Origin of the sequence: Tepidimonas sp. (assembly GCF_046292505.1) — a bacterium.
Taxonomy (GTDB): domain Bacteria; phylum Pseudomonadota; class Gammaproteobacteria; order Burkholderiales; family Burkholderiaceae_C; genus Tepidimonas.
The window spans coordinates 54,452-164,380 of record NZ_JBKBQX010000002.1; the positions used below are offsets into that span (position 1 = coordinate 54,452).

Genomic DNA, 109,929 nt, shown 5'->3' on the forward strand with positions numbered 1-109,929 from the left:
CCGCACCAATCCCCAGGCCACGCACTGGTCGACCAGATCGCCCATGGCCTGCTTGCTCATGCCGGCGCTGTGGGCCAGTTCGGTCAGACGGGCGCCCCCCAGTGGCAAGTGGCGCGTGATGTGGACGATGGCTGCCCCCACCTGGGCGCGCGCGGCCAGGTTCGACAGCGCCAGCGGCGCCTGCGGCGAGTGCGCCATGAGCCACAGTACCCGCTCATCGAAGCGGCGCAACGCATGTCCCATCAGGCGCCCCAGGTGGGTGACGCGCCAGCGTTCCTCGGGGCCGAAAGAGGGCATCGACGACATGGGTAAATGGTAAGGCAAACTGACCAAAAAACACGAAAAAACCGATCAACACCCGTTTACACTGCCATCCAAGCACCGACCGCGCAGCCCCCGCAGCGCCGGGGGACAGGGAGGGCGGTGTGGTTCCAAGTCCTTGCCCATACAGGAGAAAACCCATGAACGCCATGACCCGCACCCCCGACCCCGAAAAGGCCAAGGCCCTGCAGGCCGCGCTGGCGCAGATCGAAAAGCAATTCGGCAAAGGCACCATCATGCGCCTGGCCGAGGGCGAGAAGGTCGAGGACATCCAGGTCGTCTCCACCGGCTCGCTCGGGCTGGACCTGGCGCTGGGCGTCGGCGGCCTGCCGCGCGGCCGCGTGATCGAGATTTACGGGCCGGAGTCCTCGGGCAAGACGACGCTGACGCTGCAGGTCATTGCCCAGATGCAGCAGCAAGGCGGCATCTGCGCCTTCGTCGATGCCGAGCATGCGCTGGACGTGCAGTACGCGCAAAAGCTCGGCGTGGACCTGTCCAATCTGCTGATCAGCCAGCCCGACACCGGCGAGCAGGCGCTGGAGATCGTCGACAGCCTGGTGCGCTCCGGCGCGGTCGATCTGATCGTGGTGGACTCGGTGGCGGCCCTCACCCCCAAGGCCGAAATCGAAGGCGACATGGGCGACAGCCTGCCCGGCCTGCAAGCCCGCCTGATGAGCCAGGCGCTGCGCAAGCTCACCGCCACCATCAAAAAGACCAACTGCATGGTCATTTTCATCAACCAGATCCGCATGAAGATCGGCGTCATGTTCGGCAGCCCCGAAACCACCACCGGCGGCAATGCGCTCAAGTTCTACGCCTCGGTGCGCATCGACATCCGCCGCACCGGCTCGATCAAGAAGGGCGAAGAGGTCATCGGCAGCGAGACCAAGGTCAAGGTCGTCAAGAACAAGGTCGCCCCGCCGTTCAAGACCGCCGACTTCGACATCCTCTACGGCGAGGGCATCAGCCGCGAGGGCGAGATCGTCGACCTGGGCGTGCAGCACAAGGTGATCGAGAAGTCCGGCGCCTGGTACGCCTACAACGGCGAGAAGATCGGCCAGGGGCGCGAGAACGCGCGCGAGTTCCTGAAGGAAAACCCCGATCTGGCGCGCGAGATCGAGAACAAGATCCGCGCCGTCGTCGGCGTGGCGGCGCTGCCGTCGGTGGCGCCGGACGACGAGGTGGAGCCGGACCTGTCGGCGCTGGACGAGGTGTGAGGCTGCCATGCCGCCTGCCGCCCCGACGCTGAAGGCGCGCGCGCTGCGCCTGCTGGCACGGCGCGACTACACGCGCCACGAGCTGGCGCAGCGGCTGGCGCCGCACGCCGCCGACGAAGCCGAGCTGGAGGCGGTGCTGGACGAGTGCGCGCGGCGCGGCTGGCTGGACGAATCGCGCGCGCTGGAGGCGCACCTGCACCGCCGCGCGGCGGGGCGCGGGCGCGCCCGCCTGCAGGCCGAGCTGCGCGCGCGCGGCCTGACTGACCCGGTGTTGCTGGAGGAGGCCGATGCGCGCCTCGCCGCCACCGAGGCCGAGCGCGCGCAGGCCACCTGGGCGCGCCGCTTCGGCGCCGCGCCGCGCGACGCCGCCGATCGCGCGCGCCAGCTGCGCTTCCTGCTGGCGCGCGGCTTCGCGCCGGAGCTGGCGCGGCGCATCGTGCCGCGCGTGGCGGCGGACGACGCTTGCACCGACCGCCATGGGCGGGCGCAGTACCCGACTGAACCCGACGATGCCGCGGGTTGAGGCCGACGCTGCCGCGGTATCCTGTGCTCTTCACTAGCCGAGTGTAAGATCAGCCCGAGAGGAGTCGCCAGCTTGCGAACGGCCGGGCTGGCGCGATGCCGAACTGCCCCTACCGTCCGAGGAACGCCCCCATGCGCGTCAACCTGCCCGTCACGCAAAAGGCCTACGACTTTCCGGCCGACTAGACGCTGATCTCGGTCACCGACGTCAAGGGCCGCATCACCTACGCCAACAACAACTTCGTGGCGGTCAGCGGCTACACGCGCGAGGAGTTGCTGGGCCAGCCGCACAACATCGTGCGCCACCCGGACATGCCGGAAGAGGCCTTCCGAGACATGTGGCACACGATTCTGGAGCAAGGACGCCCCTGGTCCGGCATCGTCAAGAACCGGCGCAAGAACGGCGACCACTACTGGGTGCGCGCCAATGCCACGCCGGTGCGCGAAGGCGACCAGATCGTCGGCTTCCTGTCCGTGCGCACCAAGCCCACGCCGGAGGAGATCGCCGCCGCCGAGGCGCTGTACGCGCGCATGCGCGCCGAAGCCGAGCGCGGCCGGCTGCGCACGCGGCTGCAGGGCGGTGAGGTGGTGCGCAGCGGCTGGCTGTTCGCGCTCGGGCGCAAGCTGCGCCCGGGTCTGCGCGGACAAATGATGATCGCCGCGGGTGTGGCGGGAATGCTGCCCCTCGTGCGGGATGCGTTGGCGCTGCCGGTTTGGCTCGACGTGGCGGCGGCCGTGGCGGTGGTGCTCATCGTCGGCCTCATGGTTGACCGTCTGTTTCTGCGCCCCTTGCGCCGTATCGTGCGCCAGGCCGAGCATCTGGCCTCGGGCGACCTGGTCGAGCCGATCGTCATCGACACCCGGCATGAACTGCGCCGCATCCAGCTGTCGCTGCAGCAGGTGGAGGTGGGCGTGCGCACGGTGGTGCGCGACATCCGCCACGAGGTGGCCAACCTGCGCGGCGGCACGCAAGAGATCGCCGCCGGCAACCAGGACCTGTCGCACCGCACCGAAAACGCCGCGGCGAGCCTCGAGCAGACGGCCGCCTCGATGGAGGAGATCAACGGCACCACGCAGGAGACCGCGCGCCTGGCCGACCAGGGCGTCGCGCTGGCGCGCCAGACGCTGGAGCTGGCGCGCTCTGGCGGCGAGGCGGTGGGGGCGCTCTCAGGCACGATGCGCGAGATCACCGAGTCCTCGCAGCGCATCACCGACATCATCCAGGTCATCGAGGGCGTGGCGTTTCAGACCAACATCCTGGCGCTCAATGCCGCCGTGGAGGCGGCACGCGCGGGCGAAGCGGGCCGCGGCTTCGCGGTGGTGGCCGGCGAAGTGCGGGCGCTGGCGCAGCGCACTGGCGAGGCCGCCAAGCAGATCCGCCAGCTGATCACCGAATCGCGCGATCGGGTGCTGGCCGGGGACGCGCGCACCGCCGAGGCCAACGAGCGCATAGCGGCCATGATGGAGGCGGTGCAGCGCGTGGCGCGCATGTTCGAGGACGTGCAGCACTCGGCCAACGAGCAGACCCAGGGCGTGGCGCAGATCGCCGAGGCGATCGCCAGCCTGGACTCGATCACGCAGCAAAATGCCGCGATGGTGGAAGAGCTCGCCGCCGCCGCGGTGTCGCTGGACGAGCAGGTGGGGGTGGTGCACGGCACGATCCGGGTGTTCCGCCTGACGCCCAAGGACAAGCTGCTGGTCAAGGAGGATGCGGTGGCGCTGCGCAAGGCGGTGCAAGCGCACGCCACCGACCCGGATCACCTCGACTTCGACGCCGCGATCAAAGCGTACCAGCAGTGGCGCATCAAGCTGCGCAACGCGATCCTGAAAAACGAGAAGCTCGACGTCGCCACGATCCGCCGCGACGATTGCTGCGTGGTCGGCAAGTGGATCTACGGCGCCGGCGGGCGGCAGTGGGGCAACCAGCCGCTGTTCTCGGCGCTGGTGGAGCAGCACAAGAAATTCCACCTGGAGGCCGGCCACATCGCCGAGCTGGTCAACGCCGGCAAGATGGAAGAGGCCAACCGCCTCCTGCAGGGCGAGTCAGCCTTCATCCGCGCCGGACGCACGGTGGTGGACACGCTGCAAAAGCTCAAGGCCATGGTTCAGGGGCAGGCCAAGTCGGCGCAGATCCAGCAGCGCGCACCGGCTGCCGCGCCGAAGGCTCTGCCGGCCGCTTCGTCCGCGGCGGCTTCCGGGCCCAAGCCGGCTGCGCCGGCATCCCGGTCGGCCCCCCCCTTCCGCCAAGCCTGCCGCCGCCGGTGCCGACGACGGCGAGTGGGAGACCTTCTGATCAACCCAGCCAGCGCCGCAGCCGCTCGATGGCCTCGTCCAAATCGGCGCGGGCCGTGGCGGTGGAAAAGCGCACGAAACGCCCCCCGTCTGCGGCGCCGAAGTCCAGGCTGGGGGTGGCCACCACCTGGGTGTGCTCCATCATGGCGCGCACGAAGCCCTGGCTGTCGGTGACGCCGGCGCGCGCGAACAGCGGGCGGGCGTCGGCCCAGACGTAGAAGGCGCCGTCCGGCTCCACCGGCACGTCGAAGCCGAGCGCGCGCAGCGCGGGCACGAAGGCGTCGCGCCGCGCGGCATACTCGGCCCGCCGGCGCTCGTATTCCGCGATCGTGTCGGGCTCGAAGCACGCCAGCGCCGCGCGTTGCGCCACGGTGTTGGCGCAAATGTAGTGGTTCTGCGCCAGCCGTTCCACCACAGGCACCAGCGGCTCGGGCAGCACCAGCCAGCCCAGCCGCCAGCCCGTCATGCCAAAGTACTTGGAGAAGCTGTTGACGCTGATCACGTCCTCGCCCAGCGCCAGCGCGGTCTGGCCGAAGCGCGTGTCGAACGACAGGCCCAGGTAGATCTCGTCGATGACCAGCGCGCCGCCGCGCTGGCGAACGGTGTCCAGCACGCCGCGCAGCGCTGCGGGGTCGATCGACGTGCCGGTCGGGTTGGCGGGCGAGGCCAGCATCACGCCGCGCGTGCGGGCCCCCCAGGCCGCGTCCAGTTGCGCGGGCGTCGGCTGGTAGCGCGTGGCCGGCCCTGTGGCCAGGGCGGTCGGTGTCACCCCCACGCTGGCCAGGATCTGCCGGTTGCACGGGTAGCACGGGTCGGGCAGCAGCACCTCGTCCCCGGCGTCGAACAGCGCCAGCGCTGCCAGTTGCAAACCGGCGGACGCCCCAGCCGTGATGGCGATGCGCCGCGCTGGCACCGCGACACCAAAGCGCTGCGCGTACCAGGCCGACAGCCGCTCGCGCAGCGCATCCAGCCCCAGCGCGGCCGTGTACTGCGTGCGCCCGGCGCGGATGGCGGCCTGCGCCGCCGCCTGCACCGCCGCGGGGGCGGCAAAGTCCGGCTCGCCAATGTTCAGGTACAGCATGCGCGGCGCCCCGGGGGGCAGCGCCGCGGCCAGCGCCGCCGCCTCCTGGGCCACCTGCATGACGAGAAACGGCGCAATCGCCTGGGCGCGCGCGCTGGCGGATGGGACGGGGAAAGGGGGGGTCATTTGCCGATACAAAACCGCGAAAAGATCACACCGAGCAGATCATCGGCCCCGAAGGCACCAGTGATCGTGCCCAGCGCCTCGTGGGCCAGGCGCAGCTCCTCGGCCAGCAGTTCCAGCGCCGGCGCGGGGCTGTCGAGCTGCGCCTGCGCGGCTTGCAGGTGGCCGCGCACCCGGTGCAGCGCATCCACATGGCGCTGGCGGGCGCTGAACAGGCCTTCGGGCGTGTGCCCGCTCCAGCCCACGGCGTGCAGCAGCCGCTCGCGCAGGGCTGGCAGCCCCGCGCCGGTGCGCGCCGACAGCGGGAGGGCGTCGGCGCCCGTGGGTATGGCGGCCGCCTCGGCGGCGTCGGCCTTGTTCCAGACGTCGATCACGGGCACCCGCGCCGTCAGCCGGCTCGAGAGGCGCTCGCGGATGGAGGCGTCGGCCTGCCGGTAGGCCGGGTCCGTGGCGCGCGTCAGGTCATGCACGAAGAGCACGGCATCTGCGGCCTCGATGCGCTGCCACGCCCGCTCGATACCGATGCGCTCCACCTCGTCCACCCCGGCGCCGTCGCGCAGGCCAGCGGTGTCGATGATGTGCAGCGGCACGCCCTCGACCTGGATGGCTTGCTGCACCACGTCGCGCGTGGTGCCGGCAATGGGCGTGACGATGGCCAGTTCCGCCCCGGCCAGCGCGTTGAGCAGCGAGCTTTTGCCCGCATTGGGCTGGCCGGCGATGACGACATGCATGCCCTCGCGCAGCAGCGCACCCTGTCGGGTGCGCGCCAGCACCTCGTCCAGGCGCGCCTGCAGTCGCCGCAGTTGGCCGGCTGCGTCCGCCTGCTGCAGAAAGTCGATGTCTTCCTCGGGGAAGTCCAGCGTCGCCTCCACCAGCATGCGCAGGTGGACCAGATCGTCGCGCAGCGCCTCCACCGCCTGGGAGAACGCACCGGAGAGCGAACGGCTGGCGCTGCGGGCGGCCGCTTCGGTGCTGGCGTCGATCAAGTCGGCCACTGCCTCGGCCTGCGCCAAGTCCAGCTTGCCGTTGAGAAAGGCGCGCTCGGTGAACTCGCCCGGCTGCGCCAGCCGCAGGTCCGCCAGACGGGGCCGGCCGGTGGCGGGGTCGGTCTCGGCAGCGGCCTCCAGGCAGCGCGCCAGCAGCAACTGCAGCAGCACCGGCCCACCATGGGCCTGCAGTTCCAGCACATCCTCGCCCGTGTAAGAGTGCGGGGCCGGAAACCACAGCGCCAGCCCGTGGTCGAGGGCGGTGCCGTCCGCGGCCAGAAACGGCCCGTAGTGCGCATGGCGGGGCCGCAGGTCGCGGCCGAGCAGCGCCGGCATCAGCGGGGCCAGCCCGCGCCCCGACAGCCGCACGATCCCCACCGCGCCGCGCCCGGGCGCGGTGGCGATGGCGGCAATCGGGTCCTGGTGCCGGGGCAGCATCCCCTTATTTGAACTTGGGCAGGTTGAACTTCAGCGGCACGCCCATCGCGTGGTTGATGTAGGCCTGCTGGGCGATCGTCAGCACGTTGTTGACGATCCAGTACAGCACCAGGCCGGCCGGGAAGAAGAAGAACATCACGCTGAAGATGAGGGGCATCATCCACATCAGCTTGGCCTGCAGCGGATCGGGCGGCAGCGGGTTGAGTGCCGTCTGCACCAGGGTGCTCAGGGCCATGATGATGGGCAGCACGTAGTACGGGTCCGGCGAGGACAGATCGACGATCCAGCCGATCCAGGGGGCGTTGCGCATCTCCACGCTGGCCAGCAGCACCCAGTACAGCGCGATGAAGACGGGGATCTGGATCAGGATCGGGAAGCAGCCGCCCAGCGGGTTGACTTTCTCCTCGCGATACAGCTTCATCATCTCCTGCTGCATGAGCTGGGGATTGTTCTTCAGGCGCTCGCGCATCTCCATGATGCGCGGGTTGATCGCCTTCATCTTGGCCATGCTGCGGTAGGCGCTGGCGTTGAGCCAGTAGAACGCCGCCTTGATCAGCACCACCAGCGCGACAATGGCCCAGCCCCAGTTGCCGACCAGCCCGTGGATCTTCTCCAGCAGCCAGTACAGCGGCTTGGCCAGGATGGTCAGCCAGCCGTAGTCCTTGACCAGCTCCAGGCCGGGCGCGATGGCTTCCAGGACTTTTTCTTCCTGCGGCCCGACGTAGAGCTGCGACGCCATCGTCTGGGTCGCCCCCGGTGCGACGGTCGCATCCGGCCCGATCTGGCCGACCGCGTACAGGTTGTCCACCTTGCGCACGAAATTCTCGCGCTCCACGCCCGCGGGCATCAGCCAGGCGCTGGTGAAGTAGTGCTGCACCATGGCCACGTAGCCGTCTGACGCCTGGCGCTGGATGTCGATCTTGCCCTTGTCGATGTTGGCGAACTCGACCTTTTGGTACTTGGCCGCTTCGCTGTAGACCGCAGGGCCGGTGAAGGTGGAGTAGAAGGGCGTTTCGCTGCCGGCCTTCAGCCCATCGCGCACGAGCTGCTGGTACACCCGCGCCTGAACCGGGGCGTCGCCGACGTTGCGCACCTCGTGTTGCACGTCGATCAGGTAGCTGTGGCGGCGCAGGGTGTAGGTCTTGCTCAGCACCACGCCGCCCTGCGGCTCGGACTCGAAGCGCAGCACCAGCCGATCCTGCCCGTCCGCCAGGGCGATGGGCCCGGTGCCGGCCGGCTCGACCAGCCGCATGGGGGTTTTGTGCGTCGGCAGGCCGCCTGACCCGATCAGCCCGGTCTGGGCGACGTAGGTGCGTCCCCCTTCGGTCGTCAACAGCTCCAGCGGCGTGAAGGTCTTTTGCAGTGCCTTGCCCGTCTCGGCCGCATGCTTGAGCAGCCGCGCCCCCACGAGCGCCCCGCCTTCGCTGTCAAACGTCAGCTCGAACACATCGGTGCGCACCGTGTGGCGCTGGCGCGCGACCGGGGCCGGCACGCCGGATGCCGCAGAGGCGGAGGCGGCCGTCGGTGTCGGTACCCCGGTGCCGGACGCGGCCGGCGCCGGCGCCGCCGTCTTGGGCGGGCTGCTCGACGGGAAGAAGGTGGCGGGCTGCCCGTTGTGGATTTGCCAACGATCCCACAGCAGGATCATCGAGAAACCAAAGATCACCCACAGGATGGATCGGCGAATGTCGCTCATGACGGAGGGGTGTGTTGTTGGAGGGGGAACAGCCGGGGACGCTCGGCGGGGACCGGGTCGTGCCCGCCGTCACACCACGGATGACAGCGGACCAGCCGGCGCAGGGTGAGGTAGCTGCCGGCACCGGCGCCGTGGCGCTGGAGCGCTTCGAGCGCATAGGCCGAGCAGGAGGGGGTGAAACGGCAACTGGACCCCAGCCAGGGGCTGAGCAACAGCCGGTAACCCCGCACCACACCGATCAGCACCCGTTGCGGCAGGTGGGCGAACGCATGCCTCAACCGGCCCAGCCGGCGTTCGGCGGGTGCAAGGGGGCGGGGGGCGGGGGTACGGCTCATGGCGCGTCGGGCGGGGCGTCGGGCCGGTGCCCGTCGACGCCAGCGGCCAAGCGCTGTCGCAGGCGGGGCCCCAGCAGTTGCAGCAGCTCCAGCCGCGCCGCGCGCCGCAGTGCCGCGGAGGTCGCGCTGGGAAACTCCGTGGTCGGAAAGGCCCGCTTCAGTCGCACCACCCAGGCGCCTGCCGGCAGCGGTTGTTCGCGCTCGACGGCATAGATTTGGCGCTTGAGCGTGTTGCGCGTGACCGCGCGCCGCGCCCAGCGCTTGGGTACGACCACCCCCAGCCACGTGCCGCCGCCGGGGAACAACGGAACCCCGCGCGGGCCGGCCAGCGACGCGGTGGGAATGCCATGCAGCGCGAAATGCGCGGTGTGCACCAGGGCAGGACTGGAGAGCACGGCCTGGAACTGCGCACGCTGGCGAAGGTGCCGTGCCGCTGCGCCCCGCGGCGGCGCCGGCAGGGACGACTCGGGCACCGAAGCGTCAGACGGCCAGACGCTTGCGGCCCTTGGCGCGGCGCGCGTTGATCACGGCGCGACCGCCACGGGTCTTCATACGGACCAGAAAACCATGGGTGCGCGCGCGACGGATCTTGGAGGGTTGATAGGTGCGTTTCATGTGTGTCTGCCCGGTTCGATCGAGTAAACCCTAAATTATGGCAAAAACCGCCCGCCGTGCCAACGGCCGCGCGAGGCGGAGGATCGGTGCAGGCTGTCAAGCGGGGCCAACCCGCATGTGGATAAGTGGTCCGCGGCGGCTACAATGGGCGACTTTGGCGGGGTGGCTGTCCACATGCCGGATTCCGGTCCCGGGCGGGACGGTCCGGGCCGCGACGATCCCATGCCTGCCATCGACCGAATCCCCCACCCATGAGTTCCCCGCGTTCCCTGTCCGATGCGAACGCCGCTGCCCAGCGGGCCGCGCCGGCCGCATCCGATCTGTGGTCGGCGTGCGTCGAGCGGTTGAGCCAAGAGCTGCCGGTCCAGCAGGTCAACACCTGGATCCGGCCGCTGGTCGCGCGCGTGGCCGACGACGGCTCGCGCGTGACGCTGGCGGTGGCCAACCGATTCAAGATGGATTGGGTGCGCGCTCAATATGCCGGCAAGATCGGCGCAGCGTTGCAGGCCATCGCCGGCCAGCCGGTCGCCGTGGAGCTGGTGCTTGCCCCGCGCGAGGCCCCCAGCACGCTGCGTTCTCCCGCCGCCGGGGTGGCCGGCGGGGGAGTGCCGCGCGTCGCCGCGGCCCCCGCGCGCACCGATCCGGTGTTTGCCGAGTTGCCCGAAGCGCCGGCTGCGGCCGAGCCGCCGCTGCCCGATCACAAGCACCGGCTCAACCCGGCGCTGACGTTCGCCACGCTGGTGGAGGGCTCGGCCAACCGCATGGCGCGCGCGGCGGCCATGCACGTGGCGGCAAGCCCCGGGCAGTTGTACAACCCGCTGTTCATCTATGGGGGCGTCGGCCTGGGCAAGACGCACCTGGTGCATGCCATCGGCAACCAGTTGCTGGCCGACCGCCCCGACGCCAAGGTGCTCTACATCCACGCCGAGCAGTTCGTCTCCGACGTCGTCAAGTCGTACCAGCGCAAGACCTTCGACGCCTTCAAGCAGCGCTACCACAGCCTGGACCTGCTGCTGATCGACGATGTGCAGTTCTTCGCCAACAAGGACCGCACGCAGGAGGAATTCTTCAACGCCTTCGAGGCGCTGCTGGCCAAAAAAAGCCACATCGTGATGACCAGCGACACCTACCCCAAGGGGTTGACGGACATCCACGAGCGGCTGGTGTCGCGCTTCGACTCCGGGCTGACGGTGGCCATCGAGCCGCCGGAGCTGGAGATGCGCGTGGCCATCCTGATCAGCAAGGCGCAGGCCGAGGGCGCCACGATGCCCGAGGACGTGGCCTTCTTCGTCGCCAAGAACGTGCGCTCCAACGTGCGCGAGTTGGAAGGGGCCTTGCGCAAGATTCTGGCGTACTCGCGCTTCAACCAGAAAGAGGTGTCGATCGCGCTGGCGCGCGAGGCGCTCAAGGACCTGCTCAGCATCCAGAACCGCCAGATCAGCGTCGAAAACATCCAAAAGACGGTGGCCGACTTCTACAAGATCAAGGTCGCCGACATGTACTCCAAGAAGCGGCCGGCCAACATCGCGCGGCCGCGCCAGATTGCCATGTACCTGGCCAAGGAGCTGACGCAAAAGAGCCTGCCGGAGATCGGCGAGCTCTTTGGCGGGCGCGACCACACGACGGTGCTGCACGCGGTGCGCAAGATCGCCGCCGAGCGGCAGAACCAGCCCGAACTCAACCAGCAACTCCACGTGTTGGAGCAGACCCTGAAAGGCTGACACGCATGATCGTCTTGCAAGCGACCCAGGACCGGCTGCTGGCTGCCCTCCAGTCGGTGGCCGGCATCGTCGAGCGCCGCCACACCCTGCCGGTGCTGGCCAACGTGCTGATTCACCGCGCGGGGGGCGCGACCCAGCTCACCACCTCCGACCTGGAAATCCAGATTCGCACCACGGCCGATCTGGGCGGCGACGATGGCCAGTTCGCCACCACGGTCGGCGCGCGCAAGCTGATCGACATTCTGCGCACGTTGCCCGCGGACCAGAAGGTGACGCTGGAGTCCGCCGGGGGGCGGCTGCTGCTCAAGGCGGGCAAAAGCCGCTTCACCCTGCAGACGCTGCCGGCCGAGGACTTTCCGCTGGTGCAGGAGTCGCCCACCTACGGGCCCGCGTTCTCGGTGCCGCAAAAGGTGCTCAAGGCGCTGCTGGGGCAGGTGTCGTTCGCCATGGCGGTGCAGGACATTCGCTACTATCTCAACGGCATTCTGTTCGTCGCCGAGGGGCGCCAGCTCACCCTCGTGGCCACCGACGGCCACCGGCTGGCGCTGGCCAGCGCCGCGCTGGATGTGGACGTGCCCAAGCAGGAGGTGATCCTGCCGCGCAAGACGGTGCTGGAGCTGCAGCGCCTGCTGTCGGACCAGGACGGCGCGATCGAGATGCGCTTTGCCGCCAACCAGGCCAAGTTCAGCTTTGGTGGCATGGAGTTCGTCACCAAGCTGGTGGAGGGTAAGTTCCCCGACTACAACCGCGTGATCCCGCGCGCGCACCGAAATGTGATCGTGCTGGGGCGCGCGCCGCTGTTGGCCAGCCTGCAGCGCGCCGCCATCATGACCAGCGACAAGTTCAAGGGCGTGCGCCTGCATCTGGAGCCCGGGCTGCTGCAGGTGGCGGCCAACAACGCCGATCAGGAAGAGGCGGTCGACGAGCTGGACATCGAATACAGCGGCGACGTCATCGACATCGGCTTCAACGTCAGCTACCTGATCGAGGCGCTGGCCAACATGGGGCAGGACCTGGTGCGCATCGAGCTGCAGGACGGCAACTCCTCGGCCCTGGTCACGATTCCCGACGACGATCGCTTCAAGTACGTCGTCATGCCGATGCGCATCTGAAAGTCTCCATGAGCGAATCCCAGACCCCTCAAGCGCCCGGCACGGGCTACGGCGCCGACGCCATCCAGATCCTCGAAGGCCTGGAGGCGGTGCGCAAGCGCCCGGGCATGTATATCGGCGACACCTCCGACGGCACCGGCCTGCACCACCTGGTGTTCGAGGTGGTGGACAACTCCATCGACGAGGCGCTGGCCGGCCACTGCGACGACATTGTCGTCACCATCCACACCGACAATTCGATCAGCGTGGTGGACAACGGGCGCGGCATCCCCACCGGCATCAAGTGGGACGACAAGCACGAGCCCAAGCGCAGCGCCGCCGAAATCGCGCTGACCGAGCTGCACGCCGGCGGCAAGTTCAACCAGAACAGCTACAAGGTTTCCGGCGGTCTGCACGGGGTGGGGGTGAGCTGTGTCAACGCGCTGTCGCGCTGGCTGCGCCTGACGGTGCGCCGCGACGGCAAGGTGCACCTGCTGGAGTTTGCCCGCGGCGTGGTGCAAAACCGCCAGATCGAGCGCGCGGCGGGCCCCGACGGCCAGGTGGTGGAGGTCTCGCCGATGCGGGTGCTGGGTGCCACCGACAAGCGCGGCACCGAGGTGCACTTTTTGCCCGATACCGAGATCTTTCGCGAGAACCACGACTTTCACTACGAGATCCTGTCCAAGCGGCTGCGCGAGCTGAGCTTTCTGAACAACGGCGTGCGCATCCGCCTGATCGACGAGCGCACCGGCAAGAGCGACGACTTTTCCGGCGCCGGCGGGGTCAAGGGCTTCGTCGAGTTCATCAACGCCGGCAAAAAGGTGCTGCACCCCACGGTGTTCCACGCCACGGGCGCGCGGCCAGCCGACAGCTATGGCGGCATCCCCGGCACCGAGATCGGCGTCGAGGTGGCCATGCAGTGGAACGACGGCTACAACGAAAACGTCCTCTGCTTCACCAACAACATCCCGCAGCGCGACGGCGGCACGCACCTGACCGGCCTGCGCGCGGCGATGACGCGCGTGATCGGCAAGTACATCGAGCAAAACGAGCTGGCCAAGAAGGCCAGGGTCGAGGTCAGCGGCGATGACATGCGCGAGGGGCTGTGCTGCGTGCTGTCGGTCAAGGTGCCGGAGCCGAAGTTTTCCAGCCAGACCAAGGACAAGCTGGTCAGCTCCGAGGTGCGCGCGCCGGTGGAGGACATCGTCGCCAAGGCGCTCACCGACTACCTGGAAGAGCGGCCCAACGATGCCAAGATCATCTGCGGCAAGATCGTCGAGGCCGCGCGGGCGCGCGAGGCGGCGCGCAAGGCGCGCGAGATGACACGCCGCAAGGGCGTGCTCGACGGGCTGGGGTTGCCTGGCAAGCTGGCCGACTGCCAGGAGAAGGACCCGGCGCTGTCGGAGATCTACATCGTCGAGGGGGACTCGGCCGGCGGCAGCGCCAAGCAGGGCCGCGACCGCAAGTTCCAGGCCATCCTGCCGCTGCGCGGCAAGATCCTCAACGTCGAGAAGGCACGCTACGAAAAGCTGCTGTCCAGCAACGAGATCCTGACCCTGATCACGGCGCTGGGCACGGGCATCGGCCGCGCCAGCGAAGACGACGCCGGGCGCGGCAAGAGCGGCGCGGACGACTTCGACATCGCCAAGCTGCGCTACCACCGCATCATCATCATGACCGACGCGGACGTGGACGGCGCGCACATCCGCACCCTGCTGCTGACCTTTTTCTACCGCCAGATGCCGGAGCTGGTGGAGCGCGGCCATATCTACATCGCGCAGCCGCCGCTGTACAAGGTCAAGGCCGGCAAGGAAGAGCTGTACCTGAAGGACGATGCCGCGCTGGACGCCTTTTTGTTGCGCGTCGCGCTCAAAGAGGCCAGCCTGCACACCGGCGGCGCCCGGGGCACGGTGCTGACCGGCGAGACGCTGGCCGAACTGGCGCGCCAGCACCAGGCGGCCGAGGCGGTGATCGCCCGGCTGTCGGCCTTCATGGACGCCGAGGCGCTGCGCGCCGTGGCCGACGGCGTCGCGCTCGACCTGGACGACATGGAGGCCGCGGCCCGCAGCGCCGCCGCCCTGCAGGCCGCGCTGCGCGAGGGCAGTGCCACCGGGGTGCCAGCCGAGGTGAGCGCCGAGTTTGACGCACGCGCGGACAAGCCGCTGCTGCGCATCAGCCGACGCCACCACGGCAACGTGCGCTCCAGCGTCATCACGCAGGATTTCGTGCACGGGGCCGACTACGCCGTGCTGGCCGATGCGGCCCGCACCTTCCAGGGCTTGCTGGGCGAGGGCGCCAAGGTCGTGCGGGGCGAGGGCGAACGCGCCAAGGAAGCGCCGGTGGCCGATTTCCGCTCGGCGATGCGCTGGTTGCTGGCCGAGGCCGAGCGCACCACCAGCCGCCAGCGCTACAAGGGCCTGGGCGAGATGAACCCCGAGCAGCTCTGGGAAACCACCATGAACCCCGAGGTGCGCCGGCTGCTGCAGGTGCGCATCGAGGACGCCATCGAGGCCGACAAGGTGTTTACCATGTTGATGGGTGATGAGGTCGAGCCGCGCCGAGCCTTCATCGAAACCAACGCCTTGCGGGCGTCCAACATCGATGTCTGACTGGCACAGCAGTGTTTTTTCCATCCCACGGATGGACTGCCCGTCCGAGGAGAATCTCATTCGCATGGCGCTGCGCGACATACCGGATGTGGCGCTGACCTTTGATTTGGGACAGCGCCGCCTGACGGTGCAGCACCCGGGGCCAGCCGAGGCGGTCTTTGCCCGGCTGGAGCGCTTGAACCTGGGCGCGCACCTGGTGCATACCGAGCCCGTCCCGCAGTCGGGCATACAGCCAGCATCCACCGACGAGACCGAGGCGCGTGTGCTGTGGACCCTGCTGGCCATCAACGGGGTCATGTTTTTGTTGGAGGTCGGGGTGGGCATTGTGGCCCAGTCCGCGGGCGTGTTGGCCGATGCGATGGATATGTTTGCCGATGCGGCCGTCTACGGCGTGGCCTTGTTGGCCGTGGGCCGCTCCGCCGCCCGCAAGCTGCAGGCCGCGCACCTGGCAGGGTGGTTGCAGCTGATGCTGGCCCTGCTGGCGCTGGCCGAGGTGGGGCGGCGCTGGATACAGGGCAGCGAGCCGGTATCGGCCTTGATGATGGGCGTTGGGGCGGTTGCCCTGGTGGCCAATGTGGCCTGTCTGTGGTTGGTCGCGCGGTATCGAGGGCTCGGTGCCCATATGAAGGCGAGCGCCATCTTCTCCGCCAACGATGTGCTGGCCAACCTGGGGGTGATCGTGGCGGGGGGGCTGGTGGCGTGGACCGGCTCTGCGGTGCCCGACCTGGTCGTTGGGAGTGTGATCGGGCTGGTCGTGCTCGACGGGGCGCGGCGGATACTGGCGCTGCGCTGAACGCCCATGCCGCCCGCCCGTGACCTCGCCCCGCCACCGTGCGTGCTGGCCACGGGTTTGGTCAAACGCTATGGCGACGCGGCGGTGTTTGCCGGTGTCGATCTGGCCGTCTCGCCCGGGGAGTTCGTGGCCATTTTGGGCGAATCGGGCGTGGGCAAGTCCACGCTGCTCAACTGTCTGGCCGGGTTGGATGCGGTCGATGGCGGCCGGGTGTGCGTGCTGGGGCAGGACTGGGCGGCGCTGTCCGAGCCGCAGGCCGCTGCGTGGCGGCGCACCCAGCTGGGCTTCGTTTTTCAGGCCTTTCACATCCTGCCGCACCTGACGGTGGCGCAGAACGTGGGCTTGCCGCTGGTGCTGCTGGGCCGGCCCGATGCCGAGCGGGTGGCGCAGGTGCTGGACGCGGTGGGCCTGGGAGGCCTGGGCGAGCGCCTGCCGCAAACCCTGTCCGGCGGACAACTGCAACGGGTGGCGATTGCGCGGGCGCTCGCGCACCGGCCGCGCGTGATCCTGGCCGATGAGCCGACCGGCAACCTGGACCCGCGCACCGCGGCGCAGGTGCTGGCGTTGCTGCAGGCGCAGACCCGCGCGCACGGCGCCGCGCTGGTGCTGGTGACGCATTCCCACGCCGCGGCGGAACGGGCCGACCGCCGCCTGGAGCTGACGTGCGAGGGCATGCGGCCGCTGTGATCGCGCCCCGCCCGCGCGGGTGGGACTTGTGGCGCGCGTTCTCGTGGCCGCAGTGGCGCCTGCACCCGTGGCGCCATGCGGTGGCGGTGCTGGCCATCATGCTGGGGGTGGGGCTGGCGCTGGCGGTGCACCTGATCAACGCGTCGGCGCTGGCGGAGTTTTCGGCCGCGGTGCGGGGGGTGAACGGCGAGCCGGATGCCCGCCTGCGAGGCCCCTTGGACCGGCTGGATGCGCGCTGGCTGGACCGTGTCCTGGCCCACCCCCAGGTACGGGCCGCCATGCCGGTGATCGAAGCGCAGGGCGTGGGGGTGACGCCCGACGGCCGCCGCGTGCCGGTGCGGTTGCTGGGGGTGGACGCCTTGGCCTGGCCAGCCCTGCAGCCCGACGCCGGGCTGCGGGTGCGCGAGGGCGGGGATCGGCTGGATGTGCTGGCCCCCGATGCGGTGTTTGGCAATCCCGCGGCGCAGGCGGCGCTGGGCACCGCGACCGAGGCTGTGGAGCTGCAGGTCGGACTGCAGGGGCACCGCTGGCGCATGGCGGGGCAGGTGGCGCTGTCGGGCGGCCCCTTGCTGGTGGCGGACGTGGCCGCGCTGCAGGACAGGTTGGGCTGGGGCGACCAGGTGTCGCGGCTGGACATCCGGCTGGTGCCGGGCGCCGATGCCGAGGCCGTGTGGCGCGACCTGCAGGCCGCTGCCCCCGCCGCAGCGGCGCAGGGCGTGGTGTGGGAGCGCCCCGGGGACGATGGCGCCCGGCTGAGCCAGGTGTCGCGGGCCTACCGGGTCAACCTGACCGTGCTGGCGCTGGTGGCGCTGTTCACCGGGGCGTTTCTGGTGTTTTCGGTGTTGAGCCTGAGCGTGACGCAGCGGCTGCCGGCCTTTGCGCTGCTGGGGGTGCTGGGGCTGGACGCCCGGCAGCGCCAGCGCCTGGTGTGGGCGGAGTCTGCGCTGTTGGGCGCCATGGGCAGTGCCCTGGGGCTGGCGCTGGGGGCGGCCCTGGCCTGGGCGGCGCTGCAGTGGCTGGGGGGTGACCTGGGGGGTGGCTACTTTGCCGGGGTGACACCCGCCCTGCAGGGGTCGTGGCTGGCCGTGCTGGGGTATGGCGCCCTGGGCGTGCTGGCGGCGATGCTGGGCGGCTGGTGGCCTGCCTTGGCCGTGCGCGGACTGGCACCGGCACAGGCGCTCAAAGGGGTGCCGATGCAGCCTGGCCACGCGCCCAGCGGCGCACGCGCCTGGGTAGGGCCGGCGCTGATGGCGCTGGGGGCGGCGCTGTGCCTGCTGCCCCCGGTGGCGGGGCTGCCCCTGGGCGCCTACATGGGGATTGCCGCGCTGTTGGTGGGGGGCATTCTGGCCCTGCCGGTGGCCGTGGCCCGTGCGCTGTCGTGGCTGGCCCCCCGGGCGGCCCGGCAGGCCTTGGCGCTGCTGGCGCTGGAACGGGCCCGGCGCTACCCCGGCAGCGCCGCCGTGGCCACCAGCGGGGTGGTGGCCAGCCTGGCGCTGTCCGTGGCGCTGACGGTGATGGTGGGTAGCTTTCGCCAGTCGATGATGGCGTGGCTGGACGCGGTGCTGCCCGCCGATCTGTATGTGCGGGCGCTGGCGGGCGGGCGCGACGCGGCGACGCTGGATCCGGCCTTCGTCGATGCGGTGCGTCGCCTGCCCGGTGTGGTCCGGGTGGAGGGCCAGCGCCAGCGGACCCTGATCCTCGACCCCCAGCGGCCGCCGGTCATACTGCTGGCGCGCCCCTTGCGGGATGCACAAGGGGGCCTCCCGGCCACGTTGCCGCTGCCGTTGGTGGGGCCCACGCAGCCCCTCCCGCCGGCGGCGGACGCGGTCGGCGTGTGGGTCAGCGAGGCGGTGGTGGACCTGTATGGGGCGCGGGTGGGCCAGCCCATCGCCCTGCCCGGTCTGGGGCCGGCGGGCACGCGCTTCGTGGTCGTGGGGGTGTGGCGCGACTACGCGCGCCAGCAGGGCAGTGTGGTGCTGGACGCGGCGGACTTTGCCCGCCTGACCGGCGACACCGCGATCAACGATCTGGCGGTGTTCCTGGCCCCCGGCACGGCGGCCGAGCCGCTGCAGCGCCAGATCGAGGCGCTGGCGGCCGGGCAGGTCCAGGTGTCGAGCGCGCAGGCGATCCGGCAGCTATCGCTGAACATCTTCGATCGCAGCTTTGCGGTGACGTACTGGTTGCAGGCCATCGCGATCGGCATGGGGCTGATGGGGGTGTCGGCCAGCTTCAGCGCCCAGGTGCTGGTGCGGCGGCGCGAGTTTGGGCTGCTGCGCCACCTGGGGCTGTCGCGGGCGCAGGTGCTGGGCCTGGTGGCGGCAGAAGGGGCGCTGTGGACCGTGCTGGGCGCCGCCGCCGGATTGGCGCTGGGCCTGGCGGTGAGCGCGGTGCTGGTGCACGTGGTCAATCCGCAGAGTTTTCACTGGACCATGGAGCTGGCCGTACCCGCCGGTCGCCTGGCCGTGCTGGCCCTGGCCGTCGTCGCGGCGGGCACCGTCACCGCCTGGGCCAGCGGACGGCTGGCGGTGCGCCGCGATGCCGTGCTGGCCGTGCGGGAGGAGGCGTGATGGACGCGTGCACCCCGTCGCCGCGCCGACGCCTGCTGCAGGGACTGGCGGCGGGAGCGTGGGCAGGCGTGTGGGCTGGCGTGTCAGTGGGGGCCTGGCCGCGGTGGGCGCAGGCCGCGCCTGGGGAGTTGGGGCGCCGGCCTTTGGTGTTCCCGCGCGACCACGGCAGCCACCCAGACACCCAAACCGAATGGTGGTACCTGACGGGCTGGCTGCAGGCCCCGCAGGGGGCACTGTGGGGGTTTCAGGTGACGTTCTTCCGCTCGCGGGTGGCGTCGACGCAGGCGCTGCGCAGCCGTCTCGCGGCGCGGCAGTTGCTGTTCGCCCACGCCGCGGTGACCGATGTCGCGGCCGGGCGCCTGCACCACCACCAAATGACGGCCCGCTGGGATGGTCGCGATCCCCCGCCCGGGGCGGAACCGGTGACCGCCGTCGCGCGCACGGGGGATACCGACGTGCGCATCCGTGACGCCGTGCTGCAGCGCGGCCCGGACGGCAGCTACCAGGCCCGGGTGGCCGCGGGGGATTGGACGCTCGACCTGCAGGCCACGCCGACCCAGCCCCTGTTGCTGCAGGGCGAGGCCGGGTGGTCCCGCAAGGGGCCGGAGCCCCATCAGGCGAGCTTCTATTACAGCCAACCGCAGTTGCGCATGACCGGCCGGCTACTGCTGGCCGGCCGCACCGCCGAGGTGACCGGGCGGGGCTGGCTGGACCACGAATGGAGCGAGGCGCTGCTGCACCCGGACGCCGTGGGGTGGGACTGGATGGGCATGAACCTGGACGATGGCGGCAGCCTGACCGCGTTCCGGCTGCGCCGCGAGGACGGCCGTGCGCTGTGGGCGGGCGGCTCCGTGCGGACGGGGCCTGCCGCCCAGCCGCCGCTGGCGACCCGGGCGTTCGCCCCGGGGGAGGTGACCTTCGAGCCGTTGCGCCACTGGACCAGCCCGCGCACCGCCGTGCGCTACCCGGTGCAATGGCGCGTGCACACCCCCGTAGGGGTGTTCGAGGTGCATGCCTTGGCGGACGACCAGGAGCTGGACAGCCGGGCCAGCACCGGCGCCCTCTACTGGGAGGGCTTGAGCGAGCTGCGCACCCTGGACGGTCGCCGCGCGGGACGCGGGTATCTGGAGCTGACCGGCTACGGGGGCGCCCTGCGGCTGTGAGCACAAGGCGGCCATGGTGTTGGGGATAGGAGATGCCATCAATTCAATATGTGAACATTTATTGAAGTGTTGTATGATGATGCCCATGCTGACCGAAGCCCAAACCGTCCAAGCCCTGGCCGCCTTAGCCCAGCCCGTGCGGCTGCGCGCGTTTCGCGCCCTGGTGGTGGCGGGGCGCGAGGGGCTGACGCCCAGCGCCCTGGCCGAGGCGCTGGGAGCGGCCCCCAGCGCGCTGTCCTTTCACCTCAAGGAATTGCTGCATGCCGGCCTGGTGACGCAGGAGCGGCAGGGCCGGCATCTGATTTACCGGGCCGCGTTCGATGCGATGCAGGCGCTGCTCGCCTACCTCACCGAAAACTGCTGCCGGGGCGACGCCTGCATCACCCCGGACGCCCTGGCCTGCGATTGTTGATCCCCACCCTCCGAAGGAGAACCCCGTGAAGCGCTTCCACGTCCATCTGCATGTCCAGGATCTGGACCAGAGCATTGCGTTTTACTCGCGCCTGTTCGCGGCCGCGCCGGTGCGCGTCGAGCGCGACTACGCCAAATGGATGCTCGACGATCCGCGGCTGAACTTCGCGATCTCCACGCGCGGCGCGACGCCGGGGGTGGACCACCTGGGCTTTCAGGTGGACGAGGCGTCGGAGCTGGGCGAGCTCAAGGCCCGCGCCCAGGCCGCGGACATGGCCCTGCTCGACGAAGGGGCCACCACCTGCTGCTACGCCCGCAGCGAAAAGCACTGGGTGACCGACCCCCAGGGCATCGCCTGGGAGCATTTCCACACCCTGGGCGACATTGCCGTCTTCCGCGAGGCGGATGCCGCCTCCGGCGCTTGCTGCGCGGCCGCCTGCTGCTGAGGAGGTACCCATGACCACCCGCCCCCTGAACGTGCTGTTTTTGTGCACCCACAACTCCGCCCGCAGCATCCTGGCCGAGGCGCTGCTCAACGACCTGGGCCGCGGGCGTTTTCGGGCCTATTCGGCGGGCAGCAGCCCGCGCCCGAACCAGCAGCCCCACCCCCTGGCGCTGGCCGTGCTGCGCGAGGCGGGCATTGCCACCGATGGGCTGCGCAGCAAAAGCTGGGATGAGTTTGCCGGCCCCGACGCGCCCGAGATGGATCTGATCATCACCGTTTGCGACAACGCGGCGGGCGAGGTCTGCCCCGTGTGGCCCGGGCATCCCGCCACGGCCCATTGGGGCTACGCCGATCCGTCCGCGGGTGACGAGCCGGACGAGGTCAAGCACGAGGCCTTCCGCCGCACCATGCAGCTGATGAAGCGCCGGCTGGAGATGCTGACGCAATTGCCGCCCGAGAAGCTGGCGCGCGCCCTGCTGCAGGACAGCGCCCGCGCCCTGGCGGGGAGCTGAGGCCGTGAGCGCGCAGTGCGACATTGCCGCCAAGCAGGCGGCTGGCGCGCCCATGAGCGTGTTCGAGCGTTACCTCACGCTCTGGGTGGCGATTTGCATCGTGGTGGGCATCGCCCTCGGGCAATGGTTGCCGGGCCTGTTTCAGGCCATCGGGCGGCTGGAGGTGGCGCGCGTCAACCTGCCCGTGGGCCTGCTCATCTGGGTGATGATCATCCCGATGCTGGTGAAGGTGGATTTTGGCGCGCTGGGACAGGTGCGCCGCCATGTGCGCGGCATCGGGGTGACGCTGTTCGTCAACTGGCTGGTCAAGCCGTTTTCGATGGCGTTTCTGGCCTGGTTGTTCGTGCGCCAGTGGTTCGCGCCGTGGTTGCCCGCGGAGCAGATCGACAGCTATGTGGCCGGCCTGATCTTGCTGGCGGCCGCGCCGTGCACGGCGATGGTGTTCGTCTGGAGCCGTCTGACCGGCGGCGACCCGCTGTTCACGCTGTCGCAGGTGGCCCTCAACGACACCATCATGGTGTTTGCCTTCGCGCCGCTGGTGGCCTTTTTGCTGGGCTTGTCGGCGATCACCGTGCCGTGGGACACCTTGCTCGTGTCGGTGGGGCTGTACATCGTGGTGCCCGTGCTGCTGGCCCAGGCGTGGCGGCGCCGGCTGCTCGCGCGCGGACCGCAGGTTCTGGATGCCACCATGCGCCGCACGGGGCCGTGGTCCATCGCGGCGCTGCTGGCGACGCTGGTGCTGCTGTTCGCCTTTCAGGGCGAGCAGATTCTGCGGCAGCCGCTCGTGATCGCTCTGCTGGCGGTGCCCATCCTCATCCAGGTGGCGTTCAACTCGTCGCTGGCGTATTGGCTCAACCGGCGCGTGGGCGAGTCGCACGCCGTCGCATGCCCGTCGGCGTTGATCGGTGCGTCCAATTTCTTCGAGCTGGCCGTGGCGGCGGCGATCAGCCTGTTCGGCTTCGAGTCCGGTGCCGCCTTGGCCACCGTGGTGGGGGTGCTGATCGAAGTGCCGGTCATGCTGGCGGTGGTGTCGATCGTCAACCGCAGCAAGGGATGGTACGAGTCGGGTATCCACCGATCACGGGTGTGACGGACCAGCAGGGGCGGGAGGCATCGCCTTCCATCGATGATTTTCAGCAAAAAAATCGATGGAACCGCATGTCTGAGCGCGGCTACAGTCGAACGCTCGATGTCGTTTGACGGAAAGTCCGCATGCAAAGTCTGCTCGATCCCGCCATCCTGTTCTTCGTCTTTGGTGTGCTGGCCGGCGCGGTACGCTCCAACCTGGAGATCCCGCCGGCCATTGCCAAGTTCTTGTCGCTGTATCTGTTGATGGCGTTGGGGCTCAAGGGCGGGTTTGCGCTGGCGCAGGCGGGCTTCAATCCCGACATCCTCCTGGGCATCGGCGCGGCCATGGCCATGGCGGTGATCGTGCCGTTGATGGGCTACGCGGTTTTGCGGCGCCACGTCTCGCGCCTGGACGCAGCGGCCGTGGCGGCCTGCTACGGGTCGGTCAGCGCGGTGACCTTCGTCACGGCGACGCAGTTTTTGACCAGCGCCGGGCTGGCCCCGGGCGGCCACATGACCGTGGCCATGGTGCTGATGGAATCGCCGGCCATCATCGTCGCGGTGCTGCTGGCCAACGCCATCCGCAAGGAGCGGGGGGTGGACGGCTCGCCCGATCTGCGCATCGGGCACATCCTGCACGAATCCTTCACCGACGGCGCCCAGATGTTGCTGCTGGGGTCGATGGTGATCGGTTACCTGAGCGGCGAGACCGGCAAGGCGGTGATGCAGCCGTTCTCGGGCGACCTGTTCAAGGGCATGCTGGCGTTCTTTCTGCTGGACATGGGGCTGATGGTGGCGCGCAACTTCCGCGAGGCGCGCAAGGCATCGCCGGTGCTGCTGGCCTACGCGGGGCTGGCGCCCCTGGTGCACGCCAGCATTGCGCTGGGGTTGGCCGCCGTGCTGGGCATGCCGGTGGGCGACGCGGTGCTGCTCATGGTGCTGTCGGCCAGCGCCTCGTACATCGTGGTGCCGGCGGTGTTGCGTTATGCGATCCCGGAGGCCAATCCCGCGCTGTACTTCGGGCTGAGCCTGGGGGTGACGTTCCCGTTCAACATTCTGCTGGGTATTCCGCTCTATACCCAGGTGGCGCGCACGGTCCTCGGCTGATCCGTGGGGCGGGGCGATGCACCCGCGCGCCCGGGCGTGTGTCAAGATGGCACCATTGCCCTCGGTTCCACCGTTGATCCATGGTTCGCTCCCTCGTCCCGTACTGCCGCGTCAGGGTCGCTGCCGGTGTGCTCACGGCGGTGGGGTGGGCCATGGCGCCAGCCCTGCAGGCGCAGCCGCATTTGCGCTGCGAACTGGAGGCCAGCCATGAAGTGATCCGCCTGGATGTGCGGCTGGTCACGGATCCGTACCCGGTGGCGGCGGTGCCGGTGGGGCGCTCCTTCCGCTTCAAGGCGGTGCTGCTGGCCGATGGAGATGGGTCGGCGGCGGCCCCGCTGGGGGTGCAGCGCGTCTACAGCCACCGCACCGGCAGCGAGCTGCGCTACACCTGCGCCTGGGAGGTTCAGCCATGACCGCGCGTAGCCGACGCTGGCGGGGGTGGCTGATTGCGGGGGGCCTGGCCCTGGCGTCTGTGCTGGCCGTGGCGCAGGAGGTGACCCTGGCGTTCATGGGCGACGTCATGCTGGCCGACGGCCCCGGGCGCCTCATCCAGCGCGGCGGCGACCCTTTCCGCGCCGTGTCGCCCTGGTTGGCGCGCGCCGACGTGCGGGTGGCCAATCTGGAGTGCGTCGTCGCCCGCGGGGGCAGCCCCGAGCCGGACAAGCCCTACACCTTTCGGGCCCATCCGCGCGTGCTGTCCGTCGTGCGGCGCGAAGGCCAGCGGCTGCAGCTCACGGTGGACGACGACGGCCCGGGCCTGACGCCTGAGCAGTGCCAGCAGGTGCTGGCGCGTGGGGTGCGGGCCGACGAGCGCGTGCCCGGCAGCGGGCTGGGGCTGGACATCGTGCGCGAGGTGGCGTCGCTCTACGGCGGCGCGTTGACGCTGGCGCGCGCGCCGCTGGGTGGCCTGCGTGCGCAGCTCGAGTTGCCGGCGGTGTCGAAAGCATGACGGCCGATCCTCGGGCCGGGTGGGCGACCTCCTCCTCGGCGTCGGGAACTTTTTTTGCGGGCTGCGCTCTACATCGGCAAGCACGCAATGGTTTCTGTGTGCCGCGAAGCCCGGTCGATGCGGTGGTTGCCCGTGTCGTCTGGAAAACTCGCCGAGGCGGTTCTCCTCCTCCCTCCCTCCTCCTGTTGTCTCGGGGAGTGCTTCGCGGTACTTTTTTATTCCGTTAGGCGGGCGGCAAGGTGTCCTGAAAACTGGGGCGCTGCATCAGCCGTTCGTGCAGGCGCGCCAAGTTCGGGTAAGCGGCGCGCCAATCGATGGCCGGGAAGCGAAAGTCCAAATACCCCAAGGCCACGCCGACCGCGATGTCGGCCAACGTCAGATGGATACCGTGGCAGTGCGTCCGGTCGCCCAACCCCAGGCTCATCGCCTTCAGGGCCCGCTGCACCGCGGCCATTTGCCGATCCACCCAAGCTTGGCTGCGTTCGTGCGGCGCGCGGCCGCTCCACACCTGCTCCATGCGCGCGCTCACCGCCGCATCCAGCACGCCGTCGGCCAGGGCCTCCCAGGTCTTGACCTCGGCGCGCTCGCGCCCGCTGGCCGGGATCAGCTTGCCCACCGGTGACAGCGTGTCCAGGTACTCGACGATGACGCGCGAGTCGAACACCGCCTCGCCGCCTTCCATCACCAGGCACGGCACCTTGCCCAGCGGGTTGGCGTCCGGCACCGTGCTGTCGGCGGCCCAGGGGTCGGCCTGCTCGAACTGGAAGTCGAGTTTCTTTTCGGCCATGACGATGCGCACCTTGCGCACGTAGGGGCTGGTGAGGCTGCCGATGAGCTTGAGTTTCATGGTCATGGACGATGGGCCTGGCGGCGCGGTCTCCCCTGCGGAAATCAGGCGCCGGCTGCGCCGATTGTAGAGAGGCCGGCGCGCAGCGGTGGCCGAGTGGGCGCCGGTGGCAGGGGCATCGCCCCCTACAATCAGAACCCACTATGCAAGCCCACGCTGACACCTCCCTTGCCACGCCGGATGCCGCGCTGACGGCGTTGTCGCCGCTGGACGGCCGCTACGCCGCCAAGGTCGCCGCGCTGCGGCCCATCTTCAGCGAATACGGCTTCATGCACCGGCGCGTGCAGGTGGAGCTGACGTGGTTCGAGCGCCTGAGCGACCTGGGCCTGCCGGAATTCCCGCCGCTGTCGGCGGCGGCGCGCGCGCACCTGCGGCGCGTGGTGCGCGACTTTTCGCCGGCGGATGCAGCGGCGATCAAGGCCATCGAAAAAACCACCAACCACGACGTCAAGGCGGTGGAGTACTGGATCCGCGGCCACGCGGCGCTGGGCGTGCCGGGTGTGTTCGCCGGCTGGCCGGAACTGCAGCGCGCCGGCGAGTTCGTGCACTTTGCCTGCACCAGCGAGGACATCAACAACACCAGCCACGCGCTGCAGCTGCAGGCGGGCCGCGCGCTGCTGCTGCAGGGGCTGGAGGCGATCACGGCGCGGCTGCGCGAGCTGGCGCACGCGTGGGCCGAGGCGCCGATGCTGTCGCGCACGCACGGCCAGACCGCGAGTCCCACCACCGTCGGCAAGGAGCTGGCCAACGTGGTGGCGCGCCTGCAGGCGGCGCGCGAGCGCATCGCCGCGGTGCCGCTGCGCGCCAAGATGAACGGGGCGGTGGGCAACTACAACGCGCACCTGGCGGCCTACCCGGACGTGGACTGGGAGGCGTTTGCGCGCAGCGTCGTCGAGACGCCGGCGCCGGGGCCGGACACGCCGGTGGAGGCGCCGATCGGCTTGGGGCTGACGTTCCAGCCCTACAGCATCCAGATCGAGCCGCACGACTACATGGCCGAGCTGTTCGATGCGGTGGCGCGCAGCAACACCATCCTCGTCGATCTGGCGCGCGACGTCTGGGGCTACATCAGCCTGGGCTACTTCAGGCAGAAGCTCAAGGCCGGCGAGATCGGCTCCTCGACGATGCCGCACAAGGTCAACCCGATCGACTTCGAGAACGCCGAAGGCAATCTGGGACTGGCCAACGCGCTGCTGCGCCACCTGAGCGAGAAGCTGCCGATCAGCCGCTGGCAGCGCGACCTGACCGACTCCACCGTGCTGCGCAACATGGGCGTGGCGCTGGGCTACGCGGTGCTGGCGCACCAGGCGCTGCTGACCGGCCTCGGCAAGCTGGAGCTCAACGCGGCGGCGCTGGCGGCTGACCTCGACGATGCGTGGGAGGTGCTGGCCGAGCCGATCCAGACCGTGATGCGCCGCTACGGCGTGCCGGGCGCCTACGAGCGGCTGAAGGAGGCCACGCGCGGCCAGCAGGTCACGCGCGCGGCGCTGCACGAGCTGATCGACGATCTGCCGATTCCGGAAGCGGAAAAGGCGCGCCTGCGCGCGCTGACGCCGGCAGCCTACACCGGCAAGGCCGCGGAGCTGGCCGGGCGGATCTGACGACGCGTCGAGCCCGCCGCGCCGGCAGCCGACGGGCGCATGGCGGCGCGGACCTCACCGGGCGGGACGGGCTTCGCCCGGCGTTGGGGCCGGTGCTGCGTGGGGGTCGGCCGGCGCGGTCGTGCCCTGTCGCTCCACGGCGCGCTCGGCATAGACGTTGAAGCGCCAGGCGCTGTCCTCCAGCGTGATGCGGCGCCAGACGGCGCGCTTTTCGCCCGGCGTCATCGCCGGCCAGTGCGTCACCTCGTCGTGCGTGCGGCCGCAGCCCTTGCAGACCGCGTCGCCCTGGTTGGTGGAGCAGATGGCGATGCACGGCGTATCCGGCGTGGTGTCGTACCACGCTTTCCAGGCCGCCCAGGCGGCGCGCGGCATGGTGCGCTCGTCGGCTTCGTCGGTGCGGTAATAGACCATCAGCGCGTAGACCTCGGCCAGCGCGCGCAGTTCGGGCCCCAGGGTCACGCCGTCGGGCGAAGGCTGGCGCGCGCGCCAGTGGTTGATCGCGGCCTCGATGTCGGTGATGTGGATGCCGGCCATGCGAATGCGGGGGATGAATGCGAAAACGGGTGGGTGGATGCCCGGAATCGGGGCGCTGATCTTAGCCGCAGCGGCGCGCGTGCGTCAGCGGCGCGGCGCCTGCTCGGCCAGCTGCTCGCGCAGCAGGCCCTCGGCGTAGCGGGCGCGGGCGTCCAGCACGGACAGTTCCATCAGATCGTCCACCCCGCGCTCGCGCGCCAGCCGCTGGGCGGCGCGGAAGCGGTCCAGCGCGCCCGCCGGGTCCAGCCAGGCCAGCCGCGCTTCGCCCTCGGCGCGGGTGGCGCGCACGGGCTGGCCCAGCGCATGCTGCACCGATGCCAGGGCGCTCCAGGCCCCGGCGTCCTGCGGATGCTCCACGCACCACGCCTGCAGCCGGGCCACGGCCCGCTGCGCCACGGGGCTGGGCAGCGCCGTGGCGGCCCCGGCCGTCAGCAGCAGCCCGGCGCGGCCCCCGGCATCCAGGCCCCGCTCTGCCCAGGTCGGCAAGGACTGTCCTTCCGAGGGCGGCAGGCGCGGGTCGGTGCGCAGCATCGACAGCAGTTCCAGGCGCAGCAGATCGGCCGCCAGCCGGGCGTCGTCCGCATCCGCCGCCTCGCGCACGGCGGGCAGCAGGCGCAGCGCGCCGGGGGCGTCGCGCAGCCAGGCGCAGGCCAGCGCGCCGGCGTACAAGCGCCCGGGGTCGCGTGCCGTGCGTCCGTCGCGTCCATCCAGCGCTGCGCTCGCGTGTGCCTGCAGCCGGTCCGGGGCCGGGTCGGCCAGCACCCGCGCGCGCGCCGTCATGAAGGCGTGGCCGGTGGGCGACACGGGGCCGGCCGCTGCACCTGGCGCGCGTGCCGCCGTCTCCAGCGGCAAACGCGCCCGCATGTCGGCGACGCGCTCGGTGGTCAGCGGGTGGCTGCGCAAGTAGGGGTAGCTGCCGTCGTCGTTCAGGCGGGCCGACTGCTGCAGCCGATCAAACATGCCGATGAAACCGTGGCCGTCGAAGCCCGCCGCCTGCAATACGGTCAGGCCGATGCGGTCGGCCTCGCGCTCCATATCGCGCGAGAAGTTGAGCTGTCCCTGCAGCGCCACCGCCTGGCCGCCCGCGATTGCCGCACTGGCGATGTCGGCGTTGCGGGCCGCGCTGGCGGCGAGCGCCCCCAGCACCATGGCCGCCAGCACCAGGGGGGCCTGCTGGCTTTGCCGGCTCAGCAGCCGGGCGATGTGGCGCTGCGTGACGTGGCACAGCTCGTGTGCGAGGACCGAGGCCAGCTCATCTGCGCTGCCCGTCACGCCGATCAGCCCCAGGTGCACGCCCAGGTAGCCGCCGGGCAGTGCGAAGGCGTTGACCGTGCGGTCGCGTGCCAGCAGCAATTGCCAGGCGTAGCGCTCGGCCAGCTCATCCGACAGCTCGCCCCGCCGCCGCGCGGCCTGGAACAGCGGCCCCCAGATGCGCTGCAGGTAGTCGCCCAGCACCGGGTCGTCCAGGTAGGCGGGGTCGCGGTAGATGGCGCGCGCGATCTGGTCGCCGATGCGCCGCTCCTCCGACAGCGTCAGATCTCCGCCATCGCCCAATGCCGGCAGATCGCTGGCCGCGCCAGCACTCGCCGGTACGGCCAAGCCTGCCGCGCCCAGCCAGGGCAGCAGCGCGCGGGCGGTGGCTCCGGCAAAGGCGCCCCGCAGGGCACCCATCAGCCAGTCGCGTCGCCGGCAGCCCAGCGGCGCCAGCCGGTGCGGGCGGTCGACATCGGGCATGGCTTCGGTCGTGCGGTGAAGGGGCTCGCTCATCCTCGTATGATGCCGCGTCGGTGTTCTGAATTCCCCGCCAGCCATGACCGCCTCCCCCCGTGCCCCCGAGACCGCTTCGCCACTGACCCATTTCGACGCCCAGGGCCAGGCCCACATGGTGGACGTCGGCGCCAAAGCCGCCACCCACCGCACGGCCGTGGCCGAGGGGCGCATCCGCATGCAGCCGGCGACGCTGACCCTCATCCAGCAAGGCAGCGCCAAGAAAGGCGACGTGTTGGGGGTGGCGCGCATCGCGGGCATCATGGCGGCCAAGCGCACCAGCGACCTGATTCCGCTTTGCCACCCGATCGCGCTGACGCGCGTGGCGCTCGAGTTCGCCGTCGAGCCGGACGCCGCCGCCGTGCGCGTGCAGGCCACGGCGGAGACCGTCGGGCCGACCGGGGTGGAGATGGAGGCCCTGACCGCCGTGCAGGTGGCGCTGCTGACCATTTACGACATGTGCAAGGCGGCCGATCGGGGCATGGTGATCACGGACGTTCGGCTGCTGGAGAAGCACGGCGGCAAGTCCGGCTCTTTTGTGAATCGTTGAGCCCATCGGGGTGGGTTGCGGCATAAGGTGGCAGGATGAAACGAATCGTCAAGTGGGGGCTGCCGCTGGCCGTGGCGGTGCTGGTCGTGGGCCTGTCCGTGCGGGGGGTGATGCAGCGCCGCGCATCGACTGAGGTGGCGGTGTCCACCGCCCCTGCGGCGCTGGAGCTGGCCCCTGCCGATCTGGTGACGGCGCAGCGCCGGCCGGTGTTGCGCACGCTGCCGGTCAGCGGCACGGTGGAGGCGGTGCGCACCGCCCTGGTCAAGGCCAAGGTGGCGGCGGAGCTGCGCGAGCTGACGGTGCGCGAAGGCCAGGCCGTGCGGGCGGGGCAGGTGCTTGGGCGGCTGGATGCCACCGAGTTCGACGCCCGCGTGCGCCAGGCGCGGCAGCAGGCGGAATCGGCCCGTGCCCAACTGGAGATTGCCGAGCGCACGCTGCAGAACAACCGGGCGCTGGTGGAGCAGGGCTTCATCTCGCGCAACGCGCTGGACACGGCGGTGTCGAATGCGGCCGGGGCGCGCGCCGGTCTGCTGGCGGCCGAGGCCGCGGCGGACGTGGCGCGCAAGGCGCTGGACGACACGGTGCTGCGCGCGCCCATCGACGGCTGGGTGTCGCAGCGCTTCGTGCAGCCCGGCGAGCGCGTGGCGGTGGATGCGCGGGTGTTGGAAATCGTGGACCTGAGCGCGCTGGAACTGCGCGCCGCGTTGCCGCCCGAACAGGTGGGGGCGGTGCGCGTGGGCGCCCCCGCGACGCTGCGGGTGGACGGTCTGCCCGAGCCGGTGCCCGCGCGCGTGGTGCGCCTCAACCCCAGCGTGCAGGCGGGCACCCGGGCGGTGCCGGTCTATCTGGCGCTCCAGGCGCGCGACGGCCTGCGCCACGGGCTGTTTGCCACCGGCCGCATCGAGGTGGCGCGCGAGACGGCCCTGGCGTTGCCCGAGTCGGCCGTTCGGCTGGATGCCCCCCAGCCCTATGTGTGGCTGCTGCAGGCGGATCGCCTGGTGCGCCGGACGGTGGAGGTGGAGGCCGGCGCCGAAGCCGACGGGCAGCCGGTGCGCATCATCCGCAGCGGGCTGGCCAACGGTGACCGGGTGCTGGCGGGCACCATCGGGGGCGTGCGCGATGGCACGGCCGTTCGGCTGAGCGCGGCCTCCGCCGGCCAGTGAGGGTGCGCGTCCATGTGGTTCACCCGCGTCTCCATCGCCAACCCGGTGTTGGCCACGATGCTCATGCTGGCCTTCGTGGTGCTGGGGCTGTTTTCGTTGCAACGGCTCAAGGTCGATCAGTTCCCGGATGTGGAGTTTCCCGTCGTCGTGGTGCAGGTCGAGTACCCCGGCGCCTCGCCCGAGATCGTCGAGACCGAAGTCACCCAGAAGATCGAGGAGGCGGTCAACTCGATCGCGGGCATCAATCAGCTCTTTTCGCGCAGCTACGACAGCCAGTCGGTCGTGATCGTGCAGTTCAACCTGGACGTCAACGGCCGCCAGGCCGCCGAGGATGTGCGCGAAAAGGTGGCCGGCATCCGCGCCCAGTTGCGCGACGAGGTCCGTGAGCCGCGGGTGCTGCGCTTCGACCCGGCTTCGCGGCCGATCTACACGCTGGCGCTGACCTCGCCCGACGGCAGCCGCAGCCCGGTGGAGCTGACCACCTACGCCGACCAGGTGGTCAAGAAGCGGCTGGAGAATGTGCGCGGTGTGGGCTCGGTGACGCTGGTGGGCGGCGTGGCGCGCGAGATCAACCTCTACCTCAAGCCCGAGGCGATGGAGGCCTACGGCATTGGCGTGGAGCAGGTGCTGCAGGCCGTGCGCACCGAAAACCAGGACCTGCCCGCCGGCTCGCTGCACTCCCGCGAGGCGGAGCGGGTGGTGCAAGTCAAGGGCCGCCTAGCGGAGCCCGAGGCCTTTCGCGACCTGATCGTGGCGCGCCGGGGGGCGAGCGGCAGCACCGTGCCGGTTCGGCTGGGGCAGATTGCCGACGTCGTCGACGGCCCGCAGGAGGTGGAGAGTCTGGCGCTGTTCGACGGTCGCCGCACGCTGGCGCTGGATGTGCAAAAGGCCCAGGGTGAAAACACCATCGATGTGGTGGAGGGCCTCGACCGCGTGGCGTCGCAACTGCGCGCCGAACTGCCCGCCGGGATGGCCATCGACGTGGTGCGCGACAACGCCCGCCCCATCCGCGTGGCAGTCACCAACGTGCGCCAGACGCTCATCGAGGGCGCGGTGCTCACGGTGGCCATCGTCTTCCTGTTCCTCAACTCGTGGCGTTCGACGGTCATCACCGGGCTGACGCTGCCCATCGCGCTGATCGGCACCTTCCTGTTCATGTATGGGTTTGGCTTCTCGATCAACATGATCACGCTGATGGCGCTGAGTCTGTGCGTGGGCCTGCTGATCGACGATGCCATCGTCGTGCGCGAGAACATCGTGCGCCATGTGCAAATGGGCAAGGACGCGCACCGCGCCGCCCTCGACGGCACGCACGAGATCGGCCTGGCCGTGCTGGCCACGACCCTGTCCATCGTCGCGGTGTTCCTGCCCATCGGCTTCATGGGCGGCATCATCGGCAAGTTTTTCCACGAGTTCGGCATCACCATCGTGGCGGCGGTGCTGATCTCGATGTTCGTCAGCTTCACGCTCGACCCCATGCTCTCGAGCGTCTGGCACGACCCGGCCATCCACGCCGAGGGGCAGTCGGCGCCGCGCCGCACCCTCTACGACCGCACGCTGGGCCGGCTGACCGCGGCGGTCGAGCGCTTCACCCACCGGCTGGGGGAGTGGTACCAGACCCTGCTGGCCTGGTCGCTGGCGCACCGGCGCACCACGCTGGCCGTGGCCGCCGGCAGCCTGGTGGCGAGTTTCGCGCTGGTGCCGGTGATGGGCACGGAGTTCGTGCCCAAGGCCGATTTTTCCGAGACGACGCTCAGCTTCTACACCCCCACGGGCTCGTCCATCGAGGTGACCGAGGCCAAGGCCCGGCAGGTGGACGCCATCCTGCGCGAGTTTCCAGAGGTGCAATACACCCTGACCACGATCAACACCGGGTCCGCCCAGGGGCGCAATGTGGCCACCGTCTATGTGCGCCTCGTCGACCGCAAAGCCCGCCAGCGCAGCGTGGACCAAATGTCGGCGGTGTTGCGCGAACGGCTGGCCCGCGTGCCCGGCATCACCGTCACCCATGTGGGCCTGCTGGACCCGGTGGGGGGCAGCAAGCCGATTTCGGTGTCGCTGCAAGGCACCGATCTGCAGGCGCTGCAGCGCCTGACCGACCAGGTCACCGAGCGGCTGCGGCACATCCCCGGGCTGGTGGATCTGGACACCAGTATGAAGCCGAACAAGCCGACGGTGGACATCGTGGTGCGGCGCGACGCCGCCTCGGACCTGGGGTTGAGCGTGGGCAGCGTCACCCAGGCGCTGCGCGGCCTGATCGCCGGCCAGACCGTGGGCAACTGGCGTGCGGCGGATGACCAGAGCTACGACGTCAAGGTCCGCCTGGCGCCGCAGGCGCGCGAGTCGGTGGAGACGCTGCAGCGCCTGACGCTGACCGTCACCGGCCCGGACGGCACGCCGCGCGCCATACGGCTGGCTCAGATTGCGGACATTCGCCCGTCGACCGGGCCCAGCCAGATCAACCGGCGCGATCTGGCGCGCGAGGTGGAAATCACCGCCAACGTTGCCGGCCGCTCGCTGGGCGAGGTCTCGGCCGACATCCGGCGCGTGCTCGACGGCACCGATTTCCCGCCCGGCTACCGCGCCAAGTTCGGTGGTTCCACCAAGGACATGCAGGAGTCCTTCGGCTACGCACTGTCGGCGCTGGCGCTGGCGGTGATCTTCATTTACATGATCCTGGCCTCGCAGTTCAAGAGCTTCCTGCAGCCGATCGCGCTGATGTCGTCGCTGCCGCTGACGCTCATCGGCGTGGTGCTCATCCTGCTGATGTTCGGCTCTACGCTCAACCTGTTTTCCATCATCGGGGTGATCATGCTGATGGGGCTGGTCACCAAGAACGCCATCTTGCTGGTGGACTTTGCCAACCGCGCACGCGCCGGTGCCAGCGGCGACGGGCTGGCCGGCGAGAAGCTGGACCGCGAAGCGGCCCTGCTGCTGGCGGCGCGGGTGCGGCTGCGCCCCATCCTGATGACGACGCTGGCCATGGTGTTCGGCATGGTGCCGCTGGCGTTCGCGCTGTCGGAAGGCTCGGAGCAGCGCGCCCCCATGGGCCAAGCGGTCATCGGAGGCGTGGTGACCTCATCGCTGCTGACGCTGGTGGTGGTGCCGGTCATTTACTGCTATCTGGACGATTGGGCCGCATGGTGGCGCCGGCGTTTGGGAGGGCGCGGCGGTTCTGTGGTGTAGCACGGTAGCGAATCATCCAGGTGAGCGTTGTCCTTGCCGCTGGCGCCCCCGATAATGGGCGCCAAGATCTTGGCGCGGTCGCGCCGGGCGTGCTGGAAACACGATGCGGGACCCACCCGTCGATCAGGTGCCGATGGCGTCCCTGTCCGAAAGGCAAGGGGTGGCCGGCATGCGACTGCCGTCGCTGCGGTCCAGTCTGTATGCGCTGGTGTGGGTGTGCGTGCTGCCGGCCGTCGGGTTGGCGGCCTATCTGGCCGTCGTCAACTACCGGCTGGAGCGCGAGCGCGTTTATGCCGAGTCGCTGATGCGGGCGCGTCAGGTCGCGGCCGATCTGGACCGGGAACTGGCGGCCATGGAGTCGGGCCTCAAAGTCCTGGCCTCCTCGCAGTTTCTCGCGCAGGACGATTGGGAACGCTTTCATGCGCAGGCCCGCCAGGCGGTGCCGACGCAGATCGTCTACAACTATGTCCTGACCGATGAGCAGGGGCGCCAGGTGCTCAATACCGTCGTGCCTTGGGGCAGTCCCCTGCCGTCGCGCGGCACCCCGCCCGAGATCGCGGGGGTGTTCCTGACCGGTGAGACGGTGCTGACCGACCTGTTCATCGGTCCCGTCGTGCAACGCCCCGTGCTGGCCATGGGGGTGCCGGTGTGGCAGGATGGCCGGGTGCGCTACAGCCTCAACATCGGGCTGGATACCGACGCCCTGAACATGCTGCTGCAGCAAGAGCCCCTGCCGCCGGGCTGGCTGATGGCGGTGCTGGATCGAAAAGGCGTCATCATTGCGCGGTCCCGCGCCGCGGAGCGGTTTGTCGGCCAACCCGCGGTGCCCGCCGTCGTGGAGGCGATCCGCCGCACGCCGGAGGGCAGCGTCCAAACAGTCACCAAGGAAGGCATCCCGTCGGTGTCGTCCCACCACCGCATCGATCGCTGGGGGTGGACGGTGGCGGTGGGGGTGCACCGCGACCTCATCGAGCAGCCTCTGCGCCGGGGGCTGGCGACCGTCTTGATCGTCGGTGGCGCGGTGCTGGCGGTGGGGCTGTGGCTGGCGTTGCGCATCATGCGGCGGGTGCTGGCCGCTGCCCAAGGCATCAACGCCGCGGCCCTGGCCATCGAAAAAGGTCAGCCCGTGACCTTGCCACCCGTCGTTTTCAGCGAGGCGCAGGCGGTGGCCGCAGCCTTGACGCGCGCGGCCGAGGCCATGGGGCAGGTGCAAAACGCCGCCACCCACGACGCCCTGACCGGCCTGCCCAACCGCCGCCTGTTCACCGAGATGGCCCAGCAACAATTGGCTCAAGCCCAGCGCAGTGGCGCGCGGGTGGCCCTGCTGGCGTTGGACTTGGACCACTTCAAGGCCGTCAACGACACGCACGGCCACGCCGCAGGAGACCAGTTGCTGCGCGAGGTGGCGGCACGCCTGCAATCGTGCGTGCGCAGCGCCGATGTCATCGCCCGCCTGGGGGGCGACGAGTTTCTGGTGCTGATGGGGCAGGCCGACGTGGATGCGGCGCTGGACTTGGCGCAGCGCCTGATCGAGTCGCTTTCCGCCCCCTACCCCGGGGTGAAGCCAGCCGTCTCGACCAGCGTGGGCATCGCGTTGTATCCGGATTCGGCCCAGACGCTGGAGGCGCTGATGCAGGCCGCGGACGAGGCGCTGTACGCGGCCAAACACGCCGGGCGCGGCCGCCCTCGGCAGGCGACCGGCTCCGGCACCGGGGCTTAGTAGCGATAGACGCCGCGGCCCGTCTTGCGGCCCAGATAGCCGGCGGCCACCATCTCCTTGAGCAGCGGGCAGGGGCGGTACTTGCTGTCGTTGAACTCGGCAAAGTAGACGTTCATCACCGCCAGGCACACGTCCAGCCCGATCATGTCCGCCAGCGCCAGCGGCCCGATCGGGTGGTTGCAGCCCAGCTTCATGCCGGCGTCGATGTCTTCGGGACTGGCCAGCCCCTCGGCCAGCACGAAGAAGGCCTCGTTGATCATCGGCACCAGGATGCGGTTGACGACGAAGCCGGGCGAGTTCTTGACCGTGATCGGCGTCTTGCCGAGGCGCAGCGCCAGCTCGCGCACGGCGTCGTGCGTGGCGTCGCTCGTCTGCAGGCCGCGGATGATTTCCACCAGCGCCATCATCGGCACCGGGTTGAAGAAGTGCATGCCGATGAAGCGGTCCGCGCGCCCGGTGACGGCGGCCAGCTGCGTGATGCTGATCGAGCTGGTGTTGGTGGCGACGATGGCCTCGGGTGCCAGCAGGCCGTCGAGCTGGCGCAGGATCTTGAGCTTGAGCTCCAGGTTCTCGGTGGCGGCTTCGATGACGAGCTGCGCACCTTGCAGGTCGTCGTAGTGGGTCGAGGTGCGGATGCGCGCCAGCGCCGCGTCCTTGTCGGCGGCGGTGATTTTTTCTTTTTTGATCAGGCGGTCCAGGCTGCCGGCGATGGTGGCCAGGCCCTTGGTCAACGCGGCGTCGCTGACGTCGATCATGACGACGTTCAGGCCGCTGGTCGCGCAAGCCTGCGCGATGCCGTTGCCCATGGTGCCGGCGCCGACGATGCCGATGGTGTCGATGGACATATCGATAGCTCCTCTCGGGGTGGAATGCAAAGCGTCGATTATGCGGTGCCCCAAAACGAACACCCCGCGGCGCAGGCCGCGGGGTGTCGCGCAGACGTAGCGCCGGCTCCTTCGGAACAGGCGCCCGTCTCGATCAGGCCTTGGCCGCGCGCGGCGACTTGGTGGCGTTGACCGCGGTGGTGGCCACGGCCTTCAGGTTGGCTTCGGCCAGCTCGGTGGCTTGCTTGACGGCCTTTTGCACCGACTCCATCGCCGCGGCGGCGGTGGACACGGCGGTCTTGACGGCAGCCACGGCCGGCTCGCTGCCCTGCGGCGCGTTCTTGACGGCGCTGTCCAGCGCGCTGACGAACTGCTTTTGCGCTTCGGCGGCCTGGGCTTCGGCGACCTTGGCGAACTCGGCGCTCAGGCTGGAGGCGATGTCGTACACATGGCGGTTGTAGGCCGCGACCTTTTCGCCCAGGGGCTGCAGCATGGCGTTTTGCAGGGCAACCAGATCCTGCATGTCCTTCACGCCCAGGACGGCCTGGGTGTGCTCGGCCGTTTCGGCCATCAGCGTCTTGGCGGTTTGCAGGTTCAGCTCGGTCAGCTTTTCGACGCCGGCCAGCGCCTTTTCGCCCAGGTCGAACGCGGTGGCGGCGTTCTTCTTGTGCAGGGCGACGATTTGTTCGATGGTCATCATGGTGGGACTCCTTGTGAGCGGGTGGATGGGCAATGAGCCATGGCGCGCAACCTGCCTGAGGGGCGTCCGTCCGGTGATGGTACCCGGCGGGTCATGCTGCGCTGCAACATGACCCTTAGTATAGGGGGGGGCGCGCCGGAAATGCAAGGGTTTTTGTTGCGCTGCAGCAAAAAAGCGACGAGCGGTCACGTCGCATGCCCAACGCCCACCGCTCACCGCTGCAGCGGCAGCTCCACATGCCGCAGGTCCGGGTCCTCCGGGTGGGGGGTGATGGCAAAGCCCAGGCGCTCCACCAGGCCGAGCATGCCCTTGTTCTCGCGCAGCACGGTGCCGACGATGCGGCGCGTGCCGTGGCCGCGCAGGTAGCGGATCAACCGCTCCATCAGCAGCCGCCCCAGGCCCATGCCCTTGAGGTCGGAGCGCACCAGGATGCCGTATTCGGCCGTGTCGTTGTCGGGGTCGCAGATGCCGCGCACCACGCCAATGGTCTCCGGCGTGCCATCGGGCCCGACGCGGGTCGCGATGAAAGCCATCTCGCGGTCGTAGTCGATTTGGGTCAGGCGGGCGAGTTCGCTGTGCTCGATGCTGCGCCGGCTGTAGAAGATGCGCAGGCGGATGTCCTCGGGGTCCACCCGCTCCAGGAAGGCCAGGTGCTGGGCTTCGTCCTCGGGGCGGATGGGGCGCACGGTCACGGTCTGGCCGTGCCAGTCCAGGGTTTCGACCAGCTCTTGCGGGTAGGGGCGGATGGCAAAGCGCGCCGCGCCGGCCGGGCGCTCGGGGCTGATGCGCACCCGGGCATCCAGCGCGACCGCGCCGTCCGCGTCCACGACCAGCGGGTTGATGTCGATTTCGGCGATTTCCGGCACGTCGGCCAGCAGTTGCGAGACGGCCAGCAGCGCGGCGTGGATGGAGGGGCGGTGGGCCGGGGGCACGTCGCGGTAGCCGCGCAGCAGCCGCGCGACGCGGGTGCGCTCGATCAGGGACTCGGCCAGCGCGACGTTGAGCGGGGGCAGCGCCAGTGCGCGGTCGGCCAGCACCTCGACGGCCGTGCCGCCCTGGCCGAACAGAATCACCGGGCCGAACAGCGGGTCGATGCTGGCACCGATGATCAGCTCGTGCGCATGGCGCCGGCGGACCATGGGTTGCACGGTGAAACCGTCGATGCGGGCGTCGGGCCGGCGCTGGGCCACCCGTTCGAGCATGGCGCGGGCGGCTTCGAGCACCTCTTGCGCATTGTGCAGGTTGAGCCGCACCCCGCCGACGTCGGACTTGTGCGTGATGTCGGTGGACAGGATTTTGAGCACCACGGGGTAGCCGAGCGCATCCGCCGCGGCGACGGCGGCCTGGGGATCGGCCTTGACGCTGCGCAGCGGGGTGACGGGCACGCCCGCGCGCCGCAGCAGCTCTTTGGCCTGGGGCTCGGTCAGCCACTCGCTGCCGGCGGCCAGCGCCTCGCGCACCAGTTGGCGGATGCCGTCCAGATCAGGCGCCAGCCCCTCGGGTAGGGCGGGCGGGGTTTCCATCAGTTCCGCCTGGTGGCGGTGGTACTGCCGCAGGAACGAGAAGGCGCGCACCGCCTCTTCGGGCGTGGGGTAGTCGGGGATGCCCGCGGCGCGAAAGCGCGCCCGGGCCGCCGCCACGGCGCCGTGTCCCAGCCAGCAGCCCAGCACGCGCGGGGGGCGTTCGGTGGCCAGCGGCAGCAAGGCTTCGGCGATGGCGTCGCTGGGGACGATGGCGGTGGGAGCCTGGATGAACAGGATGGCGCTGTCGCGGTCCTCGCGCAGGATGCGCAGCGCATCCACATAGCGTTGGGCGGGTGCGTCGCCGATGATGTCCACCGGGTTGGCGCGGGACCAGTTGCCGGGCAGCACGGCGTCCAGTCGCGCGACGGTGTCGGGGCTCAGGTTCGCCAGCTCCACACCCATGCGTGCGGCGGCATCGGCGGCCATCACGCCTGCGCCGCCGCCGTTGGTCAACACCAACAGGCGCTCGCTGCGGTTGTCGCGAAAGCGCGCCAGCAGCTCCACCGCCAGAAAGAGCTGGTGCAGCGTGTTGACGCGCAGCATGCCCGCGCGCGAGATGGCGGCATCGAACACGTCGTCGGACCCGGCCAGCGCCCCGGTGTGCGAGGCCGCTGCGCGGCTGCCCTGTGCCGAGCGGCCGGCCTTGACCAGGATGACGGGTTTGTTGCGGGCGGCGGCCCGGGCCGCGGACATGAACTTGCGTGGCGCCGTGACCGACTCCACATACATCAGGATGGCACGCGTGCGTGCGTCGCTGCCCAGGTAGTCGAGCATGTCGCCGAAGTCCACATCGGCGTGCTCGCCCAGCGAGACGAAGTGCGAAAAGCCGATGCCCCGGTCGTTGGCCCAGTCCAGCACGGCCGTGACCAGCGCGCCCGACTGCGAGACGAAGGCGATATTGCCGGGCTGGGCATCGGCGTGGGCGAAGCTGGCATTGAGCCCCAGGTGGGGCACCAGCATGCCGATGCAGTTGGGCCCCAGGATGCGCAGCGTGTGGCGGCGCGCGGCGTCGAGCATGGCCTGTTTGTGCGCGGCGTCCAGCCCGGCGGTGACGACCACCGCGGCCCGCGTGCCCCGATCGCCCAGGCGGGCGATCAGGCCCGGGACGGTGGCAGGCGGTGTGCAGATGACGGCCAAGTCGGGGGCGACCGGCAGATCCACCAGATCGCGCGCCACGGGCACGCCCAGGTCGGGCTGACGCGGGTTGACCGCGAACAGCTCCCCCGAAAAGCCGCGGGACAGGTTGCGCCAGACCGTGCCGCCGACGCTGTGCGGGCGGTCGGACGCGCCGAACACCGCCACGCGGCGGGGGGCGAACAAGGATTCCAAGTTGCGGATGCTCATCGGGGTGAAGACTCCGTGGCGGTGGGCGTGGGTGCGGGGGTGGTGATGTCAGGCCGGGTGGCGGATCCGACGGCCATCCAAGCGATCAGGGAGGAGCGCATGGCCTCCTCGACGGACATGTCGATGGGTGTGATCCAGGTGCGCGGTACGAAGAGGGTGTAGCCCCCGATCATGTAGCCCATGGGCAGATAGACCGCGACCCGCTCACCCGGCTGAAACCCAGGCGGCAGCCCCGCGAGGTGGTGGCGGGTGACCAGACCGACCGCCTCCCATTCGGCGCCAGGGGGGCGCAGGATGACGACCTGTTGGCTCATCTCCTCCCGCCGGTGGGGGGCGAAATAGTCGGCAAAGCTCTTGAGGGAGGAATAGATGCTCTTGACCACCGGCAGGTTGGTGAAGGGCAGCTCCACCCAGTTGAGCAGCCGAGCCGTGGCCTGGGTGGAGACCAGAAAGCCCGCCAGCACGACCAGCACCGCGGCCAGCAGCAGGCCCAGCCCGGGGACGTAGAAGTCCCCGATCAGCGGCCGCAGCAGCTTCAGCGCCAGTTGTTCGGACCACACCACCAGTGCGTACAGCAGGTACAGCGTGATGCCGATGGGCAGCACAGCCAGCAGACCGCGCAGAAAGTACTGGGACAGGCGTTTCATGGCGCAGGTGTAGCAGGGGCGGGTGTCAATCGTGCGACCGCGCGCGCAGGGCCAGCGCGGCTTGGTACAGCGCCCCTTTGGATACCCCGGTGATGGCGCTGGCCAGCCGGGCCGCGGATTTGACGGGCAGTTCGTCGAGCAGCAGACCCAGCACGCGCCGGGCCTCTGCGGGCAGCGCATCGCCGGCCGCGGCGGTGTCGCCAGGGTCCCCCAGGGGGGGCGCGGCGGGGCGGGGGTGGATCACCAGCGTGAACTCGCCGCGCCGGCGGTGGGGGTTGGCGGCAAGCCAGTCGGCCACGGCCGCGCAGGGCAGGGTGACGATGTCTTCGAATTGTTTGGTCAGTTCTCGCCCCAGCGTCACGGGCCGATCGCCCAGGGCCGACAGCTCGGCGGCCAGCGCCTCGATGCGGTGGGGCGCCTCCAGCAGCACCAGCCCGGTGTCGGCCTGGCGCCAGTGTTGCCACGCCCGCTCGCGGGCCGCGCCGCGCGCGGGCAGAAAGCCCACGACTGTGACCGCACCTTCGGCGATGCCGGCCACGCTGAGCAACGCGGTGACGCTGCTGGTGCCGGGCACGGGGATGAGGCGCAGGTCCGCAGCGCGCACCGCCGCGCACAGCCGCGCGCCCGGGTCGCTGATGCCGGGGGTGCCGGCATCGCTGACGCAGGCGATGCGCTCGCCGCGCCGCAGGCGCTCGACGATGGTTTGGGCCATGCGGCTTTCGTTGTGCTCGTGCACGGCCAGGAGTTCGGCGTGCAGCCCGTAGGCCTGCAGCAGTCGCGCGGTGTGGCGGGTGTCCTCGCAGGCCACGGCATCGACCGTGCGCAGCACATGCAGCGCGCGCAGGGTGATATCGGCCAGATTACCGATCGGGGTGGCCACGACATACAGCGCCCCGGCCGGATAATGCTGTGCGCCGGCCAGACGTTCCGCCAGCCTCCCGTCGTCGGGGGTCCCGGAGGCAGAGGTGGCGGGCAAGGGAGGCGTGTTCACCATGGCGTTGGATGAAAAAGCGAGCCGGCCCCGCGACGCGCGGGCGGGCACGAAAGCCCGCGGCGATGCGGCGGAGGCCCTGGCCCTGCAGTATCTGCAAGCCCGCGGCCTGCGTCTGGTGCGGCGCAATGTGCGCAGCCCCGGGCGCGGGGGTGGCGAGGTCGATTTGATTATGGCGGAGTCCGACGGCACGCTGGTCTTCGTCGAGGTGCGTCAGCGCAGCCGTGGCGAGCACGGCGGGGCGGCGGCCAGCATAGGCCGCGCCAAGCAACGCCGCATCGTGTTTGCGGCGCGGCACTTTCTGGCGCGGCTGCCGCAGGTGCCGCCCTGCCGCTTCGATGCCGTGGTGGTGGACGGGGAACTCGGGACGCCAGTGCCGCCTCGGATCGAGTGGCTGCGCGGCGCGTTCGAGGCCGGGGCCTGGGATTGATGAGCCGATAAGATTGCGCCCATGCTTTTGCACCGGATTCAGCAGCACTTCGTCGATGGTGCCGACCTGCAGTACCAGTGTGCCCAGGCCGTGGGGCCGGCGCTGGAGGCCGCGGTCGGCGCGATGCTGTCCGGGCTGACTGGCGGCGGCAAGGTGTTGGTGTGGGGCAGCGGGGTGTCGGCCGCGCTGGCCCAGTCCTTCGTGGCGCAACTGGTGGGCCGCTTCGAGCGTGAGCGCCCCGAACTGGCGGCGCTGGCGCTGGGCACCAATCCCGCCATCACCACGGGCGCGTTGCCGGGGCTGGATGCGGCGACCTGGCCCATGGTGCGGCAGTTGCGTGCGCTGGGGCTGCCGGGGGATGTGCTGCTGCTCATTGCGGCCGCGCCGCCCGGGGCGGATGCGCTGGCCGCCATCGCCGCCGCGCACGAGCGCGAGATGGTCGTGGTGGCCCTGACGGGCGCCCGCCCCGGCGAGCTGCCGGACGTGCTCAAGGACACCGATGTGCTGGTCGCCTTGCCGACCGAGCGGCCGGCGCGTGTGCACGAAGCCCAATTGGTTGCCCTGCACGCCATCTGCGATGCCATCGACGTGCAGTTGCTGGGCGAAGACACCGAAACGGAGATCATCGAACCATGACCCACATCCCTGACCTGCCCGGCCGGGCTTCCCGACGCGCTGGGCGACCCACCTGGGCGACGGCCGTCATGACCGCTGTGGCGGCAACCACGCTGCTGGCCCCGCTGAGTGGCTGCGCCCCCCTCGTGGCGGGGGCGGCGGTTGGCGGTACGGTGCTCGTGGCCACCGACCGCCGCACGAGCGGCACCCAGCTCGAGGACCAGACCATCGAACTGAAGATCGGCAACCGCGTGCGCGAGCAGCTCGGCGAGCGCGCGCGCGTCAACCCGACCAGCTTCAACCGCAAGGTGCTGCTGACCGGAGAGGTCGCCTCCGAGGCCGACCGTCAGACGGTGCTGCGCATCGTGCAAGGCGTGGAAAACGTCACCGGCGTGGTCGACGAGCTGGCGGTGATGGGTTCGCCGTCGCTGACGGCGCGCTCCTCCGACGCGCTGGTGACGGCGCGCGTCAAGGCCGCCTTCGTCGATGCCAAGGACCTGTCGGCCAACGCGATCAAGGTCACCACCGAGCGCGGCACGGTGTATCTGATGGGGCTGGTGACGGCGCGCGAGGCGCAGCGTGCCGCCGACATCGCGCGCGCCGTGCCGGGCGTGCAGCGCGTGGTGCGCGTGTTCGAGATCATCAGCGAGGCGGAGCTGGCGCGGCTGCAGCCGCCGCCACCGAAGCAGGAACCGACGACCCCGGCCGGCGGCCGCTGAGGCGCCGCGCCGCCACCCTTCGCGCAAGCGGCCGCCGCGTCAACGCAGGCGGCGGATCAGGCTGGAGGTGTCCCAGCGCCCGCCGCCCATGGCCTGCACGTCGGCGTAGAACTGATCCACCAGCGCCGTCACCGGCAGGCGCGCGCCGTTGCGCCGCGCCTCCTGCAGCACCAAGCCCAGGTCCTTGCGCATCCAGTCCACCGCGAAGCCGAAGTCGAAGCGGTCCTCCACCATCGTCTTGCCGCGGTTGTCCATCTGCCAGCTCTGCGCCGCGCCCTTGCCGATCACGTCCAGCACCAGCTTCATGTCCAGCCCGGCGCGCTGGCCGAAGGCGATCGCCTCGGCCAGCCCCTGCACCAGCCCGGCGATGCAGATCTGGTTGACCATTTTGGCCAGCTGCCCGGCCCCACTGTCGCCCAGACGGGTGACGGCGCGCGCGTAGGCGGCCATCACCGGCTGCGCGCGCGCAAACGGCGCCTCGTCGCCGCCGCACATGATGGTGAGCTGGCCGTTTTCGGCGCCGGCCTGCCCGCCGGAGACCGGCGCGTCGACGAAGTGGCAGCTCTGCTGCCGCGCGGCGGCGTAGAGCTCGCGCGCCACCTCGGCCGAGGCGGTGGTGTGGTCGACGAACACCGCATCCGCCGCCATGCCGGCCAGCGCTCCCTCGGGCCCGAGGACGACGCTGCGCAGGTCATCGTCGTTGCCGACGCAGGCCATCACGAACGCCGCCCCTTCGGCGGCGGCGCGCGGCGTGGCAGCGGTGCGCACGCGGTCGATGCCGCGCGCGGCCATGGCCTGCACCAGCGCGTCGGCCTTGGCGGCGGTGCGGTTGTAGACGGTGACGGTGTGGCCGGCCAGCGCCAGGTGCGCGGCCATCGGCCAGCCCATCACGCCCAGGCCCAAAAAGGCCACGCGCTGGGGGGCTACGGGATCGTAGGAAGGCTTGGGGTTGACGTTGGGCATGGTCGCGGACGGGAACGGAAGGGTCAGACGATCTGCAGGTGCTCGGTGCCGGCGGCCAGGTCGCTGTTGCGCGCGCGCTGGCTCTCCAGCTTGATGCGCAACTTGATGTCGTTTTGCGAGTCGGCGTTGCGCACCGCGTCCTCGTAGGAAATCTGGCGCGCCTCGAAGGCGTCGAACAGCGCTTGGTCGAAGGTCTGCATGCCGACTTCGGTGCTGCGCTTCATGACTTCCTTGATCTCCTGGACCTCGCCCTTCATGATCAGGTCGGCAATCAGCGCGCTGTTGAGCAGCACCTCGACGATGGCCACGCGCCCCTTGCCGTCCTCGCGCGGCAGCAGGCGCTGCGCGACCATGCCGCGCAGGTTGAGCGAGACGTCCTTGAGCAGCTGCGCGTGGCGCTCCTGGGGGAAGAAATTGATGATGCGCTCCATCGCCTGGTTGGCGCTGTTGGCGTGCAGCGTGGCCAGGCACAGGTGGCCGGTCTCGGAAAACGCGATCGCGTGCTCCATCGTCTCGCGGTCGCGGATCTCGCCCATCAGGATGACGTTGGGCGCCTGGCGCAGCGAGTTCTTCAGTGCGATCTCCCAGTTGTCGGTGTCGATGCCCACCTCGCGCTGGGTGACGATGCAGTTTTTGTGCGTGTGCACGAACTCCACCGGATCTTCCACGGTGACGATGTGGTCGTGCGTGTGCTCGTTGCGCCAGTCCACCATCGCCGCCAGCGTGGTGGATTTGCCGGTGCCGGTGCCGCCGACGACGATGCAGATGCCGCGCTTGGACAGCGCCAACTGTTTGAGGATTGGCGGCAGGCCCAGGTCGTCGATGGTGGGGATTTTGGAGGGGATGGTGCGCAGCACCAGCCCGACCTTGCCCATCTGCACGAAGGCGTTGACGCGAAAGCGCCCGATGCCGGCCGGGGCGATGGCGAAATTGCACTCCTTGGTGCGCTCGAACTCCGCGGCCTGCTTGTCGTTCATGATCGCGCGCGCCAGCGCCTGGGTGTGCTGGCCGGTCAGCGGCTGCGGCGACACCTTGGTGATGACGCCATCGACCTTGATGGCGGGCGGAAAGTCGGCGGTCAGGAACAGGTCGCTGCCGTTGCGGCTGACCAGCAGTCGCAGCAGCTCGTGGATGAAGTTGCTGGCTTGATCGCGTTCCATGGCGCGCTCCTGCGGGCGGCCCGCCGTCAGACGGGGAAGTTGTCGGGGATCTTGGCCTTGCTGCGCGCCTCGGCGGCCGTGACGGCGTTGCGCCGGACCAGATCGATCAGCGACTGGTCCAGCGTCTGCATGCCGTACTGCTGGCCGGTCTGGATCGCGGAGTACATCTGCGCCACCTTGTTCTCGCGGATCAGGTTGCGGATGGCCGGCGTGCCGATCATGATCTCGTGCGCGGCGACGCGCCCCTTGCCGTCGGCGGTCTTCAGCAGCGTCTGCGAGATCACGGCCACCAGCGACTCCGACAGCATGGCGCGGATCATCTCTTTTTCCTCGGCCGGAAAAACGTCCACGATGCGGTCGATGGTCTTGGCGGCGCTCGACGTGTGCAGCGTGCCGAACACCAGGTGGCCGGTTTCGGCTGCGGTCATGGCCAGCCGGATGGTCTCCAGGTCGCGCATCTCGCCCACCAGGATCACGTCCGGGTCCTCGCGCAGCGCCGAGCGCAGCGCGGCGGCGAACGAGTGCGTCATCGGCCCGACCTCGCGCTGGTTGACCAGGCTCTTCTTGGACTCGTGCACGAACTCGATCGGGTCCTCGATCGTCAGGATGTGGCCGGGGTCGTTCTCGTTGCGGTGGTTGACCATCGCCGCCAGCGTCGTGGATTTGCCCGAGCCGGTGGGGCCGGTGACCAGCACCAGCCCGCGCGGCTTCATCGCCAGGTCGGCGAAGATGCGCGGGCAGGCCAGATCCTCCAGCGTCAGCACCTTGGACGGGATGGTGCGAAACACCGCCGCCGCGCCGCGGTGCTGGTTGAAGGCGTTGACGCGAAAACGCGACAGACCGCTGATCTCGAACGAGAAGTCCACCTCCAGGAACTCTTCGTACGCCTTGCGCTGAGCGTCGGTCATGATGTCGTAGACCATCGCGTGAACCTGTTTGTGGTCCAGCGGCTCGACATTGATGCGGCGCACGTCGCCATGCACCCGTATCATCGGCGGCAGCCCCGCCGACAGATGCAGGTCCGAAGCCTTGTTCTTGACCGCGAAGGCCAGCAGCTGTGTGACGTCCATTTCCGACCATTATGGCAATGATCGCGAGCAATCTCCAAGCCGTTCGCGCGCGCATCCAGCAAGTGTGCGAGCGCCACGGGCGTGACCCGGCCGCGGTGCGGCTGCTGGCGGTGTCCAAGACCTTCGGCCCGGTGGCCGTGGCCGAGGCCGCCGCCGCCGGCCAGCGCGCCTTCGGCGAGAACTACGTGCAGGAGGGCGTGGAGAAGATCGCCGCGCTGCGCGAGGCCGGCGTGGCGGGCCTGGAGTGGCACTGCATCGGCCCGCTGCAGAGCAACAAGACGCGGTTGGTCGCCGAGCACTTCGACTGGGTGCAGTCGGTCGATCGGCTCAAGATCGCACAGCGCCTGAGCGCGCAACGGCCGGCGCATTTGCCCCCGCTGCAGGTGTGCCTGCAGGTCAACGTCGATGACGCGCCGACCAAGGCCGGCGTTCCCCCGGCCGAGGCGCTGGCGCTGGCGCAGGCGGTGGCGGCGCTGCCGCGGCTGCGGCTGCGCGGGCTGATGGGCATCCCCGACCCGCAGCCGGATGCGGCGGCGCTGCGGCGCGTGTTCGCGCAGGCCGCGCAGTTGTTTCACGAGTTGCGCGCGCAGCTCGGTGCGCCGGACGATTTCGACACGCTGTCGCTGGGCATGAGCGACGACCTGGAGCTGGCCATCGCCGAGGGCAGCACGCTGGTGCGCGTGGGCAGCGCGATCTTCGGGCGGCGGGCCTACGCCGCCGCCCAAGCCGTTCCGGGGACTTGACCGCCACCGCGCCGGTTCCCGTGGTCGACGGGCATCCCCAAGGCCCGCCGCGCCTCAGTCCAGCGCCATCAGCGTCGCGTTGCCGCCGGCGGCTGCGGTGTTGACGCTGACGCTGCGCTCGGTCAGCAGCGCGGCTGGCGGCAGCGCCGCGTCAGGCGCGCCGGTGACGATCGGCACCACCGGCCCGGGCCGCGCCGCCAGCGCCTGCTGCAGCGCCACCAGCCGCGCGGCGTCGCCATCGAACCACACCACTTCCGGCGCCGTCGGCAGGGCCGCCAGCGCCGCCACTGTGGCCGCGTCGTGCCCCAGCTCCAGCGGCTGGCCGCCCAAGGCCCGCACCACGTCAGCCATCGCGCGGCGCGTGGCGGCGTCGCGTGCCACGCACAGCACGTGCCGCCGCGGCCACAGGGCCCAGGTGTCGCGCTGGCCGGTGGGGCCGCGCAGCACCACTGGCGCGCGCCAGTCCGCCGGGTCATTGGCCCCGACGAAGGCACGTGCGCGCGCCACCGCGTCGGCGGGCGGGTCGGCCAGCAGCCGATAGAGGTAGAGCGGCCCGCCGGCCTTCGGCCCCGTGCCGGACAACCCCTCGCCGCCGAACGGCTGCACGCCGACCACCGCCCCGATCATGTTGCGGTTGACGTAGTGGTTGCCGGCGCGCACTTGCTGCGTCAAGGCGTCGATGGTCTCGTCGATGCGGCTGTGCACGCCGAAGGTCAGGCCATAGCCGGTGGCATGGATGGCCTCGATCAGCGCCGGCAGCTGCTCGCGCCGCCAGCGCAGCACGTGCAGCACGGGGCCGAACACCTCGCGCTCGGGCAAGCGAAGGCCGTCCAGCTCGATCAGCGTCGGCGGCACGAAGGTGCCGGCCTGCGCCTCGGGCGGCAGCGGCAGCTGCCAGACGGCGCAGCCGCGCGCGCGCATCGCCTCGATGTGCTCGACGATGCCGGCGCGCGCCGGCTCATCGATCACCGGGCCGACGTCGGTGGCCAGCCTTGTGGGCGCGCCGAGGCGCAGCTCGCGCATGGCGCCGCGCAGCATCGCCAGCAGCCGCGGCGCGGCTTCCTCCTGCGCGCACAGCACGCGCAGCGCCGAGCAGCGCTGCCCGGCGCTGTCGAACGCCGAGGCGAGCACGTCCTGCACCACCTGCTCCGGCAGCGCCGAGGTATCGACGACCATGGCGTTCTGGCCGCCGGTCTCGGCGATCAGCGGCACCGGGTGCGCGCGCCCGTCCGCGCCGGTGCGGATGCGGCCCGCCAGCGCCCGTTGCAGCAACCGCGCCACCTCGGTGGAGCCGGTGAACACCACGCCGGCGATGCGCGCATCGGCCACCAGCGCCGCGCCCACCGTTTCGCCGGGGCCGGGCAGCAGCTGCAGCGCGTCGCGCGGCACGCCGGCGGCGTGCAGCAGCGCGGTCATGCGCGCCGCCACCAGCGGCGTCTGCTCCGCCGGCTTGGCCAGCACCGGGTTGCCGGCGGCCAGCGCGGCGGCGATCTGCCCGGTGAAGATCGCCAGCGGAAAGTTCCACGGGCTGATGCAGGCCACCGGCCCCAGCGGCCGGGCCGCGCGCGGCCAGCGCGCGTCGGTGATCTGCGCGGCGTCGAAGCGCAGGAAGTCGATCGCCTCGCGCACCTCGGCGACCGCGTTGGCGGCGGTCTTGCCGGCCTCGCGCATCAGCAGCGCGACGAAGTCCGGCATCTGCGCCTGCAGGGCCTCGGCGGCGCGGCGCAGGATCGCGGCGCGCGCCTCGGGCGGGGTGGCGGCCCAGCGCGGCGCCGCCGCCTGCGCCGCCGCCACGGCGGCGGTCACGTCGTCGGGGCACGCCTCCATCACCGTGCCGACGACGTCGCCGTGGTCGGCGGGGTTGGCGACGGGGTGGGGCGCGCCGTCGCCGGCGGGCGTCAGCCCTTCGGCCAGCCGCGGGCTGGCGTGCAGCGGTGCGGCGCGGCTTGCCTGCAGCGCGCGCTGCAGCATCGCCAGTGTCGCCTCGTCATTCAGATCCAGCCCGGCGCTGTTGGCGCGTGCCTGGCCATACAGCGCCGCGGGGGCCGGGATGCGCGGGTGCGGCAGGCCCACGGCGCCTTCGGCGCGCGCCCAGCCCTCGACGGTGGCCACCGGGTCTTCCACCAGTGCCTCCAGCGGCACGCTGGCGTCGGCGATGCGGTGCACGAACGAGGTGTTGGCGCCGTTTTCCAGCAGGCGGCGCACCAGGTAGGCCAGCAGCGTCTCGTGCGTGCCGACCGGGGCGTAGATGCGGCACGGCCGGCCGAGTCCTCCGGCTTCGACGGGTGCCACCACCTGCTCGTAGAGCGGTTCGCCCATGCCGTGCAGGCACTGGAACTCGTACTGGTGCGGGTGCCAGGCGGCGGGGTCGGCCATCTCGTGAATCGCCGCCAGCGTCTGCGCGTTGTGGGTCGCGAACTGCGGGAACACCGCCTCCGGGGCGGCCAGCAGCCGGCGCGCGCACGCCAGGTACGACACGTCGGTGTACGCCTTGCGCGTGTAGACCGGGTAATCGAGCCCGTCGAGCTGCGCGCGCTTGATTTCGCTGTCCCAGTAGGCGCCCTTGACCAGCCGCACCAGCAGCCGCCGCCCGCTGCGCCGCGCCAGGCTGATCACGTGATCGACCACCGCCGGCGCGCGCTTCTGATACGCCTGGATGACGAAGCCCAGGCCCGCCCAGCCGGCCAGCGACGGCTCGTGCGCCAGGCGCTCCAGCAGGTCGAGCGAGAGCTCCAGCCGCTCGCTTTCCTCGGCGTCGATGTGCAGGCCGATGTCGACCGCGCGTGCGGCTTGCGCGAGTGTCAGCAGGCGCGGGTAGAGTTCGTCCATCACGCGCGCATACTGGGCGCGGCCGTAGCGCGGGTGCAGCGCCGACAGCTTGATCGACACGCCGGGGCCGTCGATCACGCCACGGCCGGCGTTGGCCGCGCCGATGGCCTCGATCGCGGTGCGGTAGGCGTCGAAGTAGCGCTGCGCGTCCTCCGCGGTCAGCGCCGCTTCGCCGAGCATGTCGTAGGAGTAGCGAAAGCCCTGCGCCTCGCGTGCGCGGGCGCGCTCGAGCGCCTGCGCGATCGTCTGACCGATGACGAACTGCTCGCCGAGCAGCCGCATCGCCATGTCCACCGCGCGGCGGATCAGCGGCTCGCCGCCCTTGCGCAGCAGACCGGTCAGCGCGGCGCCCAGTCCCTCCTCGCTGTGGGTGGCGGTCAGCCGCCCGGTCAGCAGCAGGCCCCAGGTGGCGGCGTTGACGAAGGTCGAGGGGCTGCGGCCCAGGTGCGCGCGCCAGTCACCGCGGCCGATCTTGTCGCGGATCAGCGCGTCGCGCGTGGCGGCGTCGGGGATGCGCAGCAGCGCTTCGGCCAGGCACATCAGCGCCACGCCCTCCTGCGACGACAGGGCGTACTCCTGCAGCAGCGCCTGCACCAGGCCCTCGCGGCCGCGCTGCGGGGCGCGCTGGCGCAGCCCCTCGGCCAGCCGCCGCGCCAGGGCCTCCACGCGCGCGCGGGGTCCTTCCGGCAGGCGGGCCTGCTCCAGCAGGGCGGGCAGCAGCTCCGGCTCCGGCGCGCGCTGCAGCGGCGGCAGTGCTGCCATCGTGGCGGTGCGCGCGTGCGGAGCGTCCGCAAACGGCGCCAGGGGGGTGGGAGCAGAGACCTCGGCGGGCGGCCAGGGGGTGGGGAGTGGGGCGTTCATGACTCAGACAATCGAGGGGATATCAATACGCGAAGTCTGAGCCTTTGTTTGAAAAATAAAATTCGGTTTTTATTCTGAAAAATAGTCAAAATAACGACGTAAATCAAGTTTTACAAACTGAACCATGGACGACCTCGACCGCATCGACCTGCGCATCCTCGACGTGCTGCAGCGCGATGGACGCATCACCAACCTGAAGCTGGCCGAAGCGGTGGCTTTGTCCCCGACGGCGGTGCTGGCGCGGGTGCAGCGCCTGACACGGGCGGGCTACATCCTGGGCTACGAGGCGCGGCTGAACCCGGCCAAGCTGGGTGCTGGGTTGCTGGTGTTCGTGGAGGTGCTGCTGGACCGCACCACACCCAATGTCTTCGAGCAGTTCAAGGCTGCGGTGCAGGCCTCGCCGCAGGTGCTCGAGTGCCACATGGTGGCCGGCGGTTTTGACTACCTGGTCAAGACGCGCGTGGCCGACATGGCCGATTACCGGCGTTTTGCGGGCGATGTGCTGTGGCAGCTGCCGGGGGTGCGCGAGACGCGCACCTACGCCGTGATGGAGGAGGTCAAGAGCACCCACCACCTGCCCCTCTTTTGACGAGGCAGGCGGTGGGTTGGGCGGGCCAATATCAGGCTGCGCGGCGCAGCGACGCGGTGCGCGGACGCAGCAGGCCGAACAGATTCTTGGGGTCGTCCAGGTCGGGGATCAGGTCCAGCGCCTCCCCCAGGCCCAGCTGCTCGGCCGCGGCATGAACGAAGCGCAGCGCGGCGTAATCCTCCAGCGCGAAGCCGACCGAGTCGAACACCGTCACCTCGGCGCCGTCGCGGCGGCCGGGGCATTGCCCGGTCAGCACCCGCCACAGCTCGGTCACGGGAAAGTCGGCCGGCAGTTGCTGGATGTCGCCCTCGATGCGGGTTTGGGGCTCGTACTCCACGAACACGCGCGCGGCCCGCAGCACGTCCGCATGCAGCTCGGTCTTGCCGGGGCAGTCGCCGCCCACCGCGTTGATGTGCACGCCCGGTGCGAGCATATCGGGCGTCAGGATGGTGGCGTTGGTCTTGTCGGCGGTGACCGTGGTCACGATGTCGGCGCCCCGCACGGCCTCGGCAGTGCTGGCGCATCGTGTCAAGGTCAAGCCGCTGTCGCGCAGGTTGGCCATGAGCTTGTCGGTCGCGTCGGGATCGGTGTCGAACAGGCGCAGCTCCCGAACGCCAAGCAGATGCGCGAAGGCCAGCGCCTGGAACTCGGCCTGCGCGCCATTGCCGATCAGGGCCATCACGCGGCTGTCCGGGCGGGCCAGGGCCTGCGCGGCGACCGCCGACGTGGCGGCCGTGCGCAGCGCGGTGGTCAGCGTCAGTTCGCTGAGCAGCAGCGGGGTGCCCGTGTCCACGTCGGCCAGCACGCCGAACGCCATCACCGTGGGCAGCCCGACGCGGGTGTTCTTGGGGTGGCCGTTGACGTACTTGAAGCTGTAGAGCGCGTCGTCCGCGATGGGCATCAGCTCGATGACGCCATCGCGCGAGTGGTTGGCCACGCGCGCGCTTTTGTCGAAGTCGGGCCAGCGGCAGAAGTCCTCGCGGATGTGCTCGGCGATGCCGCGCAGGCAGGCCTCCACGCCCAGCGTCTGCACCAGGTGCACCAACGTCGGCGCGCTCAGGTAACGGGTGGCGGTTCGGGGGCGGCGGGAAGTCGTCATGTCCAAGTCTCCGGTCTGGTCGATGTCAATGGCGAGAGCCGGAAGTGTGGATGCGGCCCGCGACAATGTAAAACGTCAAAATGTTGACGATATGGACTAAATCTGACGAAATGTCAGCAGCCGATGAACATATCGATAGGAGGCGGGGATGGACGAACTGGATCAGGCCCTGATTGCCCTGCTGCGGCGCAATGCACGCCTGAGCGTCGCCGATCTGGCGCACAAGCTGAAGGTGTCGCGCGGCACGGTGACCAACCGCCTGCGCCGGCTGGAGGATGCGCAGGTGATTCTGGGCTACACCGTGCGGCTGCGCCCGGAGTCCGAGCCCGAGCGCATTCGCGCCTGGATGAGCGTGCTGGTGGAGGGCAACCAGACGCGCGCCGTGATCGCCAGCCTGCTGGGCGAGCCCGGTGTGGTCAAGCTGCACGACACCAACGGCCGCTGGGACCTGCTGGCCGAGTTGGAGGCGTTATCGATGAACGAGCTGTCCGACATCCTCGAGCGCATCCGGCTGATCAAGGGGATCCACAGCACCGAGACCAGCATCCACCTGCGCACCTACCGCTGAGCATCCGTCACACGGCGGCTGTGGCGACGATTTCGATCTTCCACTCCGGGCGCGCCAGCCGGGCCTGCACGGTGGCGCGCGGCGGCGTGTGGCCGGCTGGCACCCACGCATCCCAGGCGCGGTTCATGCCGTCGTAGTCGGCCAGATCGGCAAGAAAGATCTGCACCATCAGCAGCCGGGTCTTGTCGGTGCCGGCGCGCGCCAGCAGCGCGTCGATCATGCCGAGCACCTGGCGCGTCTGGCCCTCGATGTCCTGTGTCGCATCGTCGGGCACCTGCCCGGCCAGGTAGACCGTGCCGTTGTGAATGGCCATTTCGGACAGGCGCGGTCCGACGTCGAAGCGTTGCACCATGAAGCATTCTCCTGGGTAAGTGGGTGAAGGGTCAGCCGGCCGCGGTGGCCAGCGCGCAGCGGGCCGCGGCCAGATCCCAGCCGGCCCAGCCGCAGCTCTTGAAGAACACCGGCCCGCCCGCGCGGCGCGCGCGCCGCCAGGCCGGCGTGTCGCGCATCACGTCCGCCAGCGTCGGCAGCGCCGTCACGTCCAGTCCGGCCTGCAGCAGGTCGCCGGCCTCGTGGTCGGCGTCGCGCGTGTCCACCACCAGCGTGCCGGTGGCGGCGAGGTGCCGGCACACGTCGGGCGCCCACTCCACCATGCGGGGGGTGAAGGCGCCCACCGCGGCGACGAAGGCGTCGGCGCGCGGCCGTGCGCGCAGCGCCACCGCCTGCGCAGTGGTGCAGCTGACCACCAGCGGGCAGTCGGCCAGCGCCGCGTCGGCGTCGTCCACGCGCTGCGCGTCCAGCCCCAGCGCACGGGCATGGGCCACGAGCGCGTCGGCGCTGGCGGCGCGGCGCGAGGCGATGCGCACCGCGCGCACGCCCAGTCCGGCTGCGAAGGCTTCCAGATGCGCGCGGCCCTGCACGCCGGCACCGACGATCAGCAGCGGGCCGTGCGGGCGCGGCGCCAGATGGCGCGCCGCCAGCAGCGACACCGCCGCCGTGCGCCGCGCGGTGACGGTGGGGCCGTCCAGCACGGCGCGGCGCTCCCCGCTGCGTGCGTCGAAGACGACCACGTCGCCCTGGATGGCGGGGCGGCCGTGGGCGGGGTTGTCGGGCACGAAAGTGATCAGCTTGGTGATGGCCAAGGCGGCGTCGGCCGCGGGCATGACGAACAGGCTGCCGCCGCCCGGCAGCGGCTGCACCAGCCGTGGCGGCACGGTGACGGTGTCGTCGCGCAGCAGCGCCTCGATGGCGTCGGCGAGCCGCGGGTAGGGCAGGGCGGCCGCGGTGGCAGCGGCGTCGAGCGCGGTGGGCGGGACCATGGTGCGGCGAGCGGCAGGTCAGCGTGAGCCAGCATGCGCGGATCAGGCAGCCGGCGGGGTGTCGGCGGCTGGCGCGTCAGGGACGCGTTCCGGACCGTGGGCCGGGGGCGCGGTGGGGCGCTGCAGCGGCAGGGCGAAAGCGAAGGTGGCGCCTTCGCCGGCGCGCCCATCGGCCCAGATGCGCCCGCCGTGGCGCTCGACGATACGCCGGCACAGGGCCAGGCCAATGCCCGTGCCCTCGAAGTCCTGCGCGCGGTGCAGACGCTGAAAGACGCCGAACAGCCGCTCGGCCCGCTCGGCATCGAAGCCCACGCCGTTGTCGCGCACCCAGAAGACGGCCTCCGGGGTGCCGTCCGGGCCGGGCCGCCGTTCGGCACCGATGGCGATGATGGCCGGCCGGCGCGGGCGGCTGTACTTGAAGGCGTTGCCCAACAGGTTGTCCCAGACCTGCGACAGCAGCAGCGGGTCGCCCTCCACCGTGGGCAGCGCGTCGGGCAGGTGCAGCTCGCATTCCCCCTCGGCGCGGCGCAGGGCCGGGTCGTGTTGCACGCGGTTGAGGCTGCTGCGCAGCAGGTCGAGCATGTCCACGGGCTGCCGTTGCACCTCGGCGCGGCCCAGCCGGGCAAAGGCGAGCAGCCCCTCGATGAGCCGCCCCATGTGCGCGGCGGCTTCTTCGATGGTGTGCAAGTCTTCCGCGACGTCGGGGGTGAGCGGCTGGCCCAGATCCTCGCGCAGCAACTGCACATAGGCGGTGATGTGCCGCAGCGGGGCGCGCAGGTCGTGCGAGACCGAGTACGAAAACGCCTCCAGGTCCTGATTGGCCGCCTGCAGTTGCCGGGTGCGCTCCTCCACCTTGCGCTCCAGCGCCTGGTTGAGGTCGCGCAGCAACTCTTCCAGCCGGTGGATTTCGGTCATGTCGCGCACCAGGCAGGCAGTGCCCAGCGCCTCGCCGTCCGGGCCCGTGAGCGTTGTGTACACCATGTGCGCCCACAGCCGCGAGCCATCGGCACGGCGTTGCCAACCGGTCGATTCGCTCTGGCCCAGCAGGCTGGCGCGCTCCAGGGCCTGGGCCGCGTCCGCGGGCAACGGGTGCGGCCGTTGCGGGGTGTCGGGGCCGTGCGTGCCAATGACCGCTTCGGCGGCATAGCCGAGCAGCCGTTCGGCGCTGGCCGGCCAATCCTGGATCGCGCCGTGCGCGTCCAGAAAGAAGATCGCCGCGTCGCGCAGCCCGTCGGACAGCGCCTGCCAGCGGGCCTGCTGCAGCGCCAGGTGGGCGTCCTGCCGTTGCAGTCGCTGCTGCAGATCGTGCTGCTGGTCCTGCAGGGCGGCCTGCCGCCGCTGCAGCGCCGTCTCGTCGCGCAGCAGCACGAACACACCGGCCACGCCGGCGTCGCCGTGGTCGGGCAGCAGCGTCAGTTCCCAGTGGGTGATGCTGCCCTCGCGGTCGCGCTGCACGGCAATGCGCCCCCCTTCGCCGCGCAGCGCCGGCGCCATCCAGGGCAACAGGGTGTCGATCCAGTCGTCGTCCACGGCCTCGTGCCAGGACAGCCCGTCGATCTGGTCCCAGGCCAGGTGGGGGCGCAGCAGGGGTTGCGCGGCGGGGTTGGCATGGCGACAGCGCAGGTCGGCGTCCAGGCTCAGCACGCCATCGGGTAGGGCATGCAGCAAGCGCAGCAGGGCGTCTGACGGGGGGGAGGCAGCGGCGGCGTCGTGCGCACCCGCATCGCTGGCCGAGCCGGCCGCCAGCGCCGTGAAGAATGACGGCGGCAGGTGCGTGGGCCAAGGGTCGCGCGGCAGCGGCTGCATGGCATGAACTGTAGCGCAAGCCCCCGTACCGCCGGACCGCGCGGGGCGTTTCGCTGGGCATGCGGGGTGCCGCCGCCCGGTGCCCGTTCAGAAGCGCGGCAGATCCGGATGCGGCAGCCGCCCGCCCCGCACCAGCATCTTGCCGTACTCGGCGCAGCGCTGCAGCGTCGGGATGACCTTGCCCGGATTGAGCAGTTCGTTGGGGTCGAACGCGCGTTTGATGGCGAACATCTGCTCGCGCTCCTCGGGGCTGAACTGCACGCACATGCTGTTGAGCTTTTCCACGCCGACGCCGTGCTCGCCAGTCACGGTGCCGCCCATGGCGACGCTGGTCTCCAGAATGTCGGCGCCGAAGGCCTCGGCGCGGTGAAGCTGGTCGGGGTCGTTGGCGTCGAACAGGATCAGCGGATGCAGGTTGCCGTCGCCGGCGTGGAACACGTTGGCGCAGCGCAGGCCGTACTTGTTCTCCATCGCCGCGATGGCCTCCAGGATGTCGGCCAGCCGCTTGCGCGGGATGGTGGAGTCCATGCACATGTAGTCCGGGCTGATGCGCCCGCTGGCCGGAAAGGCGTTCTTGCGCCCGCTCCAGAAGCGCAGCCGCTCGGCCTCGTCGCGGCTGACGGCGATGCGCGTGGCGCCGGCTTCGCGCAGCACGGCGCTCATGCGCTCGATCTCCTCGGCCACCTCCTCGGGCGTGCCGTCGGATTCGCACAGCAGGATGGCCTCGGCCTCGAGGTCGTAGCCGGCGTGGACGAAGTCCTCCACCGCCGCGGTCATGGGCTTGTCCATCATCTCCAGCCCGGCCGGGATAATGCCGGCCGCGATCACCGCCGCCACGGCGTCGCCGGCCTTGCGCACGTCGTCGAAGCTGGCCATGATGCAGCGCGCGAGCTGCGGCGTCGGCGTCAGCCGCACCGTCACCTCCAGCGTGACGGCGAGCATGCCTTCCGAGCCCACGATCAGCGGCAGCAGATCGAGGCCCGGGGCGTCCAGCGCGTCCGCGCCAAACGTGACCGGCTCACCCTCGATGGTGAAGCCGCGCACCTTCAGCACGTTGTGCAGCGTCAGGCCGTACTTGAGGCAATGCACGCCGCCGGAGTTTTCCGCCACATTGCCGCCGATGGTGCAGGCGATCTGGCTGCTCGGGTCGGGCGCGTAGTACAGCCCATGCGGTGCGGCGGCCTCGCTGATCGCCAGGTTGCGCACACCCGCCTGCACGACCGCGGTCTGCGACAGCGGATCCACCTGCACGATGCGGTTGAATTTGGCCAGCGACAGCGTCACCCCCAGCGGGTGGGGCAGCGCGCCACCGGACAGTCCGGTCCCGGCGCCGCGGGCCACCACCGGCACCTTGAGCAAGTGGCAGGTGCGCAGGATGGCCTGCACTTGCTCCTCGGTCTCCGGCAGGGCCACTGCCAGCGGCCGCTCCCGGTAGGCGGTCAGGCCGTCGCACTCATACGGCGTGGTGTCCTCGGGGGTCCACAGCAGCGCGTGGGGCGGCAGCACCAGCGACAGGGCGCGCACCACCTCGGCCTGGCGGTCGGCGCGCCGGACGGCGCGGGATTCTGGGGTGTCGTGGGCGGTCATGACAGGGGGCAGCAAACGCGTCGCCGCAGTGTAGGCCAGGACACGCCGGCGCGGCTGAAAAATCCTTGAGCGTGGCGTGAATCCATGTGCGGTGGGGCTTGAAGTGACGGCCTGCTGCCTCTATTTTTGGTGGTGTGAGCGATGGGCCTGTGCCGGTGGTGTGGAGGCGCTGGCGGGCCCGACCGATGTCGAAGCCCTCCACTTTCAAGGAGACTGCCGCATGAGCAACCTGATTCCGCGCCGCATGAGCCTGTTCGATGAGTTTTTCCGGGACATGGCCCCGGCGTTTTATGTGCGACCGCTGCACGGCGAGCCGCTGCCGCAGCAGATCAAGGTGGATGTGAAGGAAAACGACCAGGCCTATGTGATCTCAGCCGAGATGCCTGGGGTGGGCAAGGACAACATCCATGTGTCCGTCGAGAACAACCTGGTCACCATCGCAGCAGAAGTCAAGCAAGAGGACGCCCAGCGCGACGGCGACAAGGTGCTGCACAGCGAGCGCTATTACGGCGCCATCTCGCGCAGCTTTGCCCTGCCGGGTGATGTCGACGAATCGACTGCCAGCGCCAAGTACGACAACGGCGTGCTGACGCTGACGCTGCCGAAGAAGGTCGCGGTAGCTGGCAAGCGCATCCGCATCGAGTGAGCGGCGCGGGCGCGGCGGGCCGGGGCGCCGGTGGCGGCGCTCAGGCCACCGCCTGCTTGAGCCAGGCGGCAAACGTCGCGCACTCCCAGCGCTCCATCGCCCCCGCGCGCCAGCACAGGTAGTGCGCGTGCGGGCTGGGCACGTTGTGCGGATACAGCCGCACCAGCGTGCCGTTGTCCAGCCACGGCGCGCCAAGCTTCAGGCGCACCAGCGCCACGCCCATGCCGGCGGCGGCGCCGTCGCACATCAGACCGATGTCGTTGAACTGCGAGCCATCCGTCGGCTCCGGCCAGTCCAGGTGGTGCGCGGCAAACCAGGTGCGCCACGGCTCCAGCGGGCTGCGCAGCAGGGGGACGCCTTCCAGGTCCTCCGGCCGCTCGAACGGCCCATGCTCGCGCGCAAACGCGGGCGACGCCAGGGGCGTGACCTCGTCCTTCAGGATGCAGGTGAACTCCACGTCCTGGTAGCGCCCGGTGCCGTAGCGGATGGTCAGGTCGGCGTCCTCCGCCACCACGTCCAGCAGCGGGATGCTGACCTGCAGCGTCAGGTCGATTTCCGGATAGGCCTCGGCAAACTGGCGCAGCCGCGGCATCAGGATCGAGCGCGCGAAGGTCGGGGTCACCGCCAGCCGCAGCTTGCGCCGCCCGGGGGTGGCATTGCGGCTGGGAAAGCGCTGCAGCGCCGTCAGCCCCTCGCGCACCTGGGCCAGGTATTCGCTGCCCTCCGTGGTGAGGGAGAAGTCCGCCCGTCCAAACAGCTTGACGCCGAGCTGCTCTTCCAGCTGCCGGATGCGGTGGCTGACCGCGCTGGGTGTCACGCACAGCTCGTCGGCCGCCTGCGTGACGCTGCGCAGGCGCGCCAGCGCTTCGAAGGTCAGCAGGCACTGGATGGGGGGAATGCGGGGGGACATGGTGGGCGCCAGCTCAGCGGAAGACCACCGTGCGCTGGCCGTTGAGCAGCACGCGGTGTTCGCTGTGCCACTTGACCGCGCGTGCCAGCACCTGGCTTTCGGTGTCGCGGCCGATGGCGGTCAGGTCCTCCACCGTCATCGCATGGTCCACGCGCGCCACGTCCTGCTCGATGATCGGGCCTTCGTCCAGGTCGGCGGTGACGTAGTGCGCGGTGGCGCCGATCAGTTTGACGCCGCGCTCGTGCGCCTGGTAATAGGGCTTGGCGCCCTTGAAGCTGGGCAGAAAGCTGTGGTGGATGTTGATCGCGCGGCCGGCGAGCTGCTGACACATGCCGTCCGACAGGATCTGCATGTAGCGCGCTAGCACCACCAGCTCGGCGCCTTCCTGCTCGATGATGTCGAGCTGGCGCGCCTCGGCCTGCGCCTTGGTGGCGGCCGTCACCGGGATGTGGTGGAACGGCACGTTGTAGCCGGCGGCCAGCTGGTAAAAGTCGCGGTGGTTGCTGACGATGGCGCGGATGTCCAGCCGCAGCAGGCCGCTTTTCCAGCGGAACAGCAGGTCATTCAGGCAGTGGCCCTGCTGGCTGACGAAGATGACGGTGCGCATCGGCTCGTGCCAGGGGTGCAGGCTGCACGCCATGCCGTGCTGCTGGCCAAACGCCTGCACCGCAGCGCGCAAGGTGGGCGCGTCGTGGCCCGGGCAGGTGAATTGCACGCGCATGAAAAAGCGGCCGCTGTCGCGGTCGTTGAACTGGGCCGCCTCCTCGATGTTGCCGCCCTGCTCCAGCAGAAAGCCCGAGACGGCGTGCACGATGCCGGGCTTGTCCTGACAGGATAGGGTGAGTACGTAAGTGTCTTGCATGGTCGCGGATTGTCGCAGTTTGGCCGCCCTTGCCATGCGGGCGGGTTCGGGTGTTCAAGCGCCGCGTCCCTGCTCCAGCAGATGCACCAGCGTTTGCAGCGCGTGGTTGACCGGTGCCTGCAGGCCGTGGGCGCGGGCACGCGCCACCACATGGCCGTTGAGGTGGTCGATCTCGGTCGGGTGGCCGCGCAGCAGGTCGCGCGCGGTGGACGACATTTGGGTGGCCATGCTCTGCGCAATCCGCTCGACGTCCGCATCCAGTGCAGCGGCATCCAGCGCGATGCCATCGGCTGCTGCCACCGCCACGCATTCGCGCACCACTTGGCGCAGCATCTCCGTCACGCCGGCCTGCGCCCACAGCCACCCGTAGGGTCGGGCGGTGATCGCGGACAGGGCATTGAACGCGCAATTGACCACCAGCTTGGTCCACAGCGCCTGCGGCACCGCGTCCGAGACGGTGGTCGGCACACCGGCCCGCTCGAGCGCCGCCTGCACGCGCGCGGCCTGTGGGAACGGCGCCAGCACCAGATCCCCGCGGCCGTGGTGGCGCACATGGCCCGGGCCTTCCAGCCCCGCGGCCACATACACCGCCACCGGTGCCACCGGCCTTCCCAGCACACGCGCCAGCCGCTCGGCGTTGTCCACACCGTTTTGCAGGCTGAGCACCGCGGTCTGCGGGCCCAGGTGGGGGCGCAGCGCAGCCCCCGCCGCTTCGGTGTCGCCGGATTTGACGCACACCAACACCACGTCCGCACCCGCCGTGGCCGCGGCGTCCGTGTCGGCGTGCACGGTGATGCGCTCGTCGAAGACGGCGGTCTGCAGCCGCAGCCCATGCGCGCGCATGGCCTGGACGTGGGCCGGACGGCCGATCAGCACCACCGGCACGCCGGCGCGCGCCAGCATGGCGCCGTAGTAGCTGCCGACGGCACCGGCGCCAAAGACGGCAAAGCGGGGCAGGGGCTCAGTCGGGGCTACAGTCGTCATAGGGCATCGCACGGGGGTGGCCAAGGGCGGAGTGGCGGGGTAGGCACCGTCGCGCCCGGCGCGGCGGCTGCCCATAGCGTAGCACCGCGGGGGCGGATAATCGGTGCCCGACACCCCATGACCCTTCAGGAGGAATTCCATGCCCCGTCCCGTGGACGTCGTCATTCTGGCCGCTGGCAAGGGCACGCGCATGAAGAGCGCCCTGCCCAAGGTGCTGCAGCGCTTGGCCGGCCGACCGTTGCTGGCCCATGTGCTGGGGATGGCGCAAGGGCTGTCGGCGCGCCGCACCGTGGTGGTGACGGGCCACGGGGCCGAGGCGGTCGAGGCGGCGCTGCCCGCGCTGGCCGACGGGCAGCCGTGGCAAGCGGTGCGGCAGGAGCCGCAACGGGGCACTGGGCACGCCGTTCAACAGGCCATGCCGCTGCTGGCGGACGATGGCGTCACGCTGGTGTTGTCCGGGGACGTGCCGCTGACGCACCCGGACACCCTGGCGGCACTGCTGGCGGCCCAGCGCGCGGGCGGCCCCGACGCGCTGGCGCTGCTCACGGTGGATTTGGCCGATCCGCACGGTTATGGCCGTGTCGTGCGCGACGAGTCGGGGGCCGTGCGCGCCATCGTCGAGGAAAAGGACGCCAGCGATGCGCAGCGCCGCATCACCGAGGTGTACAGCGGCATTCTGGCGGCGCCCACGGCGCGCCTGCGCGCCTGGCTGGCCCGCTTGGACGACCGCAACGCGCAGGGGGAGTTCTACCTGACCGACGTGGTGCGTCACGCGGTGGCCGATGGCGTGCCCGTGGTGGCCCACCGCATCGACGACGCGCTGCAGGTGGCGGGGGTCAACAGCCCGGCCCAACTGGCGGCGCTGGAGCGCGCCCACCAGCACCGCGTGGCCCAGACGCTGATGGCGCAGGGCGTGCGGCTGGCCGACCCGGCCCGGCTGGATGTGCGCGGGGAGTTGGTGTGCGGCCAGGATGTCGAGATCGATGTCAACTGCGTGTTCGAGGGCCGCGTCGTGCTCGGTGATGGTGTTCGGGTGGGCGCCAACTGCGTGATCGCCCATGCTACGGTGGACGCGGGTGCCGTCATCGAGCCCTTCACGCACATCGACGGCGCAGGCGCGGGCGTCGTGGTCGGGACGCAGGCCCGGGTGGGGCCGTTTGCGCGGCTGCGTCCGGGCGCCTGGCTGGGGCCCGAGGTGCACATCGGTAATTTCGTGGAGGTGAAGAACGCCACCCTGGCCGCCGGCGCCAAGGCCAACCACCTGGCCTATCTGGGCGATGCCACGGTGGGCGAGCGGGTCAACTACGGGGCGGGCAGCATCACCGCCAATTACGACGGCGCGCGCAAACACCGCACGGTCATCGAGGCCGATGTGCATGTCGGCAGCAACTGCGTGCTGGTCGCCCCGGTGACGCTGGGGGCGGGCGGCACGGTGGGCGCGGGCAGCACGGTGACCAAGGACACACCCGCGGGCGCGCTGACGGTGGTCCGTGCCAAGGCGGTGACGGTGCCCAATTGGCGGCGGCCGACCAAATCGGCCGACTGATGGGGGAGCGGCGAAGGGGCCTCTGGCGGTTCACCAGCCCCAGAGGTGCTCGCTCGCCGCCCAGACCGTGCCGCTGCCGTCCGGTGCGCGCAACTGCACCCAGTCGCCCTGTCGCCGGACGGTGGCCAGCACGTCGCCATAGTGCGCCATGCCCACCACCTGCCACTCCAGCCCCGGGCCACTGCGCAGGTTGAGGGTGCGGGCCCGGACCACGTGGTGGCGCTCGTCGCCGGTCACGCGCGCTGCGACCCAGCCTTCGTCGCCCTCGAAGTCGCGCACCCGGATCCAGTCGCCCTGGCGCTGCAGCACCTGTAGGGGGTAGCCGCGCCGCACTTGCCAGAGGACTTCGCCCTCGGTGCCGGGGGTCGCGCGCAGGTTGACGACCGGGCTGCGCACGCTGACCAGCTCCTGGGCCTGGGCGCCCAGGGCGCAGGCCGCCAGGGTCAGCAGCGCGAGGACACGCGCGACGGCAGGGGGGACGGGGACCATGCGGCGGTTCCTCTCGTGACGAAGGAGCGATGAAAAAATCATACGCCAGCGGCCGGTGGCTTGTCTGCCCCCTTGCGGGGCGGCACGGCGGGCAGCGGCAGCCGCGGATCGAACTTGCTGCGCCGCACGCTGAAGTAGGCCTTGACCTGGCGCACATTGCCCTGCTCGGTGAACAGGCGCTGCGCCAGCGCATGGTAGTCGGCCATGTCGCGCGCCGCCACCACCAGCACGAAGTCCGGGCCGGCGCTGACGCGGTAGCACTGTTGCACCGCGGGCTCGGCCACGGCGCGGGCCTCGAAGGCGTGCAAGTGCTCATCGCCTTGGCGCTCCAGGCCGATCTCGACGATGGCGGTCAGCCCCTCGCCCAGCACCGCGGCCAGCCGCTCGGGCTGCAGGATGGCGACGCGGCGCTCGATCAGGCCCGCTGCTTCCAGGCGGCGCACGCGCCTCAGTACCGTGGGCGCGGAGACGCCGCAGCGCGCGGCGAGGGCGCTCAGGGGTTGCGCCGCGTCGGTTTGCAGGGCGTCCAGCAGGTGCAGATCCCGTTCGTCGACGGAAAAATCAGTTGAAAAAATACTGTTCATGGAAAATTATTCCACTATGAATAGAGATTGCAAGAAAATTACGTCATAAACCAAAAAATGTAAACCCATGACCCGATCGAATCCGTACGCTACCGCCTTGGCACGACACGAAGCGGAGGGCTGATCGATGTGTGGAATCGTCGGGGCGGTGGGCACCACCGATGTGGTGGGGGTGCTGGTGCAAGGCCTGCAGCGGCTGGAGTACCGCGGGTATGACTCCTGCGGGCTGGCCGTGCACCGGGGCGCGCCATTGGCGGATGCCATGGGGCGGATGACGCCGGCCGAGGCGGCGGCCCGCGGGCTGACGCGCGCGCGCAGCACCGCGCGGGTGGCCGAGCTGCGCGCGCAGGTACAAGCCGAGGGGCTGCGCGCGGCCACGGGCATCGCCCACACGCGCTGGGCGACGCATGGCGCGCCCACCACGGCCAATGCGCATCCGCACGTCAGCCACGGGCCCGGGGTGCGCGCGGGCGAACGGCCGGCGCGCGTGGCGCTGGTGCACAACGGCATCATCGAAAACCACGACGAACTGCGTGCCGAGCTGCAGGCGCGCGGCTATGTGTTCGAGAGCCAGACCGACACCGAGGTCATCGCGCACCTGATCGACAGCCTGTACGACGGCGATTTGCTGGAGGCGGTGCGCGCGGCCACGGCCCGCCTGCATGGGGCGTATGCGATTGCGGTGCTGCACCACGACGAGCCGCAGCGGCTGGTGGGGGCGCGTGCCGGCTCGCCGCTGGTGCTGGGCCTTGGCGCCGCGGCGAACGGCCCGGCCGCCCAGTACGTGGCCAGCGATGCGCTGGCGCTGGCGGGCGTCACCGACCGCATCGTATTTTTGGCGGAGGGGGATCTGGTCGATGTGGCGCTGGGGCGCTACCGTATCGTGGGGGCGGACGGGCGTACCCTGGACAGCGCCGCACGCCCGGTCAGGACCGTGCAGGTGGGCAGCCAGGACGTGGCGCTGGGCCCCTACCGCCACTACATGCAGAAGGAGATCTTCGAGCAGCCGCGCGCGCTGGCCGACACGCTGGAGGGCGTGGAGGGCATCGTGCCGGAGCTGTTCGACGACCACGGCATCCGCTCGCGCGCGGCCTGGCGCGTCTTGGCCGACATCGACCGCGTGCTGATCCTGGCCTGCGGCACCAGCCACTACGCCGGCTGCGTGGCGCGCTACTGGCTGGAGGCGATCGCCGGCGTGCCCACGGTGGTGGAGATCGCCAGCGAATACCGCTACCGCACGAGCGTCCCGGATCCGCGCACGCTGGTGGTGGGGGTCAGCCAAAGCGGCGAGACCGCCGACACGCTGGCGGCGCTGCGCCATGCGCAGGCGCTGGGCATGCGCCAGACGCTGGCGATCTGCAACGTCGCCACCAGCGCCATGGTGCGCGAGTGCGAGCTGGCCTACGTCACGCGCGCCGGGGTGGAGATCGGCGTGGCCAGCACCAAGGCGTTCACGACGCAACTGGCGGCGCTGTTCCTGCTGACGCTCGTGCTGGCGCAGGCCAAGGGGCGCCTAAGCCCCGAGGACGAGGCGCGCCACCTGCGCGCGCTGCGCCACCTGCCGGCGGCGCTGCAGGCGGTGCTGGCGCTGGAGCCGCAAATCATCCGCTGGGCCGAGGACTTCGCCGCCAAGGAGCACGCGCTGTTCCTCGGCCGCGGGCCGCATTACCCGATCGCGCTGGAGGGGGCGCTCAAGCTCAAGGAAATCAGCTACATCCACGCCGAGGGCTACCCGGCGGGGGAACTCAAGCACGGGCCGCTGGCCCTGGTGACCGGTGCGATGCCGGTGGTGACGGTGGCGCCCAACGACGCGCTGCTGGAGAAGCTGAAAAGCAACATGCAGGAGGTGCGCGCGCGCGGCGGCGTGCTCTACGTGCTGGCCGACGCCGACACGCGCATCGCCAGCGGCGAGGGCCTGCACGTCATCCGCATGCCGGAGCACTACGGGGACCTGAGCCCGATCCTGCACGTGGTGCCGCTGCAGCTGCTGGCCTACCACACCGCCTGCCTGCGCGGCACCGACGTGGACAAGCCGCGCAACCTGGCCAAGAGCGTGACGGTGGAGTAGGTGGGAGCGCGGCCGGGGTTACGATATCCATCCGTGCTGATAAACGGATTGAATCGAGAGCCCACATGCCCCTGCGCCCCTATGTCCTTACCGCTGCCCTGGTGGGCAGTCTGACACTGGCCCCCGCGGCCTACGCCGACGACAAGGCCGCCGTGATCGACGAGATGGCGGCCTACCTGGACTTCGTCGACTACGGTGGCGGGGTGATCTTTGCCGAGCAGATTCCCAAGGAGGAGTGGTCCCGCATTCTGGTCATCGACGCCCGGGATGCCGCCCAATACGCCAAGGGGCACATCCCCGGTGCGATCCACATGGAGTGGCGCCAAGTGCTGGCGCGCCGCAGCGAAATCCCCCGCGACCGCATGGTGCTGATCTACTGCAACACCGGCTCCCTGTCGGCGCAGGCGGGCTTTGCGCTGCGGGTGGCGGGGTGGGACAATGCGCGCATCCTCCAGGGCGGCATGGAGGAATGGAAGGCCAAGGGCGGATTCGACGCCGCCGCGAAGGCCGTGGCGCCCGCGCGCCACTGATTCGCTGCTGTCCGCGGGCGGGGGCCGGTCGTTCTCTCAGGGAGCGGTGGGCCTTGTCGCGCCCGGGGCGGAATCGCTGGGGGCACAGTCCCGGCAGATGCCATGCCAGGCGAGGTCCAGCCGCGCCCCCTGGTGTCCCAGCGCCTCGAGTTGCGCCTGCCACAGATGCGCGGCTTGCTGCAGCGCCTCGGGCAGTTCGTCCAGATCCAGTCGGCGGTGGCAGGCGTCGCACGCCCAGACCGCATGCAGCGCGGGGTGCGGGTCGCCGTCGCACCAGACCCAGGCCCGCGCGCGCTGCTGGGGGTCGTCGCCTGCCAGGCAGCGCACCAAGCCAGCGGCATGCAGGCGCTCCAGCAGCCGATACAGCGTGACGCGGTCCACCGCGATTCCCTGCGTTCCCAGCGCCTGCTGGAGGGTGGCGTGGCGCCAGACACGGCGCGGGGGCTGGGCCAGCAGGGCCACGGCAGCCCGGGTCGCACGGCTCAGCCGCAGGCCGTGCGCGCGCAGGCGGTCCGCCAGGGGAGTGGGCAGGGAGTCGGTCATAAACGCCACAATGTTGCATTATGATCGGGCGCTCATCATTATCTGTCAACGCCGCCGGCCGTCGCGGCCGGTGGGTCGAAGGAGCGTGTGCATGTCGCAATTCGTGGGTGTCGAGAGGTGGTCGCGGCGCGCGCTGATGCGCTGGGCCGGTGGGGCGGTCGCGTCGATGCTGGCGGGGGTCTCGGCGGCCCGGGCGGAGGCGGCTTTGCCCGTCGTCGCCAGCTTCAGTATTCTGGCCGACTTGGTGCGTCAGGTGGGGGGCGATCGGGTGCAGGTGGATGCGCTGGTGGGCCCCGACGCCGATGCGCATGTGTTCCAACCGTCGCCGGCGGACGTGCGGCGGGTGGCCGCTGCCCGGCTGGTGGTGCTCAACGGACTGGGCTTCGAGGGCTGGATGGAGCGCCTGCTGCGCAACGCCGCCTACCGCGGCGCCGTGGTGCGCGTGACGGATGGGATGGAGCCGCTGAAGGCGGCTGGCCACGACCATGGCCATGCGCACGGTCACGCCCACGGCGAGGCTGACCCCCACGCTTGGCAGGATGTGCGGCGAACCATGGGCTATGTGCAGCGCATCGCCCAGGCTCTGTGTGCCGCGGATGCGGCCGACTGCGAGCACTACCGGGCGCGTGCCGCCACCTACACCCAGGCGCTGGAGGCGCTGGACCGGGAGATCCGCGAGGCCTGGGCCGCGATCCCGCCCGCGCAGCGCAAGGTGGTCACCTCGCACGATGCGCTGGGCTACTACGCCCGCGCGTACGGGGTACGCATACTGCCCGCGCAGGGGGTGTCCACCGACAGCCAGCCGTCGGCGGCGGGGGTGGCGCGGCTGATCCGCCAGATTCAACGCGAGCAGGTGCGCGCCATTTTCGTGGAGCGGCTGGCCGATCCCCGGCTGGTCGAGCAGATCGCGCGCGAGACGGGGGTACGCCCGTCGCCGATCGCCTTGTATGTGGATGCGCTGTCCCCGGCAGGCGGGCCTGCGCCGGACTATCTGGCGCTGATGCGCCACAACACCCGCGCCATGGTGGAGGCGATCCAGGGCGCGGCGCGCTGAACCCGGGTGGGGTCAGCGCAGGCGCAGGCCGGGCGCCGTCCCCGCGGGGGCGGCTTGCAGCCGTCCGATCACCCAGCCCGGCTGCCCCTGCGCCTGCACGAACGCGGCCTGCACCGCTTCCAGCGCCTGCGGCGCGCACGCCACCAGCAGGCCACCGCTGGTTTGCGGGTCGGTCACCAGGGTTTGCCACAAGGCGCGGTCGCCCTCGGGCACGGCCGACAGGTCCACCGCTTCGCCGTAGCTCGCCCAGTTGCGGCCCGATGCGCCGGTCGCAATGCCCTGCTGCACCAGCGCGCGGCTGACCTCGAGCACGGGCAGGGCCGTGCTGTCCACGGTGGCCAGCAGGCCGGCAGGACGGCACATCTCCAGCAGATGGCCGGCGAGCCCGAAGCCGGTCACATCGGTCATGGCATGCACCCCAGGCAGGGGCCCGAGCACCGCCCCGGCGCGGTTGAGCAGCGTGGTCCAGCGCCGCATTTGTGCGTAGCCATCGGCGTGCAGCAGCCCCTTTTTGAGGGCGGCCGACAGCACCCCCACCCCCAGTGGCTTGCCCAGCACCAGCAGATCGCCCGGCTGCGCACCCGCATTGGTCTGGATGTGGTCCGGATGGACGGTGCCGATGGCGGCCAGGCCGTAGATCGGCTCTACGGTGTCGATGGAGTGGCCGCCCGCCAGCACCACACCGGCCGATCGACAGGCCGCCGCCCCGCCTTCCAGCACACGGGCGATGACCGCCTCCGGCAGTTGCTGAATGGGCATGCCCACCAGCGCCAGCGCGAGCAGTGGCTGGCCGCCCATGGCGTACACGTCCGACAGTGCGTTGGTGGCCGCGATCGCGCCGAAATCGAATGCATCGTCCACCACCGGGGTGAAGAAGTCGGTGGTGGCCACCAGAGCCAGATCGTCGCGCAGGCGGTAGACTGCGGCATCGTCGCTGGTGGCCGTGCCCACCAGCAGCTCGGGGGGCGCCAGGTGCGGCGGTATCTGGGCCAACAGCCGCTGCAGCACCGCCGGGGCGATCTTGCAGCCGCAGCCGCCCCCGTGGGCCCAGGCGGTCAGTCGGTTCGGGTCACGCGTCTCGGTGTTCATCGTCGTCCCATGTGCCGTACGGCAGTATTTGCAGCCTCGTCATGGCCGCCAAACCGGATATTGTCACCCTGGACCAGATCGGTGCGTTCGACACGCTGATCGATGCCCGCAGCCCGGCGGAGTTTGCGCTCGACCACCTGCCCGGCGCAATCAACCTGCCGGTGCTCGACGACGAGGAGCGCCGCATCGTCGGCACACTGTACAAACAGACCGGCGCCTTCGAAGCCCGGCGCATCGGCGGGGCCTGGGTGGCGCGCAACATCGCCCGCCACATCGAGGCGGTCATGCAGGACCGGCCGGCCCGCTGGCGCCCGCTGGTGTACTGCTGGCGCGGCGGGCAGCGCAGCGGCGCCTTTGCCTTGTGGCTGCGCCAGATCGGTTGGGCGGCGGCGCAGTTGCAAGGGGGGTACAAAGGCTATCGGCGTTGGGTGTTGGGGCAGCTCGACGCCCTGCCGCCGACGCTGGACTGGCGCGTGATCGCCGGCCCGACCGGCAGCGGCAAGACGCGGCTGCTGCAGGCCCTGGCCGCGCAGGGCGCGCAGGTGTTGGATCTGGAGGCGCTGGCGCGCCACCGCGGCTCCATCCTGGGTGCGTGGCCCGACGGGCAGCCGCAGCCCAGCCAGAAGGCCTTCGATACCGCGCTGGTCGATGCGCTGCGACATTTCGATCCCGTGCGGCCGGTGTGGGTAGAGGCCGAAAGCCGCAAGATCGGCGCCGTGCAGCTGCCCGAGGCGATGACCGCCGCGCTGCAGCGTGCCCCCCGCGTGCAAGTGGAGGCGCCCTTCGCCGCTCGGCTGGCGCTGGTGCTGCAGGACTATGCCTGGCTGGGGCGCGATCCCCAGGCGTTGGCGTTGCGCCTTTCGGCGCTGCGCGGCCTGCAATCCAACGACACGCTGGCCCGCTGGCAGGCGTGGGCGCAGGCGGGGCGATTGCCCGAGCTGTTTGCGGAGCTGATGACCCACCATTACGACCCACTGTACCGACGTCACCTGCGCGCGGACGGTGCCCGAATCACGGTGCTGGAACTGCCCGCTCTGGACGACGGGGCGTTGGCGGAGGCGGCCGCGCGGCTGCACGCGACAGTCTGCGCACCCGTCGCGGTTTAGGCCGTGGCTGGCTGACCGGGGCCGAGCGCATCGACCCGGTCGGTGATGAGCCCATCCAGCCCCCAGCCCAGCAGTGCCTCGGCACGGGTGGCGTCGTTGACGGTGTAGGTGAGCGTCCGCCAACCGGCGGCGCGCTGCTCGGCCAGCAGTGCGGCGGTCCACAGCCCGTGGTTCAGCACCACCGCCACGCAGCCCAGGCCGCGCGCCACCGCCCAGCAGCCCGGCCACAGATGGTCCAACAGCAGCCCGAGCGGCAGGTGCGGCGCGGCGGCCTGCGCCGCCTGCAGCGCAGCGGGTTGAAACGAGGTCAGCAGCGGCCACGCCGGCCCGCCCGACTCGCCAGCGCCGTGCGCGCGCCACAGCGCCTCGACGGCGCGCGCCATCGCGGCGCCCGTGGCGGCTTCGGTGCCGGGGCTGGGTTTGATTTCCAGATTCAGCCAGGCGCCGCGTGGCAGCGCCCACTCGGCCAGGCGATCCAGCCGCAGCAGCGGCTCGCCGGCGTAGGCCGGACTGTGCCAGCCGCCCGCGTCCAGGCGCGCCAGCTCGTCCCAGGTGCGCGCACCGGCGGCGCCGTGGCCGTTGGTGGTGCGCTCCAGCGTCGCGTCGTGCAGCAGGAACGGCACCCCGTCGGCGGAGAGCTTGACGTCGCACTCGAAGGCGCGCCAGCCCAGCCGCCAGCCGAGCTCGAAGGCGGCCAGGGTGTTCTCGGGCGCGAGCTTGCCGGCGCCGCGGTGCGCGATCCAGCGCGGAAAAAGGCCATCGGCGTCGGTGCGGTCCATCGTCGTGCTCGTCACGGTCCGACGCGCTGGCCGGTGGCGGCGTCGAACGCGTGCAGCCGGTCGTCCATCGGCCGCACGTGGATCGTCGCCCCCACCGGCGGGTGACACGGGTGGCTCTCCGCCACGCGCACGGTGATCGGCTGGCCATGCGTGCGGCCGTGAATCAGCCGCTCGGCGCCGAGCAGCTCCAGCGCTTCCACCGTCACCGGCCAGCCTTCGGCCCCCTCGGCCACCACCAGATGCTCGGGCCGCACGCCGAGCAGCCGGCCCGGCGCGCTGCCCGGCACGTCGCGCAGCAGGTTCATCGCCGGCGAGCCGATGAAGGTGGCGACGAACGCCGTCGCCGGCCGATGGTAGACCTCCTCCGGCGTGCCGAACTGCTCCATGCGGCCGGCATTCATGACCATGACACGCTGTGCCAGCGTCATCGCCTCCACCTGGTCGTGCGTCACGAACAGGCTGGTGATGCCCAGCTCGCGGTGCAGTTTCTGGATTTCCAGCCGCGTCTGCACGCGCAGCTTGGCGTCGAGGTTCGACAGCGGTTCGTCGAAGAGGAACACCTGCGGCTGGCGCACGATGGCGCGCCCCATCGCGACGCGCTGGCGCTGCCCGCCGGAGAGCTGGCGCGGCTTGCGCGCCAGCAGCGGCTCCAGCTCCAGAATCCGCGCCGCCTGTTCCACGCGGCGGCGGATTTCATCTTTGGGCACGCCGCGCAGCTTCAGGCCGTAGGCCATGTTGTCGAACACCGACATGTGCGGGTAGAGCGCGTAGTTCTGAAACACCATCGCGATGTCGCGCTGCGCCGGCTCCAATTCGTTGACGATGCGCTGGCCGATGCGGATCGTGCCGTCGGTCACGGTCTCCAGCCCCGCCACCATGCGCAGCAGGGTCGATTTGCCGCAGCCGGACGGCCCGACGATGACGACGAACTCGCCATCGTGGACATCGGCACTGAGGCCGTGGATGGCGGTGAAGGTCTGGTGGCGCGCGGTGTCGTAGCGTTTGACGACACGGTCGAAATGCAGGCTGGCCATGCGGATAGAGGTCAGATGTTATTTTTCGCTGTCGACGAGGCCCTTGACGAACCAGCGCTGCATCGCCAGCACCACCACCGCCGGTGGCAGCATCGCCAGCATGGCCGTGGCCATCACGATGTTCCATTCGGTGTAGGCTTCGCCGGCGATCAGGCGCTTGATGCCGAGGACGATCGGGTACATCGACTCGTCGGTGGTCACCAGCAGAGGCCACAGGTACTGGTTCCAGCCGTAGATGAACTGGATCACGAACAGGGCCGCGATGCTGGTGCGCGACATCGGCAGCAGCACATCCCGGAAGAATCGCAGCGGGCCGGCGCCATCGACGCGCGCGGCTTCCACCAGCTCGTCGGGCACCGTCAGAAAAAATTGTCTGAACAGGAAGGTCGCGGTCGCCGAGGCGATCAGCGGGATGGTCAGGCCGGCGTAGCTGTTGAGCATGCCGAGGTCGGCAATCACCTCGTAGGTCGGGCCGATGCGCACCTCCACCGGCAGCATCAGCGTGACAAAGATGGCCCAAAACACCAGCCCGCGCAGCGGGAAGCGGAAATAGACGATGGCAAACGCCGACAGCAGCGAGATGACGATCTTGCCCATTGCGATCGACAGCGCTATGATGAAACTGACACCCAGCATCGGCAGTGCCGGCGCGATGCGGCCGCCGGCGCTGGTTTCGCCGCCGAACAGGGCCAGGCGGTAATTCTCCAGCGCGTGGGCGCCCGGCAGCAGCGAAAGTGGACGGCTGGTGGCGATCTGCTCGGCGCTCTGGGTGCTGGCCACCAGCGTCAGCAGGACGGGGAAGGCCACGATGGCCACGCCGGCGATCAGGACGGCGTGGGCCAACGCGTCGAGCCAGGGGCGACGTTCGACCATGTCAATATTGCACGCGGCGCTCGATGTAACGGAATTGCACGACGGTCAGCGCGATCACGATGGCCATCAGGATGACGGACTGCGCCGCCGAGCCGCCTAGGTCCAGCGCCTTGAAACCGTCGTGGTAGACCTTGTAGACCAGGATCGCGGTGTCCTTGCCAGGGCCGCCCTGCGTGGTGGCGTCGACGATCGCAAACGTGTCGAAGAAGGCGTAGACGACGTTGATGACCAGCAGGAAAAAGGTGGTCGGCGACAGCAGCGGAAAGACGATCGTCCAGAAGCGCCGCCAGGGGCTGGCGCCGTCCAGCGTGGCCGCCTCGATCAGTGAGCGCGGGATGGCCTGCAAGCCCGCCAGAAAGAACAGAAAGTTGTAGGAGATTTGCTTCCAGACAGCGGCCAGCACGATCAGCGCCAGCGCGTGATCGCTGTCGAGACGGTGGTTCCAGTCGATGCCCACGCCCTGCAGCGCCCACGCCACCACCCCCATCGGCGAGGCGAACATGAACATCCACAAAACCCCCGCGATCGCCGGTGCCACGGCGTACGGCCAAATCAGCAGCGTCTTGTACCCGCGCGCGCCGCGCACCACGCGGTCGGCCATCACCGCCAGCAGCAGCGACAGCGACAAGCCGATCACCGCCACCAGCAGCGAAAACACCGCCGTGACGCGAAACGACTGCAGGTACAGCGGGTCCGTCAGCAGACGGTGAAAGTTCTCCAGCCCGACGAAGGTCACCGACTGGCCGAAGGCGTCCTGCTCCAGTACGCTCTGCAGCAGGGCCTGGCCGGCCGGCCAAAAGAAAAAGATGGCCACGATGGCCAACTGCGGAGCCACCAGCAGCCAAGGCAGCCAGCGGCCCCGAAAGCGAACGCGCTTTTCCATCGTGGCGTCAGTCTGCCGGGGTCCGAAGGTTACAGGCGGCCCTGGTTGGCGCGCTGGAAGCGCTCCAGCTGTTCGTTGCCGCGGCGCACCGCGTCGTCCAGTGCCTGCTTGGCGGACTTCTTGCCGGCCCAGACCTGCTCCAGTTCCTCGTCGTTGATGGTGCGGATCTGCACGAAGTTGCCCAACCGGATGCCGCGCGACTTGTCGGTGGTCTTGCGGATCATCTGCTCCACCGACACATCGGTGCCCGGGTTTTGCTTGTAAAAGCCGGATTTTTCCGTCAGTTCATAGGCGGCCTTGGTGAGCGGCAGGTAGCCGGTGCGCTGGTGGCTCTTGGCGTCGACTTCCGGGCGTGACAGGAAGGCGAAGAACCGCGCCACCCCTTTGTATTCCTCGTCTTTCTTGCCGGCCATCACCCACAGGCTCGCGCCGCCGATGATGGTGTTTTGCGGCGCGCCCGGGACGTCGGGGTAGTACGGCAACGTCGAGATGCCGAAGTCGAACTTGGCGTTGCGCTTGACGTTGCCGTACAGCGCCGAGGAGCCGGTCAGCATCGCACACTCACCCGAGACATAGGTGGCATCGGCCGCGTTGCCCCGTCCCTTGTAGACGAACAGGCCCTGCTTGGCCATGTTGGCCAGGTTTTCGATGTGGCGCACGTGCAGCGGGCTGTTGTACGCCAGCCGCGCATCCAGTCCGCCAAAGCCGTTGTTCTTCGTCGCGAACTCGACGTTGTGCCAAGTCGAGAAGCTTTCCAGCTGCGTCCAGCTCTGCCAGCTGGTGGTGAACGGGCACTTGTGGCCGGCGGTCTTGAGCTTGGCGGCGGCCAGCGCCACCTCCGGCCAACTCTTCGGCGGCTTGTTCGGGTCCAGCCCGGCGGCGCGGAAGGCATCCTTGTTGTAGTGCAGCACCGTGGTGGAGCTGTTGAACGGGAAGCTCAGCATCTGCCCGTTGGGCGCCGTGTAATAGCCCTTGACCGAGTCGACGTAGGCGTTGGGATCGAAGGTCACGCCGGCCTTCTTCATCACCTCGCCGACCGGGACGATGGCGTTGCGGCTGGCCATCATCGTGGCGGTGCCGACCTCGAACACCTGCAGGATGTGCGGCGCGTTGCCGGCGCGGAAGGCGGCGATCGCCGCCGTCATCGATTCGTCATAGCTGCCCTTGAAGACGGGCACCACCTTGACGTCCTTCTGGCTGGCGTTGAATTCGCTGGCCAGGTCGTTGACCCACTCGCCCAGCGCACCGCCCATCGAGTGCCACCAGACGATCTCGGTTTGGGCATGGGCGGCGGCCATGCCGAGGGTGGCCAGCGTGGCGGCCAGCAGGCGCTTGAGGGGCTTGTGCATCGCGACTCCTTGGCGGTTTAGAACGGAAGCGAAAAGAGAAGAAAGGCGATGGAAGTATCCGAACCGCAGATGACAGTGTAATGACGGTTTTTTCGGGCGTGACGTGGGATGCGGGTTTGTCCGGGGGTCAGGTCGAGGGCGCGTGACGCGCGAGCCATGCCGCCACGCGCTGCGCCGCCCTGGCGTCCAGGTGCAGGCCCAGTTTGCTGCGCCGCCACAGCACGTCCTCGACGGTGCGCGCCCACTCGTGCCGCGCCAGGTGGTGCAGCTCGATTTCGTAAAGCCCCGGCGCCACTTCCGTGCCCAAGTCGGTGGCCGTGCGTGCGCCGTCCAACCACGTCAGCGCCAGCGTGCCGTAGCTGCGCGCCCAGCGTGCCGCCAGTGCCTCGTCCAGCCATAGCCAGCGCTGGCGCAGGTGTTGCGCGAAGCGCTGCCGAGCCGACAATACGCCGGGTCCGACGACCGCCTCCAGATCGCCGCCCGGCAGGTGCGCCTCGGCCGTCCAGTCGCGCCGGGTGTCCAGTCCCAGCGCCGGGCCGAGCCGCCGCGCTGCCTCCAGCGCCAGCGTGCGGTAGGTGGTGATCTTGCCGCCCCACACCGTCAGCACGGGTGCGCCGGCGCCGGCCTCCCATTCGAGCCGGTAGTCGCGTGTGACCGCCGAGGCGTCCGAGCCGTCGTCCAGCAGCGGCCGCACGCCGCTGTAATGCCACACGACATCCGTCGGCTGCACCGGCTGGCGCAGGAAGCGGCTGGCTTCGCGGCACAGGTATTCGATTTCGCGGGCGTCCGCGACGGCCTGGCCGGGGTCGCCGTGGTGCTCGACGTCGGTGGTGCCGATCAGGGTGAAGCGCTGCTCGTAGGGAATCGCGAACAGGACACGGCGGTCGCTGGCTTGCAGCAGGTAGGCCGTGTCGTGTCCGTCCCGTCGCGGCACGACGATGTGGCTGCCGCGCACCAGGCGCAGGTGCTGGCGCGCCGTCAGCCCGGCCACCTCGCGCAGCAGGCGCTCGGCCCACGGCCCGGCGGCGTTGACGACGGCGCGCGCGCGCGCCACGAGCGTGCGGTCATCGGCGGTGCGCAGGGTGGCATGCCAGTGGTCGCCCAGCGGCAGCAGCCGTTCACAGCGCGTCCGCGTCAGGACCGTGCAGCCGCGGCGGGCGGCGTCCACGGCGTTGAGCACCACCAGTCGGGCGTCGTCCGTCCAGCCATCGCTGTAGGCAAAGGCGCGGTGCCAGCAGGGCTGCAGCGCCGCAGCGGCGGGGTCGCGGCGCAGGTCCAGCGACTGCGAGCCTGGCAGCAGCTCGCGCCGCGCCAGGTGGTCGTACAGCCACAGCCCCAAGCGGATCATCCAGGCCGGGCGCATGCCGGCGTCGTGTGGCATGACGAAGCGCAGCGGCTCGATCAGGTGCGGCGCGATGCGCAGCAGCACCTCGCGCTCCGCCAGCGCCTTGCGCACCAGCCCCAGCTCGCCGTGTTCGAGGTAGCGCAGACCGCCGTGGATCAGCTTGGTCGACGCCGACGAGGTGTGCGCGGCCAGGTCGTCCTGTTCGCACAGCAGCACGCGCGCGCCGCGGCCGCTCAGATCGCGCGCGATGCCGCAGCCGTTGATGCCGCCGCCGATGATCAGGACGTCGACGTCCATGGCGGCCGCCGGCGGGGCGAGAGCGGTTGACGTGGCTGGCATGGGGCGCGATGTTGAAAACCGGGTTCGTTCGATCATAATCCAATGTGATCGTTTGCGTTCGAATGAGGGCTTCCCCCGGGTCACGCGGCGGTCGCGTCGCGCTACCATCGGAGGCATGCCCGATTCCGCCGCGCCGCGCCGCCGCGCCCTCAACCCGCGTCAGAGCGAACTGCTGGCCGCCGTGCGGCAGGCGGGTGCACTGACCATCGAGGCGCTGGCGCAGCGTTTCGGGGTGACGCTGCAGACGGTGCGGCGTGATGTGCGCGAGTTGGAGCAGCGCGGTCTGCTGGCGCGCTACCACGGGGGTGTGCGCACCCCGGTGTCCACGGTGGAAAACCTCGGCTACCGCCAGCGCCAGACGCTCAATGCCACGGCCAAGGAGGCGATCGCGCGTGCCGTGGCGCGCGACGTGCCGCCGGGCTGTTCCCTGATCCTCAACATCGGCACCACCACCGAGGCCGTGGCGCGTGCGCTGCTGCAGCACCGGGGCTTGCGCGTCATCACCAACAACCTCAACGTGGCGGCCATCCTGGCCGACAACCCCGAGTGCGAGGTCATCATCGCCGGCGGCGTGGTGCGCGCGCGCGACCGCGGCATCGTGGGTGAGGTCACGATCGATTTCCTGCGTCAGTTTCGCGTCGACATCGCGCTGATCGGTATCTCGGGGATCGAAGCCGACGGCACGCTTCGTGATTACGACGTGCGCGAGGTCAAGGCCGCGCGCACCATCATCGAGCACGCGCGCCAGACGTGGCTGTGCGCCGATCACAGCAAGTTTGGCCGCCCGGCGATGGTGGAGGTCGGCCACGTCGGTGAGCTGACGCGGCTCTACACCGACCGCGCCCCGCCGCCGCCGTTCGACGCGCTGCTGCGCGAAGCGGACGTGGCCTGCGTGGTCGCGGAGGGGTAAGCACACCCATGGACCTGCTGCTCGCGCTGGATCAGGGTACCACGAGCTCGCGCACCATCGCGTTCGACCGCGAGGGCCGCATCGTCGCGCAGGCGCAGCGCGAGTTCACGCAGCATTTTCCGCAGCCGGGCTGGGTCGAGCACGATGCCGAGGACATCTGGCAGACCCAGCGCGCCACGCTGGTGGAGGTGCTGCGCCGGCTGGGATCGGCGGCGCGGCGGGTGCGGGCGCTGGGCATCACCAACCAGCGCGAGACCACCGTCGTGTGGGAGCGCGCCACGGGCCGGCCCGTGCACCGCGCCATCGTCTGGCAGGACCGCCGCGCCGAGGAGGCGTGCGCGCGCTGGCGCGCGCAGGGTCTGCAGCCGCGCGTGCAGGCGCTGACCGGCCTGCGGCTGGACGCCTATTTTTCGGCCGGCAAGCTGCGCTGGCTGCTGGACCACGTGCCGGGGCTGCGCGCGCGTGCCGAGGCGGGGGAGCTGGCCTTCGGCACCATCGACGCCTGGCTGCTGCACCGCTTGACCGGCGGCCGGGTCCACGCCACCGACGTCAGCAACGCCGCGCGCACCCTGCTGTGGGATCTGCGTGCCGGATGCTGGAGCGAAGCGCTGCTGCGTGCGTTCGAGCTGCCGTCCGCCTGGCTGCCGACGGTGCACCCGTCCAGCCATCCGTTCGGTGAGCTCGACCCCGCCGTGCTGCAGGCGCCCGATCTGGAGCTGCCGCCGTTGCCGATTGCGGGCATGGCGGGCGACCAGCAGGCTGCGCTGTTCGGGCAGGCGTGCTTCGAGGCCGGGCTGGCCAAGAACACCTACGGCACCGGCTGCTTCCTGCTGCTGCACACCGGTCAACGGGTTGCCGCGTCCCGGCACGGTTTGCTCGCCACCGCCGCAGCGCAGCCGCCGGCGCAGGGGGCGGCGTTCGCGCTGGAGGGCAGCGTCTTCGTCGGCGGTGCGGTGGTGCAGTGGCTGCGCGACGGGCTGCGCGCCATCCGCGCCAGCGCGGAGGTGCAGGCGCTGGCCGAAAGCGTGCCGGACGCCGGCGGCGTGGTGCTGGTGCCGGCGTTCACGGGCCTCGGGGCGCCGCACTGGCAGCCGCACGCCACGGGCGCGCTGGTGGGGCTGAGCCGCGGCACGACGATGGCGCACATCGCGCGCGCGGCGCTGGAGTCGATCGCCTTCCAAAGCGCCGAGCTGCTGCAGGCCATGAATGCCGACGCCCAGGCCGACGGCGCCACGGCGGTGCGCGAGCTGCGGGTAGACGGCGGTGCGGCGGTCAACGACCTGTTGATGCAGTTTCAGGCCGATTTGCTCGGCATCCCGGTGTTGCGCCCGGCGGTGACGGAAACCACGGCGCTGGGGGCGGCGTGGTTGGCGGGCCTGCAGGTGGGCGTTTACGCCGGACTGGATGAGCTGCGCGCGCTGTGGCGGCTGCAGCGTCGCTTCGAGCCGCGGCGCAGCCGCGATTGGGCGCAGGCGGAGCTGGCGCGCTGGCAGCGCGCGGTGCGGCAGGTGCTGGCCGGCGTCGAGCGGCTTCATGCCGATAAGTCATAAGAAAACCACCAAAAAGTCGTTGGAGTTTCGAGGCGGGCCCCCTAGAGTGCCGCCCCATGACGATCGAATGGGCCTATATCCTGGGTGGGGCGGTGGTTGGCTTTGTCGTGGGGCTGACCGGTGTGGGTGGCGGCTCGCTGATGACGCCGATGCTGATCTATGGTTTCGGGGTGCAGCCGCACCTGGCGGTGGGCACGGATTTGCTCTTTGCCGCCTTCACCAAGAGCGCTGGGGCGGTGTCGTTCGCGCGCCATCGCCTGGTGCCGTGGCGGGTGGTCGTGCAGTTGACCGGTGGCGGCGTTGCAGGGGCCGGCCTGATGCTGTTGCTGTTGGCCCGCGTGGGCACGGCCGATCCGGCGGTGCATGCGGCGATGAAGGTGACGCTGGGTATCATGCTGTGGCTGACCGCCGCGGCCACCGCCTACAAGGTGATCCGCGCCGGCTGGTGGTGGCGCAGCGCTTCGGGCCCGCAGCGTGCCGTCGCGCGCGCCGACGTGCCGGATGCCGAGCAGCAGCGCCCCCGCTGGCGCTGGGGGCCGCTGGCGCTCGGCACCCTGATCGGGGCGCTGGTCACGCTGACCTCGGTGGGGGCCGGCGCGGTGGGTGTGGCCGTGCTGATGGTGCTGTATCCGCGCCTGCCGCTGGCGCGCTTGGTGGCCGCCGACGTCACCTACGCGGTGCCGCTGACGCTGGTCGCGGGCCTGGGCCACGCGACGCTCGGGTCGGTGGACTGGGGGCTGCTCGCCTGGTTGCTGGCCGGGTCGCTGCCCGGCATCTGGCTGGGCAGCCGTCTGGTGCAGTGGGCGCCGGTGACGCTGGTGCGTTCGCTGTTGTCCCTGCTGCTGACCTGGGTCGGCTTCAAGCTGGTGCTCGCTTGACCGCCTCTGCCTGGAGACGCTGCGCGTTGGGGGTTGCAGGTGGGACGGTCAGCCCCCGAGCCCCGGCACCGATCCACACCACCGTCGGGCGCCCGCTGTGCAGCACGCTGGCCTGCGCCAGCGTCTCGAGCGTGTGCTGGGAGTGGATGGCATCCGGCCAGCCGGCGCGCGAGACCACGCTCACCGGCGTGGTCGCCGGCCAGCCGGCCGCGGCCAACTGCCGCGCCAGTCCGGGCAACTGCTTGCCGGCCATGTAGAACACCTCCGTGTCCGCGTGGCGACCGGCGTGCAGGTCCTGCTCGCGTGTCATGGCGGTGGCCAAGGCGACGCTGCGGCCATGTCCGCGCCGGGTGAGCGGCCGCTGCGCATCGGCCGCGGCGGCCAGGGCGGCGGTCACCCCGGGCACCACCACGGCATCGTGCCCGGCGGCGCGCACGGCGGCCAGTTCCTCCTCCAGCCGACCGAAAACGCTGGGGTCGCCCCCTTTGAGGCGCACCACCCGCGCGCCGGTGGCGGCGTGGTGCAGCAGCAGGGCATGAATCACCGCCTGTTCCGTGGCGCGGCCAAAGCCGCGCTTGCCAACGTCGATCCAGCGGGCCTGCGGGGCCCAGGCCCGCAAGGCGGGGTCGGTCAGGGCGTCGGCCAGTACCACTTCGGCCGTGGCCAGCAGGCGTGCCCCGCGCACGGTGATGAGATCGGCCGCGCCGGGGCCGGCGCCGATGAAGGCAATCGTCCCCATCTCAGTCCACCAGCAGGGCGCCGCTCGTGCGGTGCGTGGCCGGGTCGACGACGATCAGGGCGCCGCCTTCGGTCGAGCCGCAGAAGGCCGTCAGCGGCAGCGGCTCGGCGGTTTCCACCACCACCCGCCCCAGGTCGTTGACGCCCAGGTGCTGGGCCTCGACCGGTTCCAGCGTGTCGATGTCCAGCCGGTGTTCGATGGCAGCGATGCGGCCCTGCACCCAGCGGTGGCCGTGGCGCAGCCAGTAGCGGCGCCCCATGACGGCGGGTTCGGTGTCCAGCCAGGCCAGGGTGGCGGCGAAGCGGCGGCGTCCCTCCAGCGCACCGGGGGCGGCCAGCCAGTCGCCGCGCGAGACGTCGATCGCGCGGTCCAGCACCAGCCCGATCGATTGGCCGGCGTCCCCTGTCGCCAGGGGCTGGCCGGCGTGGTGCAGCACTTGCGCCACACGGGCTGTTTCGCCGGAGGGAAAGACCGCCACCGCATCGCCGGGGCGCACCGTGCCGGTGGCCAGACGGCCCCAGCAGATGCGTGGCTGGTGGCCGGTGCCGTCCCCACCGCGGGCCACCCACTGCACCGGCAACCGCCAGGGGGCATCCCCGTCCGGTTGCAGCGCGGGCAGCGACTCCAGCAGCGCCAGCAGCGTCGGCCCGCCGTACCAGTCGGCATGCAGCGGGGTGGTCACATTGTCTCCGCGCAGGGCCGATACCGGCACGATGCCGGCCGGCTCCAGACCGGCCCGTTGGGCGAAGGCCTCGAGCGCCTCGCGCACGGCCGCGTAGGCGGCTGCGGCGTCCGGGACGGCGTCGATCTTGTTGACCGCAAACACCAGGTGCGGTACGCCCAGGCGGTGCGCCAGCAGCGCGTGGCGCCGGGTCTGGGGCAGCAGCGTGACGGGGTGGCGGGTCAGGTCGAGCTTGGTGACGTCCACCAGCACGACGGCCGCGTGGCTGCCGGCCGCGGCAGTGACCATGTTGCGGGTGTACTGCTCGTGCCCGGGTGCGTCGGCGATGATGAATTTGCGCCTCGGTGTCGCGAAGTAGCGGTAGGCCACGTCGATGGTGATGCCCTGCTCGCGCTCGGCTTCCAGCCCATCGGTGAGCAGGGACAGGTCCAGCGCACCGGTGCCGCGGCTGTGGCGGCGCAGCGCCTCCACCTGGTCGGTCAGCAGCACCCGGCTGTCGTAGAGCAACCGGCCGATCAGGGTGCTCTTGCCGTCGTCGACGCTGCCGGCGGTCAGAAAGCGCAGCGCCGCGTGGCGGGCCGACGCCCGTTGGGGGGTGATCGTGTCGTTCATCAGAAGTAGCCCTCGCGCTTGCGCCGCTCCATCGCGGCGTCACTGGTGCGGTCGTCCACCCGGGTGGCGCCGCGTTCGCTGACGTCGGCGCGCAGCGTCTCGGCCACGATGGCCTCGGCGCTGTCGGCCGTGCTTTCCACCGGGCAGGTGCAGGTCATGTCCCCCACGGTGCGAAAGCGCACGCGCACGGTCTCGACGGTCTCGCCCGCGCGCGGGGGCGTGACCGGTGTCACCGGCACCAGCAGCCCCTGGCGGCGCACCACGGCGCGCTCGTGCGCCCAGTACAGCGTCGGCAGCGCGATGCGCTCGCGGGCAATGTAGGCCCACACATCCAGCTCGGTCCAGTTGCTGATCGGGAAGGCGCGCATGTGCTCGCCCGGCTGCAGCCGGGTGTTGAACAGCGTCCACAGCTCCGGCCGCTGGGCCTTGGGCTGCCACTGGCCGAAGGCGTCGCGGTGGCTGAAGATGCGCTCCTTGGCGCGGGCCTTTTCCTCGTCGCGGCGGGCCCCACCGATCAGCACGTCGAAGCGGTGCGCCTCGATCGCCTCCAGCAGCGTGACGCTTTGGTGCGCATTGCGCGAGGCCAAGGGGTCTGGCAGCCGCACCGTGCCGCGTGCGATCGAGTCCTCCACCGAGCCGACGATCAGCGTGTCGCCGTGGCGCCGCACCAGCTCGTCGCGAAAGGCGATCACCTCCGGGAAGTTGTGCCCGGTGTCCACATGCAGCAGCGGCAGCGGCAGCCGCCCGTTCCAGCCGCCGTCGGGGCGGCGTTGCTGGAAGGCCTTGCGCGCCATATGCAGCACGACGCACGAGTCTTTGCCGCCCGAGAACAGCAGCGCCGGGCGCTCGAAGGCGGCCACGGCTTCGCGCAACAGGTAAATGCCCTCTTCCTCCAGCGCATCGAGGTGGCGCCAGTCGATGTCGGGCAGCAGATGGTGGGGGGTGACGGGGGCGTTCATACGGGGCTTGGGTGATGGGATCCAGGGGGGGTGGGCAAGGGGTGGCGCTCGACGTGCAGGCCGCATTCGCGGGTGTCGTCGTGTTCCCACCACCAGCGGCCGGCGCGAAAGTCCTCGCCGACGGCGATGGGGCGCGTGCAGGGCGCGCAACCGATGCTGGGCATGAAGGCATCGTGCAGCGGGTTGTAGGGCACCCCGTGTCGGGCGATGTGGTGCCACACGTCGGCCCACGACCAGTCGGCCAGCGGGTTGAGCTTGAGGCGCCCCTGCGCATCCCGCGCCTGCAGCGGCACGTCGGCGCGGGCGGCGGATTGCTCGCGCCGCAGGCCGGTGATCCAGGCCTCGCGCCCCGCCAGCAGCCGCTCCAGCGGGGCCAGCTTGCGCAGCGCGCAGCATGCGTGGCGCAGCTCGCGGCTGCGGTACATGGCGTCCACGCCGTGTTCGCGCTCGAAGGCGTCCACCGCCGCCGGGTCCGGCCGGAAGACCTCGACCGCCACACCATAGTGCGCCTGCAGCCGGTCGATCAGCGCCCGCGTTTCGGGGTGCAGACGGCCGGTGTCCAACGTAGCCACGGCGATGGGCAGGCCGTGGCGCGCGATCAGATCCGTCAAGACCATGTCCTCCGCCCCCAGACTGGTGGCCAGCACGATGCGGCCGGCATGGGCGGCGGCGGCCTCGCGCAGGCGCTGCACCGTGGCGGCCACGCGCTGCGCATGGCCGGGCGTTTCTCGGGCGTACAGCGCGATGGCCCGCCCCGGTTCGACGGGGGGGATGTCGATCCGCAGCGACAGGGGCTCAGCCATGGGCGGTCTCCGCTGCCGCGCGTGTGCGGCGGGTGTCGGGTTGATAGTGGCCGTCGAACGCCTGCAGCGCGCGCTGTGCGACGGTGGTCGATTCGCCCGGACGCAGCACCGCGGTGTCGAAGCCGCTGCGCCACAGCAGCGGCGCCATGTCCGGGATGACGTCGCCCACGGCGCGGATCTGGCCGTGCCAGCGCCAGCGGCCGCGCAGCAGCCGGGCCTGGCTGTAGGCCCGGCCATCGGTCCATCGGGGGAAGGTCAGCGCGATCAGGTCCAGCCGGGACAGGTCGTCGACCAGCTCGGCGACGTCCGCGTCGTTGGGCCAGACCACGCCGACCGGGACTTCGGTGGGCCAGCCGGCACGCACGGCGCGCCACTGGTCGTGCCTGAGCAACAGGCCGGCGGCAGGGCGCGGTGCCGCCTCGTCCGGTGCGGGGCGCCACAGGTCCGCGTGGGGGTCGATGAAGTGCAAGGTCGTCATGGCGGTGGGCTCAGGCGGGGACGGCGGTCGTGTGGCGCACCGCATCGGTGGCCGCGCGGAAAGGCTCCAGCCCCAGCCGGGCGAGCGTGTCCGGGAAGCGTTCGCCCGGTGCGCGCCGCTCGGCGTAGGTGGCGACCACGGCGTCCAGGGCATCGACGATCTCGTCGGCGGCAAAGGCGGGACCGACCACCCGGCCGGCGCGCGCCGGGCCGTGGCGCGTCTGCCCGTCGGAGCCGCCCAGCGTGAGCTGGTACCACTCGCTGCCGTCCTTGTCCACGCCCAGGACGCCGATGTGGCCGCTGTGGTGGTGTCCGCAGGAGTTCATGCAGCCGCTGATGTGCAACGCCAGCTCGCCGATGGCTTCCAGCTCGTCCGGGTCCTGGTAGCGCTCGAGCACGGCCGCCGCGATGGGCAAGGTGCGCGCATTGGCCAGGCTGCACAGGTCGCCGCCCGGGCAGGCGATCAGATCCGTCAGCAGGCCATGGTTGGATGCCCCCAAGCCCACCGCCCGCGCGGCCTGCCACAGCGCGGGCAGATCCGCCTCGCGCACCCAGGGCAGCAGCAAATTCTGTTCGTGCGTCACGCGCGCCTCGCCGGCGCTGAAACGGTCCGCCAGATCGGCCGCTGCGTCGAGCTGGTCGGCACTGGCATCGCCCGGCGGCTGCCCTGCGCGCTTGAGCGTGAGCGTGACCGCGCACAGTCCGGGCAGCCGGTGTGCCTGCACATGGCGCTGGCGCCAGCGCCGGTAGGCGGGCGGCAGCGCCCCGGCCGCGTCGGCCGGCGCGGCGCTCGATGGGGCGGTCGGTGGGGCTGCATCCGCCCAACCCGGCGGGGGGGCGAAGTGCGCCTGCACCTCGGCCAGTGCGGCTGGTGTCAGCCGCAGTTGCGCGCCCAGCGCATCGTCATCCCGCAGTGCCCGGTATTCGGCCTCCACCGCGTCCACGAAACGCTGGCCTTCGGCCTTCACCAGAATCTTCAGCCGGGCTTTGTAGAGGTTGTCGCGTCGCCCGAACAGGTTGTACACGCGCAGGATCGCTTCCAGATACAGCACGATGTCCTGCCACGGCACGAAGGCGCGCAGCTCCGGCGCGATGAGCGGTGTGCGCCCCATGCCGCCGCCGGCCAGCACGCGAAAACCCACCGCGCCGTGGGCGTCGCGGCGCAGTTGCAGGCCGATGTCGTGCCAGGCGATGGCCGCGCGGTCGTCCGCTGCGCCCGTGACGGCAATCTTGAACTTGCGCGGCAGGAAGGCGAATTCCGGGTGCAGCGTGCTCCACTGCCGCAGCAGCTCGCAGTAGGGGCGGGGGTCCACGACCTCGTCCGGGGCGATGCCGGCCAGCGCATCGGTGGTGATGTTGCGGATGCAGTTGCCACTGGTCTGGATGCCGTGCAGGTCGGCCTCGGCCAGCACATCCATCACATCGGCCGCGCGGTCCAGCGGGATCCAGTTGAACTGGATGTTTTGCCGCGTGGTGAAGTGGCCAAAACCCCCCTGGCCGGCCCACGGCCCATCGGTCACGCGGTCGAACTCGCGCGCCACGCGCGCCAGGGTGCGCAACTGGCGGCTGCTCAGCTCGCCGTAGGGGATGGCCACGCGCAGCATGGGCGCGTGGCGCTGCACATACCAGCCGTTTTGCAGCCGCAGCGGCCGAAAGTCGTCGGCGCTGAGCTGACCGGCCAGGTGCCGCCGCAACTGATCGCGGAACTGGGCGGCGCGCTGGCGGATGAAGCGTCGGTCGAAGTCGGAGTACCGGTACATCGCGGAGCATCAAGTCATCGATGCCCGGGATTCTCCGTTTTGGTTATGAAAAAACAAACGAAAAGATCGTTTGATATCTATAACTGGCGTTCATATGGCATCGATGGCAATCCCCGCGATCGCCTCCACCAGCCGTGCGTCCTCGCCGATGGCTGGCGCCAGGCGCCACCGCACCGCCGGGTGCTGGATGCGCAACGCGTCCAGCAGGTGGGGCAAGTCCTTGCGGACGTGGCCGCCGACACCCAAAAACAGGGGCAGCACCGTCACTTCGCGGCAGCCGGCCGCGGCCAGGGTGGCGCCCGCGCCAGGCAAGTCCGGCGCCATGAACTCCAGGAACGCCAGTGACACCGCCAGTTCCGGCCGCGCGGCGCGAACGGCCGCCGCCACGCGCTCGAACGGGCCGGCCCAGGCCGGATCGCGCGCGCCGTGGGCAAACAAAATCAGCCCCGCCTCGGGGCGGGGTGGCCCGCTCGGTAGGACGGTGGGTGGATCCGTGGCATCGCGCATGGCGCGCATAATGACACGATCCGCACGAAAGGAACTGCCGCCATGGACTTGTCGGACCGCTCGCACATCGCCGCCCCCACGGCCGGGGCGTTCACGCCCACCAGCGCCGAAGTCGCGCCCGGCGGCCCCGACTGGATGGCCGCCCACTGGATGCCGTTTACCGGCAACCGGCAGTTCAAGGTCGATCCGCGCATCGTGGTCGCCGCCGACGGCGCGTACCTGATCGATGCCGACGGGCGCCGCATCTTCGATGGCCTGTCGGGCCTGTGGTGCACGGGGCTGGGCCATGGCCGGCGCGAGATCGTCGAGGCCGTCAGCCGCCAGGTCGCAACCCTGGACTATTCGCCCGCGTTCCAATTCGGCCATCCGCTGTCGTTCGAGCTGGCCAACCGCATCGTCGAGCGCATGCCGGCGGGGCTGAATCGCGTGTTTTTCACCGGATCGGGGTCGGAGTCGGCGGACACCTCCCTCAAGATGGCGCGCGCTTATTGGCGGGCCAAAGGGCAGGCCAGCAAGACGCGTCTGATCGGCCGCGCCAAGGGCTACCATGGGGTCAATTTCGGGGGCATTTCGGTCGGAGGCATCGTGGGCAACCGCAAGCTGTTCGGCCAGGGGGTGGAGGCCGATCACCTGCCCCATACACAGCCCCCGGCCGGGAGCTTTTACCGTGGCCAGCCGCCCGCCGATGCCGCCTATGCCCAGCATCTGGCCGATCATCTGCTGGACCTGATCGCGCTGCACGACGCATCGACGATTGCCGCCGTCATCGTCGAGCCGTTCTCCGGCTCGGCGGGCGTGGTCATCCCGCCTGTGGGTTACTTGCAGCGCCTGCGCGAGATTTGCACCGCGCACGACATCCTGCTGATCTTCGACGAGGTCATCAGCGGGTTTGGGCGCAGTGGCGCCTGGACCGGTGCCGAGGCCTTTGGCGTCACCCCTGACATCCTGAACTTTGCCAAGCAGGTGACCAACGGCGTGCAGCCCTTGGGGGGCGTCGTGGTGCGGCAAGAGATCTACGACACCTTCATGGCCGCGGGCGGGCCGGAGTATGCGCTGGAGTTTCCGCACGGCTACACCTACTCGGCGCACCCGGTGGCGTGCGCGGCGGGGCTGGCCTCGATGCGGCTGCTGGAGCGGGACGACGCCATCGCCCGCGTGCGCGCGCTGGCCCCGGTGCTCGAGGTGGCGGTGCACGGCCTGCGCGGCGCCAGCCCGCACCTGACCGACATTCGCAACTACGGGCTGGCGGCCGGGCTGACCTTTGCGCCGGTGCCGGGCGAACCGCTCAAACGCCCGTTCGAGATCGCGATGCGCATGTGGGCCAAGGGCTTTTACGTGCGCTACGGCGGCGACACGATCCAACTGGCACCGCCCTTCATCAGCACCGAGGCCGAGATCCACCGGCTGGTGGATGCGCTGGGCGAGACGATCCGCGAGCTCGCCTGACCGGTGGTGCGACCCGTGCCGGGCCGCGGCCTCAGCGTTGGGTCAGCTTGAACACCGCGGTGCTGGCCAGCAGATTGGGCAGGGAGCGGACCTCGCGCCCGTTCTCCAGCCCAAACGCATCTTCGATGTGCAGGCCCAGGCGCTGCGCCAGCACCTCGAAGTCCGCGAACGTGCCGACGCGGATGTTGGGCGTGTCGTACCACTGGTACGGCAGCCGCTTGGTCACCGGCATGCGCCCGGCCAGCACGCGCAGGCGGTTGGGCCAGTGCGCGAAGTTGGGGAAGGCCACGATGGCGCTGCGGCCCACGCGCGTGGTCTCGCGCAGCATCGTCTCGGCGTTGCGCAGGTGTTGCAGCGTGTCGATCTGCAGCACGACGTCGAAGCTGTCGTCGGCGAACATCGACAGCCCTTCTTCCAGGTTGAACTGCAGCACGTCCAGCCCGCGCTTCAAGCACGCCAGCACCTGGGCGTCGTCCAGCTCGATGCCGTAGCCGTGGCAGCCGCGCGCCTCGCGCAGGTGCGCCAGCAGCGCGCCGTCGCCGCAGCCCAGGTCGAGCACGCGCGCGCCGTGCGGCACCAGGCCCGCGATGAGTTGCTGGATCTGGCGGTCGCTCATGCGGCACCTCCGGCGGTGGACGGCTGCAGGCCGGCGCCGACGCGGTGCTCGAAGTAGGCGCGCACGGCGGCGTGGTAGCGCGCGTCGTCGAGCAGGAAGGCGTCGTGCCCGTGCGGCGCGTCGATCTCGGCGTAGCTGACGGCGCGGCGGTTGTCCAGCAGCGCCTTGACGATCTCGCGGCTGCGCGCCGGCGCAAAGCGCCAGTCGGTGCTGAACGAGACGACGAGGAAGTCGGCCTGCGCGCGCGCCAGCGCCGCCGACAGGTCGCCGTCGAACTCGCGTGCCGGGTCGAAGTAGTCCAGCGCGCGCGTGATCAGCAGGTAGGTGTTGGCGTCGAAGTATTCGCTGAACTTGTCGCCCTGGTGGCGCAGGTAGCTCTCGATCTCGAACTCGATGTCCTGCGTCGTGTAGCGGTACGCCAGCCGCTCGGCGGCCTCGGCGTCGCCGGCGCGCAGCGCCTCGGCCAGCGGGCGCAGGCGGCGGCCGAACTTGCTGTTCATCACGTCGTCGCTCAAGTAGGTGATGTGGCCGATCATGCGCGCGATGCGCAGCCCGCGCCGCGGCTTGGTGCCGTGGCGCAGGTAGTGCCCGCCGTGAAAGTCCGGGTCGCTGACGATGGCGCGGCGCGCCACCTCGTTGAAGGCGATGTTTTCCGCCGTCAGGTTGGGGGCGCTGGCGATGACGATGGCGTGGCGCACGCGCTCGGGGAACTGCAGCGTCCAGCTCAGCGCCTGCATGCCGCCGAGGCTGCCGCCCATCACCGCGGCCAGCCGCTCGATGCCGAGCGCATCCAGCAGCCGCGCCTGCGCCTCGACCCAGTCCTCCACCGTCACCACCGGAAAGTCCGCGCCCCACGGCTGGCCGGTGGCGGGGTTGACATGCGTCGGCCCGGTGGAGCCGAAGCACGAGCCGACGTTGTTGATGCCGATGACGAAGAAGCGGCGCGTGTCCACCGGCTTGCCGGGGCCGATCATGTTGTGCCACCAGCCCTCGCTCCTGGGGATGGGCTGGCCCTGCGCGTCGGCGTACTGGCCAGCGACGTGGTGGCTGGCGTTGAGCGCGTGGCAGATCAGCACCGCGTTGTCGCGCGCGGCGTTGAGCTGGCCGTAGGTCTCGTAAACCAGCTCGAAGGCGGGCAGCACACCCCCCCCGCGCAAGGTCAGGGGTGTATCGAAGGCATGACGTTGGGGTGTGACGATCACGGTATCGATCCTGTGGTCGCGCCGTGACCACGCATCAGTGAGGCCGGCGCGGTGGCCAGCCTCTCCTCTTTAGCGGTATTTTTTAAGCGCCCGCAAGCGCGGACCCAAATCGGCGCTGGCCACAGTATAAAGGTATCCGATCCCAACCGAGATCACTGGAGGTCCCGATGTCCGAACTGTACGGCTCCGACGCCTACGCCCCGCGCGAGGTCGCCCAGCGCATCGAGACCGTGGGCGTGGCCAAGGCGCGGCTGGCCACCGTGCCGCTGCTGATGCTGGGGGTGCTGGCCGGCGCCTTCATCGGGCTGGGCTCGCTTGCCTTCCTGATCGTGCGCGCCGACGCCTCGCTCGGCTGGGCGGCGGGCCAGTGGCTGGGCGGCGGGGTGTTCGCGCTCGGCCTGCTGCTGGTGGTGGTGGCCGGCGCCGAGCTCTTCACCGGCAACAACCTGCTGGCCATGGCCTGGGCCGACGGCCAGATTGGCACGCGCGAGGTGCTGCGCAACTGGGGCTGGGTGTGCCTGGCCAACTTCGTCGGCGCGGCGGGGCTGGCGGTGTTGATCTTCCTGAGCGGACAGACCGGTTTGAACGGCGGTGCACTGGGGCAGGTGGTGGTGAAGCTGACGCTGGCCAAACAGGCGCTGCCCTGGCACGAGGCGTTCTTCCGCGGCGTGCTGTGCAATGTGCTGGTGTGCCTGGCGGTGTGGATGGCGATGGCCGGCCGCAGCGTGGTCGACAAGGCGGTGGCGATCGTGCCGCCGGTGGCCACCTTCGTGGCTGCCGGCTTCGAGCACAGCATCGCCAACATGTTCTTCTTTCCGCTGGCCATGCTGGTGCAGGCGGCCGAGGCCGCGCCGGTGGCGCCGTCCGTCACCTGGGGCGGGATGCTGGGCAACCTGCTGCCGGTCATCGCCGGCAACCTGCTGGGCGGCAGCGTGCTGGTGGGGCTGACCTACCATGTGATTTACCGTCGCGGACAGCCCCGCTGATCCCGAAAAAGTCGATCTGGGTGTTGTTCTGACGCATCGCTGACGCGCTTTATCGGGCCGATCGTCGAAAAGACGGGCGCAGATCGCGGCGAGCGCGCATAATGGGTGCTGCAAGTGTCCGCGACGCTTGCGTCTTGGTGATCGGTCGGTTTCGCGTGCTGCAGTTCTCTTGTGTGCCGTCGGGGCTCCATCGCTACCCTTTGTTTCGTGTGTTTTCAGGAGTCCCTCAGATGGGCAACAAGTTGTACGTCGGCAATCTTCCGTATTCGGTGCGCGACGGCGATCTCGAGCAGGCATTCAGCGCGTTTGGCCAAGTGTCCAGCGCCAAGGTCATGATGGAGCGTGATACCGGTCGCTCCAAGGGTTTCGGTTTCGTCGAGATGGGCAGTGATGCCGAGGCGCAGGCCGCCATCTCCGGCATGAACGGCCAGTCCATGGGCGGTCGCAACCTGGTCGTCAACGAGGCGCGCCCGATGGAGCCGCGTCCCCCGCGCAGTGGCGGGTTTGGCGGCGGTCGCCGTGACGGCGGTGGCTTTGGCGGCGGCGAGGGTCAGTTCCGCAGCCCCTACGGCACCGGCCGTCGGCGCGACGACCGCGGCGGTTACTGATTCCGCGGGGTGCGCGCCATCAGCGTGGCGCGCACCTGACCCTGCAGGTCGGCGATGCCATTGCGCTCGTCGTACCGCAGGCGGTCACCCGTGAGCGTGTCCGCACCGCGGGTCATCCGCACCGGCTGATCCGATTCAAGCAGCCGCTGGTCATCATGCCACGTCAGGGCCTGACCCTCCAAGGTCAGGCGCGGCGTGGCATTTTTGCGTTCGCCCTCCGGCCAAGCTTCGCGCACCAGACGCACGTCGCCGCGCAGGTGGTAGGTGGTGCGCGCGTCGTCGGTGCGCAGCTCGCGGGCGCGGGCCAGCAGCCGCATCTGGCCCGCATGATCGATGCGCTCCAGCGTGGCGTCCTGGACCCGCAGCAGGGCACTGGCCGGAAAATGCTCGAGCACCGCGCCAGTCAGCACCGAACCCAGGCGCCCATCGGCCTCGTAGCGGCGCAGGACGAAGCCTTCCAGGCGGTAGTCGGGCTGACCTTCCGCCAGTGGTGCATCGGGTGCCGCTGTGGGCCCCGGAATGCGCTGAACGATGCCGTAGGTCACCAGGGCCAGTGTCCCCATCAACAGCACCGGCAGGTACAGCGACAGCCGGTCCCACAGCCCGTGCCAGCGCGGGGCCGTGGGCGGCGGCGGGACGGCGGGGATCGGGTTCACGCCGACGCCTCGGTCAGCAGGCTGGCGTAGCGGCCCGACGCCACCAGAAGCAGGTCGCAAAACTCCCGCGCCGCGCCGTACCCGGCCGCGGCCTGGGTGATGTGGTGCACACAGGCCCGCACCTCGGCGTGTGCGGATGGCGGGGCCACGGCCAGCGCGCAGCGGCGCAGCACGGGCAGATCGGGCCAGTCGTCGCCCATGGCGGCGGCCTGCGACCACTCCAGACCCAGAGCCTGCAAAATGGCCTCGGCAGCCGGGCGCTTGTCTTCCGTGCCGTAGCGCACATGCTCCACGCCCAGCGCCCGCAGACGGTTGCGCAGGGCGGCCGAGTCGCGCCCGGTGACGACGGCCGGCTCGATGCCGGCGCGGCGCAGCAATTTCAGGCCATGGCCATCCAGGCTGGAAAAGCGCTTGAGCGCCTCGCCATCGGGTCCATAGTAGAGCCCGCCGTCGGTGAGCACGCCATCGACGTCGAAGAAGGCGATGCGAACGTCCTGCGCTCGCAGCAGCGTTTCGGGAGGAAAGTCCAGCACCGGCGGGGGCATCAGATCACCTTGGCGCGCATCAGGTCGTGGTGGTTGAGGGCACCCACCAGCCGCCCGCCGTCATCGACCACGAGCACGCTGGTGATGCGGTGCGTTTCCATGAGTTCGGCCGCCTCGACGGCCAGCATCTGGGGCCGCACGGTGCGCGGCTGCGGGTGCATGACCTCGCCGACCGTCAGGTGGCGCAGGTCGGCGCTCTCGCGCCGCTCGATCAGCCGGCGCAAATCCCCGTCGGTGAAAATGCCGATGGCCGCACCCGCTTCATCCACCACTGCCGCTGCGCCCAGCCCGCCCGCGCTCATGGCGCGCATGGTGTCGATCAGCGTGGCGGTGGGGGCCACCTGCGGCGTCGCCGCCAGCGGGCGCATCACGTCGCGCACCAGTGTCAGCAGGCGCCGGCCGAGCGCGCCGCCGGGGTGCGAGCGGGCGAAGTCGTCCGGCTGAAAGCCGCGTGCGCTGAGCAACGCCACCGCCAGCGCGTCGCCCATGGCCATTTGCGCCGTGGTGCTGGCGGTCGGGGCCAGATTGTGGGGGCACGCCTCGCGCGCCACCCCCGTGTCCAGTACCACATCGGCATGCCGCCCCAGGCTGGAGTCCGCCCGCCCCGTCATGGCCAGCAGCGGCACGCCCATGCGCTTGATCAGTGGCAGGATGGCGGTCAGCTCCTCGCTCTCGCCGGAGTTGCTGATGGCCAGCACCACGTCGGCCGGCGTGATCATGCCCAGGTCGCCATGGCTGGCCTCGGCCGGATGCATGAACAGGGCGGGGGTGCCGGTGGATGCCAGCGTGGCCGCGATTTTGCGGCCGACGTGCCCGCTTTTGCCCATGCCGGTGACGACCACCCGCCCGCGGCAGGCCAGCACCGTGTGCACCGCTCGCGCAAATTGGGCGTCCAGCCGATCGGCCATCGCCTGCAAGCCCTGGATTTCGGTCTCCAGCGCCTCGCGCGCAAGGGCCAGCAGCGCATCGGCATCGGGCGCGGGATGGGCGGTGGGGGACGGCGTCATGCGGGAATTATCCGGCAAGGCCACCGCCCGCGCCGCCGTAAGATCGGTGGGATGAACTCGTTGGACATCGCGCTGCTGTATCTGCTGGCTGCCGTGCTGGGTGTCGTGGTCTGCCGCACCCTGCGGCTGCCGGCGATGATTGGCTACTTGGCGGTCGGTGTGCTGATCGGTCCGCACGCGCTGGCGTTGGCGCAAAACTCCGCCGGCCTGCGTTATCTGGCCGAATTTGGCGTGGTGTTCCTGATGTTCGCCATCGGGCTGGAATTCAGCCTGCCCAAGCTGCGCGCGATGAAGCGCGATGTGTTTGGACTCGGAACGGCTCAGGTGGTGGCGACGGTGTTGCTGACCACCCTGGCGTCGCTGGCGCTGGGATGGTGGCTGCCACAGTGGTGGAAGCTGGAGTGGCAGATGGCGCTGGCCATGGGGGGCGTCATGGCCATGAGCAGCACCGCCATCGTCGTCAAGCTGATGGCCGACCGGCTGGAGCTGGAGTCCGAACACGGCCAGCGCGTGGTCGGCATCCTGCTGTTCCAGGATCTGGCGGTGGTGCCGCTGCTGGTGCTGATCCCGGCGCTGGGCGCCTCCAGCGAAAACCTGGCCGGCGCGCTGCTGCTGGCGCTGGCCAAAGCGGCGGTGCTCCTGACCGTGCTGCTCACCGGCGGCCAGCGGGTGATGCGCTGGTGGCTGACGCTGGTCGCGCGGCGCAAGAGCCAGGAGCTGTTCATGCTCAACCTGCTGCTCGTCACGCTGGGGTTGGCCTGGTTGACCGAGCATGCGGGGCTGTCGCTGGCGCTCGGGGCGTTCGTGGCCGGCATGCTGATCGCCGAGACCGAGTACAAGCACCAGGTGGAGTCGGACATCCGCCCTTTCCACGATGTGTTGCTGGGGCTGTTTTTCATCACCATCGGCATGATGCTGGACTGGCGCCTGGTGCTCGAGCGCTGGCCGTTGGTGTTGCTGCTGCTGACCCTGTCGCTGACCTTCAAGGTGGCGTTGATCACCGTGCTGGCCCGGGCGTTCGGTGCGCCGATGGGGACCTCGTTGCGCGTGGGGCTGTATCTGATGCAGGCGGGCGAGTTTGGCCTGGTGCTGCTGCAACTGGCCAACCAGAACGGCCTGGTGCCCCCGGCGCTGTTCAACCCGACGCTGGCGTCCATGGTCATCTCGATGCTGCTGACGCCCTTCATCATCCAGCACAGCAACGCCATCGTGGCGCGGCTGGTCGGCAGCGACTGGCTCATGCAATCGGTGCAGATGACGCAGATCGCGCGCAAAGCCATCGCGGCCGACAAGCACGTCATCATTTGCGGCTATGGCCGCTGCGGGCAAAACCTGGCCCGCCTGCTGGAGGGCGAGCGCATGCCCTACATGGCGCTGGACCTGGACCCCGACCGGGTGCGGCAGGCAGCGGCGGCGGGACATTCCGTCGTGTTTGGCGACGCGGCGCGCCTGCAGTCCCTGATGGCCGCCGGGCTGGCGCGGGCGAGTGCCGTGGTCGTCACCTACCTGGATACCCCCAGCGCGCTGAAGGTGCTGCACCATGTGCGCGAACACGCGCCTGCGGTGCCGGTGGTGGTGCGCACCGTGGACGATGCCGATCTGGCGCGCCTGCAGTCCGCCGGTGCCACCGAGGTCGTGCCCGAAGCGCTGGAAGCCAGTCTGATGCTGGCCAGTCATGCGCTGGCACTGGTCGGCGTGCCGCTGCGCCGCGTGGTGCGGCTGGTCCAGCAGCAACGCGAGGCGCGCTACCAATTGCTGCGCGGCTACTTCCACGGGGCCGACGACGACACCATCGACGATCTCCACCAAGAGCGCCTGACCACGGTGGTGTTGCCCCCCGCGGGGCCGACCGTCGGACGTACCCTGGGCGAGCTGGCCCTGCACGCGATCGGCGTGCGGGTGGTGGGCGTGCGCCGCGCCGGCGGCCGGCACGAGGACCCCGGCGACGATCTGCGACTGCACGGCGGCGACGCCGTGGTGCTCTACGGCGCCCCCGAAGCGCTGGCGCTGGCCGAGAGCAAGCTGCTGGCCGGATAATCGCGCCCCTATGGACACCGCCGCCTACCTCAAAGCCCACATCCGCACCGTGCCCGACTGGCCAGCGCCCGGCGTGCAGTTTCGCGACATCACGCCGCTGCTGCAGGACCCCAAGGTGTTTCGGGTGCTGATCGACACCTTCATCCACCGCTACATGGACCGCGACAAGCGGCCCGACGTGGTGGCGGGGCTGGATGCGCGCGGCTTCATCATCGGCTCGGTGGTCGCCTATGAGCTGGGGATCGGCTTCGTGCCCATCCGCAAGAAGGGCAAGCTGCCGTTCACGACGGTGGAAGAGACCTACGAGCTGGAGTACGGCAGCGCCACCGTCGAGCTGCACACCGACGCCGTCAAGCCGGGCGACCGCGTGCTGCTGATCGACGACCTGATCGCCACCGGCGGCACCATGATGGCCGGCAAAAAACTGCTGGAAAAGCTGGGCGCCACGGTGACCGAGGGCGCGGCCATCGTGGCCCTGCCCGAGCTTGGCGGCCTGCAGCGCCTGCAAGAGGCCGGCTTGCCCCTGTTTACGCTGGTCAGCTTCGAGGGGCATTGATCTGGCCATGGAGCGGGCGGCCATCCGGCACGGGGTTGCCGCGCCAGTACACGGCGCGTACCTCCAGCCCCAGAGTTTGCCGCGCCTCGGTCTGAACTTCCGCTTCCAGCCGCGCGGCCTCGGGCACCGGTCCGGCCGCCAGGCCCCCCCGGAGGGGCAACCAGTCGATCAGCACCAGGTGCTGCTGGCCCTCGCGGTCCAGCGACAGCACGCGCGCGCGGTAGCGGCTGGACAGCACCCCGTGGCGAATCATGATCTCGCGCACCAGCAGTGCCACCCGTTCGCGCTGGCGGCGACGCGGGCTGGGCCGCGAGGCGTCGTGAGCCGACGCCTCGCGCGGCGCCAAGCCCCACCAGCGCCGCCACCGCGCCAGCCAGCCGGCGGGGGCGGGCGAGCGGTTTGGTCCAGGGGGCGACGGTGGCATGGCGGGGGCGGGCAACGGCGGGCAACGGCTGACATTTTGGCCACTTTTGGCGCGTCTGCGTCGCGTTTTCCGGCTTTATGGCCTGTTTTGCGCTTTCCGCGCGGGCGTTTTGGCCGATACTCTGTACTCTGTCACCATTGGTTTTGCGCCGCACCGTCGTCGGTGCGCCTGTTCGTCCGGCCCCCTGCCCGAGAGGAGTCACCATGACCGCTGTTGCCACCTCGATCGCCGCCCACTCCGATGCCACCCACGGCCGCACGAGCGCCGAGTAATTGACTTTCCGGCTCGGGGCGGAGGAGTACGGTATCGACATCCTGCGCGTGCAGGAGATCCGCTCCTATGAAAACCCCACTCGCATCGCCAACGCACCCTCGCACATCCTGGGGGTCGTCAACCTGCGCGGTGTGATCGTCCCGGTGGTGGATCTACGCATCAAACTCGGGTGCGAGAAGGTCGAGTACAACGGCCTGACCGTGGTCATCGTGCTCAATGTCAAAGGGCGGGTGGTCGGTGCGGTGGTCGACTCGGTGTCGGACGTGCTGGAGCTGCCGCGCGACCAGATCCGCTCCGCGCCCGAGATGGCGTCGTCCACCGTGGACACCGCGTTCATCACGGGCATTGCCAGCGTCGGCGAACGCATGTTGATTCTGATGGACATCGAAGCCCTGATGGGCAGCCCCGACATGGGGCTGATGGATGTTTGACGGCCTACGCATGCCGATTGAGAGGAGCGGGCATGAGCACAAGCGACTGGATGCGCGCCTACAACGTGCGTGTGCGCATGTTGGGCGCGATCGCCGTGGTGCTGGCCTTGATGCTGGCGCTGGCCGGGGTGGGGGTGTGGGCCGTGCACCACATGCAGATCGCCCAACACGAGGCCCTGACGCTGGCCTGGGTGGCGGCTGGCAATGGCGGCAACGGTGGCAACGAAGCCTTCGCCCAGCAGATGATCGAACTGACCGAGCACGGCGAGCAGATTCGCGCCCAGGCCTTGTGGGCGTTGGCGGCCGCGCTGGTGGTGGCGATGGCGATCGTCGCGCCGACCACTTGGATGAACATGCGCAGCATCGTGCACCCGGTACACGAGGCGCAGGCGCTGGCGGCGGCCATTGCGCGTGGTGACCTGACCACCCGTGCCGACACGCGCGGCCACGACGAGCTGGCCGAGCTCATGCGCAGCCTGGCGGACATGCAGGCGTCGCTCGTGCGCACCGTGGGCGAAGTGCACGCCACCGCCGAGCGCATGCGGGCCACCGCCGAATCGGTGGCCAGTGGCAGCCAGGACTTGGCCCAGCGCACCGAGCAGACCGCCGAGCACCTGCGCCAGACCGCCACCAGCATCGATGAGCTGACCCGCCACGTGTCCGCCAGCAGCGAGGCGGCGCAGGCCGCCATCGACCTGGCGCGACGCAACGCCGAGGTGGCCGAGCGCGGTGGCGAGGCTGTCGGCCAGGTGGTGGCCACCATGGACGGCATCCAGTCCGCCAGCCGCAAGATTGCCGACATCATCGGCGTCATCGACGGCATTGCCTTCCAGACCAACATCCTGGCGCTCAACGCTGCGGTGGAGGCCGCGCGCGCCGGCCCGCAAGCCGGCTGCTGCCCCGAAACCATTGCCGCCGACTGCGCGCCGCGAGCCGAGTCTGCCCAAGCCGGCAGGTTCGACCCTTGCCGCCCCGGCAGCCAAGGCATCGCCCGCCCCCTCGGCGCGGCCTGCGCCATCACCCGCCCCCGCGCCCAAGCCCGCCGACGACGGCGACTGGGAAACCTTCTGACGGCGGCTGACGGCGCGCGATGACCGAGGACTTCACCGCCACCCTGCCGGGGATGGCCAGCGCTGCCGCCGACGAGGCCGCGCGCGCCGGCCGGCTGTCGGTGGCGGAGCTGCTCGACCATCTGCAGCACGCGCTGGTGGTGCTGGATGGCGAGGGACGGGTCATCGGCTACAACCCCAGCGCGCTGACGCTGCTGGAACTGCCCGAGGACTTGATGGCGCGCGCGCCGCTGATCGACGAGGTGGTGCGCTGGCAGGCCGCGCGAGGGGACCTGAAGGGCGATCCGGAGCATCTGCTGCAGCGCGTCTGGCACCACCTGCGCGCCACGCAGACGAGCGGCCGGCCGCACGTCTACACCTACACCACCGCCAGCGGCCGCACGCTGCAGGGCTCCACCATCGCGCTGCCCGGCGGCGGCTGGGCGCGCGTCTACACCGATGTCTCGCGGCACGCGCAGGCGCTGGCGGCGCTGCGCGACAGCGAGGCGCGCTTCCGCAGCCTGACCGAGCTGTCGGCCGACTGGTACTGGGAGTGGGACACCGAGGGCCGCTACACGCGGCTGGAAGGGCGCGTGGTGCGCGAGCACGACCTCGCGCCGCTGTTCCTTGGGCGGCGGCCTTGGGACGTGCCGGCGTCCAACCGCCCGCGGCCTGAGGGTTGGCGCGCCCTGCTCGATGCGGTCGAGCGGCGCGAGCCGTTTCGCCGCTTCGAGGTGCAGCGCGTGCTGCCGGACGGACGCAGCTACTGGTTTGCCCTGAGTGGCGAGCCGGTGTTCGACGCGCAGGGTGCCTTCGTCGGCTACCGCGGCATCGGCCGCGACGTCACCGCGCGCAAGGAGGCCGAGGCCACCATCGAGCGCCTGGCCTACTACGATGGCCTCACCGGCCTGTGCAACCGGCGCTCGTTCCAGGATCGGGTGGTGCAGGCGCAGGCCAGCAGCGCGCGCAGCGGCCAGTGGGCGGCGCTGTGCTTCATCGACCTGGACAATTTCAAGGACATCAACGACGCCTACGGCCACGCCGCCGGTGATGCGCTGCTGCGCGAGATGGCGCAGCGCCTGCGCGAGGCGGTGCGCGCCGAGGACACGGTCGGACGGCTGGGCGGTGACGAGTTCGTCGTGCTGCTGGAGGATTTGCGCGAGGACGAGGAGCAGGCCGCCTGGCGCGCGCAGCATGTGGCCGAAAAGCTGCGCCAGGCGCTGGAGCGCCCGGCCGTCATCGACGGGCACGATCTGCAGGCCACGCCCAGCATCGGCATCACGCTGTTTCGCGGCCAGAGCGACACGGTGGAGGAGATCCTGGGCCGCGCCGACCTGGCGATGTACCACTCCAAGGCCGCCGGGCGCAACGCGGTGCGCTTCTTCGACCCGGCGATGCAGGCGCGCGTCGTGCAGCGCGCCACGCTGCAGCGCGAGCTGCGCTACGGCTTGCGCGATGGCGAGCTGACGCTGTTCGGTCAGCCGATCGTCGACGTGCGCGAGCAGGTGTGCGGGCACGAGGCGCTGCTGCGCTGGCGCCATCCGGTGCGCGGCATGGTGCCGCCGGCGGAGTTCATCCCCGTGGCCGAGCAGACCGGGCTGATCCTGCCGATCGGCCAGTGGGTGCTGCGCCAGGCCTGCCGCGTGCTGGCGCGCTGGGCCGCCGACCCGGTGCGCGCCGGCTGGACGCTGGCGGTCAACCTGAGCGCGCGCCAGTTGCGCCAGCCCGACTTGGTGGCCAGTGTGCGGCACGCCCTACACGCCGCTGGCGCCGACCCGCGGCGGCTGAAGCTGGAGCTGACCGAAAGCCTGCTGCTGCACGACGTGGAGGACACCATCGCCAAGATGGAGGCGCTGGCGGCACTCGGCATCCAGTTCGCGCTGGACGACTTCGGCACCGGCTACTCGTCGCTGAGCTACCTCAAGCGCCTGCCGCTGACGCAGCTCAAGATCGACCGCAGCTTCGTGCGCGACCTGCTGACCGACCCCAACGACGCAGCCATTGCCCGCACCATCCTGCAGCTGGCGCAGAGCCTGGAGATGGAGGTGGTGGCCGAAGGGGTGGAGACGGCCGAGCAGTTCGAAGTGCTGCGCGCGATGGGCTGCCGGCTGTTCCAGGGCTACCATTTCGGGCGGCCCGCGCCGCTGGAGCCCGCCGACGCCCCATCCGCGGCTGGAGCGCCGCCATCCGCCTGATCCGCGGGCTTGTCCCGCGCCCCATACTCCGTTCCCCGACCCTGCGCCCATGAACGCCCGCCTGCCCGACCCCACCCAGCCCGTGCTCGATGCGCCCGCCACCCGCGCCTGCGTGGACGCGCGCTGGCAGCGCGACATCCTGCCGGCGTTGCAACGCTACATCGAAATTCCGGCCAAGTCGCCGATGTTCGACCCCGACTGGGCCGCGCACGGTCATCTGGAGGCGGTGGTGCGCGACGCCGCCGACTGGGTGGCGCGCCAGCCGGTGCAGGGGCTGACGCAGGAGATCATTCGGCTGCGCCGCCCGGACGGCACGCCCCGCACGCCGGTGCTGCTGATCGAGGTGGCCGCGCGCGCCGGCGCCGACGGCACGCCGGCGCCCGCCAGCGGCCAGACCGTGCTGCTCTACGGTCACCTGGACAAGCAGCCGGAGTTCGCCGGCTGGCGCCCGGGCCTGGGGCCGTGGACCCCGCGCCTGATCGACGACCGTCTCTACGGACGCGGCGGCGCCGACGACGGCTACGCGGTCTATGCCGCGCTGGCTGCCATCGAGGCGCTGCAGGCTGCCGGCCGCGCCCACCCGCGCATCGTGGGCCTGATCGAAACCGGGGAGGAAAGCGGCTCGCCCGACCTGCCGGCCACGCTGGAGGCGCTGCGCGCTCGGCTGGGCGACGTCGGGCTGGTGGTGTGCCTGGACAGCGGCGCCGGCAACTACGACCAGCTGTGGCTGACAACCAGCCTGCGCGGCATGGTCAGCGGCGTGCTGCGCGTGGACATCCTGACCGAAGGCGTGCACTCCGGCGACGCCTCGGGCGTGGTGCCGTCGTCGTTCCGCATCCTGCGCCACGTGCTGGAGCGGCTGGAGGACAGCGCCACCGGCCGCCTGTTGCCGGATGTTTTCCATTGCGAGATTCCGGCCGAGCGCATCGAGCAGGCACGCGCCACCGCGGCGATCCTGGGCGAGGCGGTGTGGCGGCGCTTCCCGTGGGCGCACCACGACTGCGGCGGCAGCACGGCGTTCGCCTTGCCGGTCACGACCGACCCGGTGGAAGCGCTGCTGAACCGTACCTGGCGCCCGACGCTGTCGGTGACCGGCGCGGAGGGGCTGCCGCCGCTGCGCGACGCCGGCAACGTGCTGCGCCCCTACACCGCGTTCAAGCTCAGCCTGCGCCTGCCGCCGCTGGTGGACGCGGCCCAGGCCGTGCAACGCCTCAAGGCACTGCTGGAGGACAACGCGCCGTACCAAGCGCGCGTGACCTTCGAGCCGGAGGGCGCAGCCAACGGCTGGAACGCGCCGGCGAGCGCCCCGTGGTTCGAGCAGGCGCTGCAGGCCGCCAGCCAGGCGCACTTCGGCGCGCCGTGCGCCACGCTCGGCCAGGGCGGCACGATCCCGCTGATGAACATGCTGAGCGAGGGCTTCCCGCGCGCGCAGATGATGGTCTGCGGCGTGCTCGGGCCGCAGAGCAACGCCCACGGCCCGAACGAGTTCCTGCACGTGCCCTACGCCCGCCGCCTGACCGCGGCAGTGGCGGAGGTCATCGCGCGGATGCCCTGACGCTTGCACACCAGGATTGCGCCGGCGCGCAGGTTGGTCGAACGATGCGTATACTACTGGTGGAAGACGAACCCGAACTGGCGCGTTGGCTGACCAAGACCCTAAGTCGTCATGCGGGCATCGTGGTCGATTGGGCCGACGATGGGGTTTTGGCCGACCGCCGCTTAGCCACGGAAGATTTCGATGCCGTGGTGCTCGACTTGGGCTTGCCCGGCCTCGATGGCCATGGCGTCATTGCGCGCATGCGCCAGCGTGACGATCGTACGCCGGTGTTGGTGCTCACTGCACGCGATTCACTCGCCGAGCGCGTGGATACCCTGCACGAAGGCGCGGATGACTTCTTGCCCAAGCCTTTCATGATCGAGGAGCTGCAGGCCCGCCTGCTGGCCCTGGTGCGCCGTGCGCGCGGCAAAGGGCACCCGCGTCTGGCCTGTGGGCCGTTGCAGTTCGACACCGCCAGCCAGCGCTTCACGGTCCGCGGCGAGCCGCTGGCGCTGTCGCCGCGCGAGCATGCGGTGTTGCGCGCCTTGATTCAGCGCAGCGGCGAGCCGTTGAGTAAGCAACAAATCCTGGATCGCGTCTTTGCGGGTGATGCGGACGTCAATCTCGAGGCCATCGAGGTCTATGTGCATCGTTTGCGCCGCAAATTGGCTGGCTCGGGCGTGCAGATCGCGACCCTGCGTGGCTTGGGTTACTGTCTGGAGGCGTCTGATCTGGACGGGCCATGAGGGCTGTGCGCAGTCTCAAATCAGCCCTGCTGTGGTGGTTGCTGCCGGGGCTGGTGCTCAGCATGGGCGCTACGCTGTGGTTTTCCAATCAGCTGTTGCGCGACCAGGTCGATGCCGCTTATGACCGTGCGCTGGCAGGCGCTTTACGGGCCATCGATTTGAACGTCTCTACCGCCAGCGGTGGATTGGCGGTGGAGCAGCCTTTCATGCTGCTGGAGTTTTTCGAGCTGACCACCAACGCACGTGTGTATTTCCGTATCTCCACCGAGGACGGTTTGGCCGAGATCGGCAGCCCCTTTCTGCCATTGCCGCGGCAACCCCTGGTGACGGGACAGCCCCGCTTTTACTACGCGATGCATGAAGACACGCCGGTACGCGTGGCGGCTCTGGCGCGCCCCGCCCAGCCGCCGCTGCCCAGCAATCCCTCGGGGCGCATCATCGTCCAAGTGGCCGAGAGCCTGGGCCCGCGAGAGGTGTTTCTGCAGCAGGTGTTGCGGCGTTCCATCGAACGCGATGTGCTGGGCATCGCCTTGAGCGTGGTGCTGCTGGTCAGCGGCGTGGTGATGACGCTGCGACCGCTGACACGGTTGCGCCAGGAATTGGAGGCGCGGGAGACCGATGACCTCAGTCCCATCGATGATGGCGGGCTGCCCTCCGAAGTTCGACCTCTGGTCGCGGCCGTCAATCGGCACATGACGCGCTATGCCGACATGGCCAGAGCACAGCGCCAATTTCTCGATGATGCATCGCACCAATTGCGCACGTCGCTGAGTGTGCTGCGCACGCAGATCGATTTTGCCTTGCGCGAGTCGGAGCCCGATGAAGTTCGGCGTGCCTTGCTGGCCATGCACGATGGTTTGGATCGCACGGTGCGCATGGCCAACCAGATGCTGGCGTTGGCGCGGGCCCGGGAGGCTTCCCTGGCCGAAAGCGGCCTGGTGCGGGAGCCGGTCGATTTGGCGGAACTGGCCGCAGCAGTAGCGCGTCAGGTGCTGCCGCAGGCGCGGCTCAAGCGGCTGGATCTAGGAGTGGAGCTGCCTGCCGATCCAGTGCAGATTCTCGGCGCGGAGTGGTTGTTGCGCGAGGCGCTGCTCAACCTTTTGGACAATGCCATCCGCTACACCCCTGCGGGGCGCGGGGTGACGGTGCGTGTGACGAGCGATGGCAGGCTGGCGTGTTTGCAGGTCGAAGATCAAGGGCCGGGCATGACCCCTGATGACATCGCGCATGCAGGGGTGCGTTTTCGGCGTGGGCACGCCGGCAAGCGGCAGTCTGGCGCAGGTTTGGGGTTGGCCATCGTGCACACCATTGCGCAGATTCACGCGGCCGAGCTGCGCTTGATGCCCCTTGGGCCGCTGCCGGGTTTGCGTGCCGAGTTGGTGTTTTCCCTAGGTTCGGCGGCACCGATTGAAAGCCGATCGAAAGCCTCCGCTTCGTAGTCTCCAAATGGTCCACCAGTCTGGTCGGTGGACGCTGTCTTTTCAACACCCGAAGGAGACGACCATGCCAGTTTTGGGTTTTCGAAGGTTGTTGGCCGTATGGATGGCCACCGCCACTTGGATGTTGGGTGCTGCAGCGCAGGCAGAACCCGCCCGCCCCGAATGCGTGGCCCCGGCCCAGCCAGGTGGCGGTTTCGACCTGACCTGTCGGCTGGCTCAGACGGCCCTCGCTGACAGCGGCGCGCTCAAGACCCCAATGCGCATCTCCTACATGCCTGGTGGCGTGGGCGCCGTGGCCTACAACAACATCATTACCCAGCGCCCAGGTGAAGCTGGCACCATCGTGGCTTTCTCGGGCGGCTCGCTGCTGAACCTGGCCCAGGGCAAGTTCGGCAAATACAGCGTGGACGATGTGCGCTGGCTGGCCGCCGTAGGTGCCGACTACGGCGTGGCGATGGTGCGCGAAGACTCGCCCTACAAAGACCTCAAGGGTCTGATGGCCGCCCTCAAGGAAGATCCCACCAAGATCGTGTTGGGCGGGGGCGGCTCCGTGGGCAGCCAGGACTGGATGAAGGCCGCCCTCACGGCCAAGGCTGCGGGCGTGGACTACAAGCGCATGCGCTACGTGGCCTTCGAAGGCGGTGGCGAAGTGCTCACCGCCTTGCGCGGCGGACACATCCAGGTCCAGATGGGCGATGCCTCGGAGGCCGCCCAAGCCCTCGAAAGCGGGGCCCCTGTGCGCGTGCTCGCGGTATATAGCAAGACGCGCCTGCCCGGACGTCTGTCAAGCGTTCCCACGGCCATCGAGCAGGGCTTCGAGATCGACTGGCCCATCATCCGCGGCTTCTACGTCGGGCCGAAGGTGTCAGAGGCCGACTACCAGTGGTGGGTGAGTGCCTTCGGCAAAGCCATGTCGGCACCGGGCTTTGCCGCACTCCAGCAGCAGCGCGGTCTTTTTCCCTTCAACTTGGTGGGGGCCGAGCTCGACCGCTTCGTGAAGGAGCGCACCAAAGCCTACGGTGAACTGGTCGCCGCCTTCGGCTTGGTCAAGTAAACCGCCCCACCTGACGCCGAGCCCGCCCGCGCGGGATCGGCGCGCGTCCCCTGTCGTCTCGGGAGCCTTTCATGACCCTCAATGACCGTGTGCTGGGCGTCTTCGCCCTGCTGTTTGCCGCCTTGCTCGCGTGGCAGGGCTGGGGCCTGGAAGCCCCATTCTCGTATGAACCTGTGGGCCCGCGCGCCTTTCCGCTGCTGCTGGCCGGGGTGATCACGCTGTGCGGGCTGTGGCTGATGGTTCGCGGGTGTGAACAGGCCGAGCCGAACCCTCCGGGCGCCAACGTGCGCATCGCTTGGATGGTGGTCCTGGTCGCTGCGTACGCCCTTATCTTCGCCAGTCTGGGCTTCATCGTGGCCACGGCCTTGATGGCGAGCTTCGTCGGGCGACTGTTCGGCGGGCGCTGGCGCGACTGCCTCCTGGGGGGACTTGGCTTGGGCGTGGGGCTCTACCTGCTGTTTGACAAAGTCTTCGATGTCGTCCTGCCCATGGGTCTTCTCGCCTTTGGAGGCTGACATGGATGTCTTTCAACACCTTGGCCTCGGCTTCAGCGTGGCCTTTTCGCCGGTCAACCTGCTGGTGGCCGCCATCGGCGCTTTCCTGGGCACCATCGTCGGTGTGTTGCCAGGCCTCGGGCCCATCAACGGCGTGGCTATGCTCGTGCCCATCGCATTCGCGATGAACCTGCCGCCCGAGACTGCCCTCATTTTGCTTGCCGCGGTTTATGTGGGCGCGGAATACGGTGGGCGCATAACCTCTATCCTGATCAACGTGCCTGGTGAGGCTGCTGCCGTCATGACCACGTTGGACGGATATCCGTTGGCCCGTCAGGGCCTGGCCAGCGTCGCATTGTCGCTGTCGGCTTGGGCTTCATTTGTTGGTTCCAGCGTGGCCATTATGGGCATTGCCGCCTTCGCACCGCTGGTGGCGAAATGGGCGCTGGCCTTCGGCCCAGCGGAGTATTTCGTGCTGATGATCTTCGCCTTTTGCGCCTTGAGCAGCCTCCTGGGCGAAAAACCTGTCAAAGGGGTGCTGGCTGCCGCGATCGGCCTGGCGATTGCCAGCGTGGGTGTGGATTCCAACTCGGGCGTCTACCGCTACACCTTCGACCTGCCCGAACTCGCCGACGGTATTGACTTCGTCGTGGTGGTGATCGGCTTGTTTGCCATCGCCGAGATGCTGCAGATGCTGGAGAACCTGCTGACCGGCCAGAAGATCGAGGTGCCGCCGAGCGCGCGCAAGCTCTTCAACTTCAAAGAACTGCGCTTCACCTGGTGGACGATCATCCGTTCCTCCCTGATGGGATTCGGCATCGGCGTGCTGCCCGGCGCTGGTGCCAGCGTGGCCTCGGCTGTGGCGTATGCCAACGAGAAGCGCTTACACGAAGGCAAGGACCCCGACGCGAAGTTCGGCAAGGGCGACCTGCGCGGACTGGCCGCGCCCGAGGCGGCGAACAACAGCGCGGCCACCGGTTCTTTCATTCCCATGCTTACACTGGGGGTACCCGGCTCGGGCACCACGGCGGTGATGATGGGGGCACTGACGCTTTACAACATCACACCCGGCCCGGTACTCTTCGACGCCCAGCCCGCCCTCGTGTGGGGCCTGATCGCCTCGCTCCTCATCGCCAACGTGATGCTCTTCGTGATGAACGTACCCATGGTGCGGGTCTTCGCGTCGATGTTGGCGATTCCTGGCTGGTTGCTGGTTCCAGGCATTCTGGCGGTCAGCTTCATCGGGGTGTACGCGCTCAGTTCCAGCACCTTCGACCTGCTGCTCATGGTGGGTATCGGTGTGATCGGCTACTTCCTGCGCAAGATGGGCATGCCCATGGCACCCATGGTGCTGGGTGTGGTGCTGGGCAACTTGATGGAGCAGAACCTGCGCCGCGCGCTGTCGATTACCAATGGCGAGCCGCACATCCTGTGGTCCAGCCCGGTGACGGTGTGTCTGTGGATCTTGGCGGTTGCTGTGCTGGTGGTGCCACCCGTTCTGCGGCAGCGCCGCGCACGCCAAGTGGGCCGAGCTTGACACCAGAGGCGGACTGACTCCTGCAGGCTTACGCCGATACCGCGGTTACCTTGGCCTTGGCCAGCCAAGCCGGCGGCGGGCATGGCCTGGAGGGAGTTTTCCAACAGGCTATCGCGGTGAAACCGGCGCTGCCGCGCCACGGTTGCGCTGCCGCCACGCCAGCGCCAGCAGCGCCAGGCCCATCAGCGCCACCGGCACCGTGGAGCCGAGGTTGAGCCACCACCAGCCCTGCGTCGTCACCAGCGCGCCGGAGGCGAACGACGTCAGCGCCATCGTCGCAAAGACGCCGAAGTTGATCGCCGCCTGGGCGCGGTCCTTCTCCTGCGGACGGTAGGCCTGCATCGCCAGCGTCGTGCTGCCGGTGAACAGGAAGTTCCAGCCGACGCCGAGCAGGAACAGCGCCACCAGGAACTGGTGCAGGTCCTGCCCCGACAGCGCGATGGCGATGCAGGCGGCGTTGAGCAGCACGCCCACGCCCATGATGCGCAGCACGCCGAAGCGCTGGATCAAGTGCCCGGTGACGAAGCCCGGCGCGAACATGCCGATCACGTGCCACTCCAGCACCAGCGCCGCGTCCGAAAACGGCAGGCCGCAGGTCTGCATCGCCAGCGGGGTGGCCGCCATCAGCAGGTTCATCACGCCGTAGCCCAGCGCCGCGCCCAGCGCCGCCACCGCAAAGCGCGGCTCGCGCAGCAGCTCGGGCACGCTGCGCCCGCCCGCGGTCTGGCCGGCGGGGCGCGGCGGCTCGGCCGGAAAGCGGATGCCGGCCATCACCGCCATGCCCAGCAACGCCACCACGGCCAGTGCCAGGTAGGCACCGAGGAACGGCGTGCCGAGCACGTCGCGCGTGTGGTTGGCCAGATTCGGCCCGACGATGGCGCCGATCAGCCCGCCGGCCAGCACCAGCGAGACGGCCTTTTCGCGCTGCGACGGCGCGGCCAGCTCCCCGGCGGCGAAGCGGTAGAGCTGCCCATTGGCGCTGTAGTAGCCGGCCACCACCGTGGCCGTTACCAGCAGCGCGAAGTTGCCGAGCCACAGCGCCAGCGCCGCCAGCAGGGCGGAGACGAACGCCACCGCGAGGCCGAGCTGGAACGCCACCTGCCGCCCCCAGCGCGCCTGCGAACGCGCCACCAGCCCGGTGGACAGCGCGCCGCCCACCACGTAGCCCATCACCGGCAGCGTGGCCATCCAGCCGACCGGCGCCAGGCGCAGGCCCACCAGCCCGTTGATCGCGATGAAGACGACGTTGTTGGTCAGGAACAGGCCTTGGGCGATGGCCAACAGCCACAAATTGCGGTTCATGGGCATTGGTTATAACCGATACCCGCCCGGGTTGTGGGGGGCGCGCGCGACTTCCTACAATCGGTGCATTCCCCCGCTGACGCCGCCCCGTCGGACGGCTTCTTTCCTCATTCCGTCAGAGGGCCAACTATGGTTCCCCACCTCGTCACCGCGCTGACCGGCCCCATCAACGAGCTGGAGCAGCGCATCCTCGAATCCACCCCGGTCATCGAGCGCTGGTTCCGCTTGGAGTGGATGGAGCACACGCCGCCGTTCTATACCTCGGTGGACATCCGCAACGCCGGCTTCAAGCTCGCGCCGGTGGACACCAACCTGTTCCCCGGCGGGTGGAACAACCTCACGCCCGAGATGGTGCCGCTCGCGGTACAGGCCGCCATGGCTGCGATCGAAAAGAT

Annotated in this window: 102 protein-coding genes, 1 pseudogene and 1 riboswitch (2 of these 104 only partly in view); of the genes and pseudogenes, 52 read left to right on the forward strand and 51 right to left on the reverse strand. The window is 70.2% G+C overall.

The window, feature by feature from the left end:
- Positions 1-297, reverse strand: the 5' portion of a protein-coding gene (locus tag ACK4TH_RS01770; protein ID WP_409622105.1) for a MarR family winged helix-turn-helix transcriptional regulator. Its footprint begins 234 nt before the window's first position; only the first 297 of its 531 coding nucleotides appear in the window; it begins with the start codon at positions 295-297; its stop codon lies beyond the left edge, outside the window.
- 164 nt (positions 298-461) lie between these two features.
- On the opposite strand from ACK4TH_RS01770, the gene recA reads away from it, so the two are divergent.
- The 3 genes and pseudogenes from recA to ACK4TH_RS01785 form a co-directional block, all read left to right on the forward strand.
- A complete protein-coding gene (recA, locus tag ACK4TH_RS01775; protein WP_409621791.1) occupies positions 462-1,538 on the forward strand; it encodes a recombinase RecA in 1,077 nt (358 codons plus the stop codon).
- A gap of 7 nt (positions 1,539-1,545) precedes the next feature.
- The gene (recX, locus tag ACK4TH_RS01780; RefSeq protein ID WP_409621794.1) at positions 1,546-2,061 is read left to right on the forward strand and encodes a recombination regulator RecX; all 516 of its coding nucleotides are present in this window, start codon (positions 1,546-1,548) and stop codon (positions 2,059-2,061) included.
- A 242-nt stretch (positions 2,062-2,303) separates the two neighbouring features.
- Positions 2,304-3,986: pseudogene (locus ACK4TH_RS01785) on the forward strand (methyl-accepting chemotaxis protein); the annotation flags it as partial.
- Positions 3,987-4,353: 367 nt separating this feature from the next.
- Here the strand turns inward: ACK4TH_RS01785 and ACK4TH_RS01790 are convergent.
- The 6 genes from ACK4TH_RS01790 to rpmH all read right to left on the reverse strand — a co-directional run bounded on the left by ACK4TH_RS01790 (position 4,354) and on the right by rpmH (position 9,626).
- On the reverse strand, positions 4,354-5,559 hold the full coding sequence (locus ACK4TH_RS01790) for a pyridoxal phosphate-dependent aminotransferase (RefSeq protein ID WP_409621797.1): 1,206 nt from the start codon (positions 5,557-5,559) through the stop codon (positions 4,354-4,356).
- Complete coding sequence (gene mnmE, locus ACK4TH_RS01795; RefSeq protein WP_409621800.1) at positions 5,556-6,980, reverse strand: tRNA uridine-5-carboxymethylaminomethyl(34) synthesis GTPase MnmE; 1,425 nt, start codon at positions 6,978-6,980, stop codon at positions 5,556-5,558. Before mnmE ends, ACK4TH_RS01790 begins: the two co-directional genes overlap by 4 nt.
- Positions 6,981-6,984: 4 nt before the next feature.
- Complete coding sequence (gene yidC / locus ACK4TH_RS01800) at positions 6,985-8,676, reverse strand: membrane protein insertase YidC (RefSeq protein ID WP_409621802.1); 1,692 nt, start codon at positions 8,674-8,676, stop codon at positions 6,985-6,987.
- Positions 8,673-8,933, reverse strand: a complete 261-nt coding sequence (gene yidD / locus ACK4TH_RS01805; RefSeq protein ID WP_409622108.1) for a membrane protein insertion efficiency factor YidD — start codon at positions 8,931-8,933, stop codon at positions 8,673-8,675. The genes yidC and yidD overlap by 4 nt, the downstream gene beginning before the upstream one ends.
- Positions 8,934-9,007: 74 nt before the next feature.
- Positions 9,008-9,484, reverse strand: coding sequence for a ribonuclease P protein component (locus ACK4TH_RS01810; RefSeq protein WP_409621805.1), 477 nt, complete (start codon positions 9,482-9,484; stop codon positions 9,008-9,010).
- Between the two features lie 7 nt (positions 9,485-9,491).
- On the reverse strand, positions 9,492-9,626 hold the full coding sequence (gene rpmH / locus ACK4TH_RS01815; RefSeq protein ID WP_006299042.1) for a 50S ribosomal protein L34: 135 nt from the start codon (positions 9,624-9,626) through the stop codon (positions 9,492-9,494).
- Between the two features lie 251 nt (positions 9,627-9,877).
- On the opposite strand from rpmH, the gene dnaA reads away from it, so the two are divergent.
- From dnaA to ACK4TH_RS01885, 14 genes are all read left to right on the forward strand, one after another.
- Complete coding sequence (gene dnaA / locus ACK4TH_RS01820) at positions 9,878-11,347, forward strand: chromosomal replication initiator protein DnaA (RefSeq protein ID WP_409621811.1); 1,470 nt, start codon at positions 9,878-9,880, stop codon at positions 11,345-11,347.
- A gap of 5 nt (positions 11,348-11,352) precedes the next feature.
- On the forward strand, positions 11,353-12,459 hold the full coding sequence (dnaN, locus tag ACK4TH_RS01825; RefSeq protein WP_409621814.1) for a DNA polymerase III subunit beta: 1,107 nt from the start codon (positions 11,353-11,355) through the stop codon (positions 12,457-12,459).
- Between the two features lie 8 nt (positions 12,460-12,467).
- Positions 12,468-15,047, forward strand: coding sequence for a DNA topoisomerase (ATP-hydrolyzing) subunit B (gene gyrB, locus ACK4TH_RS01830; RefSeq protein WP_409621817.1), 2,580 nt, complete (start codon positions 12,468-12,470; stop codon positions 15,045-15,047).
- 31 nt (positions 15,048-15,078) lie between these two features.
- Complete coding sequence (locus ACK4TH_RS01835; RefSeq protein ID WP_409621820.1) at positions 15,079-15,840, forward strand: cation transporter; 762 nt, start codon at positions 15,079-15,081, stop codon at positions 15,838-15,840.
- A gap of 6 nt (positions 15,841-15,846) precedes the next feature.
- Entirely contained in the window at positions 15,847-16,527 is a 681-nt protein-coding gene (locus tag ACK4TH_RS01840; protein WP_409621823.1) for an ABC transporter ATP-binding protein, read from the forward strand.
- On the forward strand, positions 16,503-19,094 hold the full coding sequence (locus tag ACK4TH_RS01845) for an FtsX-like permease family protein (RefSeq protein WP_409621826.1): 2,592 nt from the start codon (positions 16,503-16,505) through the stop codon (positions 19,092-19,094). The genes ACK4TH_RS01840 and ACK4TH_RS01845 overlap by 25 nt, the downstream gene beginning before the upstream one ends.
- Complete coding sequence (locus ACK4TH_RS01850) at positions 19,094-20,257, forward strand: lipocalin-like domain-containing protein (RefSeq protein WP_409621829.1); 1,164 nt, start codon at positions 19,094-19,096, stop codon at positions 20,255-20,257. Before ACK4TH_RS01845 ends, ACK4TH_RS01850 begins: the two co-directional genes overlap by 1 nt.
- 85 nt (positions 20,258-20,342) lie before the next feature.
- Positions 20,343-20,669 (forward strand): ArsR/SmtB family transcription factor, encoded by a 327-nt coding sequence (locus tag ACK4TH_RS01855; protein ID WP_390612478.1) that lies wholly within the window; start codon positions 20,343-20,345, stop codon positions 20,667-20,669.
- Between the two features lie 25 nt (positions 20,670-20,694).
- Positions 20,695-21,114 (forward strand): ArsI/CadI family heavy metal resistance metalloenzyme, encoded by a 420-nt coding sequence (locus ACK4TH_RS01860; protein ID WP_409621832.1) that lies wholly within the window; start codon positions 20,695-20,697, stop codon positions 21,112-21,114.
- 10 nt (positions 21,115-21,124) lie between these two features.
- Positions 21,125-21,625, forward strand: a complete 501-nt coding sequence (locus ACK4TH_RS01865; RefSeq protein WP_409621835.1) for an arsenate reductase ArsC — start codon at positions 21,125-21,127, stop codon at positions 21,623-21,625.
- Positions 21,626-21,677: 52 nt separating this feature from the next.
- Positions 21,678-22,715 (forward strand): ACR3 family arsenite efflux transporter, encoded by a 1,038-nt coding sequence (gene arsB / locus ACK4TH_RS01870; RefSeq protein WP_409622111.1) that lies wholly within the window; start codon positions 21,678-21,680, stop codon positions 22,713-22,715.
- Between the two features lie 122 nt (positions 22,716-22,837).
- Positions 22,838-23,800, forward strand: a complete 963-nt coding sequence (locus ACK4TH_RS01875) for a sodium-dependent bicarbonate transport family permease (RefSeq protein WP_409621838.1) — start codon at positions 22,838-22,840, stop codon at positions 23,798-23,800.
- Between the two features lie 80 nt (positions 23,801-23,880).
- A complete protein-coding gene (locus tag ACK4TH_RS01880; protein ID WP_409621841.1) occupies positions 23,881-24,213 on the forward strand; it encodes a hypothetical protein in 333 nt (110 codons plus the stop codon).
- Complete coding sequence (locus ACK4TH_RS01885) at positions 24,210-24,749, forward strand: CapA family protein (protein ID WP_409621844.1); 540 nt, start codon at positions 24,210-24,212, stop codon at positions 24,747-24,749. Before ACK4TH_RS01880 ends, ACK4TH_RS01885 begins: the two co-directional genes overlap by 4 nt.
- A gap of 223 nt (positions 24,750-24,972) precedes the next feature.
- Here ACK4TH_RS01885 and ACK4TH_RS01890 read toward each other — a convergent pair whose 3' ends face one another.
- Entirely contained in the window at positions 24,973-25,602 is a 630-nt protein-coding gene (locus tag ACK4TH_RS01890) for a glutathione S-transferase N-terminal domain-containing protein (protein WP_409621847.1), read from the reverse strand.
- A 137-nt stretch (positions 25,603-25,739) separates the two neighbouring features.
- Between ACK4TH_RS01890 and purB the strand changes: the two genes are divergently transcribed.
- A complete protein-coding gene (gene purB / locus ACK4TH_RS01895; RefSeq protein ID WP_409621850.1) occupies positions 25,740-27,197 on the forward strand; it encodes an adenylosuccinate lyase in 1,458 nt (485 codons plus the stop codon).
- Between the two features lie 54 nt (positions 27,198-27,251).
- Here the strand turns inward: purB and ACK4TH_RS01900 are convergent, their stop codons facing one another.
- Both ACK4TH_RS01900 and ACK4TH_RS01905 read right to left on the reverse strand, forming a co-directional pair.
- Positions 27,252-27,731 (reverse strand): DUF3717 domain-containing protein, encoded by a 480-nt coding sequence (locus tag ACK4TH_RS01900; protein ID WP_409621853.1) that lies wholly within the window; start codon positions 27,729-27,731, stop codon positions 27,252-27,254.
- 84 nt (positions 27,732-27,815) lie between these two features.
- The gene (locus tag ACK4TH_RS01905) at positions 27,816-29,498 is read right to left on the reverse strand and encodes a M48 family metalloprotease (RefSeq protein WP_409621856.1); all 1,683 of its coding nucleotides are present in this window, start codon (positions 29,496-29,498) and stop codon (positions 27,816-27,818) included.
- Positions 29,499-29,541: 43 nt separating this feature from the next.
- Between ACK4TH_RS01905 and moaC the strand changes: the two genes are divergently transcribed.
- The 4 genes from moaC to ACK4TH_RS01925 all read left to right on the forward strand — a co-directional run bounded on the left by moaC (position 29,542) and on the right by ACK4TH_RS01925 (position 36,117).
- Positions 29,542-30,048 (forward strand): cyclic pyranopterin monophosphate synthase MoaC, encoded by a 507-nt coding sequence (gene moaC, locus ACK4TH_RS01910; protein ID WP_409621859.1) that lies wholly within the window; start codon positions 29,542-29,544, stop codon positions 30,046-30,048.
- A 35-nt stretch (positions 30,049-30,083) separates the two neighbouring features.
- A complete protein-coding gene (locus ACK4TH_RS01915; RefSeq protein ID WP_409621862.1) occupies positions 30,084-31,211 on the forward strand; it encodes an efflux RND transporter periplasmic adaptor subunit in 1,128 nt (375 codons plus the stop codon).
- Between the two features lie 12 nt (positions 31,212-31,223).
- The gene (locus ACK4TH_RS01920) at positions 31,224-34,397 is read left to right on the forward strand and encodes an efflux RND transporter permease subunit (protein WP_409621865.1); all 3,174 of its coding nucleotides are present in this window, start codon (positions 31,224-31,226) and stop codon (positions 34,395-34,397) included.
- A gap of 103 nt (positions 34,398-34,500) precedes the next feature.
- The gene (locus ACK4TH_RS01925) at positions 34,501-36,117 is read left to right on the forward strand and encodes a diguanylate cyclase domain-containing protein (RefSeq protein WP_409621868.1); all 1,617 of its coding nucleotides are present in this window, start codon (positions 34,501-34,503) and stop codon (positions 36,115-36,117) included.
- Here ACK4TH_RS01925 and ACK4TH_RS01930 read toward each other — a convergent pair.
- From ACK4TH_RS01930 to rsmI, 5 genes are all read right to left on the reverse strand, one after another.
- Positions 36,114-36,962, reverse strand: coding sequence for a 3-hydroxybutyryl-CoA dehydrogenase (locus ACK4TH_RS01930; RefSeq protein ID WP_409621871.1), 849 nt, complete (start codon positions 36,960-36,962; stop codon positions 36,114-36,116). The two genes, ACK4TH_RS01925 and ACK4TH_RS01930, sit on opposite strands and share 4 nt — an antisense overlap.
- 133 nt (positions 36,963-37,095) lie before the next feature.
- Positions 37,096-37,641, reverse strand: coding sequence for a phasin family protein (locus ACK4TH_RS01935; protein ID WP_409621874.1), 546 nt, complete (start codon positions 37,639-37,641; stop codon positions 37,096-37,098).
- Between the two features lie 212 nt (positions 37,642-37,853).
- A complete protein-coding gene (locus ACK4TH_RS01940; protein ID WP_409621877.1) occupies positions 37,854-40,508 on the reverse strand; it encodes a GNAT family N-acetyltransferase in 2,655 nt (884 codons plus the stop codon).
- Positions 40,505-41,155, reverse strand: coding sequence for a DUF502 domain-containing protein (locus ACK4TH_RS01945; protein WP_409621880.1), 651 nt, complete (start codon positions 41,153-41,155; stop codon positions 40,505-40,507). Before ACK4TH_RS01945 ends, ACK4TH_RS01940 begins: the two co-directional genes overlap by 4 nt.
- A gap of 25 nt (positions 41,156-41,180) precedes the next feature.
- Positions 41,181-42,149: a 16S rRNA (cytidine(1402)-2'-O)-methyltransferase gene (gene rsmI / locus ACK4TH_RS01950; protein ID WP_409621883.1), complete on the reverse strand. Its 969-nt coding sequence runs from the start codon at positions 42,147-42,149 to the stop codon at positions 41,181-41,183.
- Between rsmI and ACK4TH_RS01955 the strand changes: the two genes are divergently transcribed.
- From ACK4TH_RS01955 to ACK4TH_RS01965, 3 genes are all read left to right on the forward strand, one after another.
- Positions 42,148-42,576: a YraN family protein gene (locus ACK4TH_RS01955; RefSeq protein ID WP_409621886.1), complete on the forward strand. Its 429-nt coding sequence runs from the start codon at positions 42,148-42,150 to the stop codon at positions 42,574-42,576. The two genes, rsmI and ACK4TH_RS01955, sit on opposite strands and share 2 nt — an antisense overlap.
- A 21-nt stretch (positions 42,577-42,597) precedes the next feature.
- Positions 42,598-43,212, forward strand: a complete 615-nt coding sequence (locus ACK4TH_RS01960; protein ID WP_409621889.1) for an SIS domain-containing protein — start codon at positions 42,598-42,600, stop codon at positions 43,210-43,212.
- A 68-nt stretch (positions 43,213-43,280) separates the two neighbouring features.
- Complete coding sequence (locus ACK4TH_RS01965) at positions 43,281-43,910, forward strand: BON domain-containing protein (protein ID WP_409622114.1); 630 nt, start codon at positions 43,281-43,283, stop codon at positions 43,908-43,910.
- A 39-nt stretch (positions 43,911-43,949) separates the two neighbouring features.
- Here ACK4TH_RS01965 and ACK4TH_RS01970 read toward each other — a convergent pair whose 3' ends face one another.
- Genes ACK4TH_RS01970 through ACK4TH_RS01980 form a run of 3 tightly spaced genes read right to left on the reverse strand, consistent with a single transcriptional unit; the run spans position 43,950 to position 47,103 of the window.
- Positions 43,950-44,873: an NAD(P)-dependent oxidoreductase gene (locus ACK4TH_RS01970; RefSeq protein ID WP_409621892.1), complete on the reverse strand. Its 924-nt coding sequence runs from the start codon at positions 44,871-44,873 to the stop codon at positions 43,950-43,952.
- Between the two features lie 23 nt (positions 44,874-44,896).
- Positions 44,897-46,033, reverse strand: coding sequence for a PilT/PilU family type 4a pilus ATPase (locus tag ACK4TH_RS01975; protein WP_409621895.1), 1,137 nt, complete (start codon positions 46,031-46,033; stop codon positions 44,897-44,899).
- Between the two features lie 26 nt (positions 46,034-46,059).
- Entirely contained in the window at positions 46,060-47,103 is a 1,044-nt protein-coding gene (locus tag ACK4TH_RS01980; RefSeq protein WP_409621898.1) for a type IV pilus twitching motility protein PilT, read from the reverse strand.
- An 11-nt stretch (positions 47,104-47,114) separates the two neighbouring features.
- Between ACK4TH_RS01980 and ACK4TH_RS01985 the strand changes: the two genes are divergently transcribed.
- Positions 47,115-47,846, forward strand: a complete 732-nt coding sequence (locus ACK4TH_RS01985; protein WP_409621901.1) for a YggS family pyridoxal phosphate-dependent enzyme — start codon at positions 47,115-47,117, stop codon at positions 47,844-47,846.
- 54 nt (positions 47,847-47,900) lie between these two features.
- Here the strand turns inward: ACK4TH_RS01985 and putA are convergent, their stop codons facing one another.
- The gene (gene putA / locus ACK4TH_RS01990; protein ID WP_409621904.1) at positions 47,901-51,536 is read right to left on the reverse strand and encodes a bifunctional proline dehydrogenase/L-glutamate gamma-semialdehyde dehydrogenase PutA; all 3,636 of its coding nucleotides are present in this window, start codon (positions 51,534-51,536) and stop codon (positions 47,901-47,903) included.
- Between the two features lie 124 nt (positions 51,537-51,660).
- Here putA and ACK4TH_RS01995 point away from each other — a divergent pair, with 124 nt between their 5' ends.
- Positions 51,661-52,125: an Lrp/AsnC ligand binding domain-containing protein gene (locus ACK4TH_RS01995; protein WP_409621907.1), complete on the forward strand. Its 465-nt coding sequence runs from the start codon at positions 51,661-51,663 to the stop codon at positions 52,123-52,125.
- A 31-nt stretch (positions 52,126-52,156) separates the two neighbouring features.
- On the opposite strand, the gene ACK4TH_RS02000 is transcribed toward ACK4TH_RS01995, so the two are convergent.
- Positions 52,157-53,224: an ornithine cyclodeaminase gene (locus ACK4TH_RS02000; protein WP_409621910.1), complete on the reverse strand. Its 1,068-nt coding sequence runs from the start codon at positions 53,222-53,224 to the stop codon at positions 52,157-52,159.
- 148 nt (positions 53,225-53,372) lie between these two features.
- Between ACK4TH_RS02000 and ACK4TH_RS02005 the strand changes: the two genes are divergently transcribed.
- The gene (locus tag ACK4TH_RS02005) at positions 53,373-53,792 is read left to right on the forward strand and encodes an Lrp/AsnC family transcriptional regulator (protein WP_409621913.1); all 420 of its coding nucleotides are present in this window, start codon (positions 53,373-53,375) and stop codon (positions 53,790-53,792) included.
- A 7-nt stretch (positions 53,793-53,799) separates the two neighbouring features.
- On the opposite strand, the gene ACK4TH_RS02010 is transcribed toward ACK4TH_RS02005, so the two are convergent.
- The 4 genes from ACK4TH_RS02010 to ACK4TH_RS02025 form a co-directional block, all read right to left on the reverse strand.
- Complete coding sequence (locus ACK4TH_RS02010; RefSeq protein ID WP_409621916.1) at positions 53,800-54,144, reverse strand: RidA family protein; 345 nt, start codon at positions 54,142-54,144, stop codon at positions 53,800-53,802.
- Between the two features lie 31 nt (positions 54,145-54,175).
- Positions 54,176-55,111, reverse strand: coding sequence for a delta(1)-pyrroline-2-carboxylate reductase family protein (locus ACK4TH_RS02015; RefSeq protein WP_409621920.1), 936 nt, complete (start codon positions 55,109-55,111; stop codon positions 54,176-54,178).
- Between the two features lie 42 nt (positions 55,112-55,153).
- A complete protein-coding gene (locus ACK4TH_RS02020) occupies positions 55,154-56,917 on the reverse strand; it encodes a sensor histidine kinase (RefSeq protein WP_409621923.1) in 1,764 nt (587 codons plus the stop codon).
- Between the two features lie 87 nt (positions 56,918-57,004).
- Positions 57,005-58,504, reverse strand: a complete 1,500-nt coding sequence (locus tag ACK4TH_RS02025) for an FAD-linked oxidase C-terminal domain-containing protein (RefSeq protein ID WP_409621926.1) — start codon at positions 58,502-58,504, stop codon at positions 57,005-57,007.
- A gap of 220 nt (positions 58,505-58,724) precedes the next feature.
- Between ACK4TH_RS02025 and ACK4TH_RS02030 the strand changes: the two genes are divergently transcribed.
- A complete protein-coding gene (locus tag ACK4TH_RS02030; protein ID WP_409621929.1) occupies positions 58,725-59,150 on the forward strand; it encodes an Hsp20/alpha crystallin family protein in 426 nt (141 codons plus the stop codon).
- Between the two features lie 40 nt (positions 59,151-59,190).
- Here the strand turns inward: ACK4TH_RS02030 and ACK4TH_RS02035 are convergent, their stop codons facing one another.
- The 3 genes from ACK4TH_RS02035 to ACK4TH_RS02045 are packed head-to-tail and all read right to left on the reverse strand — an operon-like array spanning position 59,191 to position 61,906.
- Positions 59,191-60,060 (reverse strand): LysR substrate-binding domain-containing protein, encoded by an 870-nt coding sequence (locus ACK4TH_RS02035; RefSeq protein ID WP_409621932.1) that lies wholly within the window; start codon positions 60,058-60,060, stop codon positions 59,191-59,193.
- A gap of 13 nt (positions 60,061-60,073) precedes the next feature.
- A complete protein-coding gene (gene purU / locus ACK4TH_RS02040; RefSeq protein ID WP_409621935.1) occupies positions 60,074-60,922 on the reverse strand; it encodes a formyltetrahydrofolate deformylase in 849 nt (282 codons plus the stop codon).
- Positions 60,923-60,976: 54 nt separating this feature from the next.
- Positions 60,977-61,906 carry a ketopantoate reductase family protein gene (locus ACK4TH_RS02045; RefSeq protein WP_409621938.1) on the reverse strand — a complete coding sequence of 310 codons (930 nt, stop codon included), beginning with the start codon at positions 61,904-61,906 and terminating at the stop codon, positions 60,977-60,979.
- Positions 61,907-62,045: 139 nt separating this feature from the next.
- On the opposite strand from ACK4TH_RS02045, the gene glmU reads away from it, so the two are divergent.
- Positions 62,046-63,452: a bifunctional UDP-N-acetylglucosamine diphosphorylase/glucosamine-1-phosphate N-acetyltransferase GlmU gene (gene glmU / locus ACK4TH_RS02050; RefSeq protein ID WP_409621941.1), complete on the forward strand. Its 1,407-nt coding sequence runs from the start codon at positions 62,046-62,048 to the stop codon at positions 63,450-63,452.
- 30 nt (positions 63,453-63,482) lie between these two features.
- Here glmU and ACK4TH_RS02055 read toward each other — a convergent pair whose 3' ends face one another.
- The gene (locus ACK4TH_RS02055; protein WP_409621944.1) at positions 63,483-63,941 is read right to left on the reverse strand and encodes an SH3 domain-containing protein; all 459 of its coding nucleotides are present in this window, start codon (positions 63,939-63,941) and stop codon (positions 63,483-63,485) included.
- Between the two features lie 38 nt (positions 63,942-63,979).
- A complete protein-coding gene (locus ACK4TH_RS02060) occupies positions 63,980-64,525 on the reverse strand; it encodes an Lrp/AsnC family transcriptional regulator (RefSeq protein WP_409621947.1) in 546 nt (181 codons plus the stop codon).
- Between the two features lie 127 nt (positions 64,526-64,652).
- Here ACK4TH_RS02060 and glmS point away from each other — a divergent pair, with 127 nt between their 5' ends.
- Both glmS and ACK4TH_RS02070 read left to right on the forward strand, forming a co-directional pair.
- Positions 64,653-66,593 (forward strand): glutamine--fructose-6-phosphate transaminase (isomerizing), encoded by a 1,941-nt coding sequence (gene glmS, locus ACK4TH_RS02065; protein WP_409621950.1) that lies wholly within the window; start codon positions 64,653-64,655, stop codon positions 66,591-66,593.
- A 65-nt stretch (positions 66,594-66,658) separates the two neighbouring features.
- On the forward strand, positions 66,659-67,123 hold the full coding sequence (locus tag ACK4TH_RS02070; RefSeq protein WP_409621953.1) for a rhodanese-like domain-containing protein: 465 nt from the start codon (positions 66,659-66,661) through the stop codon (positions 67,121-67,123).
- A gap of 36 nt (positions 67,124-67,159) precedes the next feature.
- On the opposite strand, the gene ACK4TH_RS02075 is transcribed toward ACK4TH_RS02070, so the two are convergent.
- Complete coding sequence (locus tag ACK4TH_RS02075) at positions 67,160-67,666, reverse strand: Fur family transcriptional regulator (RefSeq protein WP_409621956.1); 507 nt, start codon at positions 67,664-67,666, stop codon at positions 67,160-67,162.
- A gap of 91 nt (positions 67,667-67,757) precedes the next feature.
- On the opposite strand from ACK4TH_RS02075, the gene ACK4TH_RS02080 reads away from it, so the two are divergent.
- On the forward strand, positions 67,758-68,720 hold the full coding sequence (locus ACK4TH_RS02080) for a metal ABC transporter solute-binding protein, Zn/Mn family (protein ID WP_409621959.1): 963 nt from the start codon (positions 67,758-67,760) through the stop codon (positions 68,718-68,720).
- Positions 68,721-68,732: 12 nt separating this feature from the next.
- Here ACK4TH_RS02080 and selD read toward each other — a convergent pair whose 3' ends face one another.
- Entirely contained in the window at positions 68,733-69,809 is a 1,077-nt protein-coding gene (gene selD / locus ACK4TH_RS02085) for a selenide, water dikinase SelD (protein WP_409621962.1), read from the reverse strand.
- A gap of 41 nt (positions 69,810-69,850) precedes the next feature.
- Between selD and mnmH the strand changes: the two genes are divergently transcribed.
- Positions 69,851-70,915 (forward strand): tRNA 2-selenouridine(34) synthase MnmH, encoded by a 1,065-nt coding sequence (gene mnmH / locus ACK4TH_RS02090; protein ID WP_409621965.1) that lies wholly within the window; start codon positions 69,851-69,853, stop codon positions 70,913-70,915.
- Here the strand turns inward: mnmH and ugpQ are convergent.
- The 6 genes from ugpQ to glpD all read right to left on the reverse strand — a co-directional run bounded on the left by ugpQ (position 70,912) and on the right by glpD (position 77,475).
- Entirely contained in the window at positions 70,912-71,694 is a 783-nt protein-coding gene (ugpQ, locus tag ACK4TH_RS02095) for a glycerophosphodiester phosphodiesterase (RefSeq protein WP_409621968.1), read from the reverse strand. The genes mnmH and ugpQ overlap by 4 nt on opposite strands.
- 11 nt (positions 71,695-71,705) lie before the next feature.
- The gene (gene ugpC / locus ACK4TH_RS02100) at positions 71,706-72,728 is read right to left on the reverse strand and encodes a sn-glycerol-3-phosphate ABC transporter ATP-binding protein UgpC (protein ID WP_409621971.1); all 1,023 of its coding nucleotides are present in this window, start codon (positions 72,726-72,728) and stop codon (positions 71,706-71,708) included.
- 18 nt (positions 72,729-72,746) lie between these two features.
- Positions 72,747-73,601 carry a sn-glycerol-3-phosphate ABC transporter permease UgpE gene (ugpE, locus tag ACK4TH_RS02105; RefSeq protein WP_409621974.1) on the reverse strand — a complete coding sequence of 285 codons (855 nt, stop codon included), beginning with the start codon at positions 73,599-73,601 and terminating at the stop codon, positions 72,747-72,749.
- 1 nt (position 73,602) lies between these two features.
- Positions 73,603-74,484, reverse strand: a complete 882-nt coding sequence (ugpA, locus tag ACK4TH_RS02110; RefSeq protein WP_409621977.1) for a sn-glycerol-3-phosphate ABC transporter permease UgpA — start codon at positions 74,482-74,484, stop codon at positions 73,603-73,605.
- 29 nt (positions 74,485-74,513) lie between these two features.
- Positions 74,514-75,833: a sn-glycerol-3-phosphate ABC transporter substrate-binding protein UgpB gene (ugpB, locus tag ACK4TH_RS02115; RefSeq protein WP_409621980.1), complete on the reverse strand. Its 1,320-nt coding sequence runs from the start codon at positions 75,831-75,833 to the stop codon at positions 74,514-74,516.
- Positions 75,834-75,960: 127 nt separating this feature from the next.
- A complete protein-coding gene (gene glpD, locus ACK4TH_RS02120; protein WP_409621983.1) occupies positions 75,961-77,475 on the reverse strand; it encodes a glycerol-3-phosphate dehydrogenase in 1,515 nt (504 codons plus the stop codon).
- Positions 77,476-77,632: 157 nt separating this feature from the next.
- Here glpD and ACK4TH_RS02125 point away from each other — a divergent pair, with 157 nt between their 5' ends.
- From ACK4TH_RS02125 to ACK4TH_RS02135, 3 genes are read left to right on the forward strand one after another with little or no spacing between them, the layout of a single operon-like run.
- Positions 77,633-78,427: a DeoR/GlpR family DNA-binding transcription regulator gene (locus ACK4TH_RS02125; RefSeq protein ID WP_409621986.1), complete on the forward strand. Its 795-nt coding sequence runs from the start codon at positions 77,633-77,635 to the stop codon at positions 78,425-78,427.
- An 8-nt stretch (positions 78,428-78,435) separates the two neighbouring features.
- Positions 78,436-79,977, forward strand: a complete 1,542-nt coding sequence (glpK, locus tag ACK4TH_RS02130) for a glycerol kinase GlpK (RefSeq protein WP_409621989.1) — start codon at positions 78,436-78,438, stop codon at positions 79,975-79,977.
- Between the two features lie 56 nt (positions 79,978-80,033).
- Complete coding sequence (locus tag ACK4TH_RS02135) at positions 80,034-80,855, forward strand: sulfite exporter TauE/SafE family protein (RefSeq protein WP_409621992.1); 822 nt, start codon at positions 80,034-80,036, stop codon at positions 80,853-80,855.
- Here the strand turns inward: ACK4TH_RS02135 and cobA are convergent.
- From cobA to ACK4TH_RS02170, 7 genes are all read right to left on the reverse strand, one after another.
- Positions 80,836-81,594 carry a uroporphyrinogen-III C-methyltransferase gene (gene cobA / locus ACK4TH_RS02140; protein WP_409621995.1) on the reverse strand — a complete coding sequence of 253 codons (759 nt, stop codon included), beginning with the start codon at positions 81,592-81,594 and terminating at the stop codon, positions 80,836-80,838. The two genes, ACK4TH_RS02135 and cobA, sit on opposite strands and share 20 nt — an antisense overlap.
- A 1-nt stretch (position 81,595) precedes the next feature.
- Positions 81,596-82,888 carry a sulfate adenylyltransferase subunit 1 gene (locus ACK4TH_RS02145; RefSeq protein WP_409621998.1) on the reverse strand — a complete coding sequence of 431 codons (1,293 nt, stop codon included), beginning with the start codon at positions 82,886-82,888 and terminating at the stop codon, positions 81,596-81,598.
- Entirely contained in the window at positions 82,888-83,847 is a 960-nt protein-coding gene (gene cysD, locus ACK4TH_RS02150) for a sulfate adenylyltransferase subunit CysD (protein WP_409622001.1), read from the reverse strand. Before cysD ends, ACK4TH_RS02145 begins: the two co-directional genes overlap by 1 nt.
- Positions 83,844-84,650, reverse strand: a complete 807-nt coding sequence (locus tag ACK4TH_RS02155) for a phosphoadenylyl-sulfate reductase (RefSeq protein WP_409622004.1) — start codon at positions 84,648-84,650, stop codon at positions 83,844-83,846. Before ACK4TH_RS02155 ends, cysD begins: the two co-directional genes overlap by 4 nt.
- Positions 84,643-85,128, reverse strand: coding sequence for a DUF934 domain-containing protein (locus ACK4TH_RS02160; protein WP_409622006.1), 486 nt, complete (start codon positions 85,126-85,128; stop codon positions 84,643-84,645). The genes ACK4TH_RS02155 and ACK4TH_RS02160 overlap by 8 nt, the downstream gene beginning before the upstream one ends.
- A 10-nt stretch (positions 85,129-85,138) precedes the next feature.
- A complete protein-coding gene (locus ACK4TH_RS02165) occupies positions 85,139-86,887 on the reverse strand; it encodes a nitrite/sulfite reductase (RefSeq protein WP_409622009.1) in 1,749 nt (582 codons plus the stop codon).
- 90 nt (positions 86,888-86,977) lie between these two features.
- Positions 86,978-87,394 carry a sirohydrochlorin chelatase gene (locus ACK4TH_RS02170; RefSeq protein WP_409622117.1) on the reverse strand — a complete coding sequence of 139 codons (417 nt, stop codon included), beginning with the start codon at positions 87,392-87,394 and terminating at the stop codon, positions 86,978-86,980.
- 42 nt (positions 87,395-87,436) lie between these two features.
- Between ACK4TH_RS02170 and ACK4TH_RS02175 the strand changes: the two genes are divergently transcribed.
- A complete protein-coding gene (locus tag ACK4TH_RS02175) occupies positions 87,437-88,840 on the forward strand; it encodes an aspartate aminotransferase family protein (RefSeq protein WP_409622012.1) in 1,404 nt (467 codons plus the stop codon).
- Between the two features lie 31 nt (positions 88,841-88,871).
- Here the strand turns inward: ACK4TH_RS02175 and metW are convergent, their stop codons facing one another.
- Both metW and ACK4TH_RS02185 read right to left on the reverse strand, forming a co-directional pair.
- The gene (gene metW, locus ACK4TH_RS02180) at positions 88,872-89,456 is read right to left on the reverse strand and encodes a methionine biosynthesis protein MetW (protein ID WP_409622015.1); all 585 of its coding nucleotides are present in this window, start codon (positions 89,454-89,456) and stop codon (positions 88,872-88,874) included.
- Positions 89,453-90,658: a homoserine O-acetyltransferase gene (locus tag ACK4TH_RS02185; protein WP_409622018.1), complete on the reverse strand. Its 1,206-nt coding sequence runs from the start codon at positions 90,656-90,658 to the stop codon at positions 89,453-89,455. Before ACK4TH_RS02185 ends, metW begins: the two co-directional genes overlap by 4 nt.
- 48 nt (positions 90,659-90,706) lie before the next feature.
- Positions 90,707-90,784: riboswitch (SAM riboswitch) on the reverse strand.
- Between the two features lie 41 nt (positions 90,785-90,825).
- Here ACK4TH_RS02185 and ACK4TH_RS02190 point away from each other — a divergent pair.
- Entirely contained in the window at positions 90,826-91,644 is an 819-nt protein-coding gene (locus ACK4TH_RS02190) for a formate/nitrite transporter family protein (protein WP_409622021.1), read from the forward strand.
- A 230-nt stretch (positions 91,645-91,874) separates the two neighbouring features.
- Complete coding sequence (locus ACK4TH_RS02195; protein WP_334154371.1) at positions 91,875-92,252, forward strand: RNA-binding protein; 378 nt, start codon at positions 91,875-91,877, stop codon at positions 92,250-92,252.
- Here ACK4TH_RS02195 and lptC read toward each other — a convergent pair.
- The 3 genes from lptC to ACK4TH_RS02210 are packed head-to-tail and all read right to left on the reverse strand — an operon-like array spanning position 92,246 to position 94,460.
- A complete protein-coding gene (lptC, locus tag ACK4TH_RS02200; protein ID WP_409622025.1) occupies positions 92,246-92,908 on the reverse strand; it encodes an LPS export ABC transporter periplasmic protein LptC in 663 nt (220 codons plus the stop codon). The two genes, ACK4TH_RS02195 and lptC, sit on opposite strands and share 7 nt — an antisense overlap.
- Positions 92,905-93,453 (reverse strand): KdsC family phosphatase, encoded by a 549-nt coding sequence (locus tag ACK4TH_RS02205; RefSeq protein ID WP_409622028.1) that lies wholly within the window; start codon positions 93,451-93,453, stop codon positions 92,905-92,907. The genes lptC and ACK4TH_RS02205 overlap by 4 nt, the downstream gene beginning before the upstream one ends.
- A complete protein-coding gene (locus ACK4TH_RS02210; RefSeq protein ID WP_409622031.1) occupies positions 93,453-94,460 on the reverse strand; it encodes an SIS domain-containing protein in 1,008 nt (335 codons plus the stop codon). Before ACK4TH_RS02210 ends, ACK4TH_RS02205 begins: the two co-directional genes overlap by 1 nt.
- A 51-nt stretch (positions 94,461-94,511) precedes the next feature.
- Here ACK4TH_RS02210 and ACK4TH_RS02215 point away from each other — a divergent pair, with 51 nt between their 5' ends.
- Both ACK4TH_RS02215 and ACK4TH_RS02220 read left to right on the forward strand, forming a co-directional pair.
- Positions 94,512-96,497 carry a monovalent cation:proton antiporter-2 (CPA2) family protein gene (locus tag ACK4TH_RS02215; protein WP_409622034.1) on the forward strand — a complete coding sequence of 662 codons (1,986 nt, stop codon included), beginning with the start codon at positions 94,512-94,514 and terminating at the stop codon, positions 96,495-96,497.
- A gap of 10 nt (positions 96,498-96,507) precedes the next feature.
- The gene (locus tag ACK4TH_RS02220; protein WP_068607041.1) at positions 96,508-97,053 is read left to right on the forward strand and encodes an adenine phosphoribosyltransferase; all 546 of its coding nucleotides are present in this window, start codon (positions 96,508-96,510) and stop codon (positions 97,051-97,053) included.
- On the opposite strand, the gene ACK4TH_RS02225 is transcribed toward ACK4TH_RS02220, so the two are convergent.
- On the reverse strand, positions 97,034-97,477 hold the full coding sequence (locus tag ACK4TH_RS02225) for a hypothetical protein (protein ID WP_409622037.1): 444 nt from the start codon (positions 97,475-97,477) through the stop codon (positions 97,034-97,036). The genes ACK4TH_RS02220 and ACK4TH_RS02225 overlap by 20 nt on opposite strands.
- A 272-nt stretch (positions 97,478-97,749) precedes the next feature.
- Here ACK4TH_RS02225 and ACK4TH_RS02230 point away from each other — a divergent pair, with 272 nt between their 5' ends.
- The 9 genes from ACK4TH_RS02230 (at position 97,750) to ACK4TH_RS02270 (ending at position 108,232) form a co-directional block, all read left to right on the forward strand.
- The gene (locus ACK4TH_RS02230; RefSeq protein ID WP_409622040.1) at positions 97,750-98,181 is read left to right on the forward strand and encodes a chemotaxis protein CheW; all 432 of its coding nucleotides are present in this window, start codon (positions 97,750-97,752) and stop codon (positions 98,179-98,181) included.
- A 32-nt stretch (positions 98,182-98,213) separates the two neighbouring features.
- Entirely contained in the window at positions 98,214-99,275 is a 1,062-nt protein-coding gene (locus ACK4TH_RS02235) for a methyl-accepting chemotaxis protein (RefSeq protein WP_409622043.1), read from the forward strand.
- Entirely contained in the window at positions 99,272-101,425 is a 2,154-nt protein-coding gene (locus ACK4TH_RS02240; protein ID WP_409622046.1) for a putative bifunctional diguanylate cyclase/phosphodiesterase, read from the forward strand. Before ACK4TH_RS02235 ends, ACK4TH_RS02240 begins: the two co-directional genes overlap by 4 nt.
- Positions 101,426-101,474: 49 nt before the next feature.
- A complete protein-coding gene (locus ACK4TH_RS02245) occupies positions 101,475-102,980 on the forward strand; it encodes a M20/M25/M40 family metallo-hydrolase (RefSeq protein WP_409622048.1) in 1,506 nt (501 codons plus the stop codon).
- A 44-nt stretch (positions 102,981-103,024) separates the two neighbouring features.
- Positions 103,025-103,708 carry a response regulator gene (locus ACK4TH_RS02250; protein WP_409622051.1) on the forward strand — a complete coding sequence of 228 codons (684 nt, stop codon included), beginning with the start codon at positions 103,025-103,027 and terminating at the stop codon, positions 103,706-103,708.
- A complete protein-coding gene (locus ACK4TH_RS02255; protein ID WP_409622054.1) occupies positions 103,705-105,147 on the forward strand; it encodes a sensor histidine kinase N-terminal domain-containing protein in 1,443 nt (480 codons plus the stop codon). The genes ACK4TH_RS02250 and ACK4TH_RS02255 overlap by 4 nt, the downstream gene beginning before the upstream one ends.
- A gap of 64 nt (positions 105,148-105,211) precedes the next feature.
- Positions 105,212-106,201, forward strand: a complete 990-nt coding sequence (locus ACK4TH_RS02260) for a Bug family tripartite tricarboxylate transporter substrate binding protein (protein WP_409622057.1) — start codon at positions 105,212-105,214, stop codon at positions 106,199-106,201.
- A 71-nt stretch (positions 106,202-106,272) separates the two neighbouring features.
- Entirely contained in the window at positions 106,273-106,716 is a 444-nt protein-coding gene (locus ACK4TH_RS02265; protein WP_409622059.1) for a tripartite tricarboxylate transporter TctB family protein, read from the forward strand.
- Position 106,717: 1 nt separating this feature from the next.
- Positions 106,718-108,232: a tripartite tricarboxylate transporter permease gene (locus ACK4TH_RS02270; RefSeq protein WP_409622062.1), complete on the forward strand. Its 1,515-nt coding sequence runs from the start codon at positions 106,718-106,720 to the stop codon at positions 108,230-108,232.
- A 108-nt stretch (positions 108,233-108,340) separates the two neighbouring features.
- Here the strand turns inward: ACK4TH_RS02270 and ACK4TH_RS02275 are convergent, their stop codons facing one another.
- A complete protein-coding gene (locus ACK4TH_RS02275) occupies positions 108,341-109,534 on the reverse strand; it encodes an MFS transporter (RefSeq protein ID WP_409622065.1) in 1,194 nt (397 codons plus the stop codon).
- Positions 109,535-109,663: 129 nt separating this feature from the next.
- Here ACK4TH_RS02275 and gshA point away from each other — a divergent pair, with 129 nt between their 5' ends.
- A protein-coding gene (gene gshA / locus ACK4TH_RS02280; protein WP_409622068.1) for a glutamate--cysteine ligase crosses the window boundary here: on the forward strand, positions 109,664-109,929 show its 5' portion. The gene runs 1,030 nt beyond the window's last position; only the first 266 of its 1,296 coding nucleotides appear in the window; its start codon is at positions 109,664-109,666; the stop codon falls past the right edge of the window.

What these genes read in the sequence shown, in the direction of transcription:
- ACK4TH_RS01930 (WP_409621871.1), bottom strand. Translation starts at nt 36,962, where the DNA reads ATGTCCATCGACACCATCGGCATCGTCGGCGCCGGCACCATGGGCAAC.
- rsmI (WP_409621883.1), bottom strand. Translation starts at nt 42,149, where the DNA reads ATGGTGAACACGCCTCCCTTGCCCGCCACCTCTGCCTCCGGGACCCCC.
- ACK4TH_RS02080 (WP_409621959.1), top strand. Translation starts at nt 67,758, where the DNA reads ATGTCGCAATTCGTGGGTGTCGAGAGGTGGTCGCGGCGCGCGCTGATG.
- mnmE (WP_409621800.1), bottom strand. Translation starts at nt 6,980, where the DNA reads ATGCTGCCCCGGCACCAGGACCCGATTGCCGCCATCGCCACCGCGCCC.
- ACK4TH_RS01965 (WP_409622114.1), top strand. Translation starts at nt 43,281, where the DNA reads ATGACCGCTGTGGCGGCAACCACGCTGCTGGCCCCGCTGAGTGGCTGC.
- ACK4TH_RS01900 (WP_409621853.1), bottom strand. Translation starts at nt 27,731, where the DNA reads ATGGCCGGCATCCACATCACCGACATCGAGGCCGCGATCAACCACTGG.
- ACK4TH_RS02135 (WP_409621992.1), top strand. Translation starts at nt 80,034, where the DNA reads ATGACGATCGAATGGGCCTATATCCTGGGTGGGGCGGTGGTTGGCTTT.
- ACK4TH_RS02220 (WP_068607041.1), top strand. Translation starts at nt 96,508, where the DNA reads ATGGACACCGCCGCCTACCTCAAAGCCCACATCCGCACCGTGCCCGAC.
- ACK4TH_RS01840 (WP_409621823.1), top strand. Translation starts at nt 15,847, where the DNA reads ATGCCGCCCGCCCGTGACCTCGCCCCGCCACCGTGCGTGCTGGCCACG.
- glpK (WP_409621989.1), top strand. Translation starts at nt 78,436, where the DNA reads ATGGACCTGCTGCTCGCGCTGGATCAGGGTACCACGAGCTCGCGCACC.
- ACK4TH_RS01915 (WP_409621862.1), top strand. Translation starts at nt 30,084, where the DNA reads ATGAAACGAATCGTCAAGTGGGGGCTGCCGCTGGCCGTGGCGGTGCTG.
- ACK4TH_RS02005 (WP_409621913.1), top strand. Translation starts at nt 53,373, where the DNA reads ATGGACGAACTGGATCAGGCCCTGATTGCCCTGCTGCGGCGCAATGCA.
- ACK4TH_RS02125 (WP_409621986.1), top strand. Translation starts at nt 77,633, where the DNA reads ATGCCCGATTCCGCCGCGCCGCGCCGCCGCGCCCTCAACCCGCGTCAG.
- ACK4TH_RS02190 (WP_409622021.1), top strand. Translation starts at nt 90,826, where the DNA reads ATGTCCGAACTGTACGGCTCCGACGCCTACGCCCCGCGCGAGGTCGCC.
- ACK4TH_RS01960 (WP_409621889.1), top strand. Translation starts at nt 42,598, where the DNA reads ATGCTTTTGCACCGGATTCAGCAGCACTTCGTCGATGGTGCCGACCTG.
- ACK4TH_RS02165 (WP_409622009.1), bottom strand. Translation starts at nt 86,887, where the DNA reads ATGTACCGGTACTCCGACTTCGACCGACGCTTCATCCGCCAGCGCGCC.
- putA (WP_409621904.1), bottom strand. Translation starts at nt 51,536, where the DNA reads ATGAACGCCCCACTCCCCACCCCCTGGCCGCCCGCCGAGGTCTCTGCT.
- ACK4TH_RS02240 (WP_409622046.1), top strand. Translation starts at nt 99,272, where the DNA reads ATGACCGAGGACTTCACCGCCACCCTGCCGGGGATGGCCAGCGCTGCC.
- ACK4TH_RS02030 (WP_409621929.1), top strand. Translation starts at nt 58,725, where the DNA reads ATGAGCAACCTGATTCCGCGCCGCATGAGCCTGTTCGATGAGTTTTTC.
- ACK4TH_RS02145 (WP_409621998.1), bottom strand. Translation starts at nt 82,888, where the DNA reads ATGAACGACACGATCACCCCCCAACGGGCGTCGGCCCGCCACGCGGCG.
- ACK4TH_RS01920 (WP_409621865.1), top strand. Translation starts at nt 31,224, where the DNA reads ATGTGGTTCACCCGCGTCTCCATCGCCAACCCGGTGTTGGCCACGATG.
- ACK4TH_RS02245 (WP_409622048.1), top strand. Translation starts at nt 101,475, where the DNA reads ATGAACGCCCGCCTGCCCGACCCCACCCAGCCCGTGCTCGATGCGCCC.
- glpD (WP_409621983.1), bottom strand. Translation starts at nt 77,475, where the DNA reads ATGGACGTCGACGTCCTGATCATCGGCGGCGGCATCAACGGCTGCGGC.
- selD (WP_409621962.1), bottom strand. Translation starts at nt 69,809, where the DNA reads ATGAACACCGAGACGCGTGACCCGAACCGACTGACCGCCTGGGCCCAC.
- cobA (WP_409621995.1), bottom strand. Translation starts at nt 81,594, where the DNA reads ATGGGGACGATTGCCTTCATCGGCGCCGGCCCCGGCGCGGCCGATCTC.
- ACK4TH_RS02060 (WP_409621947.1), bottom strand. Translation starts at nt 64,525, where the DNA reads ATGAACAGTATTTTTTCAACTGATTTTTCCGTCGACGAACGGGATCTG.
- ACK4TH_RS01905 (WP_409621856.1), bottom strand. Translation starts at nt 29,498, where the DNA reads ATGAGCGAGCCCCTTCACCGCACGACCGAAGCCATGCCCGATGTCGAC.
- ACK4TH_RS01835 (WP_409621820.1), top strand. Translation starts at nt 15,079, where the DNA reads ATGGACTGCCCGTCCGAGGAGAATCTCATTCGCATGGCGCTGCGCGAC.
- moaC (WP_409621859.1), top strand. Translation starts at nt 29,542, where the DNA reads ATGACCGCCTCCCCCCGTGCCCCCGAGACCGCTTCGCCACTGACCCAT.
- ACK4TH_RS01995 (WP_409621907.1), top strand. Translation starts at nt 51,661, where the DNA reads ATGGACGACCTCGACCGCATCGACCTGCGCATCCTCGACGTGCTGCAG.
- ACK4TH_RS02075 (WP_409621956.1), bottom strand. Translation starts at nt 67,666, where the DNA reads ATGACCGACTCCCTGCCCACTCCCCTGGCGGACCGCCTGCGCGCGCAC.
- ACK4TH_RS01940 (WP_409621877.1), bottom strand. Translation starts at nt 40,508, where the DNA reads ATGAGCATCCGCAACTTGGAATCCTTGTTCGCCCCCCGCCGCGTGGCG.
- gyrB (WP_409621817.1), top strand. Translation starts at nt 12,468, where the DNA reads ATGAGCGAATCCCAGACCCCTCAAGCGCCCGGCACGGGCTACGGCGCC.
- ACK4TH_RS02000 (WP_409621910.1), bottom strand. Translation starts at nt 53,224, where the DNA reads ATGACGACTTCCCGCCGCCCCCGAACCGCCACCCGTTACCTGAGCGCG.
- ugpB (WP_409621980.1), bottom strand. Translation starts at nt 75,833, where the DNA reads ATGCACAAGCCCCTCAAGCGCCTGCTGGCCGCCACGCTGGCCACCCTC.
- ACK4TH_RS02015 (WP_409621920.1), bottom strand. Translation starts at nt 55,111, where the DNA reads ATGGTCCCGCCCACCGCGCTCGACGCCGCTGCCACCGCGGCCGCCCTG.
- ACK4TH_RS02195 (WP_334154371.1), top strand. Translation starts at nt 91,875, where the DNA reads ATGGGCAACAAGTTGTACGTCGGCAATCTTCCGTATTCGGTGCGCGAC.
- ACK4TH_RS01925 (WP_409621868.1), top strand. Translation starts at nt 34,501, where the DNA reads ATGCGGGACCCACCCGTCGATCAGGTGCCGATGGCGTCCCTGTCCGAA.
- rpmH (WP_006299042.1), bottom strand. Translation starts at nt 9,626, where the DNA reads ATGAAACGCACCTATCAACCCTCCAAGATCCGTCGCGCGCGCACCCAT.
- ACK4TH_RS02235 (WP_409622043.1), top strand. Translation starts at nt 98,214, where the DNA reads ATGAGCACAAGCGACTGGATGCGCGCCTACAACGTGCGTGTGCGCATG.
- ugpC (WP_409621971.1), bottom strand. Translation starts at nt 72,728, where the DNA reads ATGGCCAGCCTGCATTTCGACCGTGTCGTCAAACGCTACGACACCGCG.
- ACK4TH_RS02275 (WP_409622065.1), bottom strand. Translation starts at nt 109,534, where the DNA reads ATGAACCGCAATTTGTGGCTGTTGGCCATCGCCCAAGGCCTGTTCCTG.
- ACK4TH_RS02215 (WP_409622034.1), top strand. Translation starts at nt 94,512, where the DNA reads ATGAACTCGTTGGACATCGCGCTGCTGTATCTGCTGGCTGCCGTGCTG.
- ACK4TH_RS02210 (WP_409622031.1), bottom strand. Translation starts at nt 94,460, where the DNA reads ATGACGCCGTCCCCCACCGCCCATCCCGCGCCCGATGCCGATGCGCTG.
- purU (WP_409621935.1), bottom strand. Translation starts at nt 60,922, where the DNA reads ATGCAAGACACTTACGTACTCACCCTATCCTGTCAGGACAAGCCCGGC.
- glmU (WP_409621941.1), top strand. Translation starts at nt 62,046, where the DNA reads ATGCCCCGTCCCGTGGACGTCGTCATTCTGGCCGCTGGCAAGGGCACG.
- ACK4TH_RS02270 (WP_409622062.1), top strand. Translation starts at nt 106,718, where the DNA reads ATGGATGTCTTTCAACACCTTGGCCTCGGCTTCAGCGTGGCCTTTTCG.
- purB (WP_409621850.1), top strand. Translation starts at nt 25,740, where the DNA reads ATGCAAGCCCACGCTGACACCTCCCTTGCCACGCCGGATGCCGCGCTG.
- ugpE (WP_409621974.1), bottom strand. Translation starts at nt 73,601, where the DNA reads ATGGTCGAACGTCGCCCCTGGCTCGACGCGTTGGCCCACGCCGTCCTG.
- ACK4TH_RS01970 (WP_409621892.1), bottom strand. Translation starts at nt 44,873, where the DNA reads ATGCCCAACGTCAACCCCAAGCCTTCCTACGATCCCGTAGCCCCCCAG.
- glmS (WP_409621950.1), top strand. Translation starts at nt 64,653, where the DNA reads ATGTGTGGAATCGTCGGGGCGGTGGGCACCACCGATGTGGTGGGGGTG.
- arsB (WP_409622111.1), top strand. Translation starts at nt 21,678, where the DNA reads ATGAGCGTGTTCGAGCGTTACCTCACGCTCTGGGTGGCGATTTGCATC.
- ACK4TH_RS01890 (WP_409621847.1), bottom strand. Translation starts at nt 25,602, where the DNA reads ATGACCATGAAACTCAAGCTCATCGGCAGCCTCACCAGCCCCTACGTG.
- ACK4TH_RS02155 (WP_409622004.1), bottom strand. Translation starts at nt 84,650, where the DNA reads ATGGCTGAGCCCCTGTCGCTGCGGATCGACATCCCCCCCGTCGAACCG.
- ACK4TH_RS02170 (WP_409622117.1), bottom strand. Translation starts at nt 87,394, where the DNA reads ATGCGCGATGCCACGGATCCACCCACCGTCCTACCGAGCGGGCCACCC.
- ACK4TH_RS02010 (WP_409621916.1), bottom strand. Translation starts at nt 54,144, where the DNA reads ATGGTGCAACGCTTCGACGTCGGACCGCGCCTGTCCGAAATGGCCATT.
- ACK4TH_RS01885 (WP_409621844.1), top strand. Translation starts at nt 24,210, where the DNA reads ATGACCGCGCGTAGCCGACGCTGGCGGGGGTGGCTGATTGCGGGGGGC.
- mnmH (WP_409621965.1), top strand. Translation starts at nt 69,851, where the DNA reads ATGGCCGCCAAACCGGATATTGTCACCCTGGACCAGATCGGTGCGTTC.
- recX (WP_409621794.1), top strand. Translation starts at nt 1,546, where the DNA reads ATGCCGCCTGCCGCCCCGACGCTGAAGGCGCGCGCGCTGCGCCTGCTG.
- ACK4TH_RS02025 (WP_409621926.1), bottom strand. Translation starts at nt 58,504, where the DNA reads ATGACCGCCCACGACACCCCAGAATCCCGCGCCGTCCGGCGCGCCGAC.
- ACK4TH_RS01850 (WP_409621829.1), top strand. Translation starts at nt 19,094, where the DNA reads ATGGACGCGTGCACCCCGTCGCCGCGCCGACGCCTGCTGCAGGGACTG.
- ACK4TH_RS01955 (WP_409621886.1), top strand. Translation starts at nt 42,148, where the DNA reads ATGGCGTTGGATGAAAAAGCGAGCCGGCCCCGCGACGCGCGGGCGGGC.
- yidC (WP_409621802.1), bottom strand. Translation starts at nt 8,676, where the DNA reads ATGAGCGACATTCGCCGATCCATCCTGTGGGTGATCTTTGGTTTCTCG.
- ACK4TH_RS02260 (WP_409622057.1), top strand. Translation starts at nt 105,212, where the DNA reads ATGCCAGTTTTGGGTTTTCGAAGGTTGTTGGCCGTATGGATGGCCACC.
- cysD (WP_409622001.1), bottom strand. Translation starts at nt 83,847, where the DNA reads ATGAACGCCCCCGTCACCCCCCACCATCTGCTGCCCGACATCGACTGG.
- ACK4TH_RS01865 (WP_409621835.1), top strand. Translation starts at nt 21,125, where the DNA reads ATGACCACCCGCCCCCTGAACGTGCTGTTTTTGTGCACCCACAACTCC.
- ACK4TH_RS02160 (WP_409622006.1), bottom strand. Translation starts at nt 85,128, where the DNA reads ATGACGACCTTGCACTTCATCGACCCCCACGCGGACCTGTGGCGCCCC.
- ACK4TH_RS01875 (WP_409621838.1), top strand. Translation starts at nt 22,838, where the DNA reads ATGCAAAGTCTGCTCGATCCCGCCATCCTGTTCTTCGTCTTTGGTGTG.
- dnaA (WP_409621811.1), top strand. Translation starts at nt 9,878, where the DNA reads ATGAGTTCCCCGCGTTCCCTGTCCGATGCGAACGCCGCTGCCCAGCGG.
- ACK4TH_RS02055 (WP_409621944.1), bottom strand. Translation starts at nt 63,941, where the DNA reads ATGGTCCCCGTCCCCCCTGCCGTCGCGCGTGTCCTCGCGCTGCTGACC.
- ugpA (WP_409621977.1), bottom strand. Translation starts at nt 74,484, where the DNA reads ATGGAAAAGCGCGTTCGCTTTCGGGGCCGCTGGCTGCCTTGGCTGCTG.
- ACK4TH_RS01985 (WP_409621901.1), top strand. Translation starts at nt 47,115, where the DNA reads ATGGCAATGATCGCGAGCAATCTCCAAGCCGTTCGCGCGCGCATCCAG.
- ACK4TH_RS01975 (WP_409621895.1), bottom strand. Translation starts at nt 46,033, where the DNA reads ATGGAACGCGATCAAGCCAGCAACTTCATCCACGAGCTGCTGCGACTG.
- ACK4TH_RS02225 (WP_409622037.1), bottom strand. Translation starts at nt 97,477, where the DNA reads ATGCCACCGTCGCCCCCTGGACCAAACCGCTCGCCCGCCCCCGCCGGC.
- ACK4TH_RS01980 (WP_409621898.1), bottom strand. Translation starts at nt 47,103, where the DNA reads ATGGACGTCACACAGCTGCTGGCCTTCGCGGTCAAGAACAAGGCTTCG.
- ACK4TH_RS01935 (WP_409621874.1), bottom strand. Translation starts at nt 37,641, where the DNA reads ATGATGACCATCGAACAAATCGTCGCCCTGCACAAGAAGAACGCCGCC.
- metW (WP_409622015.1), bottom strand. Translation starts at nt 89,456, where the DNA reads ATGAGCGACCGCCAGATCCAGCAACTCATCGCGGGCCTGGTGCCGCAC.
- ACK4TH_RS01880 (WP_409621841.1), top strand. Translation starts at nt 23,881, where the DNA reads ATGGTTCGCTCCCTCGTCCCGTACTGCCGCGTCAGGGTCGCTGCCGGT.
- ACK4TH_RS02250 (WP_409622051.1), top strand. Translation starts at nt 103,025, where the DNA reads ATGCGTATACTACTGGTGGAAGACGAACCCGAACTGGCGCGTTGGCTG.
- ACK4TH_RS02035 (WP_409621932.1), bottom strand. Translation starts at nt 60,060, where the DNA reads ATGTCCCCCCGCATTCCCCCCATCCAGTGCCTGCTGACCTTCGAAGCG.
- recA (WP_409621791.1), top strand. Translation starts at nt 462, where the DNA reads ATGAACGCCATGACCCGCACCCCCGACCCCGAAAAGGCCAAGGCCCTG.
- ACK4TH_RS01945 (WP_409621880.1), bottom strand. Translation starts at nt 41,155, where the DNA reads ATGAAACGCCTGTCCCAGTACTTTCTGCGCGGTCTGCTGGCTGTGCTG.
- ACK4TH_RS01790 (WP_409621797.1), bottom strand. Translation starts at nt 5,559, where the DNA reads ATGACCCCCCCTTTCCCCGTCCCATCCGCCAGCGCGCGCGCCCAGGCG.
- ACK4TH_RS01855 (WP_390612478.1), top strand. Translation starts at nt 20,343, where the DNA reads ATGCTGACCGAAGCCCAAACCGTCCAAGCCCTGGCCGCCTTAGCCCAG.
- ugpQ (WP_409621968.1), bottom strand. Translation starts at nt 71,694, where the DNA reads ATGGACCGCACCGACGCCGATGGCCTTTTTCCGCGCTGGATCGCGCAC.
- ACK4TH_RS02265 (WP_409622059.1), top strand. Translation starts at nt 106,273, where the DNA reads ATGACCCTCAATGACCGTGTGCTGGGCGTCTTCGCCCTGCTGTTTGCC.
- ACK4TH_RS02020 (WP_409621923.1), bottom strand. Translation starts at nt 56,917, where the DNA reads ATGCAGCCGCTGCCGCGCGACCCTTGGCCCACGCACCTGCCGCCGTCA.
- ACK4TH_RS02255 (WP_409622054.1), top strand. Translation starts at nt 103,705, where the DNA reads ATGAGGGCTGTGCGCAGTCTCAAATCAGCCCTGCTGTGGTGGTTGCTG.
- ACK4TH_RS02205 (WP_409622028.1), bottom strand. Translation starts at nt 93,453, where the DNA reads ATGCCCCCGCCGGTGCTGGACTTTCCTCCCGAAACGCTGCTGCGAGCG.
- ACK4TH_RS02175 (WP_409622012.1), top strand. Translation starts at nt 87,437, where the DNA reads ATGGACTTGTCGGACCGCTCGCACATCGCCGCCCCCACGGCCGGGGCG.
- dnaN (WP_409621814.1), top strand. Translation starts at nt 11,353, where the DNA reads ATGATCGTCTTGCAAGCGACCCAGGACCGGCTGCTGGCTGCCCTCCAG.
- ACK4TH_RS02070 (WP_409621953.1), top strand. Translation starts at nt 66,659, where the DNA reads ATGCCCCTGCGCCCCTATGTCCTTACCGCTGCCCTGGTGGGCAGTCTG.
- ACK4TH_RS02045 (WP_409621938.1), bottom strand. Translation starts at nt 61,906, where the DNA reads ATGACGACTGTAGCCCCGACTGAGCCCCTGCCCCGCTTTGCCGTCTTT.